The organism is Lentzea kristufekii (assembly GCF_033949925.1).
GTDB classification, from domain to species: Bacteria; Actinomycetota; Actinomycetes; order Mycobacteriales; family Pseudonocardiaceae; genus Lentzea; species Lentzea kristufekii.
Genome location: NZ_JAXAVV010000014.1, coordinates 1 through 112,481, shown reverse-complemented (window position 1 = coordinate 112,481; position 112,481 = coordinate 1). Strand labels below are relative to the sequence as shown.

110 protein-coding genes, 1 pseudogene and 1 riboswitch (1 of these 112 running past the window's edge) are annotated in these 112,481 nt (G+C 69.9%); of the genes and pseudogenes, 50 read left to right on the top strand and 61 right to left on the bottom strand.

Annotated features, from left to right (window positions below; translation table 11 throughout):
• The 6 genes from SK571_RS27355 to SK571_RS27330 all read right to left on the bottom strand — a co-directional run.
• Positions 1 to 355: the 5' portion of a VOC family protein gene (locus SK571_RS27355; RefSeq protein WP_319986955.1), read on the bottom strand. Its footprint begins 164 nt before the window's first position; 355 of the gene's 519 nt are visible here — the first part of the coding sequence; its start codon is at positions 353 to 355; the stop codon falls past the left edge of the window.
• Positions 356 to 393: 38 nt separating this feature from the next.
• Positions 394 to 1,242: a chorismate transformation enzyme, FkbO/Hyg5 family gene (locus SK571_RS27350; protein ID WP_319986954.1), complete on the bottom strand. Its 849-nt coding sequence runs from the start codon at positions 1,240 to 1,242 to the stop codon at positions 394 to 396.
• Positions 1,243 to 1,328: 86 nt separating this feature from the next.
• Positions 1,329 to 1,598 carry a DUF4235 domain-containing protein gene (locus SK571_RS27345; protein ID WP_266042589.1) on the bottom strand — a complete coding sequence of 90 codons (270 nt, stop codon included), beginning with the start codon at positions 1,596 to 1,598 and terminating at the stop codon, positions 1,329 to 1,331.
• Complete coding sequence (locus SK571_RS27340; RefSeq protein ID WP_319986953.1) at positions 1,595 to 1,981, bottom strand: DUF3618 domain-containing protein; 387 nt, start codon at positions 1,979 to 1,981, stop codon at positions 1,595 to 1,597. Before SK571_RS27340 ends, SK571_RS27345 begins: the two co-directional genes overlap by 4 nt.
• Positions 1,978 to 2,367, bottom strand: coding sequence for a phage holin family protein (locus tag SK571_RS27335; protein ID WP_086665100.1), 390 nt, complete (start codon positions 2,365 to 2,367; stop codon positions 1,978 to 1,980). Before SK571_RS27335 ends, SK571_RS27340 begins: the two co-directional genes overlap by 4 nt.
• 33 nt (positions 2,368 to 2,400) lie before the next feature.
• Positions 2,401 to 2,781, bottom strand: coding sequence for a thioredoxin family protein (locus tag SK571_RS27330; RefSeq protein ID WP_319986952.1), 381 nt, complete (start codon positions 2,779 to 2,781; stop codon positions 2,401 to 2,403).
• Positions 2,782 to 2,915: 134 nt separating this feature from the next.
• Between SK571_RS27330 and SK571_RS27325 the strand changes: the two genes are divergently transcribed.
• The 4 genes from SK571_RS27325 to SK571_RS27310 are packed head-to-tail and all read left to right on the top strand — an operon-like array spanning position 2,916 to position 7,049.
• The gene (locus tag SK571_RS27325) at positions 2,916 to 3,818 is read left to right on the top strand and encodes an ABC transporter substrate-binding protein (protein ID WP_319986951.1); all 903 of its coding nucleotides are present in this window, start codon (positions 2,916 to 2,918) and stop codon (positions 3,816 to 3,818) included.
• Positions 3,808 to 4,638, top strand: coding sequence for an amino acid ABC transporter permease (locus SK571_RS27320; protein WP_319986950.1), 831 nt, complete (start codon positions 3,808 to 3,810; stop codon positions 4,636 to 4,638). Before SK571_RS27325 ends, SK571_RS27320 begins: the two co-directional genes overlap by 11 nt.
• Entirely contained in the window at positions 4,625 to 5,383 is a 759-nt protein-coding gene (locus SK571_RS27315; RefSeq protein ID WP_406602036.1) for an amino acid ABC transporter ATP-binding protein, read from the top strand. Before SK571_RS27320 ends, SK571_RS27315 begins: the two co-directional genes overlap by 14 nt.
• 1 nt (position 5,384) lies before the next feature.
• The gene (locus tag SK571_RS27310) at positions 5,385 to 7,049 is read left to right on the top strand and encodes an aminotransferase class V-fold PLP-dependent enzyme (RefSeq protein ID WP_319986948.1); all 1,665 of its coding nucleotides are present in this window, start codon (positions 5,385 to 5,387) and stop codon (positions 7,047 to 7,049) included.
• Here SK571_RS27310 and SK571_RS27305 read toward each other — a convergent pair.
• Together SK571_RS27305 and SK571_RS27300 are read right to left on the bottom strand one after the other, a co-directional pair.
• Positions 7,027 to 7,209, bottom strand: a complete 183-nt coding sequence (locus tag SK571_RS27305; protein ID WP_319986947.1) for a DUF397 domain-containing protein — start codon at positions 7,207 to 7,209, stop codon at positions 7,027 to 7,029. The genes SK571_RS27310 and SK571_RS27305 overlap by 23 nt on opposite strands.
• Complete coding sequence (locus SK571_RS27300; RefSeq protein WP_319986946.1) at positions 7,181 to 8,023, bottom strand: helix-turn-helix domain-containing protein; 843 nt, start codon at positions 8,021 to 8,023, stop codon at positions 7,181 to 7,183. Before SK571_RS27300 ends, SK571_RS27305 begins: the two co-directional genes overlap by 29 nt.
• Before the next feature lie 150 nt (positions 8,024 to 8,173).
• Here SK571_RS27300 and SK571_RS27295 point away from each other — a divergent pair, with 150 nt between their 5' ends.
• The 6 genes from SK571_RS27295 to SK571_RS27270 are packed head-to-tail and all read left to right on the top strand — an operon-like array spanning position 8,174 to position 14,234.
• Complete coding sequence (locus SK571_RS27295; protein ID WP_319986945.1) at positions 8,174 to 10,723, top strand: chitobiase/beta-hexosaminidase C-terminal domain-containing protein; 2,550 nt, start codon at positions 8,174 to 8,176, stop codon at positions 10,721 to 10,723.
• A gap of 54 nt (positions 10,724 to 10,777) precedes the next feature.
• Entirely contained in the window at positions 10,778 to 11,245 is a 468-nt protein-coding gene (locus tag SK571_RS27290; RefSeq protein ID WP_319986944.1) for a hypothetical protein, read from the top strand.
• A 38-nt stretch (positions 11,246 to 11,283) separates the two neighbouring features.
• The gene (locus SK571_RS27285; RefSeq protein ID WP_406602035.1) at positions 11,284 to 11,673 is read left to right on the top strand and encodes a TIGR03618 family F420-dependent PPOX class oxidoreductase; all 390 of its coding nucleotides are present in this window, start codon (positions 11,284 to 11,286) and stop codon (positions 11,671 to 11,673) included.
• Positions 11,654 to 12,799 (top strand): precorrin-6y C5,15-methyltransferase (decarboxylating) subunit CbiE, encoded by a 1,146-nt coding sequence (gene cbiE, locus SK571_RS27280; RefSeq protein ID WP_319986942.1) that lies wholly within the window; start codon positions 11,654 to 11,656, stop codon positions 12,797 to 12,799. The genes SK571_RS27285 and cbiE overlap by 20 nt, the downstream gene beginning before the upstream one ends.
• A complete protein-coding gene (cobM, locus tag SK571_RS27275; protein WP_319986941.1) occupies positions 12,796 to 13,536 on the top strand; it encodes a precorrin-4 C(11)-methyltransferase in 741 nt (246 codons plus the stop codon). The genes cbiE and cobM overlap by 4 nt, the downstream gene beginning before the upstream one ends.
• A complete protein-coding gene (locus tag SK571_RS27270) occupies positions 13,533 to 14,234 on the top strand; it encodes a cobalt-precorrin-6A reductase (RefSeq protein WP_319986940.1) in 702 nt (233 codons plus the stop codon). The genes cobM and SK571_RS27270 overlap by 4 nt, the downstream gene beginning before the upstream one ends.
• Here SK571_RS27270 and SK571_RS27265 read toward each other — a convergent pair.
• Genes SK571_RS27265 through SK571_RS27255 form a run of 3 tightly spaced genes read right to left on the bottom strand, consistent with a single transcriptional unit; the run spans position 14,206 to position 17,362 of the window.
• The gene (locus SK571_RS27265) at positions 14,206 to 15,672 is read right to left on the bottom strand and encodes a precorrin-2 C(20)-methyltransferase (RefSeq protein ID WP_319986939.1); all 1,467 of its coding nucleotides are present in this window, start codon (positions 15,670 to 15,672) and stop codon (positions 14,206 to 14,208) included. The two genes, SK571_RS27270 and SK571_RS27265, sit on opposite strands and share 29 nt — an antisense overlap.
• Complete coding sequence (locus tag SK571_RS27260) at positions 15,669 to 16,289, bottom strand: precorrin-8X methylmutase (RefSeq protein ID WP_319986938.1); 621 nt, start codon at positions 16,287 to 16,289, stop codon at positions 15,669 to 15,671. Before SK571_RS27260 ends, SK571_RS27265 begins: the two co-directional genes overlap by 4 nt.
• Positions 16,286 to 17,362: a hypothetical protein gene (locus tag SK571_RS27255; RefSeq protein ID WP_319986937.1), complete on the bottom strand. Its 1,077-nt coding sequence runs from the start codon at positions 17,360 to 17,362 to the stop codon at positions 16,286 to 16,288. The genes SK571_RS27260 and SK571_RS27255 overlap by 4 nt, the downstream gene beginning before the upstream one ends.
• Before the next feature lie 8 nt (positions 17,363 to 17,370).
• A riboswitch (cobalamin riboswitch) is annotated at positions 17,371 to 17,505 on the top strand.
• A 35-nt stretch (positions 17,506 to 17,540) separates the two neighbouring features.
• Between SK571_RS27255 and cobN the strand changes: the two genes are divergently transcribed.
• Positions 17,541 to 21,107, top strand: a complete 3,567-nt coding sequence (gene cobN / locus SK571_RS27250) for a cobaltochelatase subunit CobN (protein WP_319986936.1) — start codon at positions 17,541 to 17,543, stop codon at positions 21,105 to 21,107.
• Here cobN and SK571_RS27245 read toward each other — a convergent pair.
• Entirely contained in the window at positions 21,068 to 21,745 is a 678-nt protein-coding gene (locus SK571_RS27245) for a helix-turn-helix transcriptional regulator (protein ID WP_319986935.1), read from the bottom strand. The two genes, cobN and SK571_RS27245, sit on opposite strands and share 40 nt — an antisense overlap.
• Positions 21,746 to 21,799: 54 nt before the next feature.
• On the opposite strand from SK571_RS27245, the gene folE reads away from it, so the two are divergent.
• Positions 21,800 to 22,348, top strand: coding sequence for a GTP cyclohydrolase I FolE (gene folE / locus SK571_RS27240; protein WP_319986934.1), 549 nt, complete (start codon positions 21,800 to 21,802; stop codon positions 22,346 to 22,348).
• Here the strand turns inward: folE and SK571_RS27235 are convergent.
• Together SK571_RS27235 and SK571_RS27230 are read right to left on the bottom strand one after the other, a co-directional pair.
• The gene (locus SK571_RS27235; protein ID WP_319986933.1) at positions 22,336 to 22,851 is read right to left on the bottom strand and encodes an EF-hand domain-containing protein; all 516 of its coding nucleotides are present in this window, start codon (positions 22,849 to 22,851) and stop codon (positions 22,336 to 22,338) included. The two genes, folE and SK571_RS27235, sit on opposite strands and share 13 nt — an antisense overlap.
• 56 nt (positions 22,852 to 22,907) lie before the next feature.
• On the bottom strand, positions 22,908 to 25,463 hold the full coding sequence (locus SK571_RS27230) for an AAA family ATPase (protein WP_319986932.1): 2,556 nt from the start codon (positions 25,461 to 25,463) through the stop codon (positions 22,908 to 22,910).
• Between the two features lie 280 nt (positions 25,464 to 25,743).
• Here SK571_RS27230 and SK571_RS27225 point away from each other — a divergent pair, with 280 nt between their 5' ends.
• Positions 25,744 to 28,368 (top strand): helix-turn-helix transcriptional regulator, encoded by a 2,625-nt coding sequence (locus SK571_RS27225; protein WP_319986931.1) that lies wholly within the window; start codon positions 25,744 to 25,746, stop codon positions 28,366 to 28,368.
• Here the strand turns inward: SK571_RS27225 and SK571_RS27220 are convergent.
• The 3 genes from SK571_RS27220 to SK571_RS27210 form a co-directional block, all read right to left on the bottom strand.
• Positions 28,322 to 28,720, bottom strand: coding sequence for a LapA family protein (locus tag SK571_RS27220; RefSeq protein ID WP_319986930.1), 399 nt, complete (start codon positions 28,718 to 28,720; stop codon positions 28,322 to 28,324). The genes SK571_RS27225 and SK571_RS27220 overlap by 47 nt on opposite strands.
• 48 nt (positions 28,721 to 28,768) lie before the next feature.
• Positions 28,769 to 29,119, bottom strand: a complete 351-nt coding sequence (locus SK571_RS27215) for a DUF742 domain-containing protein (RefSeq protein WP_319986929.1) — start codon at positions 29,117 to 29,119, stop codon at positions 28,769 to 28,771.
• A 216-nt stretch (positions 29,120 to 29,335) separates the two neighbouring features.
• Complete coding sequence (locus tag SK571_RS27210; protein WP_319986928.1) at positions 29,336 to 30,259, bottom strand: anti-sigma factor RsbA family regulatory protein; 924 nt, start codon at positions 30,257 to 30,259, stop codon at positions 29,336 to 29,338.
• Positions 30,260 to 30,360: 101 nt separating this feature from the next.
• Between SK571_RS27210 and SK571_RS27205 the strand changes: the two genes are divergently transcribed.
• Positions 30,361 to 31,182, top strand: a complete 822-nt coding sequence (locus SK571_RS27205) for a MerR family transcriptional regulator (protein WP_319986927.1) — start codon at positions 30,361 to 30,363, stop codon at positions 31,180 to 31,182.
• A gap of 170 nt (positions 31,183 to 31,352) precedes the next feature.
• Here the strand turns inward: SK571_RS27205 and SK571_RS27200 are convergent, their stop codons facing one another.
• Genes SK571_RS27200 through SK571_RS27185 form a run of 4 tightly spaced genes read right to left on the bottom strand, consistent with a single transcriptional unit; the run spans position 31,353 to position 34,357 of the window.
• Positions 31,353 to 31,979 (bottom strand): GTP pyrophosphokinase, encoded by a 627-nt coding sequence (locus SK571_RS27200; protein ID WP_319986926.1) that lies wholly within the window; start codon positions 31,977 to 31,979, stop codon positions 31,353 to 31,355.
• 25 nt (positions 31,980 to 32,004) lie between these two features.
• Positions 32,005 to 32,976: a D-cysteine desulfhydrase family protein gene (locus SK571_RS27195; RefSeq protein ID WP_319986925.1), complete on the bottom strand. Its 972-nt coding sequence runs from the start codon at positions 32,974 to 32,976 to the stop codon at positions 32,005 to 32,007.
• Positions 32,967 to 33,827: a TroA family protein gene (locus tag SK571_RS27190; protein ID WP_319986924.1), complete on the bottom strand. Its 861-nt coding sequence runs from the start codon at positions 33,825 to 33,827 to the stop codon at positions 32,967 to 32,969. Before SK571_RS27190 ends, SK571_RS27195 begins: the two co-directional genes overlap by 10 nt.
• Positions 33,827 to 34,357, bottom strand: a complete 531-nt coding sequence (locus SK571_RS27185; RefSeq protein WP_319986923.1) for an NUDIX hydrolase — start codon at positions 34,355 to 34,357, stop codon at positions 33,827 to 33,829. The genes SK571_RS27190 and SK571_RS27185 overlap by 1 nt, the downstream gene beginning before the upstream one ends.
• 177 nt (positions 34,358 to 34,534) lie before the next feature.
• Here SK571_RS27185 and SK571_RS27180 point away from each other — a divergent pair, with 177 nt between their 5' ends.
• Positions 34,535 to 34,885 (top strand): hypothetical protein, encoded by a 351-nt coding sequence (locus SK571_RS27180; RefSeq protein WP_319986922.1) that lies wholly within the window; start codon positions 34,535 to 34,537, stop codon positions 34,883 to 34,885.
• A gap of 83 nt (positions 34,886 to 34,968) precedes the next feature.
• Positions 34,969 to 35,982 carry a hypothetical protein gene (locus SK571_RS27175; RefSeq protein WP_319986921.1) on the top strand — a complete coding sequence of 338 codons (1,014 nt, stop codon included), beginning with the start codon at positions 34,969 to 34,971 and terminating at the stop codon, positions 35,980 to 35,982.
• Here SK571_RS27175 and SK571_RS27170 read toward each other — a convergent pair.
• Complete coding sequence (locus SK571_RS27170) at positions 35,972 to 37,333, bottom strand: IucA/IucC family protein (RefSeq protein ID WP_319986920.1); 1,362 nt, start codon at positions 37,331 to 37,333, stop codon at positions 35,972 to 35,974. The genes SK571_RS27175 and SK571_RS27170 overlap by 11 nt on opposite strands.
• 22 nt (positions 37,334 to 37,355) lie before the next feature.
• Here SK571_RS27170 and SK571_RS27165 point away from each other — a divergent pair, with 22 nt between their 5' ends.
• The gene (locus SK571_RS27165; RefSeq protein ID WP_319986919.1) at positions 37,356 to 38,798 is read left to right on the top strand and encodes an IucA/IucC family protein; all 1,443 of its coding nucleotides are present in this window, start codon (positions 37,356 to 37,358) and stop codon (positions 38,796 to 38,798) included.
• An 84-nt stretch (positions 38,799 to 38,882) separates the two neighbouring features.
• The gene (locus tag SK571_RS27160) at positions 38,883 to 41,549 is read left to right on the top strand and encodes an AfsR/SARP family transcriptional regulator (RefSeq protein WP_319986918.1); all 2,667 of its coding nucleotides are present in this window, start codon (positions 38,883 to 38,885) and stop codon (positions 41,547 to 41,549) included.
• On the opposite strand, the gene SK571_RS27155 is transcribed toward SK571_RS27160, so the two are convergent.
• The 7 genes from SK571_RS27155 to SK571_RS27125 form a co-directional block, all read right to left on the bottom strand.
• Positions 41,539 to 42,342, bottom strand: coding sequence for a metallophosphoesterase (locus SK571_RS27155; RefSeq protein WP_319986917.1), 804 nt, complete (start codon positions 42,340 to 42,342; stop codon positions 41,539 to 41,541). The genes SK571_RS27160 and SK571_RS27155 overlap by 11 nt on opposite strands.
• A gap of 249 nt (positions 42,343 to 42,591) precedes the next feature.
• Positions 42,592 to 44,025 carry a WGR domain-containing protein gene (locus tag SK571_RS27150; protein ID WP_319986916.1) on the bottom strand — a complete coding sequence of 478 codons (1,434 nt, stop codon included), beginning with the start codon at positions 44,023 to 44,025 and terminating at the stop codon, positions 42,592 to 42,594.
• A 65-nt stretch (positions 44,026 to 44,090) separates the two neighbouring features.
• Positions 44,091 to 44,528 carry a hypothetical protein gene (locus tag SK571_RS27145; RefSeq protein ID WP_319986915.1) on the bottom strand — a complete coding sequence of 146 codons (438 nt, stop codon included), beginning with the start codon at positions 44,526 to 44,528 and terminating at the stop codon, positions 44,091 to 44,093.
• 205 nt (positions 44,529 to 44,733) lie between these two features.
• On the bottom strand, positions 44,734 to 45,192 hold the full coding sequence (locus SK571_RS27140; protein ID WP_319986914.1) for an antitoxin YezG family protein: 459 nt from the start codon (positions 45,190 to 45,192) through the stop codon (positions 44,734 to 44,736).
• Positions 45,161 to 49,873, bottom strand: coding sequence for a phage tail protein (locus tag SK571_RS27135; protein ID WP_319986913.1), 4,713 nt, complete (start codon positions 49,871 to 49,873; stop codon positions 45,161 to 45,163). The genes SK571_RS27140 and SK571_RS27135 overlap by 32 nt, the downstream gene beginning before the upstream one ends.
• A gap of 201 nt (positions 49,874 to 50,074) precedes the next feature.
• Positions 50,075 to 51,379 carry an MFS transporter gene (locus SK571_RS27130; RefSeq protein ID WP_319986912.1) on the bottom strand — a complete coding sequence of 435 codons (1,305 nt, stop codon included), beginning with the start codon at positions 51,377 to 51,379 and terminating at the stop codon, positions 50,075 to 50,077.
• A 75-nt stretch (positions 51,380 to 51,454) separates the two neighbouring features.
• Positions 51,455 to 52,099 carry a TetR/AcrR family transcriptional regulator gene (locus SK571_RS27125; RefSeq protein ID WP_319986911.1) on the bottom strand — a complete coding sequence of 215 codons (645 nt, stop codon included), beginning with the start codon at positions 52,097 to 52,099 and terminating at the stop codon, positions 51,455 to 51,457.
• A gap of 275 nt (positions 52,100 to 52,374) precedes the next feature.
• Between SK571_RS27125 and SK571_RS27120 the strand changes: the two genes are divergently transcribed.
• Together SK571_RS27120 and SK571_RS27115 are read left to right on the top strand one after the other, a co-directional pair.
• Positions 52,375 to 53,223, top strand: a complete 849-nt coding sequence (locus SK571_RS27120; RefSeq protein ID WP_319986910.1) for a shikimate dehydrogenase — start codon at positions 52,375 to 52,377, stop codon at positions 53,221 to 53,223.
• The gene (locus SK571_RS27115) at positions 53,213 to 54,982 is read left to right on the top strand and encodes a sugar phosphate isomerase/epimerase and 4-hydroxyphenylpyruvate domain-containing protein (RefSeq protein ID WP_319986909.1); all 1,770 of its coding nucleotides are present in this window, start codon (positions 53,213 to 53,215) and stop codon (positions 54,980 to 54,982) included. The genes SK571_RS27120 and SK571_RS27115 overlap by 11 nt, the downstream gene beginning before the upstream one ends.
• A gap of 55 nt (positions 54,983 to 55,037) precedes the next feature.
• Here the strand turns inward: SK571_RS27115 and SK571_RS27110 are convergent, their stop codons facing one another.
• Positions 55,038 to 56,468 carry a multicopper oxidase family protein gene (locus SK571_RS27110; RefSeq protein ID WP_319986908.1) on the bottom strand — a complete coding sequence of 477 codons (1,431 nt, stop codon included), beginning with the start codon at positions 56,466 to 56,468 and terminating at the stop codon, positions 55,038 to 55,040.
• 37 nt (positions 56,469 to 56,505) lie between these two features.
• Entirely contained in the window at positions 56,506 to 57,027 is a 522-nt protein-coding gene (locus SK571_RS27105; protein ID WP_319986907.1) for a hypothetical protein, read from the bottom strand.
• Between the two features lie 124 nt (positions 57,028 to 57,151).
• Between SK571_RS27105 and soxR the strand changes: the two genes are divergently transcribed.
• Positions 57,152 to 57,592 carry a redox-sensitive transcriptional activator SoxR gene (gene soxR, locus SK571_RS27100; RefSeq protein WP_319986906.1) on the top strand — a complete coding sequence of 147 codons (441 nt, stop codon included), beginning with the start codon at positions 57,152 to 57,154 and terminating at the stop codon, positions 57,590 to 57,592.
• On the opposite strand, the gene SK571_RS27095 is transcribed toward soxR, so the two are convergent.
• Genes SK571_RS27095 through SK571_RS27060 form a run of 8 tightly spaced genes read right to left on the bottom strand, consistent with a single transcriptional unit; the run spans position 57,589 to position 66,410 of the window.
• A complete protein-coding gene (locus SK571_RS27095; RefSeq protein ID WP_319986905.1) occupies positions 57,589 to 58,698 on the bottom strand; it encodes a DegT/DnrJ/EryC1/StrS family aminotransferase in 1,110 nt (369 codons plus the stop codon). The genes soxR and SK571_RS27095 overlap by 4 nt on opposite strands.
• On the bottom strand, positions 58,695 to 59,909 hold the full coding sequence (locus SK571_RS27090; RefSeq protein WP_319986904.1) for a 3-hydroxybenzoate 6-monooxygenase: 1,215 nt from the start codon (positions 59,907 to 59,909) through the stop codon (positions 58,695 to 58,697). Before SK571_RS27090 ends, SK571_RS27095 begins: the two co-directional genes overlap by 4 nt.
• An 11-nt stretch (positions 59,910 to 59,920) precedes the next feature.
• Positions 59,921 to 61,762 carry an anthranilate synthase family protein gene (locus tag SK571_RS27085; RefSeq protein WP_319986903.1) on the bottom strand — a complete coding sequence of 614 codons (1,842 nt, stop codon included), beginning with the start codon at positions 61,760 to 61,762 and terminating at the stop codon, positions 59,921 to 59,923.
• Positions 61,759 to 62,412 carry an isochorismatase family protein gene (locus SK571_RS27080; protein WP_319986902.1) on the bottom strand — a complete coding sequence of 218 codons (654 nt, stop codon included), beginning with the start codon at positions 62,410 to 62,412 and terminating at the stop codon, positions 61,759 to 61,761. The genes SK571_RS27085 and SK571_RS27080 overlap by 4 nt, the downstream gene beginning before the upstream one ends.
• Positions 62,413 to 62,432: 20 nt before the next feature.
• Positions 62,433 to 63,212, bottom strand: a complete 780-nt coding sequence (locus tag SK571_RS27075) for a 2,3-dihydro-2,3-dihydroxybenzoate dehydrogenase (protein ID WP_319986901.1) — start codon at positions 63,210 to 63,212, stop codon at positions 62,433 to 62,435.
• A 9-nt stretch (positions 63,213 to 63,221) separates the two neighbouring features.
• The gene (locus SK571_RS27070) at positions 63,222 to 64,373 is read right to left on the bottom strand and encodes a 3-deoxy-7-phosphoheptulonate synthase (protein ID WP_319986900.1); all 1,152 of its coding nucleotides are present in this window, start codon (positions 64,371 to 64,373) and stop codon (positions 63,222 to 63,224) included.
• A gap of 4 nt (positions 64,374 to 64,377) precedes the next feature.
• Complete coding sequence (gene rfbB / locus SK571_RS27065) at positions 64,378 to 65,352, bottom strand: dTDP-glucose 4,6-dehydratase (RefSeq protein ID WP_319986899.1); 975 nt, start codon at positions 65,350 to 65,352, stop codon at positions 64,378 to 64,380.
• Positions 65,352 to 66,410 (bottom strand): glucose-1-phosphate thymidylyltransferase, encoded by a 1,059-nt coding sequence (locus SK571_RS27060; protein WP_319986898.1) that lies wholly within the window; start codon positions 66,408 to 66,410, stop codon positions 65,352 to 65,354. Before SK571_RS27060 ends, rfbB begins: the two co-directional genes overlap by 1 nt.
• A 369-nt stretch (positions 66,411 to 66,779) precedes the next feature.
• Between SK571_RS27060 and SK571_RS27055 the strand changes: the two genes are divergently transcribed.
• The 5 genes from SK571_RS27055 to SK571_RS27035 are packed head-to-tail and all read left to right on the top strand — an operon-like array spanning position 66,780 to position 70,671.
• On the top strand, positions 66,780 to 68,105 hold the full coding sequence (locus tag SK571_RS27055) for an NDP-hexose 2,3-dehydratase family protein (RefSeq protein WP_319986897.1): 1,326 nt from the start codon (positions 66,780 to 66,782) through the stop codon (positions 68,103 to 68,105).
• 20 nt (positions 68,106 to 68,125) lie between these two features.
• Positions 68,126 to 68,755, top strand: coding sequence for an antibiotic biosynthesis monooxygenase family protein (locus SK571_RS27050; RefSeq protein WP_319986896.1), 630 nt, complete (start codon positions 68,126 to 68,128; stop codon positions 68,753 to 68,755).
• Positions 68,752 to 69,663 carry an LLM class flavin-dependent oxidoreductase gene (locus SK571_RS27045; protein ID WP_319986895.1) on the top strand — a complete coding sequence of 304 codons (912 nt, stop codon included), beginning with the start codon at positions 68,752 to 68,754 and terminating at the stop codon, positions 69,661 to 69,663. The genes SK571_RS27050 and SK571_RS27045 overlap by 4 nt, the downstream gene beginning before the upstream one ends.
• The gene (locus SK571_RS27040) at positions 69,663 to 70,151 is read left to right on the top strand and encodes a DUF3224 domain-containing protein (protein WP_319986894.1); all 489 of its coding nucleotides are present in this window, start codon (positions 69,663 to 69,665) and stop codon (positions 70,149 to 70,151) included. Before SK571_RS27045 ends, SK571_RS27040 begins: the two co-directional genes overlap by 1 nt.
• A gap of 13 nt (positions 70,152 to 70,164) precedes the next feature.
• Positions 70,165 to 70,671 (top strand): GNAT family N-acetyltransferase, encoded by a 507-nt coding sequence (locus SK571_RS27035; RefSeq protein WP_319986893.1) that lies wholly within the window; start codon positions 70,165 to 70,167, stop codon positions 70,669 to 70,671.
• Here SK571_RS27035 and SK571_RS27030 read toward each other — a convergent pair.
• Positions 70,661 to 72,061: an MFS transporter gene (locus SK571_RS27030; RefSeq protein WP_319986892.1), complete on the bottom strand. Its 1,401-nt coding sequence runs from the start codon at positions 72,059 to 72,061 to the stop codon at positions 70,661 to 70,663. The genes SK571_RS27035 and SK571_RS27030 overlap by 11 nt on opposite strands.
• Before the next feature lie 150 nt (positions 72,062 to 72,211).
• On the opposite strand from SK571_RS27030, the gene SK571_RS27025 reads away from it, so the two are divergent.
• A complete protein-coding gene (locus tag SK571_RS27025) occupies positions 72,212 to 72,601 on the top strand; it encodes a VOC family protein (protein ID WP_319986891.1) in 390 nt (129 codons plus the stop codon).
• 48 nt (positions 72,602 to 72,649) lie between these two features.
• Here the strand turns inward: SK571_RS27025 and SK571_RS27020 are convergent, their stop codons facing one another.
• On the bottom strand, positions 72,650 to 74,116 hold the full coding sequence (locus SK571_RS27020; RefSeq protein ID WP_319986890.1) for an MFS transporter: 1,467 nt from the start codon (positions 74,114 to 74,116) through the stop codon (positions 72,650 to 72,652).
• Positions 74,117 to 74,308: 192 nt separating this feature from the next.
• Between SK571_RS27020 and SK571_RS27015 the strand changes: the two genes are divergently transcribed.
• Genes SK571_RS27015 through SK571_RS27005 form a run of 3 tightly spaced genes read left to right on the top strand, consistent with a single transcriptional unit; the run spans position 74,309 to position 77,823 of the window.
• A complete protein-coding gene (locus tag SK571_RS27015; RefSeq protein ID WP_319986889.1) occupies positions 74,309 to 75,442 on the top strand; it encodes a glycosyltransferase in 1,134 nt (377 codons plus the stop codon).
• Positions 75,443 to 75,452: 10 nt separating this feature from the next.
• Positions 75,453 to 77,285, top strand: a complete 1,833-nt coding sequence (gene asnB, locus SK571_RS27010; RefSeq protein WP_319986888.1) for an asparagine synthase (glutamine-hydrolyzing) — start codon at positions 75,453 to 75,455, stop codon at positions 77,283 to 77,285.
• Positions 77,286 to 77,310: 25 nt separating this feature from the next.
• A complete protein-coding gene (locus SK571_RS27005) occupies positions 77,311 to 77,823 on the top strand; it encodes a YceI family protein (protein WP_319986887.1) in 513 nt (170 codons plus the stop codon).
• Here SK571_RS27005 and SK571_RS27000 read toward each other — a convergent pair.
• The 8 genes from SK571_RS27000 to SK571_RS26965 all read right to left on the bottom strand — a co-directional run bounded on the left by SK571_RS27000 (position 77,784) and on the right by SK571_RS26965 (position 84,191).
• Positions 77,784 to 78,608 carry an AfsR/SARP family transcriptional regulator gene (locus SK571_RS27000; RefSeq protein WP_319986886.1) on the bottom strand — a complete coding sequence of 275 codons (825 nt, stop codon included), beginning with the start codon at positions 78,606 to 78,608 and terminating at the stop codon, positions 77,784 to 77,786. The genes SK571_RS27005 and SK571_RS27000 overlap by 40 nt on opposite strands.
• Positions 78,609 to 79,363: 755 nt before the next feature.
• Entirely contained in the window at positions 79,364 to 79,960 is a 597-nt protein-coding gene (locus tag SK571_RS26995) for an NADPH-dependent FMN reductase (protein ID WP_319986885.1), read from the bottom strand.
• Positions 79,961 to 80,138: 178 nt separating this feature from the next.
• Positions 80,139 to 80,831, bottom strand: coding sequence for a GAF and ANTAR domain-containing protein (locus tag SK571_RS26990; protein WP_319986883.1), 693 nt, complete (start codon positions 80,829 to 80,831; stop codon positions 80,139 to 80,141).
• Positions 80,832 to 81,028: 197 nt separating this feature from the next.
• Positions 81,029 to 81,760, bottom strand: a complete 732-nt coding sequence (locus SK571_RS26985) for a GAF and ANTAR domain-containing protein (RefSeq protein WP_319986881.1) — start codon at positions 81,758 to 81,760, stop codon at positions 81,029 to 81,031.
• 32 nt (positions 81,761 to 81,792) lie between these two features.
• On the bottom strand, positions 81,793 to 82,521 hold the full coding sequence (locus SK571_RS26980) for a GAF and ANTAR domain-containing protein (RefSeq protein WP_319986880.1): 729 nt from the start codon (positions 82,519 to 82,521) through the stop codon (positions 81,793 to 81,795).
• Positions 82,522 to 82,580: 59 nt separating this feature from the next.
• On the bottom strand, positions 82,581 to 82,805 hold the full coding sequence (locus tag SK571_RS26975) for a sigma factor-like helix-turn-helix DNA-binding protein (RefSeq protein ID WP_319986879.1): 225 nt from the start codon (positions 82,803 to 82,805) through the stop codon (positions 82,581 to 82,583).
• Positions 82,802 to 83,782 (bottom strand): transcriptional regulator, encoded by a 981-nt coding sequence (locus SK571_RS26970; protein WP_319986878.1) that lies wholly within the window; start codon positions 83,780 to 83,782, stop codon positions 82,802 to 82,804. Before SK571_RS26970 ends, SK571_RS26975 begins: the two co-directional genes overlap by 4 nt.
• A 154-nt stretch (positions 83,783 to 83,936) precedes the next feature.
• Positions 83,937 to 84,191, bottom strand: coding sequence for a hypothetical protein (locus tag SK571_RS26965; protein WP_319986877.1), 255 nt, complete (start codon positions 84,189 to 84,191; stop codon positions 83,937 to 83,939).
• Between the two features lie 152 nt (positions 84,192 to 84,343).
• Between SK571_RS26965 and SK571_RS26960 the strand changes: the two genes are divergently transcribed.
• From SK571_RS26960 to SK571_RS26945, 4 genes are all read left to right on the top strand, one after another.
• Positions 84,344 to 85,957: a RecQ family ATP-dependent DNA helicase gene (locus SK571_RS26960; protein ID WP_319986876.1), complete on the top strand. Its 1,614-nt coding sequence runs from the start codon at positions 84,344 to 84,346 to the stop codon at positions 85,955 to 85,957.
• Entirely contained in the window at positions 85,954 to 86,517 is a 564-nt protein-coding gene (locus SK571_RS26955; RefSeq protein WP_319986875.1) for a DUF1360 domain-containing protein, read from the top strand. The genes SK571_RS26960 and SK571_RS26955 overlap by 4 nt, the downstream gene beginning before the upstream one ends.
• 195 nt (positions 86,518 to 86,712) lie before the next feature.
• Positions 86,713 to 87,405, top strand: coding sequence for a GAF and ANTAR domain-containing protein (locus SK571_RS26950; RefSeq protein ID WP_319986874.1), 693 nt, complete (start codon positions 86,713 to 86,715; stop codon positions 87,403 to 87,405).
• A 36-nt stretch (positions 87,406 to 87,441) separates the two neighbouring features.
• Positions 87,442 to 88,308, top strand: coding sequence for a GAF and ANTAR domain-containing protein (locus tag SK571_RS26945; RefSeq protein ID WP_319986873.1), 867 nt, complete (start codon positions 87,442 to 87,444; stop codon positions 88,306 to 88,308).
• Here the strand turns inward: SK571_RS26945 and SK571_RS26940 are convergent.
• A pseudogene (locus tag SK571_RS26940) lies at positions 88,231 to 88,485 on the bottom strand (ATP-binding protein); the annotation flags it as partial. The gene SK571_RS26945 and the pseudogene SK571_RS26940 sit on opposite strands and share 78 nt — an antisense overlap.
• 178 nt (positions 88,486 to 88,663) lie before the next feature.
• Entirely contained in the window at positions 88,664 to 89,410 is a 747-nt protein-coding gene (locus SK571_RS26935; protein ID WP_319986872.1) for a GAF and ANTAR domain-containing protein, read from the bottom strand.
• 138 nt (positions 89,411 to 89,548) lie between these two features.
• On the opposite strand from SK571_RS26935, the gene SK571_RS26930 reads away from it, so the two are divergent.
• The 3 genes from SK571_RS26930 to SK571_RS26920 are packed head-to-tail and all read left to right on the top strand — an operon-like array spanning position 89,549 to position 91,955.
• Complete coding sequence (locus SK571_RS26930) at positions 89,549 to 90,358, top strand: alpha/beta fold hydrolase (protein ID WP_319986871.1); 810 nt, start codon at positions 89,549 to 89,551, stop codon at positions 90,356 to 90,358.
• A complete protein-coding gene (locus SK571_RS26925; protein ID WP_319986870.1) occupies positions 90,358 to 91,605 on the top strand; it encodes a PP2C family protein-serine/threonine phosphatase in 1,248 nt (415 codons plus the stop codon). Before SK571_RS26930 ends, SK571_RS26925 begins: the two co-directional genes overlap by 1 nt.
• Positions 91,602 to 91,955 carry an STAS domain-containing protein gene (locus SK571_RS26920; RefSeq protein ID WP_319986869.1) on the top strand — a complete coding sequence of 118 codons (354 nt, stop codon included), beginning with the start codon at positions 91,602 to 91,604 and terminating at the stop codon, positions 91,953 to 91,955. The genes SK571_RS26925 and SK571_RS26920 overlap by 4 nt, the downstream gene beginning before the upstream one ends.
• Before the next feature lie 5 nt (positions 91,956 to 91,960).
• On the opposite strand, the gene SK571_RS26915 is transcribed toward SK571_RS26920, so the two are convergent.
• Positions 91,961 to 92,365 carry an ATP-binding protein gene (locus SK571_RS26915; RefSeq protein ID WP_319986868.1) on the bottom strand — a complete coding sequence of 135 codons (405 nt, stop codon included), beginning with the start codon at positions 92,363 to 92,365 and terminating at the stop codon, positions 91,961 to 91,963.
• 182 nt (positions 92,366 to 92,547) lie between these two features.
• Here SK571_RS26915 and ligD point away from each other — a divergent pair, with 182 nt between their 5' ends.
• Positions 92,548 to 93,543, top strand: coding sequence for a non-homologous end-joining DNA ligase (gene ligD, locus SK571_RS26910; protein WP_319986867.1), 996 nt, complete (start codon positions 92,548 to 92,550; stop codon positions 93,541 to 93,543).
• Between the two features lie 181 nt (positions 93,544 to 93,724).
• Here the strand turns inward: ligD and SK571_RS26905 are convergent, their stop codons facing one another.
• Entirely contained in the window at positions 93,725 to 96,163 is a 2,439-nt protein-coding gene (locus SK571_RS26905) for a penicillin-binding protein (protein WP_319986866.1), read from the bottom strand.
• Between the two features lie 284 nt (positions 96,164 to 96,447).
• Between SK571_RS26905 and SK571_RS26900 the strand changes: the two genes are divergently transcribed.
• From SK571_RS26900 to SK571_RS26890, 3 genes are all read left to right on the top strand, one after another.
• Positions 96,448 to 97,197: a lysozyme gene (locus tag SK571_RS26900; RefSeq protein WP_319986865.1), complete on the top strand. Its 750-nt coding sequence runs from the start codon at positions 96,448 to 96,450 to the stop codon at positions 97,195 to 97,197.
• Between the two features lie 3 nt (positions 97,198 to 97,200).
• Positions 97,201 to 97,599: a hypothetical protein gene (locus tag SK571_RS26895; RefSeq protein ID WP_319986864.1), complete on the top strand. Its 399-nt coding sequence runs from the start codon at positions 97,201 to 97,203 to the stop codon at positions 97,597 to 97,599.
• Between the two features lie 125 nt (positions 97,600 to 97,724).
• Positions 97,725 to 98,255, top strand: coding sequence for a hypothetical protein (locus SK571_RS26890; protein ID WP_319986863.1), 531 nt, complete (start codon positions 97,725 to 97,727; stop codon positions 98,253 to 98,255).
• A 40-nt stretch (positions 98,256 to 98,295) separates the two neighbouring features.
• On the opposite strand, the gene SK571_RS26885 is transcribed toward SK571_RS26890, so the two are convergent.
• A complete protein-coding gene (locus tag SK571_RS26885; RefSeq protein WP_319986862.1) occupies positions 98,296 to 98,667 on the bottom strand; it encodes a hypothetical protein in 372 nt (123 codons plus the stop codon).
• Positions 98,668 to 98,836: 169 nt separating this feature from the next.
• On the opposite strand from SK571_RS26885, the gene SK571_RS26880 reads away from it, so the two are divergent.
• From SK571_RS26880 to SK571_RS26865, 4 genes are read left to right on the top strand one after another with little or no spacing between them, the layout of a single operon-like run.
• Positions 98,837 to 99,559: a hypothetical protein gene (locus tag SK571_RS26880; RefSeq protein ID WP_319986861.1), complete on the top strand. Its 723-nt coding sequence runs from the start codon at positions 98,837 to 98,839 to the stop codon at positions 99,557 to 99,559.
• Entirely contained in the window at positions 99,556 to 100,266 is a 711-nt protein-coding gene (locus SK571_RS26875) for an alpha-amylase family protein (protein WP_319986860.1), read from the top strand. The genes SK571_RS26880 and SK571_RS26875 overlap by 4 nt, the downstream gene beginning before the upstream one ends.
• Before the next feature lie 15 nt (positions 100,267 to 100,281).
• A complete protein-coding gene (locus tag SK571_RS26870) occupies positions 100,282 to 101,172 on the top strand; it encodes a DUF3152 domain-containing protein (RefSeq protein ID WP_319986859.1) in 891 nt (296 codons plus the stop codon).
• Positions 101,169 to 102,350: a glycosyltransferase gene (locus SK571_RS26865; RefSeq protein WP_319986858.1), complete on the top strand. Its 1,182-nt coding sequence runs from the start codon at positions 101,169 to 101,171 to the stop codon at positions 102,348 to 102,350. Before SK571_RS26870 ends, SK571_RS26865 begins: the two co-directional genes overlap by 4 nt.
• 4 nt (positions 102,351 to 102,354) lie before the next feature.
• On the opposite strand, the gene SK571_RS26860 is transcribed toward SK571_RS26865, so the two are convergent.
• Complete coding sequence (locus tag SK571_RS26860; RefSeq protein ID WP_319986857.1) at positions 102,355 to 102,813, bottom strand: MarR family winged helix-turn-helix transcriptional regulator; 459 nt, start codon at positions 102,811 to 102,813, stop codon at positions 102,355 to 102,357.
• Between the two features lie 60 nt (positions 102,814 to 102,873).
• Between SK571_RS26860 and SK571_RS26855 the strand changes: the two genes are divergently transcribed.
• The gene (locus tag SK571_RS26855) at positions 102,874 to 103,242 is read left to right on the top strand and encodes a VOC family protein (protein ID WP_319986856.1); all 369 of its coding nucleotides are present in this window, start codon (positions 102,874 to 102,876) and stop codon (positions 103,240 to 103,242) included.
• 625 nt (positions 103,243 to 103,867) lie between these two features.
• Here the strand turns inward: SK571_RS26855 and SK571_RS26850 are convergent.
• From SK571_RS26850 to SK571_RS26830, 5 genes are read right to left on the bottom strand one after another with little or no spacing between them, the layout of a single operon-like run.
• Entirely contained in the window at positions 103,868 to 104,116 is a 249-nt protein-coding gene (locus SK571_RS26850) for an Atu4866 domain-containing protein (RefSeq protein ID WP_319986855.1), read from the bottom strand.
• Between the two features lie 31 nt (positions 104,117 to 104,147).
• A complete protein-coding gene (locus tag SK571_RS26845; protein WP_319986854.1) occupies positions 104,148 to 105,524 on the bottom strand; it encodes an amidohydrolase family protein in 1,377 nt (458 codons plus the stop codon).
• A gap of 22 nt (positions 105,525 to 105,546) precedes the next feature.
• Positions 105,547 to 106,125, bottom strand: coding sequence for a flavin reductase family protein (locus SK571_RS26840; RefSeq protein WP_319986853.1), 579 nt, complete (start codon positions 106,123 to 106,125; stop codon positions 105,547 to 105,549).
• 30 nt (positions 106,126 to 106,155) lie between these two features.
• A complete protein-coding gene (locus SK571_RS26835; RefSeq protein WP_319986852.1) occupies positions 106,156 to 106,932 on the bottom strand; it encodes an SDR family oxidoreductase in 777 nt (258 codons plus the stop codon).
• A gap of 48 nt (positions 106,933 to 106,980) precedes the next feature.
• Complete coding sequence (locus tag SK571_RS26830) at positions 106,981 to 107,682, bottom strand: SDR family NAD(P)-dependent oxidoreductase (protein ID WP_319986851.1); 702 nt, start codon at positions 107,680 to 107,682, stop codon at positions 106,981 to 106,983.
• Here SK571_RS26830 and SK571_RS26825 point away from each other — a divergent pair.
• The 4 genes from SK571_RS26825 (at position 107,660) to SK571_RS26810 (ending at position 110,789) form a co-directional block, all read left to right on the top strand.
• Entirely contained in the window at positions 107,660 to 107,887 is a 228-nt protein-coding gene (locus SK571_RS26825; protein ID WP_319986850.1) for a hypothetical protein, read from the top strand. The genes SK571_RS26830 and SK571_RS26825 overlap by 23 nt on opposite strands.
• Positions 107,888 to 108,032: 145 nt before the next feature.
• The gene (locus SK571_RS26820) at positions 108,033 to 108,452 is read left to right on the top strand and encodes a DUF1761 domain-containing protein (protein WP_319986849.1); all 420 of its coding nucleotides are present in this window, start codon (positions 108,033 to 108,035) and stop codon (positions 108,450 to 108,452) included.
• The gene (locus tag SK571_RS26815) at positions 108,452 to 109,486 is read left to right on the top strand and encodes an aldo/keto reductase (RefSeq protein WP_319986848.1); all 1,035 of its coding nucleotides are present in this window, start codon (positions 108,452 to 108,454) and stop codon (positions 109,484 to 109,486) included. Before SK571_RS26820 ends, SK571_RS26815 begins: the two co-directional genes overlap by 1 nt.
• 613 nt (positions 109,487 to 110,099) lie before the next feature.
• Positions 110,100 to 110,789 carry a hypothetical protein gene (locus SK571_RS26810; RefSeq protein WP_319986847.1) on the top strand — a complete coding sequence of 230 codons (690 nt, stop codon included), beginning with the start codon at positions 110,100 to 110,102 and terminating at the stop codon, positions 110,787 to 110,789.
• Here SK571_RS26810 and SK571_RS26805 read toward each other — a convergent pair.
• The coding region (locus tag SK571_RS26805) for an NACHT domain-containing protein (RefSeq protein ID WP_319986846.1) at positions 110,770 to 112,481 on the bottom strand (1,712 nt) is incomplete at its 5' end. The two genes, SK571_RS26810 and SK571_RS26805, sit on opposite strands and share 20 nt — an antisense overlap.

Here is a 112,481-nt window from a genome sequence, read left to right as displayed (position 1 = left end):
GCTCGGGGGAGGTCGAGAGGGCCAGGTGCTGAACGGCGCCGATCGTCTCGGAGAACGCCGGGTGGTCGTGACCCGGGAAGTCGAAGAACCCCAGCAGGTTCTTGGAGCCGAGGTCGAAGAAGAAGTGGCTGGAGCCGTTGTAGTCGCGGTTCTCCACGAGCTCGACCAGGGGGAAGCCCAGGAACTCCTGGTAGAACCGGATGGTCTCCTCGACGTCCTTGCAGATCAACGCGATGTGGTGAACTCCGCGCGTCGGCGACCCGCCCCGCTCGGCGAGCGGCTTCACGTACCGCTCGCGCAGCTCGTCGCGCTTGGCGCGGATGGTGTCGAGCTCTGCACCCTCTGGCTGTGGCATGAGGGCAAGAGTAGTTGAGGGTTCAAAGATTTGCAGGCCTAGCCCGCGACGCCCTCGAACTCCGCCGCGTGGTCCCCGGAAAGCAGCGTGGCCTGCAGATGCGCCACGCTGGTCTGAGGCGTCAGACGGGCTGCCGCCCCGGAAAGATCACCCGGTTGTCGGGAGAAGATCTTCAACGACGAGATGTCGTGCAGCCCGAAACCGTCGTCGACACCCCACTGGGCCAGGTGCCCGGCACTCATGAGCTCCGCAGCGTCGTCCAGCGACGGGGCGGAGAAGTAGAGCCGGCCGTCCAGGTACACGCCGCGGGCGCCCGTGCCGGAGATGATCGTGACCGGCCGGCCCGTGCGGCAGGCGAGGAAGTGGAACGCGATGCCGCCGCCGAGCGAGCCGACCGCGGTGGCCGCGGTCAGGCCGCTCCACGTCACCGGCCGCCGGGCGAACGCCTCCGCCTGCCCCAGCAGGAACTCGCGATAGGTGCGCGGACTGAGGTCCTGCAGGTAGTTCCACATCCGGAAGACGTGGTGGTAGCCGAGTCCGCCGGCCAGTTCGAGCGCCGCGCGGAACGCCAGCCGCCCGGCGTAGGTGTGCTCGTCGCACGGCGGGATCCGCCCGGCGCAGAACAGATGCTCGCCGTCGTGTGCGTAGGCGATCGCCTTGTGCTCACCGGACTCCACGCCGTGCGCGCTCGTCCAGACCTCGGCGAACCCGAGGCCTTCCTCGGCCAGATGAACCGTCAGTTCCGGATACCCGGCCCTCACCACGGGGTTGAAGGACGTGCCGGCGAAGCGCACGATGCCCAGCCGGGTGCGGGCCGGGTCGTCCGGAACGGCGGTGAGCGGTTCGAACGTCGAAGACAGCGCACGGGCCCGCAACCGACGAGTCATGACGGCCCTTTCTCAGAAGACCGGGCCAGATTAGGTCGGAAAGCGATCTGTGTGCATCCAGCCGTCTCGATTGGGCCGGTCAGGGCTCAATCTTCTTCGTCGCCGGGCCATTCTCCGGTCAGCTTCTGGAAACCCTTGGCGCCGCCGCGGTCGATGGCGGCCTTGACCAGGCCGAAGATCGCGCCCTGGATGGCCGCGGCCATCAGCACCTCGGTCCAGGCGCGATTGCGCATCGTGGCGCTGGGCGCTTCTTTGTCGCCCGCGACGAGTTTCCACACCTGTCCGAAGATCGCGGTGGCGAGGAAACCGCCGAGCGCGCCGAACAGCATTCCGAGCGGGCGGTACAGGAGTTTCATCGGTTCCTCCGGGAAATCGCCCAGATCGCGACGATGAGCGCGATCAGCGCCGCCGCGATGGCTCCTGGGTGGCGGCGAGCCTTCTCGACCTGCTCGGCCACGGGCTCGGGCAGCGAGCCGATCGCCTCGTCGGTCGCGGCGGTCAGTCGCTGGCGCGTCTCCTGCGCCTGCTCCTTGACCCGCTCGGCCGTTTCCTGGGCCTGCTCCTTCACCCGCACGGCCGTCTCCTGTGCCTGCTCCTTGACCCGGCCGGCCGTCTCCTGCGCCTGCTCCTTCACGCGGCCGGGCACGTCGACCTTGTGCGCCAACGCTTCCACCGTCTCGCCCACCTCACGCCGGGTGCGTTCGACGTCGCGCTGGAGCTGGTCCTTGGGTTCGGTCATCGGTGCGCACTCTCCTTGATCGTCGCGATGTCCTGCTGGACGTTGTCCATCGCCTGCCTGGGTACGGGCGGAGCGGCCTGCTTGACCTGGCCCTTGCCCACGAGCGCGAAGATGCCCGCGAACAACAGAAGGGCGGCCGCGACGATCAGAGCGGCCGCCCACGGCGGTACTACGAGAGCCAGCAGGAGGATCAGGCCCGCGACGACGCTGAGCCCGCCCCACCACGCGAACACGCCGGCCGCGCCGAACATCCCGGCGCCGACACCGGCGTGCTTGCCTTTGTCCTTCAGCTCCGCGACGGCGAGACGGATCTCATCGCGCGCGAGCCTGCTCACCTGCTCGGACAGCTGATGCACCAGCTGTGCGGTCGACGTGTCGGTGTTCATGCACGCCAGGTACCCACAGGTGAGGTGTACCAATCAGCCCTGCTGGGCCTGGGCTTCCGCCACCTTCGCGTGGACCTCTTCCATGTCCACTTCGCGGGCCTGCTGGATCAGGCCGTCCAGGGCGGGACCGGGCAGCGCGCCCGGCTGCGAGAACAGCACGACGCCGTCGCGCACGATCATCAGCGTCGGGATCGACCGGATGCCGAACGTGGCCGCGAGCTCCTGCTGCGCCTCGGTGTCGACCTTGCCGAACACGATGTCCTCGTTCTTGTCCGACGCGGCCTCGTAAGTGGGCCCGAACGCGCGGCACGGGCCGCACCACTCGGCCCAGAAGTCGACCAGGACGATGCCGGAGCCGTCGGAGCCGCCGACCACCTCGTCGAAGTTCTCCTTGGTCAGCTCGACCGTCGCCATGTTGGTCCTCCTCGTTCGCTGGGGGCACCCCGTCCAACGGAGCTGGGCCTCACGGAATTCCCCGCGTGCGCCCGGTCACGCCTGGCTTCAACTTTTTGTGGACGTCTTCAACTGGACGTTGTACGGTCCCCGCCATGAAGCCGCGCCTGCTCGTGACCTCGCTGCTCGTACTGGGGCTCGCTGCCTGCGGGTCCACGCCTGAGTCCACTCAGACGTCCACTCCGCCGTCGTCCGACCTGTCCTCGGTCAAGAAGGACGACGCGCTCGCCGCGCTGCTGCCGCCCGAGATCGCCTCGGCCGGCACGTTGAAGGTCGGGTCGAACATCCAGAACCCGCCGAACAACTTCTACGACCAGGACGGCAAGACCCCGATGGGGTCCGAGGTCGACCTGATCAAGGCGATCGCCGCCAAGCTCGGGCTCAAGGCCGAGCACAGCGACATGGCGTTCAGCTCGCTGATCACGAGCCTCGAGACCGGGCGCGTCGACGTGACGATGGCCGCGATGAACGACACCGCCGAGCGCCAGCAGAAGATCGACTTCGTCGACTACTTCACCTCCGGCATCACGATCATGGTGCAGAAGGGCAACCCGCAGGGCGTCAAGACGGTCGACGACCTGTGCGGCAAGGGCATCGCGGTGAACCTGGGCAGCTCACAGGAGCAGTTCGGCAAGGAGCAGAGCCAGAAGTGCGTGGCCGCGGGCAAGCCGGAGGTGACGCTCAGCGTCACCGACAGCGACACCGGCAACCAGAACCAGCTGCGCACCGGCCGTGTCGCCGCGATCCTCAACGACCTGCCGACCGCCGTGTACGTCGCGAAGACCGCGGGTGACGGCCAGTACTTCGAGGTCGTGCCGCTCGCACCGATCAACGGTGGCCCGTACGGCATCGGCGTCGCGAAGAAGAACGCCAAGCTGTCCGAGGCGATCAAGGGCGCGCTGCAGTCCCTGATCGACGACGGCACCTACGACAAGATCGTCACCGCCTGGGACATCAAGCAGGGCGCGATCACGAAGGCCACCATCAATGGCAAGTGACACCCGCTTGAACGACGTCCGCGAGGAACTGGTCGTCGTGCCGCTGCGCCACCCCTGGCGGTGGTTCAGCGGCGCGGTGATCGTGCTGGTCATCGCCGGTCTGGGCTGGGCGATGTCCGAGGCCCAGATCCAGTGGGAGGACGTGCCGGGGTTCTTCACGCATCCCGTGATGCTCGAAGGCCTGCTCAACACCATCGTGCTCGCCCTCGCCGCGCAGGGCGGCGCGATCGTCCTCGGCGTGGTCGTCGCGCTGATGCGGCTGTCGGCCAACCCCGTCGCGCGGTGGTTCGCGGTCGGCTACATCTGGCTGTTCCGCGGCCTGCCGGTGCTGCTGCAGATCCTGATCTGGTTCAACCTCGCGCTGGTGTTCCAGAACATCAGCATCCCCGGCGTGTTCTCCCTGCCCACCAACGTGGTCATGACCGCGTTCGTCGCGGCGCTGCTGGGACTGGGCCTGAACGAGAGCGCCTACATGGCCGAGATCGTCCGCGCCGGCCTGAGCAGCGTCGACGAGGGGCAGACCGAGGCGGCCAAGTCGATCGGCATGACGCCGATGACGACCCTGCGCCGGGTCGTGCTGCCCCAGGCGATGCGCGTGATCATCCCGCCGACCGGCAACAACTTCATCAACATGATCAAGGGCACCTCGATGGCGTCGGTGATCGCCTTCCTGGAGCTCATCCACGCCGCGAACAACATCTCGTCGCGCAACCTGGAGATCATGGAAACCCTGTTCGCCGCCGCGGCCTGGTACCTCGTGATGGTGTCCCTCGCGTCGATCGGGCAGCACTACCTGGAGCGTGCTTATGGCCCTCGTTGAGGCGATTGGGGTCCGCAAGTCGTTCGGCCACACCGAGGTGTTGAAGGGCATCGACCTGGAGGTCGAGCGCGGTGAGGTCGTCTGCCTGCTCGGTCCCTCGGGCGCCGGCAAGTCGACGTTCCTGCGCTGCGTGAACCACCTGGAGACCATCGACGCCGGCCGCATCTGGGTCGACGGCGTGCCCGTCGGGTTCCGCGCCGCGGGCGGGAAGCTCTACGAGCTGCGCGAACGCGACGCGGCCCACCAGCGGCGCGACGTCGGCATGGTGTTCCAGCGGTTCAACCTCTTCCCGCACCGCACGGCGCTGGAGAACATCATGGAGGGCCCGGTCCAGGTCCTCGGGCGCGGCCGCGCGGAGGTGCGCGCGGAGGCGCTGGCGCTGCTGGAAAGGGTGGGACTGGCCGAGAAGGCCGGTGCCTACCCGGCCCAGCTGTCGGGTGGTCAGCAGCAACGTGTTGCGATCGCGCGCGCTCTGGCGATGAAGCCCAAGCTGATGCTGTTCGACGAGCCCACGTCCGCGTTGGACCCGGAGCTGGTCGGCGAGGTGCTCGACGTCATGACCTCGCTGGCCCGCGACGGCATGACGATGATCGTGGTCACCCACGAGATCGGCTTCGCCCGCTCGGTCGCCGACCGCGTGGTGTTCCTCGTCGACGGAGCGGTGGTGGAGGCCGGCACACCGTCGGACGTGCTGGACAATCCGCAGCAGCCGCGCACGCAACAGTTCCTCGCAAAGGTGCTCTGACTTGATCGACGCCTCGTACCTCGCCCAGTTCCGCGAACCGGAGGGGTATCTCGACTTCGCCCGCTTCGGCCCACCGTCCCTGCCGGTGGTCACGGCCACCGCACGGTTGATGGAACAGGCATCCCTGGCCGGTCCATCCACAGTGGACACCCTGATGCGCGAGGAACAGCGGGTGAAGGCCGCCGTCGCGCGGCTCTGCCGCTCGGACACCGACCACGTGGCGTTGGTGCCGAACACGTCGATCGGCCTGTTCCAGGCGGCCTTCGGGCTGTCAGGAACGGTCATGTACTCGGCGGCGGAGTTCCCGTCCAACACCTACCCGTGGGTGCGGGCGGGCCTCCCGTCGGTCGTTCTCGACGGCCCGGTGCACCCCGCCGCCGTCGCAACCCACCTCACGCCCGAGGTCTCCGCCCTGTCGGTGTCCGCTGTGGACTTCCGCACCGGCTACCGAGCGGACCTGGCGGCGTTGCGCGAGGCCGTCGGCGACCGCCTGCTGATCGTGGACGGCATCCAGGGCTTCGGCGTGGTCGACGAACCCTGGGAAGTCGCCGACGTGCTGGTGGTCGGCGGCCAGAAGTGGTTGCGGGCGGGGTGGAGCACCGGTTTCGTCGTGCTGTCGGACCGCGCCCTGGAACGCCTGTCGCCGGTCCTGTCCGGCTGGACCGGCGCCGTGGACGCCGGCCTGTTCGACGACTCGGTCCACGACGCCGCCCCGGACGCCGCCTCCTGGAACATCACCAACCTCTCACCGGTCGTGTCCGGCGCCTTCGCGGAAGCGCTGGAACTGGTGGAGTCGGCGGGGGTCTCCTCGCTGGACTCGGCGGTGGGCGAGATCGTCGCCGAGGTCGAGGAGATCGTGCTGGCGAGCGGCGGCAAGATCGTCTCCGCCCGCGAACGCCGTGCCGGAATCCTGGCATTCACCATGCCCGAGGCCGCCTCGGTGGTGGGGGAGGCGTTGAACGCCTTCGGGATCACCGCCACGGTCCGCCCGGAACACGTCCGCCTGTCCCCGCACGCCACCACGTCGCGGGGAACGTTGGAGCGGCTGCGCGCCGCCCTGAAGTCGTTGTCCGGCACGGCGTCCTCCCCGATCCCGGCCGCGCTGTCGGCGCTGGTGCCGACCATCGACAGCCTCGCCTCAGCCCTGGGCCCGGACACCGAGGTCGTCGTGCACGACCTGACCCGGCTGCCGAACTCGATCATCGCGATCGCCGGTTCGCTGACCGGACGCAAGGTGGGCGGCCCGATGACCGACCTGTTGCTGGGCCTGGTCCGGCGCGGCACGACCACCGACATGCCCGGCTACGAGACCTACGCACCGGACGGGCGCGCGATCTGGTCGTCGACGACCTTCGTGCGCGACGCGGCGGGCGTCGCCGTGGGGTGCTTGTGCGTCAACAAACTCGCCGCCCACGAGGCCTCCGGGCCCGTGGAGTCGTTTCCGCAGGACGTGGACACGCTTCAGCGGGTGTTGGTGGAGAAGGCCATCGCCGATGTGGGCGTGCCGGTCGAGCTGATGAAGAAGGTGCACAAGTCGCAGGTCGTCCGGGTGCTGGACGAGGCCGGGTTCTTCCTCATCCGCGACTCGGTCGACCACCTGGCCGGGGTCCTGGAGGTCACCCGGTACACGATCTACAACTACCTCAACGAGAACCGAGGGACCTGAGCAGGTCCTGCCAGGCCGGGGACGAGAACGCGAGCACGGGACCGCTCGCGTTCTTCGAGTCCCTGACCAGTGCGTTGTGGGACAGCGACACCTCGACGCAGTTGCTGTCCTCCGCGCCGCCGCTGTAGCTGCTAGTACGCCAAGTGCGGTCCTGAGTCATCGGAGTCCTCTCGCGGTGGGCTGACGTACTCCGCCAGTCTGCTCCGCGATTGTTCCGCACTCAAGGCGAGTTGATCCAGGCGGTCGAAGATGAGCCGTGTGCGGGCTATGGCGCCGGGATCTTCCACGAAGACGTTCGCGTGGATCGTCTCGCTGAAGACGAGCGATCGCGCCTTCTCGAACTCCCAGAGCACGAAACTGGAGGCGACGATCGGTGCGTCCTTGGGCACGATCCGGATGATGTGCGTGTTGAACAGCAACCGGGCGTACTGGTCCTCCATGACCTCGGCGTTGCCGACCTGCAACTCCAGCGCATGCTCATGGATGAAAAACACGCAAGTCGGCCGATCGTGTCGGCGCAGGATCGCCTGCCGCTCGATCCGGTACTGGACGAGGTTCGGGATCCGCTCCTCGGTGACCAAGCCCGTCATCCGGTAGATGGCGTCGGCGTATTCGGGTGACTGAGTGAGGCCCGGCATCGTCAACGCGTCGTAGCTCATGACCGTGATGGCGGTCGACTCCGCCAGAACCATCGTCCGGAGGTTGTCGGACACCTGCACCCGGTACTCGTCGAAGGCGTACTGGTACCGGCGCCTGAAGTCGTTGATGTAGTCGATGTCCTTGCCGCACATGGACAAGTACTGGATGAGGTCGACCTCGCTGGCGCGTGCCCTGCCGTTCTCGACAGTGGAGACCTTGCTCGGATCCCAGCCCAGCTTCTCCGCCAGCTTGTTGCCACCAAGACCTGTACACGTCTCGCGAAGGCGCCGGAGCTCGTCACCGAGGTCCCTGCTGTACGCGGTGGATGGAGTCATAGGCCGACGCTATGGCTTGTATTCGATCCAAGCATCTGCTCGTTCGGGTGAAAACAATCGCGATGCTCCGTTCGTGTTCCGCTGGAGCCGCTCACCTTTCTTGAAACTTTCCCCTTCCCTCCTCGTCACATCGGCTTTACCGTTCCAGGTGTGAGAGCGCTCTCAAAGGTGAGATGGCGGCGCGGACTGGCCGCCGTAGCGATTGCCCTGTCGTCATTGGCGACGGTCGAGGCCGCGTATGCGGCCGACGACTACACGCAGAACGTGACCGCGATCGACGCGACTCAAGCCCGGATCAACTTCACGCCGACGACCCCTGCCCTCTACGTCGACGTGCACTACCTGATCTCCGGCCAATCGCAGCAGAACTTCCGGATGACCAACAACGCCGGGACCTGGCAGAAGACCGTCGGGTCGCTGTCGGCCGGCACGGTGATCGACTACTGGTTCACCTACGAGAAGTCCGGGCCGCAGTACGACACCCCGCACTTCAGCTACACGCACAACAGCGCGCCGCAACCGGTCGCGACGCCGACGTTCAGCCCGCCTGGCGGCACGTACGCGACGGCCCAGACGGTGACGATCTCCACCGCCACCTCGGGTGCGACGATCCGCTACACGGTCGACGGCTCGACGCCTACCAGCAGTTCGCCGGTCTACAGCGGGCCCATCTCGGTGCCCGGCAACAGGACCATCAACGCGATTGGTATCAAGTCGGGTCAGCCGAACTCGTCGGTGGGCTCCGCGTCGTACGTGATCGGTACGCCGGTCGCGACGCCGACGTTCAGTCCGCCGGGTGGCGCCTACGCGTCCGCGCAGACCGTGGCGATCTCGACGGCGACCTCCGGCGCGACGATCCGGTACACAGTGGACGGGTCGACGCCCACCGCGTCGTCGCCGGTCTACAGCGGGCCGATCTCCGTGTCCAGCAACAGGACCGTCAGCGCGATCGGGATCAAGTCCGGCCTCGCCAACTCGGCTGTGGCCAGCGCGACCTACACGATCGGCACGCAGCAGGGTTGTACGCAGTCCGACAACCCGAACTTCGGGCCGAACACGCGCATCTTCGACCCGAGCATGTCCGCCACGAGCATCCAGGCGCAGCTCGACATCGACTTCAACAACCAGAAGGACACGATCACCGCGCAGATGGCGCCGCGGCGGGTCGCGCATCTGTTCAAGCCCGGTACCTACAACGGTATCCACGACGACGTGGGCTACTACACGTCCGTCTCGGGCCTCGGCCGCAACCCCGGTGACGTGCTGATCAACGGCGACATCACCGTGGACGCGTTCAACGAGTCCGACAAGGGCGTGGCGCTGCAGAACTTCTGGCGCTCCGCCGAGAACATGGCCGTCAACCCGGCCAGCGGCACGAACCGCTGGGCCGTCGCGCAGGCCGCGCCGTTCCGCCGCATGGACGTCCGCGGTAACCTGGCGCTCTACCCGGCCAGCTACGGGTTCGCGTCCGGTGGCTACACGGCCGACACCCGTGTGTCCGGCCAGACGGCATCGGTCTCGCAGCAGCAGTGGTACACGCGTGATTCCAACTACGGCAGCTGGAACGGCGGCGTGTGGAACATGGTGTTCTCCGGAACGCCGGGCGCACCCGCGACCACGTTCCCGAACCCGCCGTCGACGAACCTCGCGACGACGCCGATCTCGCGCGACGTGCCGTACCTCTACCTCGACGGCAACCAGTACAGGGTGTTCCTGCCTTCCCTGCGCACCAACGCTTCCGGTGCGTCGTGGATCAACGGCGGCACGCCCGGCACCTCGTTGCCGATGAGCCAGTTCTACGTGGTGAAGTCCGGCGACACCGCCGCGACCATCAACGCGGCGCTGGGTCAGGGCTGCAACCTGTTCTTCACGCCCGGCATCTACAACGTCAACCAGACGATCAACATCACGCGGCCCAACACCGTCGTGCTGGGCATCGGCTACGCGACGATCGTGCCGCAGAACGGTGTCACCGCGATGCAGGTCGCGGACGTCGACGGCGTGCGGATCAAGGGCATCCTGTTCGACGCGGGCACGACCCTGTCGAACTCGCTGCTGACCGTCGGCCCGGCGGGTTCGTCGGCGTCGCACGCGTCCAACCCGACGACGCTGCAGGACGTGTTCTTCCGCGTCGGCGGCGCGGTCGCGGGCAAGGCGACCAACAGCCTCGTGGTCAACAGCCACAACACGATCATCGACCACAGCTGGATCTGGCGGGCCGACCACGGCAACGCCGGCACCTGGGGCTGGGACGAGGCGATCGGAGACACCGGTCTGGTCGTGAACGGCAACGACGTGCTGGCCACCGGCCTGTTCGTCGAGCACTACCAGAAGTACCAGACCATCTGGAACGGCGAGCGCGGGCGGACCATCTTCTACCAGAACGAGATGCCGTACGACGTGCCGAACCAGGCGATCTGGAACAGGCCGAACGGGCAGGCCGGATACGCGGCCTACAAGGTCGGCGACAACGTCACCACGCACGAGGCGTGGGGGCTCGGCAGCTACTGCTTCTTCAACGTCAACCCGTCCGTGCGGGCCGAGAACGCGTTCGAGGTGCCCAACCGGCCCGGCGTGAGGATGCACAACCTGCTGACCGTGTCGCTCAACTACCAGGGCACGATCACCCACGTGATCAACAACGTGGGCGGGGTGACACCGCCGGGCACCGTGCCGGTGAACGTCGTCAACTACCCGTAGTCGCGCAGTGAGAACAGGGCCCGTCACCTCGGTGGCGGGCCCTATTCTCGTCCGGTGAGCAAGACGACGACGTTCTCGGTGGACGACCAGGGGTTTTGGATGCTCGACGACGCCTTCGAGGTCTGGCTCTGCTATCTGATCGACGCCGCCGAGCGGGTCGCGCCGGTCTCCTGGGCCGCGGAACTCGCCGAGGACTGGAAGAGTCTCCGGCACTGCCCGGACATGGGGGATTTCTACCGTGATCTGACCGGTGAGCAGAGGCGTCTGCTGCTGGAGATCTGCACCGATGCCCGGCAGCACGCCCTCGAGGGCGGCGACGTGCCGCGTGATTTCACGCGAACTGGAAAAGATCACGTGGAAGCCGTTCGGGTGCTGGAGGTGGCTGATGGCTGCCTGGAACTGCTGAACGGCACGTTCCCCGCCGATCCGCCAGGCGGTGCCTGGTTCCTGGGCTACGGCGAGGGCTGGGCCGTGATGCCGGTCAGCGCGGGTGCGCTGAACAAGCCGCGGTTCGCCCTGTGAGCTGGCCGATTTCGTGTCGCGGGCACGGCATTGCGATGATGCGTGCCATGTCGATCGACCGGGGTGCCGAGTTCGCCGAGTTCTGGACCGAACGGCACCTGTGCACGTTGTCCACCGTCCGTCCCGACGGGACTCCGCACGTGGTGCCCGTCGGCGTCACGCTCGACGCCGAGAACGGCATCGCGCGGATCATCACCTCCGGTGCGTCCTGGAAGGTCAAGCACGCCCGCAAGGCCGGGTACGCCGCGGTGTGCCAGGTGGACGGTCGGCGCTGGTCCACGTTGGAGGGTCCGGTCGTCGTGCGCGACGACGTGGAATCCGTGCGGGAGGCCGAGCGGCGGTACGCGCTCCGCTACCGGCAGCCGCGGGTCAACCCGGAGCGGGTCGTGATCGAGATCCAGGTGAAGCGTGTCACCGGCAGCGTCTGACGTCGTGGTCGTCGGCCTCGGTGCCGACGGCTGGGACGGGCTTTCTCCCGCCGCTCAGCAGGCGGTTTCCCGCTCACGTGTGCTGATGGGCTCGCGCCGGCAGCTCGACCTGGTGCCGGGGGAGTTCGAGCGGGTCGCGTGGCCGTCGCCGCTGGTGCCGGCGTTGCCCGCGCTGTTCGAGGAGTACCGCGACGTGTGCGTGCTCGCCTCCGGTGACCCCATGTTCCACGGCATCGGCACGACCCTGGTGCGGCTGCTGGGCGATCGGGTCACGGTGATCCCGCACCCGTCCTCCGTGTCGCTCGCCTGCGCCCGCCTCGGCTGGGCGTTGAACGAGGTCGAGGTCGTGTCCCTGGTGGCCCGATCCGCCGACCTGCTACGCCCCGTGTTGACGCCGGGACAGCGCGTGCTCGTGCTCGGTGGCGACCCGGCAACCGTTGCGGCACTGGCCGGAGACATCACTGTGCTCGAACAGCTAGGTGGGCCCGCCGAGCGGGTTTACCCTTGGGCCGGACAGGACTCGGACCCGCTGTGCGTGATCGCGATCGAGTACCGCGGGAGCGCTCTCTCACGGGTCCCCGGACTGCCCGACGACGTGTACGAATCCGATGGCCAGCTGACGAAGCGAGAGGTGCGGGCTATTTCGCTGTCGAGATTGGCGCCGCTGCCCGGGCAGCTGCTGTGGGATGTCGGGGCAGGGGCGGGTTCGATCGCGATCGAGTGGGCGCGAACGCATCCGACGTGCCGGGCGATCGCCGTCGAGCAGTCGGTCGAACGCGCAGAGCGAATCGCCGGTAACGCTGCGTCTCTGGGCGTGCCCGGCGTCGAGGTCCACATCGGACGGGCGCCGGAGGCGTTGGAGGGGCTGGAGAAGCCCGACGCGATCTTCATCGGCGGCGGCGTGACGGTGCCCGGCGTGCTGCAGGCCTGCTGGGACGCTTTGGCGGCAGGCGGTCGTTTGGTCGTCAACGCGGTGACGCTGGAGTCCGAGGCCGTGGTCGCGCAGTGGTACGCGAGGCTCGGTGGCGATCTGGTGCGGATCTCGGTGAACCGCGGCTCCGCGGTCGGCAAGTTCACCGGGTGGCGCCCGCACATGCCCGTGACGACGTGGAGCGTGACGAAATGACCGTGCACTTCATCGGGGCCGGGCCCGGAGCGGCCGACCTGATCACGGTGCGGGGGCGGTCGCTGATCGAGTCGTCACCGGTGTGCCTGTACGCGGGCGCGCTGGTGCCGGTCGAGCTGCTCGACTTCTGTCCTGCGGGCGCACGCAAGATCGACACGGCGTCGCTGACGCTGGACGAGATCGTTGCCGAGCTGGTCGCCGCCTCGGAGCAGGGGCTGGACGTGGCGCGGCTGCACTCCGGGGACCCTTCGGTGTTCAGCGCGATGGCCGAGCAGATGCGCCGGTTGGACGCGTTGGGCATCGCCTACGACGTGACTCCCGGCGTGCCGGCCTTCGCGGCCGCCGCGGCGTCGTTGCAGCGCGAGCTGACCGTGCCGGGAGTCGGGCAGACGGTCATCCTGACGCGGACCTCGCAGCGCGCCACGCCGATGCCCGAAGGCGAGGACCTGGACACGCTGGGCCGCAGTCACGCGACTCTCGTGCTGCACCTCGCCGTGCAGCGGATCTCGGACGTGGTCGCGGAACTGGTGCCCAACTACGGGCTGGACTGCCCGGTCGCGGTGGTCGCCTACGCGTCCCGCGAGGACGAGGTCGTGTTGCGGGGGACGCTGGACGACATCGCCGCGCAGGTCGAGGCCGCCGGGATCAAGCGGACCGCGGTGATCATCGTAGGGCAGACGCTCGGGGCCACGCAGTTCCCGGACAGCCACCTGTACTCGGCCACGCGGGTTCGATGATCCTGATCCTCGGCGGCACGGGGGAAGCGCGAGCGCTCGCCTCCCGCGTGCCCGCCGTGTCCTCACTGGCAGGCCGGGTGAGCAACCCCGCCCTGCCCGCCGGCGAGGTCCGGATCGGCGGGTTCGGCGGGGTCGACGGGCTCGCGCAGTGGTTGCGGGACAACGACGTCCACGCCGTGGTCGACGCGACCCACCCCTTCGCGCGGCAGATCACCTCGAACGCCTTCGAGGCCTGCTCGCAGGTCGGCGTGCCACTTCTGATCCTGAGGCGGCCGGGGTTCACGCCGCAGCCGGGATGGCATTGGGTGGACAGCGTTGCCGAGGCCGCGCGGGATCTACCGGGGGAGAGGGTGTTCCTGACGACCGGGCGGCAGGACCTCGCGGAGTTCGCCGAGTGCCCGCAGTGGTTCCTGGCGCGGATGGTCGAACCTCCGGAACCGCCCATGCCACAACGCATCGAGGTTCTGCTGTCGCGCGGTCCGTTCACCGTGGACGGTGAACTGGAGCTGATGCGGTCGCGCGAGATCGACGTGCTCGTCACCAAGGACAGCGGCGGCTCGATGACGTCGGCCAAGCTCGAAGCCGCGCGTCAGCTCGGTGTGCCTGTCGTGATCGTGCGCCGGCCACCGCTCCCACCTGCGGACACGGTGGCCGACGTCGATGCCGCCGTCAGGTGGTTGGGTACCGCCGGGGCGTGAAGACGACGCCCTGGGGCGTCACGATCGTCTGAGACGAGCCGATGATCAGCAGGCAGCGCATGTCGATCGTCGCCGGGTCGAGGGCGCCGAGCGTGAGGACGCGGATCTCCTCCTCCGGGCCGCCGACGTCGCGTCCGACGACGATCGGGGTGTCCGGGCCGCGGTGCTTGAGCAGCAGGTCGCGCATGTCCGCCACCTGGTGCGTGCGAGCTTTGGACGCCGGGTTGTAGATCGCGACGACCAGGTCGGCCTTGGCGGTGGCTTCCAGGCGTTCGGCGATGACGTCCCACGGCTTGAGCCTGTCGCTCAACGAGATCACCGCGTAGTCGTGGCCGAGCGGCGCACCCGCCTTGGCCGCCACGGCGTTCGCCGCCGTGACGCCGGGGAGAATGCGGACCGGCACGTCCGGGGACTCCGCGGCGACCTCCAGCACGGCGGTGGCCATCGCGAAGACACCCGGATCGCCCGACGACACGACCGCGACCCGTGAGCCCTTGCGAGCGAGGTCCAGGGCGAAGGCCGCGCGTTCGGACTCGACCTGGTTGTGCGAGGAGTGCCGCTTCTGGCCGGGGCGTTCGGGAACCCGGTTGAGGTAGGTGCTGTAGCCGACCAGCTCGTCGGCGGCTTCGAGTTCCTGGCGGGCCTCCGGCGTGAGCCACGCGCGGTCTCCGGGACCGAGGCCGATGACGACGACCTCGCCCTTCGGCTTCGCCGGCCGGGACTGGCTGGGCAGCACGGCGATGGAGAAGTACGGCACGGTCGCGGGGTCGACGTCGGCCAGCGGCGCCATCTTCTGACGGCCGGTCGTGGCGCGTTCGACGTACCAGGCGCCGTCGAGCCGGCCGGCCGTCTCCAGCGCCTCGCGGACGTTGCCGAAAGTGCGGCCCAGCTTGAGGATCGCGGCGCAGTCGGTGTCGGCGAGGCGGGCCGCGAGCTCGGCGGGCGGCAGCGTGCCGGGCAGGATCGTGAGCACCTCGTCGCGTTCCACCAGCGGGGTGCCGAGGACGGCGGACGCGCCGCTCACGGACGTCACGCCAGGGACGACCTCCCACTCGTAGCGGTCGGCCAGGCGCTTGTGCATGTGCATGTAGGAGCCGTAGAAGAACGGGTCTCCCGCCGCCAGGACGACGACGTCGCGTCCGGCGTCGAGGTGCGCGGCCAGCTTGCCGGCGGCCTCCTCGTAGAAGGCGTCGATCTCGCCCTGGTAGTCGTCCGTGTACTCGGTCGTGACCGGGTAGACGAGCTGTTCCATGATCTGCGGATTCGGATCATTTCGGCTACGGAAGTACGGCGCCGCGATGGTCTTGGCGACCGACTTGCCGTGCCGGGCGCTGTGGAACGCCACCACGTCGGCCTCGCTGATGAGTCGCGCGGCCTTGACCGTCACGAGTTCCGGGTCGCCGGGACCCAGGCCGACGCCGTAGAGCTTGCCCGTCATTCTTCCTCGCTCGCGATCGCGTTGATGGCCGCCGCCGTCATGGCACTGCCGCCGCGTCGGCCGCGCACCACGAGGTGCTCCAGATCCGTTGCGGCCAAAGCTTCCTTGGACTCCGCCGCCCCGATGAACCCGACCGGGATGCCCAGGACCGCGGCGGGTCGCGGTGCTCCGGCGGCGATCAGGTCGAGGAGGTGGAACAACGCGGTGGGGGCGTTGCCGATCGCGATCACCGCGCCGTCGAACCGGTCCGCGAGCAGCTCAAGGGCGGCGGCACTGCGCGTGTTGCCGATCTCCTGCGCCCGCGCGGGGGTGCGCGGATCCTGGAGGTAGCAGAGGACCTCGTTGTCCTTCGGCAGGCGGCGGCGGGTCACGCCGGACGCGACCATGTTGGCGTCGCACAGGATCGGGGCGCCCGCCCGCAACGCCGCGCGGGCGTCGCGCACGACGTTCGGGGAGAACGCGACGTCGTCCGGCAGGTCGGTCATGCCGCACGCGTGGATCATGCGGACGACGACTTTCGCGACGTCGCCGGGGAACCTGGTGAGGTCCGACTCCGCGCGAATGGTGGCGAAGGACTGGCGGTAGATCTCCGCCCCGTCCTTGATGTACTGCGTCAACGGATCTCCTCGTAGCCGTCGCCGGTCGCGACGAACTCGATCACATCGCCGGCGGGACGGCCGCACCGGCGGGCACAGCCCGACCAGTGCACCGCGCCGGGCCTGTCGGACCTGCTCCCTGGAATTGAAATTGGGGGTACCCGGCCTGGCGCGTGTGTGTGGTGCGACGCATCGGCCTGTGCAGGCGCATGGGTCTGCGCGGGCGCATCGACCCAAGCGCGCACATCTGCCCGCACGTCGGAGAGCGACTTCGCGCAGCCGGGGCGGCCGGTGCAGGCGCTGACGCCGTGCCAGGGGGAGGCGGGGTCGGTGATCAGGCCGGTGACGTCGGTGCCGGCGGGCACGACCAGGCTGCGCCACGGGGTCAGGCGGAGGGGGACGCCGGGCAGCCGGCGGGCGTCGAGCCGGCCCAGCGGAACTCCCGGGGTCAACGGTGAAGGTGCGACAGGAGTCACAACCGGGGTGAAGCGAGGGGCGTCGGTGGCGCCGAAGTGAGCGGTGATCTTTCGCACACCGTCGTCCACTTCGGACAGGCGCCAGGCGGGTCCGCGCATCGACTGGAACAGGCGGGCGGCGGTCACGACGGCGTCGACCGGGTCGGACACGCGGACACCTGTATCGGTACCGGCGAGCAGGAGCACGTCCCCGGCGAGCCCGAGGTCGCCGCCCAGTCCGCTCACCGAAGCGCCGACCGTGACCAGGAAACGCCCTGGTAGCGAGGCCAGTCCGGGGTCCGCGCACAGCGCCGCGTCCAGCGCGTCGACCAGGGCCTGGTTGTCGTCCATGGGCGCCGCGATGATGTTGCGGATGCGCTCGTGCGACCAGGAGGGCAGCAGGCCCGCCGCACGCATCCGCTCGCCCAGCTCCACCCCGTCCGCGAGCCCCCTGATCTGGAGGTTCGCCCGCGAGGTCAGCTCGATCGAACCGGTGCCCAGTTCGGCGGCGGCAAGACGGACGGCATCCCACTGAGCAGCGGAAAGAGTGCCGCCAGGCACCCGGATGCGCGCCAGCCCGCCGTCGGCCGCGGCGTGCAGCTCGACGGCGCCGGGGCAGGCGTCCGGGTGACTACGCATAGGTCGGACTGTAACCCGCCGGTTAGGGTGAGCCCGAACGACGAAGCGCAGGAGGAAGCCGGTGTGAATCCGGCGCGGTCCCGCCACTGTGACCAGCGAACACCGCTGGGAGTCAGGAACTCCGCTTCGCCAGTCACCCGCACTTTGGGGCGAGGACCCCACGAGGGATGGAGCCTGCGTGATCCTGCTGCTGTCGACCTCCGACACCGACCTGCTGTCGGCGCGTGCGAGCGGAGCCGAGTACCGGCTCGGCAACCCCGCCCGGCTCACCGTCGACGACCTGCCCGCGCTGGTCGACGGCGTCGAGCTCGTCCTCGTGCGCATCCTCGGCGGTCGCCGGATGTGGGAGGAGGGCCTCGACTGGCTGCTGGCCGGGGGCCTGCCCGTGGTGGTGCTCGGCGGTGAGCAGCAGCCCGACGCGGCGCTGATGGAGCTCTCCACGGTGCCCGGTGGCGTCTGCGCGGAGGCGCACCTCTACCTCGCGCACGGCGGCCCGGCGAACCTCACCGAGCTGCACAAGTTCCTGTCCGACACCGTGCTGCTGACCGGCCACGGCTTCGAGGCCCCCGCCGCCACTCCCTCGTGGGGTGTGCTGGAACGGGAGACCCGGCCGGAAGAGGGCCCGACGGTCGCGGTGCTCTACTACCGCGCGCACCACGTCGCCGGGAACACGGCCTTCGTGCACGCCCTGTGCGATGCGATCGAGGCCAAGGGCGGCAGGCCGCTGCCGGTCTACTGCTCCTCGCTGCGCACCGCCGAACCCGAGCTGCTCGACACGCTGCGCCAGGCCGACGCGCTGGTCGTGACGGTGCTCGCGGCCGGCGGCACGAACCCCGCCAAGGCGTCCGCCGGTGGCGACGACGAAGCGTGGGACGTCGGTGCGCTGGCCGCGCTCGACGTGCCGATCCTGCAGGGCCTGTGCCTCACGTCGAGCCGCGAGTCCTGGGACTCCAACGACGACGGACTGTCTCCTTTGGACACCGCGACCCAGGTCGCGATCCCCGAGTTCGACGGCCGGATCATCACGGTTCCGTTCTCCTTCAAGGAGATCGACGCCGACGGCCTCACGGTCTACGTCGCCGACCCGGAACGGGCGCTGCGCGTCGCGGGCATCGCGGTCCGGCACGGCCGTCTCCGCCACATCCCGGTCGCCGACCGCAAGGTCGTCGTGATGCTGTCGGCCTACCCGACGAAGCACTCCCGCATCGGCAACGCGGTCGGGCTCGACACGCCCGCGTCGACCGTCCGGCTGCTGAAGGCCATGCAGGAGCACGGTTACGACATCGGTGACGAGCTGCCGGGCGTGCAGGAGCTCGACGGCGACAAGCTGATCCACGCGCTGATCGCGGCCGGTGGGCAGGACGCCGACTGGCTGACGCAGGAGCAGTTCGAGAGCAACCCGATCCGCATCGCGGCGGCCGACTACCGCGAGTTCCACGAGACGCTGCCCGACGAGTTCCGCGAGTCGATGCGCGAGCACTGGGGCGAGGCGCCGGGCTCGTTGTTCGTCGACTTCTCGAAGTCGAAGGACGGCGAGATCGTGCTGGCCGCGCTGCGGTCCGGCAACGTCGCGGTGATCGTCCAGCCGCCGCGCGGGTTCGGCGAGAACCCGATCGCGATCTACCACGACCCCGACCTGCCGCCGTCGCACCACTACCTGGCCGCGTACCGGTGGATCGAGTCCAACTTCGGTGCCGACGCCGTCGTGCACGTCGGCAAGCACGGCAACCTGGAGTGGTTGCCGGGCAAGACGGTCGGCATGTCGGCGTCCTGCGGCACGGACGCCGCGCTCGGCGACCTGCCGCTGATCTACCCGTTCCTCGTCAACGACCCCGGCGAGGGCACGCAGGCGAAGCGGCGCGCGCACGCCACGCTGGTCGACCACCTCGTGCCGCCGATGGCCCGCGCCGACAGCTACGGCGACATCGCGCGCCTGGAGCAGTTGCTGGACGAGTACGGGAACATCTCCGCGATGGACCCGGCCAAGGTGCCGGCGATCCGCGCGCAGATCTGGACGCTGATCAAGGCCGCGAAGCTCGACCACGACCTGGGACTCGACGACCGGCCCCACGACGCGGAGTTCGACGAGTTCATCCTGCACGTCGACGGCTGGCTGTGCGAGGTCAAGGACGTCCAGATCCGTGACGGCCTGCACGTCCTCGGCGAGGCACCGACCGGCAGCGTCCGCGTCAACCTCGTGCTGGCGATGTTGCAGGCACGGCAGATGTGGGGCGGTCAGGTCGCCGCGCTGCCCGGCTTGCGCGAGGCACTCGGCCTCACCACCACGGGCCGCGAGGACGTCGACGCCGTGGAAGAACAGGCTCGCGTGCTCGTCCAGGCGATGGAGGACGCGGGCTGGGACCGTTCCGCCGCGGCGGGTCTGCACGAGTCCGAGGACGTGCGGAAGATCCTGGAGTTCGCGGCGGACGAGGTCGTGCCCCGGCTCGCGCGCACCACGGACGAGATGACGAACGTCCTGCACGCGCTGGACGGCGGCTACATCCCGGCCGGCCCGTCCGGTTCTCCGTTGCGCGGCCTGGTGAACGTGCTGCCGACCGGCCGCAACTTCTACTCGGTCGACCCGAAGGCCATCCCGTCGCGCCTGGCGTGGGAGACCGGCCAGGCGATGGCCGACTCGCTGCTGGAGCGCTACCGCTCCGAGAACGACGGCGAGTGGCCGCCGTCGGTGGGTCTGTCGGTCTGGGGCACGTCCGCGATGCGCACCGCCGGCGACGACATCGCCGAGGTGTTCTCGCTGCTCGGCGTCCGGCCGGTGTGGGACGACCAGTCGCGCCGCGTCACGGGTCTCGAAGTCATTCCGCTGGAGGAGCTGGAGCGGCCGCGCATCGACGTCACCGTCCGGATCTCCGGTTTCTTCCGCGACGCGTTCCCGCACGTGGTGTCCATGTTGGACGATGCCGTGCAGCTGGTGGCCGCGCTGGACGAGCCCGCGGAGCACAACTTCGTGCGGGCGCACATGCTCAAGGACCTGGAGGAGCACGGCGACCAGCGCCGGGCCACGTTGCGCGTCTTCGGTTCCAAGCCGGGCGCGTACGGCGCGGGCGTGCTGCCGTTGATCGACAGCCGCAACTGGCGCGACTCGTCCGACATCGCCGAGGTCTACGCGGTGTGGGGCGGCTACGCCTACGGCCGCGGGGTCGACGGTGTGGCGGCTCGGGCGGACATGGAGTCGGCGTACCGGCGGATCGCGGTGGCGGCCAAGAACATCGACACCCGCGAGCACGACATCGCCGACTCGGACGACTACTTCCAGTACCACGGCGGCATGGTCACGATGGTGAAGGCGCTGACGGGCAAGGCACCCGCCGCGTACGTCGGTGACAGCACGCGCCCCGAGGCCGTCCGCACGCGCACGCTGACCGAGGAGACCTCGCGGATCTTCCGGGCCCGCGTGGTGAACCCGCGCTGGATCGGCGCGATGCGCAACCACGGGTACAAGGGTGCGTTCGAGCTGCAGGCGACGGTCGAGTACCTGTTCGGCTACGACGCCACGACCGGCGTCGTCGCGGACTGGATGTACGAGAAGCTGACCGAGAGCTACGTGCTCGACCCGGAGACCCGGAAGTTCCTGCAGACGTCGAACCCGTGGGCGTTGCACGGCATCGCCGAGCGTCTGCTGGAGGCAGCCGAGCGCAAGATGTGGGAGCACCCGGAGGAGTCCACTTTGGACGCGCTGCGGGCGGCCTACCTGGAGACCGAGGGCGACCTGGAGGACGGCGCCTGATCGAGCCGGACGCAGCAGTGACCCGGTGACGGATCGAGGCGGGCGGACGCACCGCTCGCCCCGATCCCGTCCAGCAGACCGCTGACCAGGCACAGGTTCATCCCGCACACCAGCTGCGTGTGCCGGTGCGCCAGGCTGTGGAACGGGCAGTTGCCCAGCAGGATCGAGCCGCCGTCCTCCCTCGGTTCGAAACCGAAGTCCGCCAACGCATCCGTCACGCCGCCCGAGGCCTGCGCCGCCAGGTCCGCGCCCCACTCGTAGGCGCGCCGGTGGAGGATCTCGCGGGCCGGTTCACCCGTGCTCTCGGCTTCCACCAACGCGTCCGTGAGCAGATGGCTCGCGGCCTCGTACCGGCGGTCGGGCAGCGACACCTCGATCTGCTCCTCCGAACGCCGGTAGAGCTTCGCCGGCCGACCGGCCCCCGGTCCGCTGCGCCCGTTCCGCCGCTGGTGCACCACTGTGAGAAGGCCCATGTCGACGAGCTTGTCGAGGTGGAACGCGGCCGTCGTGCGGGGCAGTTCGACGGCCTGCGCCGCCTCGTCCTTGCTGATGGGAGCGGTTTGGCGCACCACGAAGTCGTAGAGCCTGCGGCGGTTCGGTTCGTCGAGGGCCGCTACGGCGGCGACGGGGTCGGCCATCTCTAAAAACTACTCCTGTTGACTAAATTCGGCGAGCGACCTTACCGTGGCGGCATGGACGTCGAAGCGGCACAGCAGGCGGTCACGGACCTGCTCAAGGCGCTGGGCAAGGACCCGTACTCGGTGCATCTCGCCGACACCCCGCGCCGTGTCGCCGAGGCGTACGCGGAGATGCTGACCCCGCGCGCCTTCACCATGACGACGTTCCCCAACGACGAGGGCTACGACGAGCTCGTGCTCGCGCGCAGCATCCCCGTGCAGTCGTTGTGCGAGCACCACATGCTGCCGTTCCACGGCGTCGCGCACGTCGGATACCTGCCGGGCGAACGGATCCTGGGCCTGTCGAAGCTCGCGCGCGTCGTGGAGATGTTCGCGCGGGACCTCCAGGTGCAGGAACGGCTCACAAAGCAGGTCGCCGACTGGCTGCAGGACCAGTTGCAGCCCTTGGGGGTCGGTGTCGTGATCGAGGCCGAGCACCTGTGCATGGCGCACAGAGGCGTGCGGGTCAGCGGATCCCGCGCGGTCACGTCGGCGTTGAAGGGCGTGCTGCGGAACGATCCCGCGTCACGCCAGGAGTTCTTCGCCCTCGTTCACGCGGCCTGAACGGGCCCGAACACGTAGGAGCCGGCGGCGTTCGCGTTGTCACCCGCCCAGAACTCGGCCCACAGCGTGGCGAACTCGGCGCGCGACAGCCTGCCGTCACCATCGAGGTCCAGCACGGTGAAGTCGGTCGCGGCCTCGCGCCCGAGCCAGGCCTCGACCATCATCCGGTACTCGGCCTCGGCCACGTAGTCGTCGCCGTCCGCGTCCACGGCACCGAACATCGCGTCCGCCGTCCCGAGAACCGGCTCGATGTTGTCCGGTAGCACGTCGACGACGTTCAGCACGTCGTCCAGCGTCACCCTGTCCGCACCGCCCGCGGCCGACTGCAGGGTCGTCCACCAGCTCAGCATCACCTGGGACAGCAGCCTGTCGTCGCTGCCGCGCAGGCCGGCCCAGCGCGCGGCGAGGAGCCGGAAGTCCTCCTCGGTCAGGTATCCGTCACCCGTGACGTCCATGGCCCCGAAGACCAGGACCACCTTGCTGCGCTGAAAGTCGCTCGCCATGCGCAGGACGATAGGCCGAACGTCGCAATCGGAACTATCGGCCGAATGGGTCCGAACTAGTCCACGAACAGAGCATCCGCCAGCTGCAAACGGCCGGACACGCCCAACTTGCGATAGATCCCCGACAGCACGCCTTCTACCGCCGTCGGGGCCATGAGCAGCGTCGATGCGATCTCGTCGTCCGAACGGCCCCGCGCCGCCAGTTCCGCCACCTGGTGCTCCGTCGGGGTGAGCGCGGTCGGCCCGGTCTGCCGCATCCGCCTAGGTCCGGCGCTCGTCGCCACCAGTTCGGAGTAGGCCCGCGCGGCCATCGCGGCCGATCCGCACTTCTGCGCCAGGTCGACGGCGTCACGCAGGCACGTGCGCGCGAACACGGTGTCGCCCTGGCGGCGCACCACGACGCCGAGGTCTACCAGCGCGCGTGCCAGCTCCAGGCGGGCGGGGGAGGCGCGCAGCACCCGCACGGCCTCCTCCAGCAACGTCCGCCCGGCCGCTCCCGCGGTCACCCTGCCTTCCGCGCGCAACGCCATGCCCAACGCTCTCGGCGCGCCCCAGACGCGGGCGAGCGCCACCTCTTCCTGGGCCAGTTCGCGCGCCCGTTCGCCGTCACCTATCGCCGCGCAGGCCAGGGCCGCTCCGGAACGCCACGACAGCGCCGCCGGGTTGCGGTACGGCCACGCGGCGCAGTGCCGTCCGGCGGCCAGGAACGCTTCCAGGGCATCGTGATCGTCGCCTCGCGCGGTCAGCACGCGGCCGCGCACGGTCAGCACGCCGCCGAACGACCACGTGCGCCGCGCCTCGTCCGTCGAGGCCTCGGCGATCACCGCGGCGGCCTCGTCGAGACGGCCCTCCTCTAGAAGGATGTCGGCGAGCAACGCGGCGTGCCAGGTGGAGACGGCGTGCCAGCGCCGGTCCTGCCGCAGGTGGTCGGCCGCCACCTCCAGGTCGGCGCGGGCGGAGGTGAGATCTCCCTTGCGGCGCTGGACGTTCGCGCGCATCACGTTCGTCAGCGCGCGCAACGCCGGTGCCTGCGCCCGGTCGACCTCGTCGAGCACGGCCAGTGCCTCGTCCAGCGAGTCGGCCAGGTTCAGCGTCATCGCGGACGTGAGCGAGGCGAGAACCCCGTCGGGCGAGACGAGCCCGACCGCCTCGGTGGCGCTGATGTCCCCGACCATCACGCGGTGCAGCACCCCGGCCGGTGTGTCGAGCGAGACGGCCGGCGGCACGGCTTCCTGCCACACGAGCCCGTGCACCACCAGATGTGCCTGTGCGCAAGCTGATTCACGTGACAGGACCGCCGGGATCTCCGCGGGACTGCCTTCGGCGTGCAGGGCGTAGGACAACGCGATCGCGGACTCGACGTCGTCCACATCGGACTGGAAGGCCTCGCGCAGCCGGGCAGTCGCGCCGGGCAGGTTGCCGACCAGCTCGGCGATCCCCAGCAGCCGCAACGCCCGTGACGGGTTCGCGACCGGTTCGCGCAACGCCCGCCACAGCAACCGCGCGGCACCGGCCGTGTCGCCGTGGTTCACCGCCACCTGCGCGGCGCGGTCGAGCACCTCGCCCGCCCACGGTTCCAGGCCCGGCGAGGTCTCCAGCAGGTGATCGGCCACCGCCCGGTCCGAGGCGCCGTGCGTCCGCAACGCACGCGCGGCCCGCAGGTGCAGCTCGGCCCGTGCCGCGGCGGGCATGTCGCCGAGCACCGCGGGCCCGGCCACGCCGAGCAGTTCGACGGTGCGGACGGCCTCGGCGAGCTCCACCGGGCTCAGCCGCGTCAGTTCGGCCAGCACACCGGGGTGCGGGGACGGCCCGAGCGCGGCCAGGCAGTGCGCCGCGGTCACGACGGACGCGGAGCGGCGGCGCAGCCTGGCCGCCATGATCTCCCCGGACACCTCGGCGCCGTGCCGGGCCACCCGCCAGGCGGCCTCGGCGGTCGGCGGGACCTCGTCCTCCGCCAGGACCTTGACGAGGCGGGTCACCGCCAGCGGGTTGCCGCCGGTCGCGTCGAAGCAGGCGGCCGCGAACTCGGGCGCGGCCTCGCCCAGTGCCGCCGAGACGATCCGGCCGGTCTCGGCCGAGGTGAGGTTGTCCAGCGTCACCCGCTGGCACGAAGCCATGATCTCGCCGAACGAGGGGTCGTCACACCGCTCACCCAGGCCGACGGCCAGCACCACGGCGATGCGCAGCCGCTGCACCCTCAACGCCAGATAGGCGAGCCAGCGCAGGGACGCGGCGTCGGCCCACTGGGCGTCGTCCACGACGACGAGCAGGTCGCCACGCGCGGCCAGCGCCGCGGCCAGCCGGTAGACCCCGTGCAGCACGGGGAAATCGGCCGTCGTCGCGGTGAGCTGCACCGCGCCGGCCGCCTCCGCGGGCACGAGATCGGGGTCGACCAGGTCGAACAGCTGGGCCACGATCCCGAAGGGAAGATCGCTTTCCAATGCGCTTCCACGCGCTCGCACGACCTGCCTGCCGGACGTTTCCCAGCGCGCGGCGAGGTCGTCCAGGGCCGCCGTCTTCCCCGTGCCGGGTGCGCCTTCCACCACCGTGGTCGTGCCCGGCGCCGCTTGATCGCTGATTCCGGCGCACCACACTTTCAGCCGGTTTTCCAAGATCTCTCCACAATCCGCCGCTGAAAGCTCAGCGGAATTGATGCTAGGAGAAAGCGCTCCACTTGCCCAGGTAAAGCTTCCTGAGCTATGGGCGTCTCAACACGATGGTGGCCCGTATGATCCCGCGGGCTACTACTCGAATGGGTAGCGTGAAGGTCGGCGACTGCGCTTCGAGGTCGTCCCAACGGCGTAGGGGGGCCGCTCGGGGCTGGTCGCGATGCTGGTCGTTGTGGTATTGCAGCGCTTGTTCTCCGCCGCCGCGGAGCGAAAGGAAGAATGGGTGTCGGGGAATCGGGACGGGATGTTCCGCGGCCGTGAGGGAGAACGGGAGCTCCTGGACGGCGTGCTGGACGCGGGCACCGGTGTGGTGCTGATCGACGGCGCGGCGGGCACCGGCAAGACGCGGTTGCTGGCCGAGGTCACCGCCGTCGCCGCCGGCCGCGGCTTCGAGGTCGCCACCGCGCAGGACGAACTCGATCAGCCGTTCCTGTTGGCCCGCCTGGCAGAACGCCAGCCCGGTGGTCCCGCGCTCGTCGTGCTGGACGATCTCCACCTGGCCGAGCCGGGCACCCTGGCCGCACTGCGTGCTCTGCTACCCGCCTCCACCCACGAGAAGGTGGTGTGGCTGCTCGCCCGCCGCCGCGGGGAGGGCGCCGACCGCCTGTTCGGTGCCGCCGCCCAGCGCGGTGCCACCAGGATCGAGCTGCGGCCGTTGGCGGACGACGTGGTCGCGGACCTCGTCACCGACCTCGCGGGCGGTGACCCCGACCACGATCTGAAAGCGCTTGCTTCCACCGCCCAGGGCAATCCCGCCGCGCTGATCGCGCTCTTCGAGGCCCTGCACGAGGACGAGCTGGTGCTGATCGGCGCCGGACGCGCCTCGATCAGGGCCGACCGCCCGCCGCACCGCACCGAGGCGTTGCTGCGCGACCGCATGAGTGCGTTGAGCGGCAAGGCAAGGCACCTCCTGCAGGTCGCCGCCGTGCTCGGCCCGCGCTTCGAACCCGGTGACGTCGCGGAGATGCTGGCGTCGAGCACCGCGATCCTGCTGCCCGCCCTGGACGAGGTCATCCGCGCGGGCGTCGTGACGGCCCTGGACGACAGGCTGGCATTCCGGCACGAACTGCTCTGGCGTTTGGTCGCGGACTCCGTGCCCCCGCCCGTGCGGCGCGCGCTGCACCGCGAGGCCGGCGAGATGCTGCTGGGGCGCGGGGACTCCGCCGTCCTCGCCGCGAAGCACCTGCTGCACGGTGCCCAGCGCGGTGACGCCCGGTCGATCGACGGCCTGGTCGCGGCCGCGAAAGCCGTGCTGTGGAACGCTCCCGAGGCCGCCGCCGAACTCGCGGTGCGCGCCCTCGAACTGACCGACCAAGCGTCTGCTTTGCTGGTCCACCGCACGGTCATGGCGGTGAGAGCGCTCACCGCGGCCGGCCGGCTCACCGCCGCGCAGGCGCTCGCGGAGGAGGCCCTGTCCCGTCAGGTCTCCCCGGAGCCCGCCGCGAAACTCCGGCACTGCGTGGCCACGACGACGTTGCTGGGAGCCCGGTACGCGGAGTCGCTGGAGATCTCCGAGGCGTTGCTGCGCGAACCCGGCCTGGCGCCGGACCTCGCGCCCTGGGTGGAGATCACCCGGCTGATGGCGTTGCTCGGCCACGACCGGCATCGCGCGGAGGAACTGGCCGAGTCCGTCGTGCGCACCCGCCAGGGAGCTCCGGACGACGTGCTGGCAACGGCTTTGGCCGTGCTGGCGGCGATCGCGCGCGACACCGGCCGGCCCGGTGCCGCGCTGGAACTGGCCCGCGAGGCCGCGCGGTCGAGCACCTCGCACGACCTCGGCGCGTACCCGCAGCTGCTGCTCGCGACCCTGCTGGCGGGGCTGCGGGAGTTCGCCGACGCCGACAACGTGGTGCGCCGGGTCCGCGGCGGGCCGTCCGCTGTGGTCACCAGGGAGGTCATGACCGCGGTCGTGCAGGCGCGGATCCTGTTGCAGGCGGGGCGGATCGAGGAGGCCGCGGCCGAGGCGCGCGCCGCGCTGACGGTGGCGGAGGAGACCGGGCACGAGACGGTGGTCGCGCCGGCGCTGGCGGTGCTGGCGATGGTCGCGATCCACACCGGCGACCTGCCCGCGGCCGTCGAGCACGTCGAGCGCTGCCGCGGCCAGGTCCCGGCCGACGGCGTGATCTTCTCGCACGCCTACTACCAGTGGACCGACGTGCTCGTCACCTACGTCGGCTCCGGGCTCGAGAAGGCGCTCGCGCTGCTCGCCGAGGAGTATCCGGGCCTGGTGTCGTCGGGCCTGCTCGCGGAGGAACCCCGCGCCGCCGGCTGGTTCCTGCGCCGGGCGCTGGAGGCGGGGGACGAACGGCTGGCGCAGGCCGTCGTGGACCACGCGGAACGGCTGGCGCAGGAGCATCCGGGGTTCCCGGCGATCGGAGCGGCCGCGCTGCACGCGCGCGGCCTGCTCGACTCCGACGCGAAGTCGCTGGAGCTCGCCGCGCGCGAGCACCGGGACCTGTGGGCGCGAGCGAACGCGTCCGAGGACCTCGGCGTGCTGCTCGCGGACTCGCCGGACCGGTCGGAGTCGGTGAAGGTGCTGGAGAACGCGCTGGAGCTCTACCGGGAGATCGGCGCGTCACGGGACAGCGCGCGCGTCCTCGGCCGGTTGCGCAAGCTCGGCCGGCGTCGCAGGGCCGCTCCGGCGCGGCCTGAGTCCGGATGGTCGAGTCTGGACGACACCGAACGGGCCATCGCCAACCTGGTGGCCAAGGGTCAGACGAACCGGCAGATCTCCACGCAGCTGTTCATGTCGCCGCACACGGTGAACTTCCACCTGCGCAAGATCTTCCGCAAGCTCGGGATCAGCTCTCGCGTCGAGCTGGTGATGAGGTCGAGGGACGACCAGTAGGCGGCACGGTCCGCTTGGCCTGACGCCGCAGCTGCAGGATCCGGGCGGCGCCGACGACGGCGACCAGCAGCGCGCCGCCGATCGCGCCGAACAGCAGCGCCACACCCAGGGGCAGGCTGAACTGGCCCCACAGGAAGTGGATCGTGGCGTTGCCGCCGTTCTGCAGGATGAAGATCAGCAGGAAGATCAGCACGACGATCGCCACCAGTACGGCGATCCAGGTGCCGCTGATCCGGGTGGGCCGCAGCTTCTTCGGTGCGGCCACCGGCGCGGGCGGTGCGGCGGTCGGCGGAGCGGCCGGGATGGGTTCCGTGACCGGTGTCTTCGGGGTCTCGTCGCTGGAGGTCGCCACGTACAGATTATCGGCGACCAGGAGTGATCCCGCGCGCTGGCGAACGGGTCACAGGTTGCGCAACCCGGACAGCACGCGTTCGAGCAGCGCGATGTTCGGCTGGGCGCTCGGCTCGTGCACGGCGACCAGGTTCAGCGTGATCAGGTCGCTCAGCAGCACCCGCGTGACGCCGAGCGGGATCTTCATGAGCGCCGAGATCTCGGCGACCGACCGCGGCTGCAGGCACAGCCGCATCATCGCCGCCTGGTCGTGGGTCGCGCGGTAGAGCCGGTCCTCGTCGGTGGAGAGCAGCGTTTCCAGGCGCAGGTCGTGGCGGGCCGTGGTGCGGCCACCGGTGCGGGCGTAGGGACGGATGAGCGAGCTGTCCCTGGCGGGGCTGTTGTTCTGGTCTTCTGGCACAGGCCACTCCGGTGGCGGTTCCGGTGGGCGTTGGCGCAACGGTTGCTGACGGGGCAGTTGTTGCGTCTCCGCTCCGATGAAGTCTTCGCTTCCGTCGGTGCGCAGCCGTCTGCGGGTCGCCGGAGACCCGAATCGAGCCCCCGTGTAACCGATTTCCGTCGCTTCCTCGTCGTGCACGTGCTCAAGCTATAACGAAGACGCCCAAATGTATGTGGATCACGTTGCCTTTTTGTCAGTCAGGTCGAATCTGACTTGGATTGCTGTGCCCGACGACGTCGTTTGGGTGCGCACGAGATCCGCCAAACGGTTGACGAGCAACAGACCGCGACCGCCCGGTTCGTTTGCGTGAACAGGGGTCCGGCCAGCAAGAACATCCGTGATGTGGCCGTTGTCGTTGACTTGGCAAACAATACTTTTGCTTTCCGACCAGACGCGGACCGTGCTCTCGCCGCCGCCGTGCCGCACGCTGTTCGTGGCCAGCTCGGTCACCGCGAGCGTGAAGTCGTCGACCCGATCATGAGCGAGCCCCAGCTTGACGGCCTGCTCACGCGCGAACGCCCGCACCGCCGCCATCGCGCCGGCGCCGACCGATGTGCTCGCCGCGTCGGACGGGATGGTCAACGGTAGTGAGTGGGCGGCGACGACCACCCGCGCGGGGTGGAAGTGGTCGCTCGGGCGGTGGCCGCTCGCGTCGATCACGACCGGGTGGGTCTTCTCGGCGTCGGCCAGGATGTCATGGGTGAGGGTGGTGGTGTTGTAGGGGCACAGGATGCTCAGGTCACGTCCGCTGAACGCGTAGTTGACCAGCGCCTCGTGCAGCGTGCACGCCGGGTACTCGACGTCGGTGCGCAGGTCCCACACCGGTTCGCTGATGATGCGGACGGCCCCGCGGTGCCGGTCGGCGAACGCGCGGAGCTCCGGGATGATCCGGCCGGGGTTGCGGCCGGTGTCCGTCATGTCGAGGAACGTCACGAGGTGGGCGAAGCCGCTGAGCGCTTCCTTGAGCAGCTGGAGGTTCCTGCCCGGTACCGCCACCGCGACGGGTTCGGCGCTCGCGAGGCCCTCGACCACGAACGGGACTGTCCCGTCGATGTAGGACTCCTCGTCGGAGTAGAACAGCGCCGGATGTGCGAACGTCATGTGCCACCTCTCGTCAACATCCCAGGATGCGCACCCGGCACGTTGCTCAAACCATCATTTCTTGACCCTCACACCGTGTCAGCCCCTACACAGGAGCAGTCATGTTCACCATCGGAGACTTCGCCCATCTGGGGCGCGTGTCGGTGCGGATGCTGCGCCATTACGACGCGGTCGGGTTGCTCCCGCCGGCACACGTCGACCCGGCCAGCGGCTACCGCTTCTACACCGCCGCCCAGCTGCAACGACTGAACCGCCTCGTCGCGTTGAAGGACCTCGGTCTGACACTCGACCAGGTGCGTGTGGTGCTCGACGAAAAGCTTTCCGTCGAACAGTTGCACGGCATGCTTTCGTTGCGACGGGCCGAGCTGCGGCAGCAGATCCTCGCGGACGAGTCGCGGCTGCGCCGGGTCGAGGCACGTCTCCGCGCCATAGAAGGAGAAGGCGCCATGCCCACCGACGAGATCGTCGTGAAGCCCGTCCCCGCCGTCCGGGTCGCCCGCCTCACCGCCACCGCCGCGTCGTACGAGCCCGAGGACATCGGCCCGGTCATCCAGCCGCTGTACCCGGAGCTCTTCGAACGCCTGGGCCGCGCGGGAGTCACGCCGTCCGGCCACGGGATCGCGACCTACGAATCCGCCGAGGGCGACCAGGTGGTCGTGCGGGCCGGTGTGACCGTGGCCGTGGAACCGTCCCCCGCCTACGACTTCGAGGTCGTCGACCTGCCGGCGCTGGCCGAGGCGGCGACCATCGTGCACCGCGGCACGATGGACGACGTCGACACCTCTTACCAGGCCGTGGCGGCGTGGATCGAGGCGCACGGGTACAAGCAGAACGGGTTCGCCCGCGAGGTGTACCTGCACTACGGCCAGGGCGACCCGGCGGACTGGGTGACCGAGCTGCAGCTGGAGATCACCAAGCCGTAGCGGGCGGCTAGGCCCTGTCCTGCAGGTCTCGTCCGCGATAGTCGCGGCCGAGGGCCCCGGAGACGGCACCGCCGCAAAGCCCGAATACGCCCGGTATGAGGGCATTGCGGCGGCACCGCCTCCGGGTCTCTCGACCGTGACTCTCATCGAACGGACTTGCAGGACAGGGCCTACTCCTGGTGGATGCGGCGGTGGAGGGACTCCATCCGCTCGTCCAGCTGTGCCGCGATCATGGCGGTCGACATCAGCTCGCCCACGAAGTCCGCGGGCGGGCTGTCGTCGTACTTGTAGAACAGCTTGTGCTCCAGCGTGGCCCAGAAGTCCATCGCGATGGTTCGCAGCTGCACCTCGACCTTCACGTGCTCGACCCGGTCCGACAGGAACACCGGGATTCGCACGATCAGGTGCAGGCTGCGGTAGCCGTTCGGCTTCGGTGCGGCGATGTAGTCCTTGGTGTGCAGGATCTCCACGTCGTGCTGGCGCGCGAGCATCGCCTTGACCCGGTAGACGTCCGAGACGAACGGGCAGATCACCCGCACGCCCGCGATGTCGTCGAGCCAGTCGCCGATGGAGTCGAGGTCGAGCGGAAAACCCTTGCGCCGCAGCTTCTCCAGGATGCCTTCCGGCTTTTTCACCCGATTGGTGATGTGCTCGATCGGGTCGTGCTGGTGGACCGAGTCGAACTCCTCGCTCAGGATCCGGAGCTTCGTCATGAGCTCCTCGATCGCGAACTTGTAGACGAGCAGCCGCCGTTCGAGGTCGCGCAGCAGGCCCAGGTCGTCGGCGAGGTCGGTCACCACACCAGAGTACTGATCACGCTCGTCAGAACTGCGCGACGGCCTCGGGCGCGTAGCCGTAGAAGCCGGGGAGACCACCTGTGTGGAGGAACACGACCGGCACGTCGCTGCGCGGGGCGATCTCGCGGAACTTCACCGCGGCCTTGCCGGTGTAGACGGGGTCGAGGATCACGCCCTCGGTCTCCGCGAACAGCTTCAGCACGTTCCACATCTCCGGCGTGGGCACGCCGTAGCCCGGCCCGATCGTGTCGTCGGTGACGGTGACGTGGCCCAGTCGCGGTGCCGGCTCGCCGAGGAGGGCGGCGGCGTCGGTGGCGAGGCTGCGGAGTTCCTGCTCGGCGTCCGCGGCGGTGTGCGAGACGCTCGCGGCGTGGACGGTGCCGCGCCAGCCCAGGAGTTCGGTGCCGAGCGCCACGCCCGCCGCCGTGGCGCCGCTGCCGTCCGGCACGACGATGGTGGCGTTGTCGATGCCGCGCTCGTCCAGCTGCCCGACGAGCTCGACCGCCGCCGCGACGTACCCCAGCGTGCCCAGCCCGTTCGAACCGCCCACGGGCAGCGTGACGGCCTTGTCGTGGTTGACCTTCTCGTACGTCCGGACGGTCTCGTCGGCGTCCGCGCAGACGTGCACGTTCGCGCCGAACATGTGGTCCAGCACGATGTTCCCGGACCGCTCGTAGGCGGCGCCCGTCATCGGCACCTTGGCCGTCAGCACCAGCTCGCAGCGCAGCCCCAGCTTCGCGCACGCCGCCGCGGTCTGGCGGCCGTGGTTGGTCTGCAGCGCGCCGAACGTGATGATCGTGTCCGCGCCCTGCTCGATCGCCTGGCCGAGCAGGAACTCGAGCTTGCGCAGCTTGTTGCCGCCCGCGCCGAGGCCGTTGACGTCGTCGCGCTTGATCAGGACCGGCGGGGCGCCGAGCGAGTCCGCGAGCCTGGGGGCGTCCTCCAGCGGGGTCGGCCAGGTGCCCAGGGAGACTCGGGGGAACGCGCTCAGGTCCATGGGCTGAGTTTAAGTGCCTCGTCCTTCGAGGGTTCTTCGCCGATGCCGTGCAGGACGTGGGCGAGGATCTCGATGCCGCGGACCACGCGAGGGCCCGGCCGGTTGAAGTAGGACGGTCCGTCCAGTACCCACGTCTCGGGCAGCGGCTGGTCGGGGAGTTCCCGCAGCGTCCGCTCGGGCGGGAAGCCGCAGGGCATGAGCAGGACCACGTCCGGTTCCGCGTCGTGGACCGCCTGCCAGGTGATCGGCCCGGTGTGCTCGCCCTTCCCGGCGAGGAGCGGGACGCCTCCGGCAGCCGTGATCTGCTCCGGGACCCAGTGCCCGGCGGGCCAGCACGGGTCGAGCCACTCGATCGCGGCCACGCGGGGGTGGACGAGGTCCCTGGTCCGCCGTTCGACGTCGCCGACGCGTTGGCGCAGCGCGGCGGTCCTGGCCGCGCTGTCCACGCCGAGCACGTCGCCCACGGTCTTCAGGCAGCCGAGGACCTCGTCCAGCGTGGAAGGTTCGAGGCTCAGCACCGTCGGGCCGATGTCCATCACCCGGACGGTGTCGGTGACCTTGCGGTACGAGATCGCGCAGACGTCGCAGAGGTCCTGGGTGAGGATCACGTCCGGTTCGAGGTCGTGCAGCAGGTCCGCGTCGAGGCCGTAGAGCGACGACCCGCGGTGGACGGTCGAGTTGATCTCCCTGCTGCTCAGGGCGTTCTGGACGACGCCGGTGCTCGTGACGACGGGGACGCCCGCCACCTCGGCCGGCCAGTCGCACTCGTGGGTGCGTCCCACCAGGTGTCCGGCCAGGCCCAGTTCGGCGACGACGTCGGTGGCGGCGGGCAGCAGCGAGACGATCCGCATCAGACCTCCCTGCCGAACTCGGCGTACCGCGTGGAACCGCTCTCAAGGGCCGCCAGAGCGAGCGTGAGGCGCCGGTGCAGTGACGGGTAGATCCGCGGCTTCGCGTCGTCCAGCGTCAGGTACAGGACGCCTTCCAGCTCGGGATCGCACGCCACGGCACCGTCCACGACGCCACCGTCGAACACGAACTGGTGGCAGTCGCTCCAGACCCCGTTGCGCGGCGTCCAGTCGACCACCAGCAGCGGTCCCAGAGCCGCGGACAGGCCGAGTTCCTCCTGGATCTCCCGCTGCGCCGCGGCCTTCGGGGACTCGTCGTCCTCGGTCATGCCGCCGGGGATGTCCAGCACCGCCTTGTACGTCGGCACGACGAACAGCACGCGTCCGGCGGAATCACGGATCAGCGCGCCTCCCGCACACGTCTTGGTAGGCCGGCGGGACGCCACTCCCGGCACGTGCTCCAGTTCGGGAGGGCCCTCGTCGAGAACATCGGTGGCGAATGAGGCGGGGTCCCCCGCGTGCAGTGCGGACACCAGCCGATGATCACACCACAGAGTGAATGGTGCACGCGCTGCACACCGGTTCCGCGCTGGTGGGCGGACGTCCGGAAGATGACGGTCTGCAACCAAACGATCGGGGAGTACGCTTACCCCTGTAACTCCGTGCGATCAATCGCCGATGTCCAGGCAACATCGGTGGAGGTGACGCCAATGGGGGCAACCGGTGCCGCCAAGCGCAGACGTGACGGTGGATCAGCCCCGTGGTCGGTGGTCGGACTGACCGTCGTGTTCGTCGTGGTGGCCCAGGTCCAGTTCGCCATCGCGGTCGCGGAATCGGTCTGGTGGCCGGCCGTGGTCGGGGGGCTGCTGCTGGCAGCGGCGGTCGCGTTCGTGAAGACGGCGCGCAGGCTGCGTTGGGAAGACAGCGACTCGTACGAGGCACCGTCCGAGGTGGCCCAGCCGCTTCCGGCAGAGCACTACGAGAGCCACGTCGACGCCGACGGAAGCCTGGCACGCGCGGTCGGCGAAGTCGTCCACGCGTCACGGCGCTGGCGGGCCTGAGGGCCTCATGAGCGGAGGCCGGGCCACGGGGTGGTCCGGCCATTTCGCCGTGTCCCAGGTCCCGTACCCGCAGAATAGGGGCCATGCCGACGTCTGCCGAGTGGCTCGAAGTGCGCGCTCACCTGCTCGAACACCGCCACGCGCTGGCGCTCGCGGCCGTCGCCGAGTACCCGGACGTGCCCAGGGTCGCCGGCACGCCGCTGCTCACGTCGCCGGACTGGATGCCCGCCGGGCCGATCCCGCTGGCCGACCTCTCGCTGGAGCTGAAGGCGTCCACCGCGCTGCCCGAGGTGCCGGCCTCGGTTCTCCCCGACGGCTTCGGCAGCTACTCGGAGGCGATGGCCGCGCTCGCCGCGCCGTCCGTGTTCCAGAACCGCGGGACCTACCGGCTGCTCGGCTTCACCGGGCGGCACCTGACGTTCGGGCTCGGCAGCTACTTCGACGGCGTCGACGTGGGCGAGGCCTGTGCGCACGAGTACGCGGCGCGCGACCTCGGGCGGATCGGCGCGCTGCCGGCGCGATCGGCCGTCGGTGATCCGTGCGATCCCCGGCGGAGGCCGGTCAACGTCGCCATCAGCACGCTCACCCTGCGGCACGACGAGATCTCCGGGGAGGCGACGTTCTTCCTGCACTGGCGGGACCCGAAGCGCGTCGGGCACGCGGGCGGCATGTTCCAGGTGTTGCCGGTCGGGGTGTTCCAGGGTTCGTCCGAGGCCGACTTCTCGTTGTGGCACTGCATGATCCGCGAGTTCGCCGAGGAGATGCTCGGTGTGGAGGAGATCCACGACGCCGACTACGCGGCCTGGCCGTTCGCTCAGCGGCTCACGGAGGCGGCCCGCGTGTTCTACCTCGGCACGGGCGTGGACCCGCTGACGTTCGCCACCGACATGCTGACCGTGGCGGTGATCGAGGCCTCGCGGTTCGACGAGCTGTTCGGCGATCTGGTGTCGCACAACGAAGAGGGCCAGGTGCTGCGCGGACTTCCGTTCACCGCCGGGAACGTCGAGCGCTTCGCCCGGCACGAACCGACGCAGGCCGCCGGTGCCGCGCTGCTGGCGCTGGCCTGGCAGCACCGGGAAGAACTGCTCAGGACCTGAACGGGTTCGGCAGGTAGGCCCACTGCGTCGTGCGCGGGTCGAGCCGCATCAGGGTGAGCGGCTTGGCGGGCAACGGGTCGTGCAGCAGGGCGTGCCGGTCCGGGGTGTCCGGGACCGTGGCGGCCACGACCTGCCAGAGCTCGGCGTCCGGGGCGTCGAGCGCGCCGACCAACCCGGTCACTGCCGTCGAGAAGAAGGTCGCGAACGTCTTGGCGCGCAACGCGTCGGGGCTCGCGTGCAGGCGTCCGGGCAGATCGGCGCGTGGGCTGACCCGGATGTCCGCCAGGTCGCGGTAGATCAACCGGCGCGGCCGGCCGTGCACCAGGCCCACCAGGAGGTTCTGCTCGTGGGCCTCCAGCGCCACTCCGCGCGCGAGCAGGGTCATCAACGGCGGGACGGCCAGTGCGCAGAACTCCGCGAGCCACTCGAACGGGTCACCCAGTGCGCGGATGGGCGGAGGGTCGCCGGCGGTCAGCGCGGCCAGGGGCAGCAGCGTTTCACCCTCGCGCGGCACAGGTTTGTCGCGCAGGATCACGCCGAGCCTCCGGTCCGGTTCGCCGTCGGTGAGCACGGCGGCGGACGCCCGGTTGTGCTGCAGCTCGATCCCTTCGACGGCCGCGTCCAGGAAGTCGGAGACCGTCGTCGCGGTGGCGATCGAACCGCCGGAGATGTCCCGCACGGCCGAGGTGATCTGGGCGCTCAGCGTCGTCTTGACGTGCCAGGCGCCGGCCGAGAGCGTGCGCAGCGCCATCAGCGGTCTGGCGTCGAGGGTGCCGGCGCTGGGCACGTTCAGCCGGTCCGCCTGCCAGGGGTGCACCGGGAGGAGGATCCGCCCGCCGTCGCGCAGCTCGTCCGGCCAGTCGCCGAACACCACGTGCTGTGCCGCGGAGTGCAGCCGCAGCGGCACGACCGGGCGGTGCTCGGGGCCGTACGCGAGGTGGTCGGCGGCGGTGAACCCGGTGCGGTTGCGGCAGCACGGGTGCAGCGGATGGCCGTCGACCACGCTCTGCTCGTGCTCCTCCAGCGTCCTGAGCGGGAATGGAGTCGTGAGCGGGCTCGTCGTGCGGGACAGGGCCAGCCCGGCCACGCTGTGGGCGACCTCGGTGATCAAGCTCTCGGAACCGGGCCAGCGCAGTGCGGTGAGGAGGTCGACCGGGTGGGAGTACTCGACCGGGTCGACGCTGACCTGCGGCAACGGCTCGATCGCGAACGCCCGGCGCAGGCGCGCGAGGATCGCCGCACGGGCTCCGGGCAGCGCCGCGATGAACCTTTCGGCACGTCTTTCGTCCAGCGCGGCGGCGAAGTCGGACTCGACCGGTGTTTGCGTCAGAATGATCTGATCCTGACACATCGCCGGAGGGAAGCGGACACCGGTGGAATCGAGCACTGATCCCGACGGCATCACCTCGACGGCGCTGCTGAACTGCCTGCGCCGCGAGGTGGGGGAGTGGGCGGACGGCACGCTCCGGCTGCCCCGCACCGGCACCCTGCTGCGTGCGCGGGAGGGGCGCTGGCTGTCGGACCCCGAGGTGTTCACCGGTTCGTGGCAGCCGTTGTCGTGGCACGAACTCGCTGTGCTCGTCACGAAGGAGCTCGGTGACCCGCCGGTCGGGTTCCTGGACGAGATCGCGGGGTCGCGGTCGGCCATCGCCGCCGTGCTCGACGCCCGCACCGCTCCGCCCGCCGATCTCTACCGGCGCTCCGAGCAGGCGTTGGTCGCCGGGCACCGCTACCACCCCGCGCCGAAGGGCCGCGGCGGCCTGCCCGCGTCGCAATGGCTGCCGTACTCGCCCGAAGTGCACGCGAGCTTCTCGTTGGCACACCTGGAAGGCTCGTTCGTCGACGACGGCGAGGTGCCGTTGCCCGCCGGGGTCCTCCCGGCACATCCGTGGCAGCTTTCGTTGCTGGGGCTGGAAGGTCCGGTGTCCGGGCCCGAGGTGTGGCCGACGTCCTCGGTGCGCACGGTCTACGACCCGGCGGCCGACCTGTTCTACAAGTTCAGCCTCGACGTGCGGATCACCAACGACGTGCGCCGGTTGTGGGCGCACGACCTGCGGTGGATCCCGCCGCTCGCGGGCCTGTTGAAGCCGGTGTTCGCGGACATCGCCTCGGTCTTCCCCGGCGCGGCCTTCCTGATCGACCGCGGCTACCGGACGTCACCGGACTCCTTCGAGGGCCTGGCGGTCGTGGTGCGTGACGGCATCCGGCAGCACGCGCTTCCCGGCGTGACCCCGTTGCTGGCGGCCGGGATCAGCGAGGGCTTCGAGGGCAGTCCCCTGGACGGCTTGGACCCCGACAGTGCGCTGCGGTGGTTCCGCCAGTACGTCTCGGTGGTCGTTCCTCCTGTGCTGCACGCGTTCTTCGCACACGGTGTCGTGATGGAGTGCCACCTGCAGAACGTCGTGGTGGGCGTCGACGCCGAGGGCATGCCGGTCCAGGCGATCTACCGCGATCCCGAAGGCATGAGGCTGCTGCCCCGTCACGCCGGGCTGCTGTCCTCAATGGACGGATCGGACGGGTCGCGGGGAGTGTCCGAGGCGAAGGGCTGGGAGCGGCTGCGGTACTGCCTCGTCGTCAACCACCTGATCGAGATCGCGGGCGCGGTGCTGGACCGGCACCCCGGCCTGGACGTGTGGGCGCAGGCGCGGTCTGTCTTCGTCGCGTACGCGAGGGATCACGGATGTGAACAGGTGATGTCGTTGCTGGACAACCGGTTCGTGCCTGCCAAGGCGAACCTGCTGCTGCGCTGGACGCGCGCGGAGGGTGCGGCGAGCCGGTACGTCGACTGCCCGAACCCGTTGTACCGAGCACCGTGACGATCATCGGCGGGACTTCCACCCGCACGGCAACCTGGACGCCCGCTGCCGCGTGAAGGTTCCGTGCTGTGTCTTCTGGGAGAAGTGAGTGCGGGAGCGGTGGACCTGGGCGCGCCCAGGCAGCGGTGCGTCCTCGCCGCGCTCGCGGTCGACGCCGGCAAGATCGTGCCGGTCGACCGGCTGGTCGACCGGGTCTGGGGTGCCGACGCGGCGCCGCGGGCGCGCACGACCCTGCACAGCTACGTGTCACGCCTGCGCCGGGCGGTGGCCGCGATCGGCGGGCTGGCGATCGAGCACCGGTCGGGCGGGTACGTCCTGCTCGGTGACGAGATCGACCTGCTGAAGTTCCACGACCTGCGCGCGCGGGCCCGGGCCGGGGACGCGGCCGGGTTGCTGACCGAGGCGCTGGCGTTGTGGCGGGCGGAGGCGCTGACCGGCCTCGACGGCGAGTGGGCGCGCGAGGAACGCGACCGGCTGGAACAGGAACGGCTGGCGGCCTCGCACGAGCTGGTCGACGCGCGGCTGGCGGCCGGTGGGGGAGCGGAGCTGGTGGCTGAGCTGGCCGCACGGGTCGCGTGCCACCCGCTGAACGAACGAGTGGCGCGCCAGTACCTGCTGGCACTGCACCGGGCCGGGCGCGGCATCGACGCGCTGGAGCACTACCGGCAGATCCGTGAGCGGCTGCGGGCGGAGCTGGGCGCCGAGCCCTCGGCCGCGTTGCGCGAGCTGCACCAGCGGATCCTCGCCGCCGATCCCCGGCTCACCGCGGCACCGCCGCTCCCGGTGGTGCCGCGGCAGCTGCCTTCGGAACCCAGCACGTTCGTCGGCCGGGAGGAGGAACTGGGCCGCCTCGACACCGCCGTCGCCGGCACCGTGCTCATCTCGGCGATCGCGGGCACCGGTGGCATCGGCAAGACCAGCCTCGCGTTGCGCTGGGCGCACCGCAACGCCGGCCGGTTCGCCGACGGCCAGCTGTTCATCGACCTGCGCGGTTTCTCCCGGGCCGAGGAGCCGATGGACGCCGGCGAGGCGCTGGGAGGGCTGCTGCACGCGCTGGCCGTCGAACCGGGCCGCATCCCCGCCGACGTCCAGGCCCGCTCGGCGTTGTTCCGCTCGCTGGTCGCGGGCAGGCGGATGGTGCTGGTGCTCGACAACGCGGCGAGCACCGACCAGGTCGTGCCGCTGCTGCCCGGCTCCGAGCTGTGCACCGTGCTCGTCACGAGCCGCAACCGGTTGCCCGGCCTGGTCACCCGGCACGCGGCCGAGCACGTGGTGCTGACCGAGCTCACCGACGCCGACGCCCGCGCGCTGCTCACCGGCCGGCTCGGCGCCGGTCGTCTGGAGGCCGAACCGCAGGCGGCCGACCAGCTGATCGCGATGTGCGGCGGGTTCCCGCTGGCACTGAGCATCGTCATCGCCCACGCCCAGATCCGCCGGGGCCTGCCGCTGGCCGTCCTCGCCGCCGAACTGCGCGACACCGTCATCGACGTGCTCGACAACGAGGAGCCCTCCGCCAGCCTGCCCGCCGTGCTGTCGTGGTCGTTGCGCGCCCTGTGCCCGCGGCAGCGCGACGCGTTCGCCCTGCTGGGCATCGCTCCGGGTCCGGACATCGGCCTGGCCGCCGCGGCCTGCCTTCTAGGCGTCGCACGGGCGCAGGCCAGACAGGTGCTGCGGGCGTTGGAGGAGGCTTCCCTGCTGTGCCAGGACGTTCCGGGCCGATGGCGGATGCACGGCCTGGTCCGCGCCTACGCCGCCGCGGTCGCCCAGGACCTGCCGGGCCCGGTGCGGGAGGAGGCGACGCGGCGGGTGCTCGGCCACTACCTCGAAGCCTCGCGGGCGGCGGACCGGACCATGGACCGGCTCCGCTTCCCGCCGCCGATCGACCACGTCGTGAGCGACGTGCACGTGGACCCGGTGCCGGACGACCAGGCGGCGCAGGAGTGGTTCGAGGCCGAGTTCGCGTGCCTGGTCGCCGCCCAGCAGTCCGCGCTCGACCAGCGCAACCACGCCGTCGCCTGGCTGCTGGCGTGGAACGCGACCACGTTCATGGTGCGGCGAGGCCTCGTGCGCGCCCGGCTCGCGATGTGGCGGATCGCCGCCGAAGCCGCCGGGCACCTGCGGGACACGGCCGTTCTCGCGAGCACCGAACACATGACCGGCACCGCCCACGTCGTCCTGGGGCACCACGAGACCGCCGTCGAACACCTCCACCGCGCGCTGGCCTTGGCCGGACCCGTTCACCTGGCCGGAGTCCACTACTCGCTGGGCGTCGCCTGGGCCACGAAGGACGCGCGGCAGGCGTTCAAGCACGCCCGCCGCGCGCTCGCGATCTACCGCGTGATGGGGGCGCGGGAGTGGGAGGCCCGCACACTCGCTCAGATGAGCTGGCTCACGGCGTTCCTCGGAAGGCTCGACGAGGCCAGGAGCTTCAGCCGCGTCGCGCTCGCCATGCACCGCGAGCAGGGGTACCGCACGGGAGAGGCGACCATGCTCGCGTGTCTCGGATTCGTCGCGCACGAAAGCGGCTGTTACGAGGAATCCGTTGAGCACTACGAACAAGCCATCGCCTTGGTGCGGGAACTGGGGCACCTGCACGGACTCGCGGACGGCCTCGAACGCATGGGCCACACGCTCGTGGCACTGGGCCGGCACTCACGTGCCGAGGCCGTGTGGCGGGAGGCGCTCGGCATCTACCTCCAGCGGGGCATGGAGGACGAAACCGAACGCGTACAACGACTTCTCACCCGGTGAAGGTCGTGGCGAACTCAGGCCTCGCCGGTGCCGCTTGCACCACGGCGTCGTCGAAGACCAACGGCTGCCACGCACTGGCGCCCTCGCGGCCGTGGCCGGGATCGACGCCGACGAACATGCGCCCGCCGACCCGCACCCGCACGTGCCGCGCCTGCCAGTCGACGGTGGCGCGCTGCCGGATCCGCCCGTCACACGTCCACCTCTGGTCGCCGAAGTGCACGACCGAGGAGTGGCCGTGGATCTGCCCGAACGGGACGATGCCCCCGTACCGCATCCACGGCTCGTGCAACGCGGCCCCGGACTCCGCCCACAACGGCCCCGTTTCCGGATCACGGCCGTGCGCACCCGTGCGCCAGATCAGGTCGGGCCGTTCGTTGAGCAGATCCGCCGCAGCTGTGGCGGTGGCGGGTTCGCCCAGCCGCTGCCACGCGGCGAGCGTCAACCCCGCGTGGGTGAGCAGGAACTCGTCGCCGCCCGCCGTGATGGCCACGGCGACCTGCATCCGCCCGTCCGCCCACCACGTGCGCACCGTCTCGACTCCCTGCGGTGGCAGGGGTTCGGGCCAGAACACCTCGCGGCCGGGCAGGTACTGGGCCTCGTGGTTGCCCACCAGCTGCACCCAGCCCGGGCCGAGCCGCTCGGCGACCACGTCGAGCACCCCGCGGCTGTCCGGTCCGCGATCCACCAGGTCGCCGACCTGGATCACGACCAGGCCGGCCCCGAGTTCCCGCAGTGCCTGCCGCAACTGGTCCGCGTGCCCGCCGACGTCACCGATGCCGGCAATCCTGGCCATGCCCACCCCCACCTCACCTGCATCCACGCTACCTCCGCGGATGCAGGTGAGGTGGGGGCCGACCTGCCTGAGGGGACGCGGACCGACCGTGGCGCTCGTGGCCCGCGTGGGCGAAGGGCCACCGTGCTGCGGAACGGTTGCGCACGACCACGACGTGCCACTGCCGGTTCGTGGGCAGCAGGAAGCCGTGATGGGCACGGCATTCCGCGATCTCGGCCACCAGCGCACCACCTGGCGAACTCCGGCCGGTCAGAGAAGGCGCTTGATCTCTCCCCTCGCCCGGTAGAAGCCGCCGCTCGCCGAGGTGTGGATCTCGGTCACCAGGTACCGCGCACCGGGCACCCGGATGTCCTTCGGGAACTGCACGGCGCGGGAGCGGTCGTAGCCGTCGGAGATCACGTGGACGCGCATCCGGCCACCCTCCTGCACGCACTCCACGACCACGCCACCGGCCGGAATGGCGCTGGCCACCACGGTTTCCACCTCGGCCGTCGCCTCGACGCGCTGCCAGTGGTCGGCCTTGATGTCGCTGCGCTGCGGCAGTTCGCCCTGCTCCGCCGCGTGGATCGCCGCCGGGCTGGCGTCGATGCACGCCAGCGAGCCGTCCGTCGTGACGATGTAGAGGCGCTCGTCGCGGTACTGCATGGAGAACGCGGAACCGCAGCCCGTGGCCAGCTTCCACAGGCGCGTGCCGTCGGCCGCGAAGCAGTACACCGACGAGTGGTTGTCGCCGGCGAACACGTAGTCGCCGCCCGGCGAGGTGGCGCACGAGAAAACCGCCGCGTCACAACGGTAGCGAGCGGTCTCGGCCCCGGTGGCGCGCGACAACCGGTGCACCCACCCGCGGCTGGTGCCCGCGAACACCTCGGCCGGCTCCTGCCAGCCGAACAGCACCGCGCCCGTCGTCTCGGCGTGCCACACGGGATCGCCGGTGCGCGCCGCGTAGTGCGTGACGCCCCGGGAATGCCCGTGGAACGCGCCCTCCGGCGCACACCGCACCATCCACGCGCTGTCGCCCGCGCTGCGGCGCGACCACTGGAACTCGTCCTCGTGGTCGACGATCGTGATGCCGCCCTGCCGGTCCGACACACCGAGCACGCCGTCGTCGATGTCGAGCCAGTAGATGTCGACGTCGTTGGCGATCTCGTACGCGACGCGCGGAACCTTGCCGCCCAGGTCGTACACGCGCCCGTCGTCACAGCCCGCGTAGATCCAGAAGTCGTCGGCGACGATGCACTTCACGCCGTCCGGTAAGCCGTAGCGCCCGGTGACCCGGCCGTCGTGCGCGAGCGTGAAGACGTCGCCGCGCTCGTTGCCGACCCAGGCCTCGTCCTCGCCGATGAAGATGCCGAACGCGGGCGCACCGGAGTGGAACCGCCACAGCACAGGGGCTTGCCGCGCGCTGGACTGCACGCTGGTGATCTCGCGCCGGGTGATCGCCCGCCGCTGCCGCTGGCCCTTGACCGCCGGCGCGTAGCCCTTGCGGACCTTCTCACCGATCTTCTTCTCGGCCGCGCTCACCGCCTTGGCCTCGTCGGCGAACGTGGACTCGCGCGTCGAGCCCCGCTCGCCGATGCGGCCGAACGTGATGCTCACCTTCGTGCCGTCGACGACGACCTCGTAGAACTTGTGCGCGCTTCCGCTCGCCTCGGACAGCTCCAGGTACGTGGTGGCAGCAGCCACGGTCTTCCCCCTCGCGTTGATCAGCTGAAAACGACCGTAGCAAGGGGGTCTGACAATTCCTGGTGTCAGGCGTTCGCGAGCCCGTTGCGGAACCAGTCCGGCATCTGCTCGTCGTTGCGCGGGAACCACTTCTGCTCGGTGGCGAAGTTCTCCGGGGACGGCGCGGCGTCGAACTTCGGTGCCTCGTCGCGGTTGTAGCGGATGGAGAACGTGCCCGGAGGGTCCAAGATGTACTCGAACTCGATCCACGAACCGAGCCCCTCGGAGTACATGCCCTTGCGCAGCTGCTGGAACTTCCGCCACACCTCCGGCGGGAACGACCAGCCGCGGACACTTCCGTCCGCCATCTTCACACCCGTGTCGGCCTCGCTGTGCGGGCCGATCATCTTGGCGCGCAGCACCAGGCGCGACCACCCCTGCGGCAGGGTCGGCAGGATCTCCTGGGTGATCTCCGCGAGCTTCTCCTGCTGCTCGATCGGGCTGAGCGCCGGCCAGTTCGCCATGGTTGTTCGCTTTCTCCTAGTGCCGCGACCGGCGGCCTTTGCCCCGTGTTCGGCGGTCAGACGGGTGATTCGTGGTGCCGGCCCCGCGTCCTCATCCTGGTCGGCTGTGGGCGTGGGGCCGGTGCCGCGAGGCGCCCTGCTGAGCGTCGAAGACGCGGCGAAGGCTGCCGGTCGCGGCACTGGATCGAGGTGGGGCCTGGCCAGCCTACTGATCGGCCAGGCTCGCCTCGTGTGCGCGCTGCAGTTCCAGCCCGCGTTCGACGGTCTCGCGCAGCCAGCCCCGCAGGTGCTCGTCGGAGCGCGGGAACGCCTCCAGGTCGCGCACGAACATCATCGGGTGCAGCTCGGGCGACCACCGCGGGTCCTCGTCGTAGTTGAACGTCACCTCGGGCTCGGCGTCGCGGCGCAGCACGAACCGCGCCGACAGCCACGTGCCGCGGTCCTCCTCGTACATCTGCTCGCGGAGCTCCTGCAGCTGGTCGGTGATCTCCGCCAGCCGCACCTCGCCCGCGAACCGGCCCTGCGCGTCCTGTGCGGACGTGGCGAGCTCGTACGCCATGACGTTCGCCCAGACGTCCAGGGTGACACGGTTCCACCCGACCGGGGCACCCGCCTCCAGCAGCGCGCAGATCTCAGCGACCCTTGTACCGGTCCTGGGGTCCATAGTTCACCTCCGGCCGGTTCGGGAAGACGCGCTCCTTGGTCACCACGTTCTCCACGACCGGCTTGTTGTCCGGGCCGAGCTGGACGGTACCGTCCGCGTTGCGCGCGTACGTGACCTCCTGCCAGCGCATGGTCACCTCGGACGGCACGCCGTCCGCCTCGCGGGTCGCACGCACCTGGTAGTTCTGGATGTCCTGGTGCGCCGGCTTCGAGAACTCGACGAGCTCCGTCTCCTTGTTGCGCCACGACGGCTCGTGGAACCAGCCGTCCTTGGCGTTGCCGGAGTTGGACCCCGCCATCTGCCCGTGCATGTTGAGGTACTCGCCGAAGCCGCCGAGCTCGTTGGCCAGCAGGTGGCCACCCGCCCACTTGACGCGCGAGTTCTCGATCTCCTGGTCGGTGAGCGTGCGGTCCGGCGGGTTGCTCGGGTACGCGGCCTCGCCTTCCTGGTAGGCGCGCTGCTGGGCACCCTTTCCGCTGTCGTCGTCGCGGTAGTTCTTGGTCTGGCCGCCCGCCTCGACGTCGCCGGTCATCGAGTCGGTCTGACCGTGCTGGTCCGTGTGGAAGGCCAGCATCTTGTCGTTGTTGTGGTAGTTCGGCACCTGGTACTTGGCGTCCGGCAGCAACGGGTGGCTGAGGTCGGGGTTGAACCCGGACCACTTGCCCTTGCCGTCGACCGCCATGTCCTGGCGGCCTGGCGTGGCCTCGACCCACTTGACGTTGCCGTCGCCGTCGGTGATGAACGTCGTGCGCGTGCCGTTCTGGTTGGCCACCGGGTACTCGGTCCACGGCTGCAACGGCTGGTGGTCCCGCAGCGGCACCGGCACCGGGTCGGGGTTCTCGATCGGCTGGAGCCGGTCGGGCTGGGTGTTGCCGTCCGGCACGGTCTCGCGGTCGCGGTGCGGCGCCTGGATCTCGTCGTGCCGGTTGAGCGGCTGCCGCGGAGCGTCCGGGTTGTTCGGGTCGACCGGCTGGTGCGTGGGCCGGTCGAAGTCGACGAACCGCTCGTTGAACGCCGGGTCGTCCGCCGGGATGATCCGGTCCTTCGGCGGCGGCGTGTACTCGGGATCGGCGTCCGGGTCGTTGCCCTGCGCGCCGTCCCCGCGGTCCACGGCGTCGGCGCCGTCGGTGTCCCGATCGCTGCCGGGCGCGTAACCGTCGTCGCTCGCCCTGGTCCTGGAACCGTCCGGGTGGTGCGTCTCCCACTCGCCGTTGGGCGGGATCCGGGGCGAGCGCGTGCCGTCGGGCGAGATCTCGGGGTCACTGGTGAAGACCCGGCCGCTGCTGTCCGTCCACGCGGGCTTGGTGGGAGCCACGACCGGCGCGTCGAGGTGCCGGGAGAGTTGCTGCGCGAAGTCGTTGCTGCCCGCGTCGCACCCGATCAGCCGGACGGGCCTGCTGCCGTCGTAACCGCTGCGCCGCAACATGTCCGCGTACTCGGCGGGCGTGTAGTCGTGCCCGCCGACGCGAGCCCGGCCGTCCGGCGTGACGTGCACGTCGGCCGTGAAGAACCGCGGGTCGTCCGGCACCCGGTGGGGGAGGTCGCCCATGTCGGGGTCGCCACCGTGGTGGGACACACCGGCAGGAGTCTGCTCGGCGTGCCGCTCGTGCGCCTGCTCCGGCGAGGGCCGCTCTTCCGCGTGGGACTGCGGCGCGTCGCTGTCGGGCCGGTTGTCGGCGTCGTTGTGGTGGCCGGGGCCGTCGGTGTCGCGGTGCGGGCTGCCGGGACCGTTACCGGCACCGTCCGGTCGCGGGTTACTGGGACCGTCCGGTCGCGCGGCGTCGGGCCTGGTGCCGTCCGGACGGTTGCTGTCAGGACGGTTGTTGTCGGGCCGCGTGCTGTCCGGCCTGCTGCTGTCGGGCCGGTTGGTGTCCGGCCGGTTGCCGTCGGGCCGCGTGTTGTCGGGACGGGTGCCGTCCGGACGGTTGTTGTCGGGCCGCGAGTTGTCCGGACGGTTGCTGTCGGGCCGGGCGCCGTCCGGTCGGGTGCCGTCAGCCCGAGTGCCGTCCGGACGTGACGTGTCGGGTCGTGAGCCGTCGGGACGGTTGTGCGGCTGACCGGGAGCGTCGGGACGCTGGCCGGGGTGCGTGACGGGACCGTCGGCACCGCGCGGGCGGGCGCCGTCGGGTCGGGTGGCGTCGGGCCGGGTGGCGTCCGGACGCTGGTGCGGCGCGGGCGAGTCCGGCCTGCTCGGCCCGCCGGGATGGCCGCCGGGGCCGTGACCGCCGGGCGTGTGCGGGCCGGGGCCACCGGTGTGCGGTGCCCCAGGACCACCCGGAGCAGGCCCGAAGCCGGGCTGCTGCGGTGTGTGCGGGCTGGCAGGACCACTCGGCCCGGCATGTGGGGCGTCCGCGTGAGTCGGCGAGGTGGTTCCCTGCGGACGGGTCGGTGCGTCCGTCCGCGCCGACGGCGACGTGGTCCCAGGACCACCGTGCGACCCGTCAGGCGAATGCGGCGCACCGGGGCCGCCGGGACCCGAGGGCCCGTTGGGGCTGTGCGGTGCGTTGGGGCCACCGTGCGGTGCTGACGGTGCGTTGGGGCTGTGTGGCGCACCAGGGCCGCCGGGACCCGAGGGCCCGTTGGGGCTGTGAGGTGCGTTGGGGCCGCCATGTGGTGCGGATGGCGCGTTGGGCGTATGAGGTGCGCCGGGACCACCGTGTGGTGCCGACGGTGCGTTGGGGCTGTGCGGTGTACCTGGGCCGCCGGGGCCAGATGGTCCGTTGGGGCTGTGCGGTGTGCCGGGACCGCCGTGCGGTGCTGACGGTGCGTTGAGACTGTGAGGCGCACCTGGACCGCCGTACGGCGAGTTTGGTCCCGACGGTGCGCTCGGGCTGTGCGGTGCACCTGGGCCGCCGTATGGCGAGTTTGGTCCCGTGGGCCCGTTGGGGGTGTGGGGCGCGCTGGGACCGCCGTTCGGGCTCGGCGCGCCGTGAGGTGCGTTCGGCGTGCCTGCGTGCGGTGCGGTGGGGGAGTGCGGTGCGCTCGGACTGTGCGGCGCGGACGGGCCGAAGCCCGGCTGCGAGGGAGCCGACGGCCTTGCCGACGACGGGGACATGTCCGGGGTGCGCTGCGAAGGCATGCCCGAGCCCAGGTCACCGCGTGCGCCCGGCGTGCCGGTCCAGCCTCCGCCGGAACCCGGACGTGGGCCGCCTCCTGTCGGCGCACCACCCGCGGGACCTCCGGCGGGACCACCCGCGGGGCCGCCCATCGGACCCTGCTGCGGAGTGGTCGTGGAGCCTGACGGCGGTCCGCCGTCCCGTGGTGCGGACGGGGCGTGCTGCGACGGTGCTTCCGGTGCCGCGACGCCGGCCTGAGTGGTCTGGCCGGTGTTGCGCGGCAGGGCCGCCGGTGCGTCGGGGGACGACGTCGGTCCGTTCGTGCTCGGGCCCGCCGGGCCACCTGACGGAGACGGGCCGCCCGACGGCGACCCCTGCGAACCCGGTGACGGGGTGTTCGACGTGCTGGGGCCGTCCGGTCCCGGCGAGGACGAAGGCCCGTTCGGTGAGGACGTGGGTCCGTTCGGCGACGGCGCGTTCGGGGATGACGAAGGCGCGTTCGGTGAGGACGTGGGTCCGTTCGGCGACGGCGCGTTCGGGGATGACGAAGGCGCGTTCGGAGAGGACGAAGGTCCACCCGGCGAAGGCGCGGAAGCCGACGGCGAACTCGGTGAAGGCGAAGGAGGAGCAGGGCTCGGACCGTCCGGAGAGGACGGTGAGGACGGCGACGGGCTCGGCGGCGCGGAAGGCGACGAAGTCGTTGGCGCGTCAGGGGAAGAGGTGGTCGGCGAGCCGCTGGTGTGCGTGCCGCCGGCGTTCGGGAGGTCCGGGGCGTCGGTGCGGTGGAACAGCCCGCCGGGCTTGATGGACTTGGTCGAGATCACGTCCAGGCCGGTGACCTTGCCGACCAGCTTGCCGACGACCTTCATGATCTTCGTGAAGATCTCGACGATCTTGCCGAGCAGCGGCGAGACCTTCTTGATGGTCTTGATGAGCTTCTGGATGAGCTCACCGATGCGGGTGGCCCACTTCGAGATCGCGGTGACGGCCTGCGCCACGATCACCGGCGTGCCGAACCCGAGCGTGAACACGGCCTCGAGCACCCACGTGATCAGCTTCCCGACCAGGTCGGCGATCAGGTCGCGCACCATCTCGCGCACGAAGGCGACGACCATGCCCATGATGCCGACGACGGTGCCGACGGAACCGGCGGCGGACGCGGCACCGGTGATCGCGTCGCCCTGGGCGCCCGCGGCGGCCCGGTACGCGTCCGCGGCGGGTCCCTGCCACTCGGCGGTGCCCTGCACGGCCTGCTGGTAGTCCTGCGCGATCTTGCCGAGCTCCTCGGCGACCTTGCTCCACGTGGCCGAGTACGACTCGATCACCGGCGGGTCGCCCGCCAGCCAGTCGAGCGCCTCCTTCAACGGCTGCATGTGTTCCATCAGGAACGACGCCGCCGAGGACAGCAGGGTGCCGAACGGGTCGATCGCCATCGACGCGGCGTCCGCGACGAGGCCCACCATGCCCAGGCCGCCCTCGACCCAGTTGCCGTCCTTGATGCCGTTGAACGTGTCCATCGCGGACTCGGCGATGGAGATGCCCGTCGCCCAGCCGTTGTCGCCCGTCCCGGCGTTCATGAACCCCGACGGCTCGGCGTCTGGCTTGACCACCAGAGGATTCGACATCACTCGCCTCCGATGATCTTGGTGATGTCCTCCGGCACGTGCCGTCCTTCCCCCGAAACGCGGTCGTTCCCCAGGATGACGCAGCGCCGGACGCGCTGGTTCCACGAGGTTCCCAAATGGTCCGAACAGCGCAGTCGCGTTGCTCCACGAGCCCGTCCCCGCCCCAACGAGCTCGGGACGGGGACGGGCAAGAGCGACGCGTCAGGCCTTGGCGGTCGCGACCGCGGCCGGCTCCTGCGGCAGACGTCCGAGTTCCGCCGTCGGACGCCGGAAGGTCTCGCGTCCCGTCGCGATCGCGGTGGCGCTGATCGCGCACACCACGGCCGTGAAGATCGCGACACCGATCCAGTCGTCACGGCCGGAGCCGATCGCCGCCACCACGCTGGGGGCGAACCCGGCGACGGCGAACCCGATCTGCGTGCCGATCGCCATGCCGGACAGCCTGACCTCGGTGCTGAACATCTCGCCGTACAGCGACGGCCAGATGCCGTTGATCGCGGAGTAGGCCACGCCGAACAGCAGGATGCCGAGCGCGAACACCAGTCCGTACGCGCCGATGGAGATCGACCACAGGTAGGGGAAGATCAGCACGGCGCACGCGCCGCAGCCGGCGAGGAACACCGGTTTGCGGCCGACCCGGTCGGAAAGCCCTGCCAGCAACGGAATCGCGGCCAGGGCGACGACGTTGGCTAGGACGCCGACCCAGAGCATCGGCGTGCGCGCCAGGCCGATCGTGTTCACCGCGTAGCTCAGGGCGTAGACGGTGAAGATCGTGCTGACCGAGGCGATGGTGGCCGCGACGACGACGCGCAGGACATCGGCCCAGTGCGTCCGGAACAGCGTCGCGACCGGCAGCTTGGCCGGCTTGGTGCGCTTGAACTCAGCGGTCTCGTCGATCTTGCGGCGGATGACGAGGCCGACGACCACGACGACCGCGCTGCACCAGAACGGCACGCGCCATCCCCACGTCAGCAGGTCCTCCTGGGGGAGCGCGGCCACGGGCAGGAAGATCGCCGTGGCGAGGATCTGCCCTGCCTGCGTGCCGCTCAGGGTGAAGCTGGTGAAGTACGCCCGGCGGTGCTGCGGTGCGTGTTCCAGCGACATCGAGTTCGCGCCCGCCTGCTCACCCGAGGCCGAAAGTCCTTGCAGCAGGCGGAGAACGACGAGCATGACCGGTGCGAGGACGCCGGCGGTGTCGTAGGTGGGCAGGCAGCCGACGGCGAAGGTCGCCACGCCCATCAGCAGCAGCGTGAAGACGAGGACCTTCTTGCGGCCGAAGCGATCGCCGACGTGCCCGAGTACGAACGCGCCGAGCGGCCGGGCTGCGTAGCCGACGCCGAACGTGCCGAGGGCGAGCAGGGTTCCCGTCGCCGGATCGGCGGCCGGGAAGAAGACCTTGTTGAACACCAGCGCGGCGGCGGTGCCGTAGATGAAGAAGTCGTAGTACTCGAGGGCGCTGCCGATCCAGGCTGCCAGCGCAGTCTTGCGGGCCATCGATGTGGTCACGGCGTACTCCTATGTACGGCCTAGTTAGTTAATACAAGGTCGGATACGCCACCCCCGTGTGTCAAGGGTCAGATTTCAGCTGGTCAAGTAATTGATCAGCATGTCACCGAGCATGCGTCGGTGGTGGTCGCGGCGGCCGGGGTCGAGCATGTCCCGCCCGAAGATCGCGGCGAACGTGTGCCTGTTGGCGAGCCGGAAGACGCAGAACGAGCTGATCACCATGTGCACGTCGAGCGGGTCGGCGTCGGCGCGGAACCGCCCGGCGGCGCGGCCCCGTTCGAGGAGCTTCGTCAGGCCGTCGAGCGCCGGGTTCGCGAGGCCCGCCAGCACTTCCGAGCGGGCGATGTGCTCGGCGCGGTGGATGTTCTCGATGCTGACGAGCCTGATGAAGTCGGGGTGCGCCTCGTGGTGGTCGAAGGTCAGCTCCGCGAGCCGGCGGATGCCCTCCTCCGGTTCGAGGTGCTCGACGTCGACCTCGGCCTCCAGCGCCCGGATCGCCAGGTAGGCCCGCTCCAGCACAGCGATGTAGAGCTGTTCCTTGCCGCCGAAGTAGTAGTAGATCATCCGTTTGGTCGTGCTGGTGCGCTCGGCGATCTCGTCGACCCGTGCCCCTGTGTAGCCCTTGTCCGCGAACTCCCGCGTGGCCACTTCCAGGATGTCGGCGCGCGTGCGGTCCTTGTCCCGCTGGCGCTCGGCATCGGATGACGACGGTGCGGTCACCGAGCCCCCTTCGATCTGCGGATGACCAGCCAACTCTAGGGCCTGTGTCGAAGTTGGTCCGCGACAGCCGGGCCCGAGGCGGCCCCTGGCGGCACGGCCGGAGGGCCCACATACAACACCGGTATGCGGGCCCTCCGGCCGCACCACCAGGAACCACCTCAAGCGCGACTCTCATCGAACCAGACTTCGACACAGACCCTAGTCCAGCACTTCCTGACGGCGACTCGGTGCGCTAACGTGAACTCACTAGTTCGTACATTAATCGGGGAGGTCGGGTGGCCCACTACCTGATCGGGCTCATCGGTTCCGGCATCGGCCCGTCCCTCAGTCCGGCGCTGCACGAGCGCGAGGCCGCCGAGCTCGGACTGGGTTACTCCTACCGGCTTCTCGACCTCGACGTCATCGGGCTGCCGGTGGGCGACGTGCTGGCCGCGGCCAGGGCCGAGGGGTTCGACGGGCTCAACATCACCCACCCGGCGAAGCAGGCGGTCCTGCCGCACCTGGACGAGATCGTCCCGGAGGCGGCCGCGCTCGGCGCCGTCAACACCGTCGTCTTCGACCGCGGCAGGGCGATCGGCCACAACACCGACGCGACCGGTTTCGCCCGCAGCCTGAGCCGCGGTCTGCCGGACGCCGCGATGGCGAACGTCGTCCTGCTCGGAGCGGGCGGGGCGGGTGCCGCCGTGGCCCACGCCCTGTTGTCACTCGGCACCGGGCACCTCGGCGTGCACGACGTCGACGAGAGCCGCAGCGCGGGACTGGTGGCAGCGCTGGAAAGCAGGTTCGGAGCCGGCCGTGCCACTGTCTGCGCTCCCGAGGCGGTGCGCACCGCGGACGGCCTCGTCCACGCGACCCCCACCGGCATGGCCGCACATCCAGGCCTGCCGCTCGACGAGTCGTTGCTGCGCGGCGAACTCTGGGTCGCCGACATCGTCTACCGGCCGCTGGAGACCGGGCTCCTCGCCGCCGCACGGGCACGGGGCTGCCGGGTGCTGCACGGTGGCGGCATGGTCGTTCTCCAGGCCGCAGAGTCCTTGCGGCTGTTCACCGGCGTCGAGCCGGACGCCGGCCGGATGCTCGCGCACTTCGCGGAACTGGAAGGAGAACCGGCGCATGCGTCCTGACCCGCGCACCGCCATCGCCACCGTGTGCCTGTCCGGCACGCTGGACGACAAGCTGACCGCGGCCGCCGAGGCGGGCTTCGACGGCATCGAGCTCTTCGAGAACGACCTGCTCGCGGACCGCCGCACCCCTGCGGAGATCCGCAAGCGTTGCGCCGATCTCGGGCTGAGCATCGACCTGTACCAGCCCTTCCGCGACTTCGAGGCCGTACCGCCGGACGTGCTCGCCGCCAACCTGCGCCGCGCCGGGCAGAAGTTCGACGTCATGGCCGAACTGGGCGTCGACACCGTGCTGGTGTGCTCGTCGGTCTCGCCCGACGCCATCGACGACGACGATCTCGCGGCCGAGCAGCTGCACCTGCTCGCGACCCGCGCGGCCGAACGAGGTCTGCGCATCGCCTACGAGGCGCTCGCCTGGGGCAGGTACGTCAACGGCTACGAACACGCGTGGCGGATCGTGCGCCGCGCCGCCCACCCGTCCCTCGGCGTCTGCCTCGACAGCTTCCACATCCTGTCCAAAGGGGACGATCCCAGGGCCATCCGCGCGATCCCCGGCGAAAAGATCTTCTTCCTGCAGCTCGCCGACGCGCCGACGCTGCCGATGGACGTGCTCCAGTGGAGCCGCCACCACCGCCTCTTCCCCGGCCAGGGCGACTTCGACCTGACGACCTTCACCCGCAACGTCCTCGACGCCGGGTACCGCGGGCCGCTCTCGCTGGAGGTGTTCAACGACGTCTTCCGCCAGTCCGACCCGCACCGCGCCGCGGTCGACGCCATGCGGTCGCTGCTCAGCCTCCAGGACTCCCTGCGGCAGCTGGACGTTCCCGCCGCACCCGTCCCGGCCGGCTACGCCTTCGCCGAGGTCGTGGGGGAGTCGGGCCTCGCCCTGCTGGGCTTCACCCGCGAAGGCGTCCATCGCTCGAAGCCGGTGGAGCTGTGGACGCAGGGCGACGCACGCGTGCTCGTCAACGCGGAGGGCGAACCCGGCGCGATCGGCGCACTCGGCCTCTCCGTGCCGGATCCGGCCGCCGCGGCGCGGCGCGCGGAGGTCATGCTCGCGCCACCGTTGTCGCGGGCGACCGGCCCCGGCGAGGCGCCGCTGACCGCGATCGCCGCACCCGACGGGACCCAGATCTTCCTGTGCGCCGACGACGACTGGCTCGGCGACTTCGTGCCCACCGGTGAGTCGGCCCCGCAGGCCGGCATCACCGGCATCGACCACGTCGCGCTGACCCAGCCGTTCGACAACTTCGACGAGGCGGGCCTGTTCTACCGTTCGGTGCTGGGCCTGGAACCGGGAGCGACGGCGGAGTTCGCGGCGCCGTTCGGCCTGGTGCGCGGCCGCGGCGTGAGCGGCGGGGGTGTCCGCCTCACCCTGGACGCCGCGCTTGTCCGCCGGGGAGGCTGGGCGCCCGCCGTCGAAGAACCCCAGCACATCGCCTTCACCTGCGTCGACGCCGTCGAGTGCGCCAAGGCCCTCCGGCAGCTGGGCGCACGGCTGCTGGACATCCCCGGCAACTACTACGACGACCTCCTGGCGCGCACCGGTCTGCCGGCCGATCGCGTCCGCGCGCTGCGCGAGCAGTCGGTGCTCTACGACCGCGACGAGCGCGGCGAGTACCTGCACTTCTACACCGAGCTGGCCGGGGCGAGGGTGTTCTTCGAGGTGGTCCAGCGCATCGGTGACTACCGCGGGTTCGGCGTGGTGAACGCACCCGTCCGCATGGCCGCCCACCACGCCGTCCGGAACAGGGTGCGGTGACAGCCACAGGGGGCCAGGTCCACCCGGCCCCCTGTCCGCGATCGGTACCGGCTGACTAGGGCAGCACCTGCATGTTGGCCATCATCGCCATCGACGAGTGGTCGAAGAAGTGGCAGTGGAACGGGTACACGCCGGTGAACTCCGAGTCGAACTTGACCAGGATCTTCACGGTCTGCCCGGCGGGCACCCTGGCGGTGTCCTTCGGGTAGGCCTCCCACTCGCCCACCGGCTGCCCGGCCCGTTCCAGCACGCGGAACTGGACGAGGTGCAGGTGGATCGAGTGCGGGAAGTTGTACTGGCCGTCGTCGTTGACGACCTCCCAGAGCTCCGTCGTGCCGCGCTTGACGGTCAGGTCGATCCGCTTGGGGTCGTAGGCCTTCCCGTCGATCGCGTAGAACGTGTTCGTGGGGTCCCTGGCGAGCACGATCCGCCGCGTCACGGTGGGCGTGCCGAGGTCCTCGAGGTCGCGCAGCTTCGCCGGGACCACGCTGTCGTCCGCCACCACCGAGCCGGTGACCTCGAACCGGAGCAGCTGCCGCCCCGGGGTCTCCGGGCCGTTGAAGGTGTTCTCCAGGATCACGTTCGTGCCCGAGGGGAACTTGCTGAAGTCGATGACGATCTCGGCGCGCTCGGCCGGCCACAGCTCCACCTCCGGCCGGGTGACCGGACGTCCCAGCAGTCCGCCGTCCGAGGCGATCTGGATGACGTCCGAAGCGGGGTTCAGCGCCAGCCGCAACGGCCGCGAGTTGGCCGCGTTGATCAGCCGCAGCCGGTACTTGCGCCGCTTGACCTTGTGCGTCGGCTGGATCGCGCCGTTGACGAGGACCGTCTTGCGGTTGGCGAAGTCGTCCAGCTTCCAGACCAGCTGGCCGTCACCGTCGAACTGGGCGTCCCTGATCACCAGCGGGATGTCGAACTCGCCGCTGGGCAGCCTCAGCGCGTCGGTCTCCGAGTCGCTGATGATGTACGCGCCCGTCAGTCCTCTGTAGACCTGTTCGGCCTCCACGTGGTGGGCGTGGTCGTGGTACCAGAGTGTGGCCGCGGGCTGGGAGTTCGGGTAGTGGTACAGGCGGGACGCGCCGGGGTCGATCGTGTCGAGCGGGTGGCCGTCGCTCTCGGGGGCCACGTTCGCGCCGTGCAGGTGCACCGCCGCGGGCGTGGACATCTTGTTGGTGACCTTGACGACGGCCGCGCGGCCGCGGCGGGACCGGATGGTCGGGCCGGGGAAGCTGCCGTTGAAGGTGAGCACCCGCGTGTCGAGGCCGGGGAAGATCCGGGCCGTCGCCGGGGTGACCACCATTTCGTAGTGGTCGGCGCTGCGTGAGGACGTCACGGGCCTGAGCACGGGCGGAATCGGCAACGGCACCGAGAACGGCGTGACCACGGGCGGGTCGTCCGACAACGCCGACGCGAGCTGTTGCGCCGGCAGAACCATGCCGACCCCCGCGACCGCACTGAGTTTCAGGGCGTCTCTTCGGCTGAACATTCTTTCGGGCACCTTTCCGGAAACTCGGGAAACCCTCTTACGGAACACCGAAAAACAGAACGCCGACAATCGCGAAGACGAAGGTGTACTGGAGTACGACCACCGCGGCGGCGAGCGTGTTGGCGAAGGAGATCGCCGGACCGAGTGCCAGCGTCGCCACCAGCAGGGTCGCCGGCGCGGTGGCGACCGCCACCAGGAACGAGAACCCCAGCCGGGCCGCGACTCCGTCGGTCTGCCAGCGGAACCGCCGCACGGCGTACGCCACCAGGGCGACCGCGACGAGCATCAGGTGCATGCCCAGCACGGCCAGACCCGGATAGTTCGCGATCGCGTCGCCCGTGATGGGCGCGACCTGCCGGGACGTGCTGCTGTGCGAGTGTCCGCTGAGCCCTAGCTGGGTGGCGGTCGGAATGGAGTCCGTCGGCAGGAACAAAGCCTTCCCGCGCAACACCCACGCCATGAGCGCGGCACTGCCCAACGCGAACACGAGAACCAGTGGCACGCGCAACCGGATCGCCGGGCGCGTGGCAGCACCAGGCGTCAGGACCTCGGCCGACATCTTTCCCCCCAAGACGAAGTGTCCCTGCGGACGAACATATGCACCGGACCTAGAGGATCTCTAGCGGTGACATCGGGAGGACGGCGGTGGTGCCGGTGTCATTCGGATTTGCGATAATGGCGGTATGGAACGGCCCGCGGCGGAACTCACGGTCGGGCAGCTGTCCGATCGCAGTGGTGTACCCATTTCCGCATTGCGCTTCTACGAGCGGCAGAACCTGATATCCAGCCGCCGGACCGCCGGCAACCAGCGCCGCTACTCCCGCGACACGCTCCGCCGGGTAGCGCTGATCCGCATCGCCCAGCGCGTCGGGATCTCGCTCGCCGACGTCCGCGAGATGCTGTCGACGCTGCCCGACGACCGGGTGCCGTCCCGCGTGGACTGGCAGCGGATGTCGGAGCAGTGGCGGTCGGAGCTGGAGGAGCGGATCCACCGGTTGCGGCAGTTGCTCGACGAGTTCACCGAATGCGTCGGCTGCGGCTGCCTGTCGATCGACCGGTGCCTGCTCGCCAACCCGGACGACGTGCTGGGCGAGCAGGGCCCCGGCCCCAGGAGACTGGGCTAGATCGTCGCCAGCACCTCGCGGATCGCGCTGATCACCTTGTCCTGCACGTCCTCCGACAGCGACGCGTACATCGGCAGCGAGAAGATCTCGTCGGCCAGCCGTTCCGTCACCGGCAGCGAGCCGGTCTCGTAACCGAGGTGCGCGAAGCCGCTCATGGTGTGCACCGGCCAGCGGTAGCTGACGTTCAACATGATGTCGTACGCCTCCAGCCGCTCGATGATCTCGTCCCGCTTCGGGTGGCGGACCACGTAGAGGTAGTACACGTGGTCGTTGCCGGGCGTGATCGACGGCAGCACCAGCGACGTGTCGGCGAGGCCTTCCGCGTAACGGTCCGCCACCCGGCGGCGGGCCGCGAGGTACGAGTCGAACCTGGTCAGCTTGCGCCGCAGGATCTCCGCGTGCACCTCGTCCAGCCGCGAGTTGTGGCCCGGCGTGGACGTGACGTAGTACTGCTTCTCCATGCCGTAGTAGCGCAGCCGGCGCAGGTTCGCTTCGACCTGGTCGTCGTTGGTGATGGTCGCACCGCCGTCGCCGTACGCGCCCAGCACCTTCGTCGGGTAGAACGAGAACGCCGCCGCGTCGCCCATCGTGCCGGCCAGCCGGCCGTGGTGGCGGGCGCCGTGCGACTGCGCGCAGTCCTCCAGCAGGGCGAGGTCGTGCTTGGCCGCCAACGCTTCCAGCGGTGCCATGTTCACGCACTGGCCGTAGAGGTGCACGGGCAGCAGGCACTTCGTGCGCGAGGTGATGGCGGCCTCGACCTGGCTGGTGTCCATCAGGTAGTCGTCCGGCCTGATGTCCACGAACACCGGCGTGGCCCCGACCTGGTCGATCGCGATCACCGTCGGCGCCGCCGTGTTCGACACGGTGATCACCTCGTCGCCGGGGCCGACGCCCAGCGCGCGCAGGGCGAGCACGATGGCGTTGGTGCCGTTGTCACAACTGACGCAGTGCCGCACACCGTGGTAGTCGGCGTACTCGCGCTCGAACCCGCGCACGCTCTCACCGAGCACGAGCAGGCCGGACCGGAACACCGTGTCGACGGCGTCGAGGATGTCGTCGCGCTCCTGCTCGTATTCGGCCAGGTAGTCCCATACGCGCGTAGTCATTGCAGTGCCGCACCTTTCCCAGTCAGCTGATCGAAGTCGGTGAAGTCCCTGGCGCCGTGCAGCCACGACACCTCGTCGTGCAGGTCGGTCGCCGACAACGACGACAACATCTCGTCACGTGCCCTGGCCTCCACGCCAGCGGGGTGGAACAGTCGTGTGCCGATCTCGCGGGACACGTGCTGCGCGCGGGCGGTCCGGTCCCGGCGCACCGCGTTGTACTTCAACGCGCACGCGGCGAACTCGTCCGCGCCGCAGTCGAGCAGGTCGCCGAGAACGACCGCGTCCTCCAGTGCCTGGCAGGCGCCCTGCGCCGCGTACTGGAGCATCGGGTGGGCCGCGTCGCCGAGCAGCACGACCCGGCCGTCGGTCCAGCCGGGCACGGGGTCCCGGTCGCACAGAACCCAGGTGCGCCAGCCCTTTCCCAGTTCGAGCAGGCGCCGCGCGGGCTCGCTCAGCACCGGGAACCGGGCGTGCACGTGCGCGGTCTCGACGGGTTCGCCGACGACGACCTCCGTGGCGGCGTCGTCGCGGGTGATCGCCATGTTGAAGAACCGGCCGTTGCCGATCGGGTAGTGCACCAGGTGCCACTTCGGTCCCGCCCACAGCGTGACCGTGTTCGACCGCAGCTCCGGGGGCACCTCGGACATCGGGATGACGCACCGGTAGATGGTGTGGCCGGAGACGCGGGGCGCGCCGTCGCCGACCAGTTGCCGCCGGACCGCGGACCGGATGCCGTCCGCGCCGACCAGCAGGTCCGCGCTGAGCCGCGCACCGGAGGCGAGGACGGCCGTGACGCCGGCGGAGTCCTGTTCGTAGGCGGTGACCTGGCTGTCGGTGCGCAGTTCGATGTTGTCGTGGTCCCGGCACGCGGACAGCAACGGCTGGTACAGGTCACCGCGTTGCACGACCGCGTACGGGTTGCCGAACCGCTGCCGGTACTCACCGGTCAACGGCATGCTCGTGATGCGTTCGCCGGTGGTGCCGTCCATGAGCCGCAGCTCGTCGATGTACACGGCCGTGGCCCGCACGTCCGCGCCCACACCGAGCAGGTCCAGCGCGTGGAACGCGTTGGGAGCCAGCTGGATGCCGGCGCCCAGCTCGGTGAACTCGCGGTTGCGTTCGGCGACGAGCACCTGGTGGCCGTGCCGCGCGATGCTCAACGCGGCCGCCAGTCCACCGATCCCACCGCCGGCGACGAGGATGTTCGCCATCTGCCCTCCTCTCAGCGGCCGACGAGTTCGACCAGAAGTTCACGGATGATGGACAGGCCGTCCTTGCTCAGCACGGACTCGGCGTGGAACTGCAGCGACCGGAAACCGTTGCCGCGCAACGCGTGCACCTCGCCGGTGTGCTCGTCCCTGCTGACCTCGACGACGCGCCCGTCGCAGTCCACCTTGTCCTGGTCGCAGAGCGCGGCGAAGCTGTTGTAGAACCCGACCCGCACGCGCCGGCCGAACAGGTCGATCTCCCGCCCGGCGCCCTGGTTCGGCACGGGCCTGCGGTGCAGCGGGAACCCGAGCAGCCGGCTGAGCACCTGGTGGCTCAGGCACACAGAGAGGAACGGCCGGTCCTCGTCGAGCAGGTGCCGGATGGTCGCGGTCAGCGCCCGGATGCGGGGGTCGTTGTCGTCGTACGGGTCACCCGGCCCCGGGCCCATCACCACCAGGTCGTGCTCCTCCACCGCGTACGGCTCGTCGAACCGCGCGATGGTCACCGTCAGCCCGAGCGACCGCAGCAGGTGGCCGAGCATCGACGTGAACGTGTCCTCGGCGTCGACGACCAGCACCGTGCGGCCGGCCAGTTCCGGCACGTCGTGGGTCTGCGGCCGCAGCCAGTGGCCGGCCACGCGTTCGTTGCGCTGCCCCAACGCCCGCAGCACCGACGGGTCGCGGCCGAACGTCCCCACGCCCGGTGAGCTGAACGCGGCGAGCAGCCCGGCCGCCTTCGCCCTCGTCTCGGCCGCCTCCGACTCCGGCCGGGAGTGCCGGACCAGCGTCGAGCCGACACCGATCCGCATCCGGCCGGCCGGGTCGATGTCGGCGGTCCGGATCAGGATCGCCGAGTCCATCGTCCGTTCTCCGGCGGCGTCCCGGCCGATCAGCGCGGCCACCCCGCTGTAGTAGCCGCGGCCGTCGGGTTCGTAGCGGCTGATGATCCGGCACGCGTTCTCCAGCGGGCTGCCGGTGACCGTCGGCGCGAACATGGTCTCGCGCAGGACGTCGCGCACGTCGAGCGAGGTGTCGCCCTCGATGAGGTACTCGGTGTGCGCGAGCCGGGTCATCTCCTTGAGGTACGGCCCGTGGACCCGCCCGCCGGTCGCGCACACCCGGCCCATCATCTTGAGCTCCTCGTCGACGACCATGAACAGCTCGTCGGTCTCCTTGGCGTCGCCCAGGAAGTCGAGCACGTCCGGCAGGGTCGGCCCGGTCGGCGGGTAGCGGTACGTCCCGCTGATCGGGTTCATCACCGCCGTGCCACCGGCCACGCTGACGTGCCGTTCCGGGCTGGCGCCGACCAGCGTGCGCTGTCCGGTGTGGACGACGAACGTCCAGTAGGTGCCCGACTCCAGCCGGGCCAGCCGGCGGAACAGGGTGAGCGCGCTGTGCGTCGAGTAGCCGGTGATGTCCGCGACGAACGAGCGCTTGATGACGAAGTTCGAGCCCTCGCCGTGGCCGATCTCCTGCCCGACGACCTGTCTGGCGATCTCGGCGTACCCGTCGTCGTCGACGTCGAACTCCCCGCCGGTCATCGCGATCGGCACCTCCGGCAGCCGGGGCAGCGCCTCGGCCAGCGGCAGCACCTCCTGCCCGGTCACCTCCAGCACCAGCAACGGGGTGCCGTCGTCCACGCAGCTGTAGCCGCGTTCCGCGATCTGCCGGTAGGGCATGAGCACCAGCACCTCGTGCCCCGGCCCGGTGGCGGTCAGCGGCACGTCCGCCAGAGTGTCCACTGAGGACACTTCGCCGACGATGACGTCCAGGCTGTCCGGGTCGGTGCCGCGGCGGTGCAGCAGGGCGAACGGAGGTGGGTCGGCGGCGGTGACCAGGTCGAGCAACCCGGTCATGCCACCGCCTCCACGGCGTCCAACGTGCTGAGCACGTCCGAGGTCGTGGTCACCATGGCGCTGCGCTCTGCCGCGTACGACAGCGCCATCCGGTGGTACTCCTCGGAGAAGTCCGCGATCGCGTCGGCCACCAGGAACGCCTGGACGTCCTCGGACATCGCGTCCACAGTGGTCATCAGCAGTCCGACGTGCGCGTACACCCCGCAGCAGATGAGCTGGTCACGGCCCGCGGCCCGCATCCGCGCCAACAGGTCCGTGCGGCAGAACGCGCTGTAGCGCCACTTGGTCAAGACCCAGTCCTGCGGCCGCGGCGCGACCTCGGCCACCACGTCCCGGTGCACCGGGTCCCTGGACATCCCGGAGCCCCAGAAGTCCCGCAGCAGACCGCGTTGTTCCGCGGTCATGTCACCGGGCTGGGCGGTGTACGCCACCGGGATGCCGAGGGCGGCGCAGCTCTCCCGGATCCGGGCGGTGTTGGCGACCAGGTCGGTCAGCGGCGTCTCGCCCTGGGGGAAGAACCGCAGGAAGTAGTGCTGCATGTCGTGGACCAGCAGCACCGCCCTGGCCGGGTCGATCCGCCAGTCCACGGTGTTGGCCGGGAGCGCGTCGGCGGCGGGCATCGGGTAGGGGACGATGGCGGGAATGGGCATGGGGAAGAACCTCGCAGGGGTCAGACGCCGAGCGTGGCGCCGCCGTCGACGGTGAGATCGTGCATGGTCACGTGCGCGGCCTGGTCGGACAGCAGGAACAGCACGGCGTTGGCCACGTCGGCCGGCCGGGCCAGTTTGCGCAGCGGGATTCCGACGCGGTACGCGTCGAGCTTGCCCTCGATGGACGTCGCGGTCGCGTCGTCGCCGTTCCACAGAGCGCGCAGCATCGGGGTGTCGGTGGAGCCGGGCGCCACCAGGTTGCAGCGGATGCCGTAGCGGGCGACCTCCAGGCCGAGGCACTTGGTGAACATCGTCGACGCCGCCTTGGACGCGGCGTACGCGCCCATCCCGACCCGCGCGGTCGACGCCGAGTTCGACGCGACCGTCACGATCGCGCCCGTGCGGCGCGGCACCATCCGCCTGGCCACCGCGCGGGAGGTGAAGAAGACGCCGTTGGTGTTGACCTGGAACGTCCGCGTCCAGTCCTCTTCGGACAGTTCGGTCACCTGGCCGACGCGCAGCACGCCGGCCGCGTTGACCAGGTAGTCGATCGGCCCGAGCTCCCGCTCGATCCGGTCGACGACGGCCTCCACCTCGGCGCTGGAGGTCACGTCGGCCGCGAAGCCGTGCACCAGCAGGTCCTCGCCGCGGAGCTTCTCGACGGAGTCGCGCAGCTGGCCGGCGTCGTTGTCGACGGCCGCGACCGCGAGGCCCTGCAGGGCGAGCGCGCGTGCGATCTCCACGCCCATGCCGCCCGCGGCTCCGGTGACCACGGCCGTCCGTCCACCCAGTTCGGTCATGTTCCGCTCCTATTCGGGCCAGGCGGACACGACTTCGACCGCCTGGGCCACGTTCAGACGTGGATCGCACAAACTCGTGTAGGGACCGTTGATCGCCTCGTGCACGTGGTCCGGGCCCGCGACGCACTCGGTCACGTGGTCGGGGGTGGCCTCCAGGTGCAGGCCGCCGGCGACCACGCCCTCCCGCGCCATGACCTCGGTGAACCGCTCCACCTCGGCGATGACCGTGGCCACGTACCGGGTCTTGAGGCCGCCGGCGAGCTGGACGGTGTTGCCGTGCATCGGGTCGCACATCCAGATCACCGGGTGCCCGGCCTCGCGGACCGCCCCGGCGAGCCGCGGCAGCCGGGTGGCGACCGAGTCCGAACCCATCCGGGCGATGAGCGTGAGCCTGCCGGGTTCCCGGTTCGGGTCCAGCCGCGCGCACAGGCCGAGCAGGTCGTCGACGGTCATGCCGGGGCCGACCTTGCACGCCACCGGGTTGACCACTGTGGACAGCACGGTCACGTGCGCGCCGTCGAGCTGGCGGGTCCGTTCGCCGATCCACGGCCAGTGCGTCGACGACAGCAGCACGCCGTCGGCGTCCTCGCGCAGCATCGGCACCTCGTAGTCGAGCAGCAGTGCCTCGTGGCTGGTCCAGACCGTCGGTTCGGTGCCGTTGCGGGCCCGGATCGCGTCCATCGCCGTGCTCGCCGCCCAGTACCCGGACAGCAGTCGTTTCGGGTCGGGCCGGCGCAGTTCAGGGTCGGGATCGGGGCTGTTGACCATGTGCCCGCGGTAGACCGGGATCTGCCGGCCGCCGACGATCTCGACCGGCTGCGAGCGGGGTTTGCCGAACTGGCCGGCGATCCGGCCGACCCGCAGCACCGGCCGTCCGGACTTGAGCATCAGCACGTCGGCGAGGATGTCGAGCAACGCGGTCTTGCGCTCGACGTGTCTGGACGTGCACTCGGTGGGGTCCTCCGCGCAGTCGCCCGCCTGGAGCACCTGGTACTCGCCCGCGACGACGCCGGCGAGCAGGGTGCGCAACCTGCGCACCTCGGCACTCGTGACCAGGCCTGGCAGGTCGGTGAGCTCCTCCCTCACCTGGGCGAGCAGCGCGGTGTCCTCCCAGGCGGGCTGCTGGTGGGCGGTCGGCAGGGTGGCCGTCAGACGTTCCACTTGATCACCTTGTTGTCCGCAGGAGCGGCTTCCACCAGCCCGGGTTCTCCCGGTACCACCGGACGACACCGCTCAGTCCGTCGTCGAATGACCATCGGGGGGCGTATCCCAGCTCCGACCGGATCTTCGAGTCGTCGATGGCGTAGCGCAGGTCGTGGCCCAGGCGGTCCTCGACGTGCCGCACCATGCGCCAGTCCGCGCCGCACAGGTCGAGCAGCCGCGCGGTCATCTCCTTGTTCGACAACTCCGTGCCGCCGCCCACGTTGTAGACCTCGCCCGCCCGGCCGTTCGTCAGCACCAGGTGCACGGCCCGGCAGTGGTCGTCGACGTGCAGCCACTCGCGGACGTTCACGCCCTCGCCGTAGAGCGGCACGGGCTCACCGGAGAGCAGGTTGGTGACGAACCGGGGGATGAGCTTCTCGACGTGCTGGTACGGCCCGTAGTTGTTGGAGCAGCGGGTGATCCGGACGTCGAGGCCGTGGGTCCGCCAGTACGCCAGTGCCACCAGGTCGGAGGCCGCCTTCGAGGCGGCATAAGGCGAGTTGGGTGCCACCGGCTCGGCCTCGGTCCACCGGCCGGTGCCGATCGAGCCGTACACCTCGTCCGTGGACACGTGCACGACGGTCCGCACGCCCGCCGCTTTTGCCGCCGTCAGAACACTTTGCGTGCCTTCCACGTTGGTCCGCATGAACGCCAGCGGCCCGTCGATCGAACGGTCCACATGCGACTCCGCCGCGAAGTGGACGACGGCTTCGTGGCCGGCCATCACGCGGGCCAGCATCGGGCCGTCGCAGATGTCCCCGACGACGAACGTGAGCCGCGGGTGGTCCATCGGCAGGTTGGCGGTCGAGCCGGCATAGGTCAGCTTGTCCACGACGGTGACCTCGGCGCCCTCGCAGCCGGGATAACCGTCGTCGAGCAGGGTGCGCACGTAGTGCGAGCCGATGAACCCGGCCGCACCCGTGACCAGGATCCGCATCAGGCCGCCACCTCGGCCGAGGCGTGGTCCCCGATGACGAGGCTGTGCTGCTCGCCGGTGGCCGACACCCGCGCCCACCTGCCGATGATCGAGCCGCGGAGCTCGCGCACGCCGTTGACGTCCGAGCCCTCCAGCAGGATCGAGTCCTCGACGTGCGAGTCGGTCACCACGCACCCGTTGCCCACGGAGGTCGACGGGCCGAGGTAGCTGCCGGTGATCACACTGCCCGCGCCCACCACCAGCGGTCCGACCAGCCGGGACCGGGTGACCACGGCGCCGGCTTCGACCACCACGGTGCCGAACGTCGTGGACTCGGCGTCGACGTCGCCGTGCACGGCGGGCGTGATCCGTTCCAGCAGCGCGCGGTTGCACTCCAGCAGTTCGTCGGCGCTGCCGGTGTCCTTCCAGTAGCCGGTGTACTCCTCGGCGGTCACCAGCTTTCCGCCGTCCACCATGACCTGGAGGGCGTCGGTGATCTCCAGCTCGCCACGCGCGCTCGGGCGCAGGTCGCGCACGGCGTCGTGGATGGCCGCGGTGAAGAAGTACACGCCGACGATCGCCAGGTCGCTGCGGGGCACGGCCGGTTTCTCGGCCAGCGCGCGGACCACGTGGTCGCGGTCGATCACGGCGACGCCGTACTGCCGCGGGTCCGGAACCTTCACCACGAGCAGCTGCGCGTCGGGGCGGCGCTGCTCGAACGTGGCCGCCGCCGCGGTGATCCCGTCGGCGAGCACGTTGTCGCCCAGGTACATCACGAAGTCGTCGTCGCCGAGGAAGTCCTGGGCGACCTGGACGCAGTGCGCGAGGCCGAGCGGTTGTTCCTGGTGGATGTACGTCACGCGCAGACCCAGGTCGGAACCGTCGCCGATGGCGGCCCGGATGTCGGCCGCCCGGTCGCCGACGACCACGCCGACCTCCTCGACGCCGATCTGCCGGATGTTCTCTAGACAGTGCTGGAGAACCGGTTTGTTGGCGACCGGGACCAGCTGCTTGGCCATGGAGTGGGTGAACGGACGCAGTCGCGTGCCCAACCCTCCGGACAGCACCAGCGCTTTCATCGGTGACCCTTTCGCTCTTCGCATGTGGTTACCGGAACTCACGATGCACGAGGCGCAACGCGGGCAGTTCGAGGCGACTTAAAGGCTCGCCAGGAAAACGGCCGGAGAATCCGAATCCAGTGGCGTGACTCAGAACGCTGGCGGTGCATCCGCGCTCAGCAGGGCACCTCGCGGCACCGCCCTCACGCCCCCGTACAACCAGTACGAGGACGTGGAGGCGGCACCACGATGCACCCGTCTGACCACGAATGCACCGGCAACGGTCCGAGCCACGCCACTAGCTCGCCTCTAGCAACTCGTTCTCGTCCCACTAACTCCGTGGCCGATGCTGGGAGACACGTGGTCGCGGCCGCCCCGGCGTGCCGTCGAGTGGACGATCTGACGGAGGAAACCCTTGTGTTCCAGCGAATAGCGGATTTCCACGAATGGTTCGCCGAGCGCAGGGCCGCGAGCGCCTGTTCGGTGACCCGCGCCCGTCTGGACCAGCTCGACGGCTGGCACATCCAGCAGGGCACGGGCACGATCCAGCACCACAGCGGGAAGTTCTTCGCGGTGGACGGGCTGGAGATCAGCACCGACCACGCGTCCGTCAGCTCGTGGACCCAGCCCATCATCATCCAGCCGGAGTCCGGGATCCTCGGCATTCTGGTGAAGCGGTTCCACGGCGTCCCGCATTTCCTGATGCAGGCGAAGGTCGAACCGGGGAACATCGGGCTGTTGCAGCTTTCCCCGACCGTGCAGGCCACCCGCAGCAACTACACGCGGGTGCACAAGGGAAAAGCGGTTCCCTACCTGGAGTACTTCCAGGCGCCCCGGCGCGGCCGGATCCTGTCCGACGTGCTGCAGTCCGAGCAGGGTTCGTGGTTCCTGCACAAGCGCAACCGCAACATGATCATCGAGATCACCGACGACGTCGAGGTCCTGGAGGACTTCTGCTGGCTCACGGCGGCGCAGCTCGGTGAGCTGTTGCGCTGGGACCACGTCGTCAACATGGACTCGCGCACCGTCCTCGCCGGGTGGCCGCTCGCCGAGACCCACTGGGGCCGCGACGCCGCCATCGACCGGGACCAGCTGTCGGAACTGCTGAGCTGGTTCACCGAGGCCAAGTCGCGCTACCAGCTCACCCGCCAGCGCATCCCGCTGACGAACGTGAAGAACTGGATCATCTCGCCGGAGCGGATCGTCCACGAGAACGACGCCTACTTCGCCATCGTCGGCGTGGACGTGAAGGGCGCCGGCCGGGAGGTCGCCGGCTGGTCCCAGCCGATGATCGAACCGCGTCACCCCGGCGTGGTCGCGTTCGTGACGCGGCACGACGGCGACGAGCCCCGCGTCCTCGTGCACGCCCACACCCAGGCCGGCACGCACGACGTGGTCGAGATGGCGCCGACCGTGCAGTGCGCGCCCGGCAACTACGAGGACACCCCGCCGGACCGGCGACCGTCCTTTCTGGACTACGTGCTGTCCGCCGGTCGCGAGCGGGTCCTGTTCGACGCGCTGCACTCCGAGGAGGGCGGCCGGTTCTACCAGGCGGAGAACCGCTACCTCGTCGTCGAGGCGGGTCCGGACCTCCCGGAGGAGACCGGGCCGGACTTCGCCTGGATGACCCTGTCGCAGCTCGCCGAGCTGGCCCGGTACGGCAACTACGTCAACGTCGAGGCGCGCAACCTGCTGGCCTGCCTGTTGTTCACCTGAAACCCACTCGAGGAAACACCATGATGATCAGCCTGAACAAAGTGAACGTGACCGGCTGCCCGGCCGACGAGTACGAGCGGGTCTACAAGCAGGCCAGCGACTACATGGCCACCCAGCCCGGCCACATCAGCCAGCTGTTCCTGCGCTCGGAGAACCACCCCGGCACGTACTTCGCGGTCGCGTTGTGGGAGAGCGTCGAGCACTACACCGCGCTGGCCGGCATCGACGAGCTCGTGGCGATCTTCGACCAGGTGATCTCGCTGAACGACCCGGACGCGGCGGACGGTGACAAGATCACGGTCGAGCACCACAAGCCCGAGGTGGTGTACGCGGAGAACACCCTGCCCGACCACCCGACCGGCGCGATGGTGTGCGTCAACCGGATCTCCGTCACCGGCATCTCCCCCGAGGAGTACGAGCGGGTGTACCGGGAGGGCAGCGACTACATGGCCCGCCGGCCCGGTCACATCCGGCACAAGCTGGTCCGCTCGACGACCGAGCCGGACGTGTACTTCAGCATCGCCGAGTGGACCGACGTCGAGGCCTACCGCGCCCTGGACGAGCTGGACGAGCTGACCGCGATCTTCGCGCAGGTCAACGACAAGATCGAGATCGAGAACCACGAGTGCGTCGTGCGGGGGGACAAGTGAAGGTCGGCGTCAGCCACACCACGTTCACCGAGGACGACGGCACGGTCGCCGATCCCGTCGCGGTGGCGCGGTTCGTCGAGGACCTCGGCCTGGACTCGTTCTGGGTCAGCGACCACCTCGCCTGGGACACCCCGATCCTGGACAGCGTGCTGACGCTCACCGCGGCCGCCGCCGTCACCGAGCGGATCGAGGTCGGGTTCGCCGTCCTGCAGCTGGCCCTGCGCCGCCTGGCGTGGATCGCCAAGCAGGTCGGGACCCTGCAGACCATCTCGCACAACCGCGTCAACCTCGGCGTCGGCGTCGGTGGTCACCCGCACGAGGAGTGGGCGTCCGCCGGGATGTCCCTGGCCGACCGGGGCAGGCGGACCGACGACGCGCTGCGCGTCCTGCCCGCTCTGCTGGCGGGGGAGACGGTCGCGCTGCCCGACGTGGACGGCGCCCCGGTCACGCTCACACCGCCGGCGCCGATGCCCCCGGTGTGGGTGGGCGGTGGCTCGCCGGCCGCGTTGAAACGCGCTGCCGCCTTCGGTGACGGCTGGCTGCCCGCTGCGGTCACCCCGGACCAGATCAGGGCCGGGCAGGCCACCCTGCGCGAGCTGACCGAACAGGCTGGGCGCCCCACCGTCCGCACCGGCGTGTCCATCTTCGCGACGCTCGACGCGCACGTCGGCGGGATGAGCCGCGAGGCGCTGGTCGACCTGTGCGCAGGCGGCTTCGGCTTCCCCCGTGACCACGCCGACGCGGTCGTGCTCGGCGGCAAGCCGGCCGAGGTCGCCGAACGGCTGGCCGAACACGCCGAGCTCGGCGCCGAGCACGCGATCCTGGTGCCGTTCGGCGGTTCGTGGCGGCGGCAGTGCGAACTGCTCGCCGAGGCCAGGTCCCTGCTGCAGGAAGGCGAGGAGTCCTGATGCGCGCGATGAAGTCCCTGGCGCTGGTTCCGGTGGCGATCATGCTCACCCTGTCCGGTTCCGCCGCGGCGGGAGGTCCGGCCGTCCGGTACGCGGAGGGCGGCTTCGACGTCACCAGCTACACGAGCACCCCGTACAAGCAGCTGCCGGACGGCGCGAGCCTGAGCCACCTGAGCATCGTGGACCGCTTCCACGGTGACATCCAGGGTCACGCCACCGCCGAGGCGGAGCTGTTCAGCCGCGCCGACGGGTCCACCCGGGACACCGGGTTCATCCACGTGCAGGGCACGCTGGCCGGCAAGTCCGGTGGGTTCGTCATCGAGACGGCCGGTTCGTTCGACGGGAAGAACGTGTCGAGCGTCTGGACGATCGTGCCGGGCTCCGGCAGCGGCGAGCTGAAAGGCCTGCGCGGCAAGGGCACCGAGACGGCGGAGAAGATCGGCGAGGAGTTCGTCGCCAAGTACCGCCTCGGCTACTACTTCGAGTGAGAGCGGAGGACACGTGCTCGTCGAGGACGTCGTCAGCTACCTGGAGATGAAGTCGCCGGAGGAACTGCGCCCGGCGCGGGACCGCGGCGCCGAGGTCGAGTTGCGAGAAGTGTCCGATGTGGACACGATCAGGGCCGTCCACGACCGCGTGGCCGGCCCGTACGGCTGGATGTCGCTCGCCTGGACGGCCGAGAAGTGGCGGGAGTCCCTGGACCGGCCCGGGGTGCGGACGTGGGTGCCGCGGATCGACGGCGCCGACGCCGGGTTCGCGTTGCTGTGCTTCGACCCCGGCGGGGACGTCGAGATCGACTTCTTCGGCCTGGCACCGGAGTTCACCGGCCGCGGGCTGGGCGGCCACTTCCTGACCGTCGTCACGCGGACGGCGTGGGAGGCGGGTGCGACGAGGGTGTGGCTGCGGACGTCCTCGCACGACCACCCGTACGCGAAGGCCAGTTATGAAGCTCGCGGGTTCCGGTTGTTCAAGACCGAAACCCGCGAGCGGGAGCTCGTCACACCGTAGAGCGTTCCGGGTGCTGCTGTGCCGTGTCGTCAGTGCGGCGCAGCAGCACCTTCACCAGCACCAGCGCCAGAACCCCGGCGAGACCGGCCATCCACCACAGCACGACGTGCAGGCCGCTGGTGTAACCGGGTTCCGCGAGCCTGCCGCCGGTCATCGTGGCCAGCACGGCGCCCGCGACGGCGATGGCGATGGTCTCCAGCGCGAGGCGCACCGTGTTGAACATCCCGGCGCCGGTCCCGGCACGCGCGGGATCCACGCTGCCGATCGCGACCCCGTCGATCAACCCGGTCGAGATTCCGAACCCGGCACCGATGACGAGCAGCGGTCCCGCGATCGACAGCACCGACGACCCCGGCCCGATCACGGTCAGCCAGGCCGCGCCGACGCCGACCAGGGCGACCGCGAGCACCACGACCCCCTGCGGGGGAACGACCTTGGTGACCAGCGGCGCCACCGGCGGCAGCAGCAGCGTCAGCCCGGTCAGCAGCACCAGCACGACGCCCGCCTCACCCGTGGACATGCCCAGCACCTTGGTGAAGTAGGACGGCAGGTACACGATCAGCGGCAACGGCACCGACACGATCATCGCGCCGGCCAGCGAGATCCCGATGAACTTGCCGTTGCGCAGCAGGGCGAGGTCGAACATCGGCTGGGCCTGGCGCCGTTCCACGACGACGAACGCCGCCAGCAGCACGACCGACCCGGCGAACGCGACGAGCACCGCGGGCGACGCCCAGCCCCACGCCGGTCCCTGCACGAACGCGGCGATCAGCAGCAGCAACGCGAGCGTGAACGTCGCCGTCCCGGCCCAGTCGACCTTGCGGGAGCCCGGTTCCTTCGACTCCGGCAGCATCGGGACGAGGCAGAGCACGATCACGCACGCGAGCGCGGGCCCGGCGAACACGGCCCGCCACCCGAAGCCCTCGACGAGCAGGCCGGCGACGGTCGGCCCGAACGCGAGGCCCACGCCCAGCGCCGTGCCGAAGTAGCTGAAGGCCCGAATCCGGGCCCTGCCGGTGAAGGCGGACGCGAGGATGGCGGCCGAACTGGCGGCCGCGGCGGCCGCGCCGATGCCGGCGAGCACGCGCAGGACGTCGAGCATCACGACGTTCCACGACAGCGCGCTCAGCACGCCACCGGCGGCGAAGATGGAGACACCGGTGGCGAACACCCGCCGCCGGCCGAACATGTCGGCCATCGACCCGGTGGCCAGCATGAAGCTCGCGAAGCAGGCGATGTAGCCGTTCACCACCCACTGCACGGCGGGCAGGTCGGCGTTCAGGTCGGTGGCGATGTCGGGCAACGCCACCGACGCGCCGGTCAGCGTGATCGGTAGCGAGAGGCTGGAGAGCAGGACGGCCACGAGGACGACTGCCGGGTTGTTTCGCACGTTTCCCCTTGTTCAACGCGGTAGTGCCTGGGCATGCGGGACGCGGATGAAGCCCGTTGCGTCTCCAGCGTGCAACCTCAACCATTGTTCAGGTCAAGCCCCTGTCGAGCCTCGATCAAGCCCCTGTGTGCCGGCCCTAGCGTCGTGACCATGACACCGACGTTCACCACCATCGGCCTGGTCGTCGCCGACATGGCAGCGGCCGCGGCGTTCTACGAGCGACTGGGCCTGAAGTTCGGCGATGACGACGACAACCACCGGGAGTGCGAGCTGGCCGGGGCGGTGAAGCTGACCCTCGACACCGAGGCGGCGATCAGGTCCTTCACGCCGGACTGGACCCGCGCGACCGGCAGCTCCCGCGTCAGCCTGGCGTTCCAAGTGGACTCTCCAGAGGCTGTCGACGAGGTCGTGGCGGAGCTCGCCGCGGGCGGTGCGGTGGTCACCAGGCCGCCGTGGGACACCTTCTGGGGTCAGCGGTACGCCTCGGTGAGCGACCCGGACGGCAACGAGGTCGACGTCTACGCCACCCTGCCCCAGTAGTACGACGGAAGGGACGAGGCCGGCTGCCGGCCTCGTCCCTTCCGCGTGTCAGACCCGTTCGTGCGCAACGGTCCTGCGCGTCCCGAGCAGCGTGTGCACCACCACCGCCGCCACCAGGCAGATGCCGGCGACGATCCACAACGCCACCCGCCAGGCATCGGTGAACTGCTCGGCCAGCACCGCGGGGTCCCCGCCGGTGAGCTCGCCGGCGGCGATCTCGTTCGCCAGCTCGGCGGACCCGACCCTGGTCTGGATCAACGCGATGAGCGCGGTGCCGAACACGGCGATCACCAGCGCCTCACCGGCGTTGCGGATCGTGTTGAGGAAGCCCGCGGCCATGCCCAGCCGCGCCGGGTCGACCTGGTTCATCGCCTGCGCGTCGGTGATGCCGAAGGAGATGCCCAGCCCGATGCCGACCGACAGCAGCGGCCCGATCAGCTCGCTCACGCCGATGCCGGGGTGCAGCACGGTCAGCCACGCGTTGCCGCCCGCCACCAGCAGCAGCGCGGAGGTCATCAGCCAGCGCGCGGACACGCCGTGGTTCACGAGCCAGCCGCCGGCCATCGGGATCACCAGGATGGGCAGCGTGAGCATCAGCATGGTCAGGCCCGCTTCCTGGGCGGTGGCACCGTCCACGCCCTGGAAGTAGGTGGGCAGGAACACCAGGATGCCCACGAACCCGACCGAGGTGGACACCGTTCCCAGGCACCAGCCGATGAACTTCGCGTTGCGCACCAGGGAGAGGTCGAGCACCGGGAACGCCTGCCTGCGCTCGACCACCACGAACACCACCAGCAGCACCACGCCCGCGACGAGCCCGAACGTGCCGCCCCAGCCGCCCTGCGGACTCTGGATCAGGCCGAACATCAGCAGGCCGAGACCGAGCACGAACGTGACCACACCCGCCCGGTCCACCTTCGGCCGTTCCGCCGACCGCGACTCGGCCACGAACAACGTGCCCAGCAGGATCGCCACGCCGATGACCACGTACGACACGAAGCTGGCGCGCCAGCCCAGCTCGGTGACGAGCCACCCGGACAGGAACGGGCCGGTCACCACGCCCGCGCCGCCCGTGGTTCCCATGGCCGCGAACGCCTTCGTCCTGGCGCTGCCGTCGAACGTGACGGCGAGGATCGCGCCACCACTGGCCATCACGCCGCCCGCGCCGATGCCGGCCACCGCCCGCGCGAGGTCCAGCACCACGATGTCCTGCGCCAGCGCGCACACCAGCGAACCGCCGGCGAACAACATCGTCGTGAGCACGAACACCCGCTTGCGGCCGAACAGGTCCGACAACGACCCGCACACCAGGGTGAACGCGGACAGCGCCAGGTTGTACGCGGAGATCACCCACTGCAGCGCGGCACCGCTCGCGTCGAGCTCGGCGCCGATCCGGGGCACCGCGACACCGGCGCCCGAGATCGACATGGCCACGGCGAACACACCCACGAGCACGACCGCCAGGGTGAGAGCGGGGCTCGACCGCCTGGTCAACGTGTCGGGAACAGCACTCATACGGCTCTCCTAGGCAGGAGGAAAACGCCCGCCGTGAATTCGGCGAAGACGGTGGATTTCGGGCCGGAATTCTGGCCGGCGTTCTCAAGCTAACGCGACCCGACACGACGTTCAAGCGCCTTTATGCAACCACTGTGCGGGCTTTTGTTCGCCTCGATCTCGCCCCGAAGTCAGCCCGTTAGCGTGGGTCTCATGCGAATTCTGTTCCTCGCCGGCGGAAGTCCGGCAACGGTTTTCCCGCTGGTGCCGCTGGCGACCGCCGCACGCAACGCGGGCCACGAGGTGTTGATGGCGGGGACCGAAGGAATCACTTCGTCGATATCCGGAGCCGGGCTGCCCGCGTTGTCGGTGAGTCCGCTGACGATGCTCGACTTCTTCACCAACGACAAGCACGGCAATTCTCTGGAATGGCCGCCGGACCCCGAGGACTGGAAGCTCTTCATCGGCCGCGGCTTCGGCCGGCTGGCGCGCGCGAGCATGGAACCGCTGCTCGACCTGGCCCGGTCGTGGCGGCCGGACCTCGTCGTGGGCGGCCAGCTCGCGTTCGTCGCCCCGTTGCTCGCCAAGCGGCTCGGCGTGCCGTACGTGCGGCACACCTGGGACAGCGGCGAGCCGCCGGAGGCCGACCTGGGCGCCGCCGAGGAACTGGAGCCGGAGTTCCGTGAACTCGGCCTGGACGGGTTCCCGGTCGCGGACCTGCACGTCGAGCTCTGCCCGCCCAGTCTGCTGCCACCCGGCCCGGCACCGGCCAACCTGCAGCACATGCGGTACGTGGCGTCGAGTCCGCAGAGGACGCTCGAACCGTGGATGTACACCCGGCCGGAGCGTCGCCGGATCTGCGTGACCGCGGGCTGCCGCGTCACCAAGGACCAGTACTTCGACTTCCTGCGCGACCTGGCCGGCAAGGTCGCCCCGCTCGGCGCGGAACTCATCGTCGCCGCGCCGGAGGACGTCGCCAGGGACCTGACCGCCGGGCTCGACAACGTGCACGCCGGCTGGCTCCCGCTCGACGTCGTGGCGCGCACGTGCGACCTGTTCGTGCACCACGCGGGTGGCGGCACGTCGCTGCTCGTCATGGCGGCCGGGCTGCCGCAGCTGCTCATCCCGAACATGCCCTCGTCCGTCGCGCCGTCGCAGCGGCTCACCGACTTCGGCGCGTCTCTCATGCTGATGCCCGGCGAGGACACGCTCGACGCGGTCGTCTCCGGTTGCCAGGAACTGCTGGAGAACCCGTCGTACACCGAACGCGCGCGGGTCGTCGCCGACGAGATCCGCTCCCAGCCCCTGCCCGTCGACGTGCTCGCCATCGTCGAGGAACTCGTCTAGGAGTTCGAACATGTGCGGAATCACCGGATGGGTCGACTACCGCCAGGACCTGACGGGTCAGGGCGAGCTGGCGGACGCCCTGACGCAGACCATGGCCTGCCGCGGCCCCGACGCGTCGGGCGAGTGGATCGGCGAGCACGCCGTGCTCGGCCACCGCCGGCTGTCCATCATCGACCTGGAGACCGGTCAGCAGCCGATGGCCGCCGACGAGGCCGTGATCACCTACAGCGGCGAGGTCTACAACTTCCGCGAGCTGCGCGACGAACTGCGCGGACTCGGCCACTCCTTCGGCACCACGAGCGACACCGAGGTGGTGCTGCGCGCGTACCTGGAGTGGGGCGAGGACTTCGTCGACCGGCTCAACGGCATGTACGCCTTCGCCATCTGGGACACCAGGACCGAGGAGCTGCTGCTGGTCCGCGACCGGATCGGCATCAAGCCGCTCTACTACTACCCGACCGCCGGCGGCGTGCTGTTCGGCTCGGAGCCCAAGGCGATCCTCCGGCACCCCGACGCCGAGGCCGTCGTCGACCGCGACGGCCTGTGCGAGATGTTCACCATCGTCAAGACGCCGGGGCACGCGATCTTCCGCGGCATGTACGAGGTCCGCCCCGGTTCGGTCGTCCGCGTCAACCGCGACGGGCTGACGAAACGCCGGTACTGGCGGCTGGAGAGCCGCGAGCACACCGACGACCTCGACACCACGATCGCGAACGTCCGCGCGCTGCTCGAGGACATCGTGGAACGCCAGCTGTTCGCGGACGTTCCTGTGGGAACCCTGCTGTCCGGAGGGCTCGACTCCAGCGCCGTCACCGCGCTGGCCGCCCGCAGGACGGGGGAGCTGCCCGCGTTCTCGGTGGACTTCGCCGGGCACGACGACCGGTTCGAGGCCAACGTGCAGTGGGAGGACCCGGACACGCCGTTCGCCATCGAGGTGGCGAAGCACGTCGGCGCCGAGCACGTCACGATCATGCTCGACAACGACGACATCCTCGACCCGTCGGTGCGCCGGGCGACGCTCGTCGCGCAGGACCTGCCGATCTCGACCGGCGACATGGAGTACTCGCTCTACCTGCTGTGCCGCGCGGTCCGCGAACGGGTGACCGTCGCGTTGTCCGGTGAGGCGGCCGACGAGCTGTTCGGCGGCTACACCTGGTTCCACGACCAGGACGCGGTGAACAACGGCTCCTTCCCCTGGCACCACCCGTTCGAGAAGGCCGGCGGCATCGGCGCGCTCAAGGAGGTCGGCCTGTGGGACCGGCTCGGGCTGGGCGAGTACGTCCGGCACCGGTACGACGAGGCGATGGCCGAGGTGCCGAGGCTGGCGGGGGAGACCGGGGCCGAGGCCCGGATGCGCGAGGTCGGCTACCTGAACCTCACGCGGTGGGAGAATTTCCTGCTGGACCGCAAGGACCGGATCAGCATGGCCGTCGGTCTCGAGGTGCGGGTCCCGTTCTGCGACCACCGGCTCGTCGAGTACGTCTTCAACACGCCGTGGGCGATGAAGAACTTCGACGGCAGGGAGAAGAGCCTGCTGCGTGCGGCCATGCGCGGTGTGCTGCCGGACAGCGTGCTCGACCGCAAGAAGAACCCGTATCCGTCCACACAGGACGACAAGTACGAGGTGGCGCTGCGCGAACAGGTCGAGAAGCTCTGCACGCCCGATTCGCCGGTGCTCCAGCTCGTGTCCGAGGAGGGCATCCGCCGGCTGCTCGCGCGGCCGGACGGCGCCTACGTGATGGGCGGCCCCTGGGCGGCCAGGGCCGTGCTGGAACGACTGATCGAGTTCAACACGTGGATGACCGAGTACGACGTGCGGCTCGTTCTGTCCGATGAGGACTGACGACCGAGGTGAGGACGGTGTTCCGATGTCAGTCACTGGCGAACCGGCCAAGGGCGAGTACCTGATCGACCCCGACCGGTCGGTGATCTCGTTCACCACCAGGGCGATCTACGGGCTGCTGCGGGTCCGCGGCACGTTCCGGGTCGGCCACGGCAAGATCTCGGTCGCCGAGCCCACCACCGCGTCCACAGTGGACGCGGTGGTGGCGGCGGGCAGCTTCGACAGCGCCAACGCCGAGCGTGACGCGCACGTGCGTTCGGCCGACTTCCTCGACGTGGACACGTATCCCGAGATCGTCTTCCGCGGCGAGCGGGTCGACCAGGCCGCGAACGGGAAGCGCACCCTGCGTGGCACGCTGACCGTCCGCGGCATGACCCAGCCGATCTCCTTGGCGCTGCACCGGGTCGGCGGCGACGACCAGGAGCTGGTCGCCCGCGCGACGACCCGGATCGACCGGTACGCCTTCGGCATCACCAAGGCCAAGGGCATGACCGCGCGTTATCTCACGCTGACCCTGGACGTCGTGGCGAACCGCTGATCGTGCGTGGTCATCTCCAGCCGGTCGTCGGCGGACAGGATGGCCTCGTGCAACCGGCGCAGCTGCGCCGAGGGCTCCACGCCCAGCTCGTCGGCAACGCTGCGGCGCAGGTGCCGGAACACCTCCAGGGCGCGGACCTGCCGGCCGGCGCGGTACAGCGCGAGCATGTACATCGCCTGGAGGTTCTCGTTCAACGGGTGCTGCGCGGCCACGTCACCGATCTCGCTGAGGATGTCGTGGTGGTACCCGAGCCGCAGTTCGGCCTCGAAGCACTGCTCCGTCACCGACAACCGGGCCTCCTCGAACCGGTTGACGTGCGCCCGCAGCAACGGCCCCGCCTGGACGTCGCCCAGCGCGGGGCCGCGCCACAGGCTCAGCGCCCGGCGGAACTTCCTGGCCATCTCGGCGTCGTCGTCCCGTCGCTGGGCCTCCCGGCCCTCGGCGACGAGCTGGTCCCACTCCATCAGGTCGAGCGAGTGGGGCGGCACCATGAGGAAGTAGCCGCGGTTGCCCGTGATCAGGCTCTTGTGCGCCTCGGTGAGCGAACCGAGGGTGGGGGACGCGGCTAAAGCGCGACGGATCTGGAGCACGTATGTCTGGAGCGTCGGGATGACCGTGCGGGGCGGGTTGCCCTCCCACAGTTCTTCGACCGCGGCGTCGATGGCGACGAACCTGTTGGCGTTGAGCAGGAACAGCGCCAGCAGCTGCCGTTGCTTCGGGGCGGTCGGCAGGTAGGAAACCCCGTTGTCGTGCATGGTCAGTGGACCCAAGATGCCGAATTTCACGACAAGCCTCTTCTGATAGTCATGTGTTGTCATGGCTGAACTGAGGTGTGTGAAAGGCAGAGCGAAGCGAAGCGTCGGTGCATGAGCCGGCGCGCACGGGATCAACCAGTTCCGCCGTTGGAACGGGATCAGCGTGGCGCGCGCCGGCACGACCGGCGACATTCACTTGGTCGGGGTCAGATGCCCCAATTAATTCCCCAGACCCCCCAGGCACTGCAGAATTCCGAAGCCCCACCCCAGATTCCGATTATCGCGACCGGTTGGCGCCTTCGGTTACGCCAGTCGGCCGTCGCTCGTCGATGAGGAAGTGTCTACCCCATGGATCCCCCGTTGCCTCATGCGATGCGCCCCGTGTTGCTGGTAGCGTTTCCACCCTGGGGCTGACCAATAGGATGCTCACTTGGTTAGAGCCTACCAGGAACCGCATTGACAACGGCAAGAAAAAACGGGCGATTCGGCCATCCGGGTGACTTTATCAACCGCCCGTGCCGTCGCCAAAGAAGCCCGTATCGGGCTATTCAAGACATGTCGCCGCAGGTCGTGGACTCGTGCGCGCGTTAGAGCCGGTCGTCGTGCCGACTGTGTTGTTGCGAATTCAAGCGTTCAAACAATCTCCTGTGGTAGGGCAAGCCAGTCCACGTCCTGGGGCGTGAATGACGGGCAGATGTTCTGCGCCTACGGCGCGGACCGGAATGGACGAGGGTTAGTCCATTCCGGTCGCGTCCGGAACTGTCAAATGTTCATTCGCGCGGTGTTCAGGTGTTGTACGCGTGCTTCTCACGCTTGTCGCGAAGCGCGCCGGCCCACCAGGTGAGCTGGTCGAGCAGTGATTTCGCGGCCAGGTCCGGGCCGTCGGGGTCGAGCAACCTGCCGTCCTCGCCGAACAGCGAGTGCGCCATGGCCAAGCAGATGGTTTCCCGAATGGTGGTCGCGTGCAGCTCGGCGAACACCTGGCGCAGCTGCTCGACGGCCCGGGAGCCGCCGGCCAGCCCGCCGTAGGACACGAACGCGACCGGCTTGGCGTTCCACTCGACGTAGACCGAGTCGATCGCGAGCTTGAGCGAGGCCGGATAGCCGTGGTTGTACTCCGGGGTCACCACGACGAACCCGTCCGCCGCGCCGATCCGCCGCGCGAACGCCTGGACGTCCGGTGACGGGTACACCCCCGTCACCACCGGGACGGCCTGCTGCACGGTGGGCAACGGCACCTCCGCCAGGTCGATCACGTCGACCGAGACGTCCCCGCGTTGCCGGACGTGTCCGAGGACCCATTCGGCCACGGTCGTGCCGAACCTGCCCTCTCTGGTGCTGCCGATGATCAAAGCCAGGTGCAGTGGTCGTTCTGCGGTCACCGGTCTCCCCTTGGGCGATATCGCTGTAGCCACTCGGCTACCCGCTGCGACCACGCTAATACGTGAACATTGGTTCAGGTCAAGCCTTTGCGGCAGGCTTCATCGATCACCGCTCACGCAGCTGCCAAGGGTGTTCTCACCTGCGAAGACTCGTGCGGTCACGCCCAGGTCGGTCTCGTCAGATCGTCGACCTGCGGCGTCCGTCGATCACCTGCTGGGCGACGTCGGACAGCAACTGGTGGGAGTTGCGGGCGTGTGTCCGCAACAACGAGAGCGCGTCCGCGAGGTCGACCTGCAGGCGCACGGTCAGGATGCCCGTCGCCTGCTGGATCGTGACGCCGCTGTCGAGCGCGTTCTGCACCTGTTCGGCGATCATCTCGCTCTGCCACAGCGCGCGGACGTGGAGGATGCCGATCGCCGCGACGTTCGCGAACGACTGCGCCAGCGCGGTGACGTCCGCCGGCGGGGGTCCCGGTGACGTCCGGAACAGGTTGAGCGCGCCGATCACCTGGTCACGCAACCGCATCGGCACGGCGTCGATCGCGGCGAACCCCTGCGCGCGAGCCGCCATCGCGAACCGGGGCCAGCGTTGCGGTGCCGCACCGAGGTCGTCACATCCCACCGGTGCACCGGTGTCGAAGCAGTCCAGGCACGGACCTTCGTCCTCCTGCAACTGGAACAACTCCAGCAGCCGCGCCTTCTCGGTGGAGGCCGCCACCAGGTTCAGCACGCCCTGCTGGTCGGCCAGCAGGATTCCGGCGGCATCCACGTCCAGCAGTTCGACACACCGTTCGGTCAGGGTGTGCAGGAAGTCGATGGTGTCGAACCCGAGCACGAGCGTGTCCGCCAGCTCGACGAAGGTCTGCGCCACCCGGTGGTCCACAACACGCCCCAATTCGCAGGTTCTCGCGTCGGCGTCATCGCCGGGGACTGGGGCGAGCGCACTCGCGATCCATGCTTCCACGTCGTGCCCGAGCACGATTGAGCCATCCGAGTGCCAAGCCGGCACGTCGTGCCGCACGCCTGAACCCGTTCGGAGGACGCGTGCCCACCGGAGGTCGTAGTGCGTCAGCCGGGCGTGCCCGGATCGCCCCATGCCGTTACGTCGACCGTGCCGGCGATGACCGACTCGGCGACCTTGCTGAGGTTCTGGTTGTGGCTGCGGGAGTAACGCCGGAGTGTCTCGAACGCCCGGCCCATCCCGATCTGCAGGCGCTCGGCGAGCACACCTTTGGCCTGTTCGACGAGCACTCTGCTCTGCAACGCGCCTTGCAGCTGCTCGGCGAGCAGCTCCTGCTGGTTGAGGAGCTTCGCCTGCAGCAGACCGATCGTGGCCACGTCCGCCATCGCCTGCGCCACCCTGACGGTCGAACTGCTCAGCGCGCCCGGCGCGGCGGTGAACAGGTTCAGCGCGCCGATGGTCTGTTCCCGCAGCCGCATGGGCAGGGCGTGCACCGCGCGGAACCCGGCCTCCGCGGCGACCGCGGAGAACTCCGGCCAGCGCTGCGGAGGCTCCGTGAAGTCGGCCACGGTCACGGGTGCGCCCGTCAGGTAGCACTCCATGCACGGACCCTGACGGTGCTGGAGCTCGAACAGCTCCACCAGCCTGGTGCGCTCGCTGGAGGCTCCGACCACGTGCAGTTCGCTGTGGTGGTCGGCGAGAAGAATGCCCGCGGCGTCGACCTCCAGGGTGTCGACGCAACGGTCTGCCAGGAGGTGCATGAACTCGACCGAGTCGAAGTCAGCGACCAGGGTGTCGGCAAGCTGCACGAACGTCTCGGCCATATTCTCCACTGACATGGTGCCACCTCTGTTGGTCGGTCGCCGGGCGATCACGCGGGATCAGGCCGTGCTTCCGGGGTTAGTCGCAGACGCCGGGCCACCACGTCGCGCGCGACGTCGATCACCGGCCTTTCCTCAGCGAACGCGTGCGCCCTCAGCCGCACCAGAGCCTCCTCCACGCTGACTCCCAGCTGCACGGACAGCATTCCGGTGGCCTGGTGGACCTCGGCGCGGCGCAGCGGCATGTCGGCCAGCAGCGCGGTGTTCTCGACCTGAACGCTCATGAGCTCGTCCAGCAGCAACGACAGGATGACGTCGGCAAGGACCTGGATGTCCGACATCTGCTCGTGGGTCATCGAGCTCGGGTACGTGCGGTGCAGGACGAGAAGACCCATCCGGATGGCCCCGCTGCGCAGCGGGAACGCGAACACCGCTCGCGCGCCGATCTCGAGTGCCGCTGGCACGAACAGCGGCCACCGCCGGCGGTTGTGCCCGGTGTCCAGGTCGCCGGCCAGCACCGGCAGACCTGTGCGGAACGCGTCCGCGCAAGGACCCTCGCCCAGCGTGAACCGCAGTTCCTCGAGCCGGGTGCCCACCTCGTCCGTGGCGTACCGGGACTCACCGCGATCCGGGCCGCTCATCAGCGTGAGCTGAACGCCGCTCACCTCGGCCAGGCGGACACCGGCGTCGCAGGCCGACTCGCTGGACACCTTGGCACCGCGGGCCGCCGAATCGGCGGCGAGGTACCCCAGTACCTTGGCCAGCCGCTCACCGCTCACCGCTCAGCCTCCCGTGATCCGGAGCATCCCGTGTTGTGACTTCCACCGGAGAGCCCACCCTAATCGTTCGGGACCGCGTTTCGACGGGGGCCACGTCGCTCGGCGAGCTCCTTGCGCAGAACTTCAAGAGCCTGGTGCTGGGCCAGGCGTACGACAGGGGGCGTGGAGCCCAGCACGGCCGCGGTCTGTTCGGCGGAGAGCCCGTACACCAGTCGCAGCCGCAGCACCTGCTGTTGCGGGCCGGGCAGCAGCCCCAGCAGCCGGGCGGCCTGTCTGCCGTTCACGGCAGCCCCCCGGCCGGTGGAGCGGGCATGGCGCTGACCCGCGCCGCCAACTCCCGCGCCCCGCCGTGGGAGCCGTGCCGGCGGGCGTGCGCGGCGAGCGGACGGATGCGGTCCCGCACGCGAGCCGAGCCGAGGGTGCCGGCCGACACGAGTGCCTGGAACCCGATGTCCACGCCCTGGTCGACGTCGCCTTCGACCAGGTGGTTGGTCGACAGCAGGATGAGGCTGAACGCGCGGCTGCGGGCCATGTCGTCGCCGTAGCCGTCGATCGCTTCGACAAGCAGTGGAACGGCGGTCCGGGCGTGCTGCCGGTCCACGGTCCGGGCCAGATCGGTGTGGACGGCGCCGGTGAGCGCCGACAGGTCCGCCGCGGTGAAGAACCTCGCCCAGTCGGGCACCCGCGTGTGGTCCGCGTCAGCGAACTGGCCCCGGCCGCGGTCGAGCTGTGTCCGGGCGCCGTCCCACGAGCCCTTCTTGGCCCAGGTCCACGCCGAGTTCATCGACAGGATGCTCCCGCCGATCTCGTCGCCCGACTGCTTCGCCGCGAGCTGTCCGAGCTGGAAGTACGCCGACGCCTCGTCGAGGCTCTCCTGGTGCAGGCACACACGGCCCAGCCGGTAGCACACGTTCGCCGTCAGCCCGGCGTGACGGCCGAGCCCCGCCAGCACCAGGGCGTGGCAGAAACGCGTCCGGGCCCTGTTCGCGAATCCGGCGTCGAAGTACGCCCAGCCGGCGACGTTGTGCAGGTCGGCCAGAGCCACGTACAGCTGCCGCCGCACCTTCCCGGACGCGGACGCGGTGAGCATCTGGTCACCCGCGCGGATCAGAGCGTCGAGGGCGGTCAGGCAGAACTCGCCGCCGTGCCGGTAGTCCGTCGCACGCAACGCTTGTGTGCCCGCCTCCAGCCCGGTGACCTCGGAGGCCCCGATCGATCGAGGGGACCGCTGATCGACCGGAAGACCATCGGGCATGGCCATGGCGGCACTCCTGACACCAGGACGGGAGAAGCGGGCGCCGCCGAGGTCCGGAGCGGTGGACGAGTCACCTGGGCTGAACCAGGTGCGAAGCCGATGATAGACCGGCTTCAGGTGGCCGTACGGATCGAGTTTCCGGCCGGTCCGGGGGCAGGGGTCAGTCGCGCCAGTCCGGGTCGGCGCGGTTGTCGGCCGCCGCGTCGACGTTTCCCCTCACCCGCGCCGCCTCCTGCGTGCATTCCACCGCGGTGTGCCTGGCGGAGTAGGTCTCCAGCCCGTCGCCCAGGCCCCCGGCACCCTGCGCCCAGGCAACGCCGACGGCCTCGTGGAGACCGGCGCGCAGGTGTACCCAGTCGGCGATCCGGCGCGCGGCGGCGGCGCGCTGGGCGGGGCCGCGTGCGGAGGGTCTCATGACTTCCACCATGCTCCAGGTCGGTGGGAAAAGCGAGGTAAGACAAGAAAGAGGTTGAGTCAAGAAGGACAGCGCGCGGGACTGAACCGCGGCTGTGCGGGTAGGTCCTCGTAGCGCGGGCGAGGAGTGGACCCGCTGACGAGGGAGCCCGTGTGAGCGAATCGGAACTGCGGCGCACGGCCGCGGAGGCGTTCGGCTGGACCGAGCTGCGCGCCGAGCAGCTGGCCGGCATGCAGCACCTGCTGAGGGGGCGGGACACGGTGGTCGTCATGCCCACCGGCGCCGGGAAGTCCGCCATCTACCAGGTCACGGCGATGCTGCTGGACGGACCGACGGTGGTGGTGTCGCCCCTGATCGCACTGCAACGCGACCAGGTGGCCGGCCTGCGCGCGAACGACGCGCCGCCCGCGGCCGCGGTGAACTCGGCACAACCGGCGCAGGACAACGAGGCTTCGTGGCAGTCCTTCACCGACGCGGACGCGGAGTACCTCTTCCTGTCTCCCGAGCAGCTGGCCAAGGAGGAGGCGCTGGACCGCCTGGAGCGGGCCAAGCCCTCGTTGTTCGTCGTGGACGAGGCCCACTGCGTGTCCGCGTGGGGCCACGACTTCAGGCCCGACTACCTGAGGCTTCGCCACGTGGTCGAACGGCTCGGTCACCCGCCGGTGCTGGCGCTGACCGCCACGGCGAGCGGGCCGGTCAGGACCGACATCGCCGAGCACCTGGGCATGCGGGATCCGGCGGTGATCGTCGCCGGCTTCGACCGGCCGAACCTGCACCTGGCCGCGCGGTTCTGCGCCGACGAGGCCACGCGCACGGACGCGGTGATCGACTGGGTGGCACAGCGGCAGGGGTCCGGACTGGTGTACGTGCCCACGCGCAAGGACGCCGAGCGGTACGCGGACGCACTCGCCGGCCGGGGTGTGTCCGCGGCGGCCTTCCACGCCGGGATGAGGGCGGCCGACCGGCGCCGCGTGCAGGACGAGTTCATGTCCGGCGGCATCGACGTCGTGGCGGCCACGTCGGCGTTCGGGATGGGCATCGACAAGCCGGACGTGCGGTTCGTGGCGCACGCCGCGATGCCCGGTTCGCTGGACGCCTACTACCAGGAGATCGGTCGCGCGGGCCGCGACGGTGCCGCGGCCGAGGTGATGTTGTTCCACCGGGCGGAAGACCGCGGCCTGCACCGGTTCCTCACCGGCGGCGGGCTGGACCGCGCCGGGGTGCGGCAGGTCGCCGCGGCGGTGCGCCGCCGCCGTTCGGGAGTGAGGATCGGCGAACTGGCCGAGAGTCTCGGGCTGTCCCGCCGCAAGGTCACGAACCTGGTGAACCTCCTGGAGGGCGCCGCGGTCGTGCGCACCGCCGAGGACAGGGTCCGGTACGTCGCGGACGCTCCCTCGCCCGCTCGGGCCGTCAGCGCGGTGGAGCAGGACGTCGAGCGGCGGCGGAGACGGGACCGCTCCAGGATCGAGGTGGCACACGGTTACGCGGAGGCGCGCTCGTGCCGCAGGCGGTTCCTGCTCGGGTACTTCGGAGAGCGGCTCGACGAGCCGTGCGGGAACTGCGACGCCTGCGACGAGGGCCTGCCGGCCGAGGCCGCGGAACAGGCTGGACACCCGCCGAACACCGTTGTGCGCCATGAGAAGTGGGGCCGCGGCACGGTCGTGCACGCCGAAACGGACCGGCTCGTCGTGTTGTTCGACGACGTCGGCTACAAGACGCTGTCGCTCGCCGCGGTGCGGGACAACGGCGCGCTCGTGCCGTTGTGACGATCGACGCGCACACGCGGAGCGGCCGGGGGTTTGACGGCACCGGTGGTGGCAACACCTCCGCCATGCCGATCGCCGAATCCTTCAAGAGCGTCCAGGGCGCCTACGCCGCTGACGAACGTCGCCCGCTGCTCGGATACCTGGCCTCGCTGGGCGCGTTCGGCGCGCTGGCGGGCATCGCCACCGCCGTCGGCCGGCACAAGGGGACACGACTCCCCGAGCGGTTCACGGCAGGTGACACCGTGCTGCTCGCGGTGGCCACCCACAAGGCGAGCAGGCTGATCACCAAGTCCTCCATCACCAGCGTGCTGCGGGCACCGTTCACCCGGTACGAGGAGCCTGCCGGTGCCGCCGAGGTCAACGAGAGCGTGCGCGGTCACGGCGTGCGCCACGCCGCGGGTGAACTCATGACCTGTCCGTTCTGCTCGGGCGTGTGGATCGCGAGCGCCCTCACCGCGGGCCTGGTGCTCGCGCCGAGGGCCACCCGGCTGGTCGCGACCGCGCTGTCGGCCGTCGCGGCGTCGGACTGGTTGCACATCGCCTACGACGCCGCCAAATAGCGCGCGATCGGTCTGCCCGCACGAGGACCGGGTCCCGGACCACTGCCGCGCCGTCCGGTTCGTGTCCACAGTGGATGGACCGGTCCGCGCCTCGCGGCGGCTCCTGCCTGCCCGGTTTCCCGCCCGCGAAGTGCGCGGAGGTGGCAGCGGTTCGTATCCTGGTGCTTCAAACAGCGTCGGTGCGAGGGGCCGAGAGTGGACGGGCAACGTCGAGACCGGCTCGAGCGGATGATCGCGGAACGCACCACGGGTTCCGAGTGGCCGCTGGCGCTGTGCGCGGTGTGCGTGCAGGTCCTGCCCGGCGTGGACGCCGCGGCGCTGGTCCTGCGGGGCGACGGGCGGGCGCAGGAGATGGTCAGCGCCAGCGACGCGTGGGCGGCGTCGATCGAGGAGCTCCAGTACACCCTCGGCGAGGGGCCCGCGGTGGAGGCCTTTCGCGGCGGCGGCCCGGTGCTGGTCCGGGACGTGACCACCGAGGAGGACAGGTGGCCCGGATTCGCCGACGCGGCCGCGGAGCAGGGCCTCGCCGCGATGTTCGCGTTTCCCCTCCAGGTCGGCGGCATCCGGCTCGGCACCCTGAACCTGTACCGGCGCCGTCCCGGCGGGTTGTCCGCGGAGGCGGTGACGGACGCGGCCCTGCTGGCCGATCTCGCGACGCTCGCGTTGCTGGAGAACGAGCTCGCGAACGACGAGGACAAGCTGCGGATGGAAGTGTCCTATCAGGACGTGCACATGGCGACCGGTGTGCTGGCGGCGAAGCTGCGCATCAGCCTCGAGGACGCCTTCGCCCGGTTGCGGGCGCACGCGTTCGCCGAGCGGCGATCGGTGCTGGAGGTCTCGCGCGACGTCCTCGACCAGCGGATTTCCCTCGAACGGCTGGCGGACTGAACGGTGTCGTACGACGACGGGTCGTATGCTGTGACCGTGTCCGATGTTCGAGATGAGGTTGTTCCCGCGCTGAGCGAGATCACCGCGAGCCTGATCGACCATCACGACCCGGACACCGTGCTGCGCCTGGTGACCGCCGCGTGCACGAGGTTGCTCGGCGCCTCCGCCACCGGCGTGATGCTGAGCGACCCGCGGGGCGGCATCAGCGTCGTGTCCGCCTCCGACGAGCGGTCGCGGTTCGTGGAACTCCTGCAGGCCCAGGTCGACGAAGGCCCCTGCGTCGACTGCATCAGGGACGGCGTGGCCGTGACCGCCGCCGACCTCACGACGGACGACCGGTGGCCCGCGTTCCGGCCGTCCGCGCTCGACGCCGGTTACCGCGCGGTGCACGCCGTTCCCATGCGGCTGGACCGGCAGGTGGCCGGGGGACTGAACCTGCTCTACCTCGAACCCGCCACCCTGGAACCCTGGCAGCAGCGACTGGGCCAGGTGCTCGCCGACCTGGCGGTCCTGGGACTGTCGCAGGAAACCGGCCCGGCGCGCGTCCACCGGCTCACCGAGCGCACGCTGACGACGCTGAACGACCGCGTGCAACTCGCGCACGCCGTCGGCCTGGTTGCGGGCACCCTCGACGTCGGTGTCGACGTCGCGCGGACCCTGATCCTCGACCACGCCCGCGAGCACGGCAGCTCGGTGCGCGACGTCGCCAGGGCCCTCACCAACGGCGAGGTCGATCCCGCCGCGGTGGCCGCACCACTAGCCGCAGGGGAGATCGGCCCAGACGGTCTTCCCGATCGGGTGCGACACGACGCCCCACTGCTCGGCGAGCTTGTTCACGATGATCAGGCCTCGTCCCCGCGTGTCGTTGAGCCTGGAGCGGCCCAGGGTGGGCAGGTCCGGTGAGGCGTCGTCCACCTCGATGCGGAGACGACCGGAGGCCTCGATGCGCCGGAGGCGGAGCTGACGGGGATGCCGCCCGTGGTCGTAGGCGTTGCTGACCAGCTCGGTCACGGCCAGCTGCACGTCCTCGAGCAGGTCCTGTGACAGGTGGCTGAACGCGCCGGAGATCCAGCGGCGCATCGCAGACAGCGAGGGTGTGTGCTCGTGCAGCTCCAGGGAGAGGGTCGTCGGTGCGGAGGGAGGTTCGTCGCTCGCGGCCATGGCCGAACCGGTCCACTTCTGTGAAGACGTTCGAAGTGCTCCGATACCCGGCTGCACGGCGCCGCAAACCGCGAAACCCGATCAGGTCGTCGGCACGTCAGCCGCGGGCGACCTCGTCGAGCACGTTCTTGGCGACGTCGCGCAGCTTGATGTTCTGGTGCTGGGAACGTTCCACGAGCAGCGCGAAGGCCTCGTCGGCGGAGCAGGTGTGCACGGCCATCAGCACGCCCTTGGCCTGGTCGATCACGGCGCGCGAGCCGAGCGCGAGTTCGAGGTGCTCGATGCGGTCGCGGGAGCGCTGCCACCGCTCGGCGTTGCCGATCGTGGCGGTCGCCGCGACCGTGAACAGGCGCATGAGTCCCTCGTCGAACGGGTCGAAGGCCGTCGCGGCACGGCTGTAGACGTTGAGCGAGCCGATGTGCCGTTCCAGCCCGTCGCCCGCGGCCGCCAGCACGACGGGCACGGACAGGTAGGCGCGGACACCGTGCGCGGCCGCCGCGGCTTCGAACTCCGGCCACTCGTCGAGGTGCTCGCCGACCACCGCGCGCACGGCCCGCAACGAGCGGGCGGCCTCCAGGCACGGTCCGCGGTCGGCGCCGTACTGCTGTTCGTCGAGTTCGACGAGCCGGTCGTCCGTGGCGGCCGCCGTGCGCGGTCTCTCGGTGGTCACCACCGAGAGGGTCACGGCGTCGGCGTCGGGTATCGCCCTGGCCGCGGTCTCCGCCAGCCGTTGCAACGAGTCGCCGAGCGTTTCCTCGCCCGTGAACGCGTCGCGCAGCAACCCCAGCGCTTCGGTCGTCTCGTCCAGGCGCACGAGTGGATCAGGACGATCACTGGCCGTCATACCCCGTACCCTCGTTTGCTGGAGATCAGGGCGCCGGCTGCTTGACGCGAAGTTCGGTGATCATACTGCCGTCGACGAGCCGTCCGGCGACGCACCGCGTCCGGTTCAAAAGCTTGCTCAAGGCGAACCACTGGCAAGATGAGCGCTGTGGACGTGACGACCAGGAACAACGTGACCGTGATCGGGCGTCACGACGGTCCGGCGGTGGTGCTCGCGCACGGTTTCGGTTGCGACCAGAACCTGTGGCGGCTGGTCGTGCCGGCGCTGGCCGAGCGGTTCCGGGTGGTGTTGTTCGACCACGTCGGCTCGGGCAGGTCGGACGCCTCGGTGTGGTCGGCCGAGAAGTACTCGACGCTGGACGGCTACGCCGAGGACGTGCTGGAGATCTGCTCCGCGCTGGACCTGCGCGACGTCGTGCTGGTCGGCCACTCGGTGTCGGCGATGATCGCGGTGCTGGCGGCGAACCGCGAGCCGGACCGGTTCGCGAAGCTGGTGCTGCTGACGCCTTCCCCGTGCTACGTCGACGACGGGGACTACCGGGGCGGGTTCAGCCGGGACGACATCGACGAGCTGCTGGAGTCGCTCGACTCGAACTACCTCGGCTGGTCGGCGACGATGGCGCCGGTGATCATGGGCAACCCGGACCGTCCTGAGCTCGGCGGCGAGCTGACCGACAGCTTCTGCCGCACCGACCCGGCGATCGCCAGGGTGTTCGCCAGGGCGACGTTCCTCTCCGACAACCGCACCGACCTGCCGAAGGTCGCGCTGCCGACGCTAGTGATCCAGACCGCGCAGGACGCCATCGCCTCGCAGGAGGTCGGCCGGTTCGTCCACGAGCAGATCTCCGGCAGCGAGCTGGTGACGCTGGACGCGACCGGGCACTGCCCGCAGCTGAGCGCTCCCGAGGCCACGGCCGCGGCGATCCTCGGGTTCGCGGGTGCGCGGTGATGTGCCAGGCGGACGACGCCGGTGGTGGCGGAGGCCACGACGAGGACGGCGTCGGCGCGAGGTTCTCGGCGTTGCTGGAGGACAGCGCCGAGGACCTGTACGAGAACGCTCCGTGCGGTTATCTCTCCACGTTGATGGACGGCACGATCGCCAAGATCAACGGGACCCTGCTCGGCTGGCTGGGGATCGAGCGCGACGAGCTGGTCGGCCGGTGGCGCTTCAGCGACCTGCTGACCGTGGGCGGCCGGATGTACTACGAGACCCACATCGGTCCGATGCTGTCGATGCACGGCGAAGCCGGCGGTCTGGCGCTGGAGCTGAAGGCCGCGGACGGGACGCGGCTGCCGGTGCTGGTGACGTCGAGGGTGAAGAAGGGCGACGACGGCTCCGCGCAGCTGATCCGCACCACCATCTTCGACGCGCGCGACCGCCGCGCGTACGAACGCGAGCTGTTGCGGGCGCGCCAGGAGTCCGAGGCCGAACGCGACAGGGCGCGGCAGCTCGCCTCGACCCTGCAGCGGACCCTCCTGCCGCCCTCGCTGATGACGGTGCCGGGGATGGAGGTGGCCGCCTACTACCACCCGGCCTCGATCGACGAGGTCGGCGGCGACTTCTACGACCTCTTCCCGCTCACCGGCGACAGCTGGGGGTTCTTCCTCGGCGACGTGTCCGGGAAGGGCGCCGAGGCGGCCGTGGTGACGTCGCTGGCCCGCTACACCCTGCGCTCCGCCGCGGTCTACAACCCCGAACCGGTCAAGGTCCTGGACAACCTGAACACCGTGCTGCAGCAGCAGTACCTTGGCGGGGACGTCCGGTTCTGCACGGTCGTCTACGGATGCCTCGTCCCCGACGACACGGGCTGCGCCATCACCCTGGTCAGCGGCGGGCACCCGCCGGCGATCGTGGTGCGCGCGGATGGCACGACGCAGTTCCTGCACACCCACGGCGGCATGCTCGTCGGCGCACTTCCCGAAGCGAAGTTCACCGAGGTCACCGCACACCTCGGCCCGGGCGACACCCTGCTGCTCTACAGCGACGGCCTCACCGAGGCCCGCCCGATCGACGGCAGCAGGGAGCGCTACAGCGAAGAGGAACTGCTCGACCACCTCGCGGCATCGGCGGCGACCGGCGCGTCCGAGGTCATCGGTGCGCTGACCGAGCTGCTCACCGGTTTCGGTGACGGCGTGGAGGACGACACGGCTCTGCTCGCCCTGAGCATCCCCCTACCCCGGAACGGGGACTCGTGAGCACCAGGTTCAGCACCACGACCAGAGCCACTCCGACCGGGCTGGTTCTCGCTCTCGTAGGAGAGCTCGACTCGTCCACCGCCCCCAAGGCACAGGAAGCCATCCGGCAGCTCACCCTGCGCACCGGTGATCAGCTGGTCGTCGACCTGTCCGGACTGGAGTTCTGCGACTCCAGCGGAATCGCCGCCCTCATCGCGGCACGGTCACTCGCCGGCAGGGCCGGCGCGACGATCGCGCTGGCGGCCGTGCCACGCCACCTGAGCAAGGTGCTCGGGCTGCTCGGCCTCGCCGATCTGTTCGGCACCCACCCGACCGCGGAGCACGCCCAGGAACCCGCGACCGAACACTGACCCCGTCAGGGCGTGGCAGGGCAGGGCACGACGGCCCACACGCACTTGCCCATCGCACGCCGGGCGACGCCCCACTGCTTGGACAGCTTGTCCACCATGACCAAGCCGCGGCCGCGCACCGAACCGGGCGAGGACGGCTGCAACTGGGGCAGCGTCGGCGAAGCGTCCTCGGTGACGATGCTGACGGTGCAGGGCTTGGTCGACTTGCGCAGCTTGAGGCGTGCCGGGAACCGGGCGTGGTCGTACACGTTGGACACCAGTTCCGTGATCACCAGGAGGACGTCGAGCAGGTCGTCCTCGTGCAGGTTCCCCAGGACCGACTCCGCCCAGCGCCGGACCTTTCCGGTGTCGGGGCCCGTGTCGGTGAGCTCCAGCGTGAGCCACGCATCAGCAGGACCTCCGTTGGCCAAGACATGGCTCCGTTCTGCCGGCATCACCTGGACGGGGTACCTCGCCCGCACCGATCAAAACTCCCGTGAGACGACGGTGCGTCACAGCGCCGGTGCTGCGAGCGAGCCGATCGTCTTCGTGTAGCGACCTCGGCGATTCTCACTGACCATGACTAGGAGTCCGGACGGAGGAGGGCTGCCAGGTGGAAAGCGCTGCACCAGCGGGCCGGCCGCTCGACCTCGTCCGGCCCATGCTCGCCACCCCGGGCAGCGTGCCGCAGGACGAGGGCTGGGCCGTCGAGTTCAAATGGGACGGCTACCGGGGCGTCGCGCACTGCCAGGGCGGCAGCGTCCAGCTGATCAGCCGCAACGACCTCGACTTCATGCAGCGCTTCCCGGAGCTGGAGGTCCTGCCCGGCCTGCTGCACCACCGGACCGCCGTGCTCGACGGCGAGATAGTGGCCCTGGACCAGGAAGGACGGCCGAACTTCGGCCTGCTCCAGCAGCGCAACAAGCTCGTCCCCGGTGTGCGGGAGCTTCGTCCGAGCCGGCCGCGCATCGCCTACTTCGTCTTCGACCTGCTGCACCTGGACGGGCGGTCGTTGCTGTCGGCGCCGTACGACGTGCGGCGGGCGATGCTCGCCGACCTGGGCCTGCCCGGCGATCACGCGGTGCAGGTGCCTCCGACGTTCATGAGCACCGACCCGGCGGACGTCCTCCACGTGGCGAGCCAGTACGGGTTCGAGGGGATCGTCTCGAAGCGCGTCAAGTCCCGGTACGAACCGGGCCGCCGGTCACCCGCGTGGGTGAAAACGCCGTTCCGGTACACCCAGGAGGTCGTGATCGGCGGATGGCGCGTCGGGCAGGGCAACCGCGCGGGCAGGCTCGGATCCCTCCTGCTCGGCGCCCACGACGGCCAGGGCGCCCTGGTGTACGTCGGCCACGTCGGCACGGGCTTCAGCCAGACCGTGCTCGCCGATCTGCAGCGAGAGCTGGAGAAGCGGGAGCGGCCCACCAGTCCGTTCGCCGTCGAGGTGCCGCGCGAGCACGCCCGCGACGCCCGCTGGGTCGAGCCGGAACTGGTGGGTGAGGTCGAGTATCGACAGTGGACATCGGACGGTCGGTTGCGGCATCCGGCCTGGCGCGGAATGCGTCCTGACCGAGATCCGTCCGGCGTGAGGCTTCCTCCGCCGGGGTGAAGGTGGCGGACGGGCTGCCGGCTCAGGCGGCGCCCGCGCACGCCGTCCAGACATACGCGGACCCGCTCGACACGACGGGCTTGTCGTGTCGAGCGGGTCCGCTCGCATGGCCGGCACGCCGGCGTCGGCCCGGTCACCACGCAGGTGCCGTGGCCCGCGGGCGCCCTTCCCCGGCCGGCCGTCAGCGAGGAGGCGGCGGGGACGAGGAGCCGGGAGCGGGCGACGGCGGCGCCGTGGCCGGGGGAGAAACCGCTGCCTCCGCCGGGGGCGCCGTCGTGACAGGGGGAGGAGGCCCGCTGCTCACGGAAAGTGTCACCGGCGTGCCCCGGAACGCGACGCCCTGCGGTGACTGCGCGACGACGGCGCCGGGCGGCCGTGGCGAGCTGACGGACACGGTCGTCACCTGGTAGCCGGCGTCGCGCAGCATGGCCGACGCCTTGCCGACGTCCGATCCGACGACGTCGGGGACCTTCATCTGCGCGTCACCGCGCAGGAAGCGTTCCTCGACCTGCGGCAGGGGCTTCTCCGGCAGGTCGGCGTGCACCTTCGTCATCGTGTCGAACCAGGTCGCCGCGGGCACGGTGCCGCCGTAGATGTTGCCCTCGGGGCACAACCGCGGCGGTCCCGAGCCGACGCAGATGCCCTTCGGCGAGGTGCTGTCGTTGAACACCTGGACGGCGGCGGCGTAGTCGGGCGTGGCTCCCATGTACGCCGCGGACTTGTACTCCTCGGTCGTCCCGGTCTTGCCCATCATCGGACGCTTCCAGTCCACCTTGCGCGCTGCCAGTGCCGCGGTGCCCATGCCTTTGCTGTCCTCGCTGAGACCGACGGCGAGCGCGTTCGCGAGGGGTTCGGGCACCGCCTGCTCGCACGGAGGTCGTTTCAGTTCAACGGGTTTGCCGTCCCGGTCGAGGACCCGCCGGATCGGGGTGGGTTTGCACCACGTGCCCCCGCTCATGATCGTGGCGGCCACGTTCGCGAGTTCGAGAGTGCTCGACGGCGCGGGACCCAGGGTGAAGGAGGCGTTGCCGTTGCCCGCGTAGAACTGCGCCTGGCTCACCCGCAGGTCCTTGGGGCCGTTCGGATCCGGCAGCACTCCGGCGATGTTCGTGGACATCGTCTTGCGCATGCCGAGCCGGGACGCCATGTCCACCACCGCTTCGAGGCCCGTCTTCTCCTCCAGGATCACGAACGCCGTGTTGGGGGAAGTCGCAAGCGCTTGCCGCAGCGGCATCTGCGGCGGGTAGCGGTCGTTGTGGTTCGAGAGGCAGTACCAGTAGGTGTTCGGTTCACCCGTGGCGGGACAGGAGGCGGCTCCGCCCTTGAACACCTTCGAGGTGTAGGAGTTGGGGGAGGCGATCACCGTGTCGATGCCGATCCCCTTCTCCAGGGCGGCTGCGGCGGTGAACACCTTGTACACCGAGCCCGTGCCGAACTTGTTCTCCACACCGCTCGGCAGGTCGAACTGAGTCTGGAACTCCTCCTTCTTCAGGCCGTAGTCGCGGTTGGCCACCAGCGCCACGACCTCGTGCGCGTCCTTTCCCGGTCGCACGACGGCCATGGTGTTCGCCACGCCGGGGGTGTTCTTCGGCGCCTGCGCCTCGACCGCCTGCTTCGCGTGCTCGGTGATCTTCGGGTCCAGCGTCGTCTCCACCCGGTAGCCGCCGATCTTCAGCTCCTCCAGGTTGAAGCCGGACTCGGTCAGGTACTCCACCAGGAACGAGCAGAAGAACCCGTACGACGGTCCTGCGCCGACACATCCGGTCTGCAAGGGACGAACGGGCTCCTGCAGCCCGAGCGGGGCGCTCTTGTGCCGGTCCGCATCCTCTTCGGACAGCTTCCCGTCGGTCAGCATCGCGTCGATCACGAGGTTCCTGCGTTCCACCGCCTTGTCCGGACGTGCTTCCGGGTCCAGCGCGGTCGGGCTGTTCACCATGCCCGCGAGCGTCGCGGCCTGGGGGATGGTCAGCTTGTCCGGTGTGGTGTCGAAGTAGGCCTGCGCGGCGGCGGCGACACCGAAGATCGTCGAGCCGAACGGCACGAGGTCGAGGTACCGCGCGAGGATCTCGTCCTTGCTCAGCGCCGTCTCGATGCCCACCGCGATGCGCGCCTCCCGCAGCTTGCGGGTGATGCTCTGTTCCTGGGCCGCGCTCTGCGCGTTCTTGTCCGTGCGGGCCAGCACGTGCACCAGATAGTTCTTCACGTACTGCTGGGTCAGCGTGGACGCTCCCTGCTCGACCGACCCGCTCGCGTTGTTGCGGGCCGCGGCACGCAGGCTGGCCAGCCAGTCGACGCCGTGGTGGTCGTAGAAGCGGCGGTCCTCGATTGCGAGCAACGCGTCCTTCATGTGCGGGGAGATCTTGTCCGGCGGCGTGCGCACCCGGTACTGGTCGTACAGATGCGCGATCGCCGTCCCGTCCTTGTCCGTCACCGTCGTCATCAGCGGCGGGTCGGAGTTCAGCATCTGGGCCAATGTGGACTGCACCTGGTCGCTGAGCTTGTTGGACAACGCTCCCAGCGTCGCGGTGGCGGGGAACAGGAGGCCGGCGACCAGCGCGCCGGCGAGCAGGCAGAGACCGGCGAGCTTGCCGGCACAGAGCGCGATTTTCTTGCGATCCACGGCGAGACTCCCCTCACGGAATGCGGCTTTCGACGGTTACCCGGCAAATCGCTGATCAGGCGCCCACATCGAATGAACCCCAGACCGGGAATTCGTCACCCAGCGTGCCGGAACACGGTTTCGCTCACCCTCTCGTGCCAACAAATGCGTGTCCGGTTTTTCCGTTCCTGGCACGGGTAGCTGGCCATCAGGAACATTCACGCAAGGGGAGGAAACCAATGCCGTCGCAACCAAGTGCACGCTCTCGTGTTGTTCGCACCGCTGCGATCGCGTTGGTCGCGAGCATGCTGAGTCCCGTGCACGTCCACGCGTCCGAAGGCTCGGACGACCACTCGGCCGGCTCGCAGATCGCGAAGCACGAAGGCACCGGCGAAATGCTCATGACACCACCGGATCTCGGCGTCGGCAACGTGGGCCGGGTGGACGGCATCGACGTCAGCAGCCACCAGGGCGACGTCGACTGGGGACACTGGTGGCGCGCGGGCAAGCGGTTCGTCTACATCAAGGCGACCGAGGGCACCGGCTACCGCAACCCCAAGTTCACCCAGCAGTACAACGGTTCCGCGGCCGTCGGCATGATCCGGGGCTCGTACCACTTCGCGCTGCCGAACCGTTCCGACGGCGCGACGCAGGCGCGGTTCTTCGTGCAGAACGGCGGCGGCTGGTCGCGGGACGGGCGAACGCTGCCCGGAACGCTCGACATCGAGTACAACCCGTACGGCGGCGACACCTGCTACGGCCTGAGCCACGCCGCGATGGTGAACTGGATCCGCAGCTTCAGCGACACCTACCACGCACTGACCAAACGGTGGCCGGTGATCTACACGTCCACGCAGTGGTGGGACAAGTGCACGGGACGCAGCGGCGACTTCAGCTCCACCAACCCGTTGTGGCTCGCCAGGTACGCGGCGTCGGTCGGCCCCATGCCCTACAAGTGGCCGGTCCACACCATCTGGCAGTACACCTCGTCGCCGATCGACCTGAACGTCTTCAACGGGGGCGCGGACCGGCTCGCCGCCCTGGTGTCGGGATGACCGGTGCGCGCCCCGGTCCGCAGGTCGGAACTCCTCCTGCTCGTCTTCCTCGGCGTGGTGTTCGCGGTGTCGTCGACCGTCGTCGTGGCCTCCGTGACGCACATCGAGAAGATCGGCCTGACCATCGACGGTCTGGAGGACGGCGCGGTGCTGAGCGCGGTGGCCTTGCGTCACGTCCGCATCAGCACGGGTCACCCGGACACCCTGGGCCGGGTGGAGGTTCTCGTGGACGAAACCATGATCGCGACGCGCCGTGACGGAGACCGGCTGACCCTGGAGGGATTCACACCGACCGAGGGAAGCCATGCGCTGACAGCGCGCGTCCGCAGCACCACGCCGTTGATCATGGATGCCGTCGTGGATCACGAGTTCACGGTGGACAACGCCGCGCCGTCCCCGTGAGGTCAGTCCGATGTGGACTCCCGGGTGTGTCACTCGATGCGGTCGACTCCGGCGGACGGCGATGAGTCACGCGGCCGTGCGGGTACCAGTCGACTGACCGATCGGCTGATGCCCAGGAGGACGACATGAAGACCAGGACGACCGCACTGGCCGCGCTGTTCGCCGCGATCCCGGTGGTGCTCGCTCCCACGGCCGCGAACGCGATCGCGTGCTACGGCGACTTCAGCGACACGGTCGGCACGCTGACCAAGATCACGCGCGAGGAGTTCCTGTCCCGTGTCTGCCAGGCACAACTTCAACCTGGAACAGACCGGCGGGACGTTCAGGAGCTCAAGGACGTCGTGCTCCCGAAGGCGGTCTCCGGTCTGGGCAGCATGGAGATGATCTACCGCCAGAGCAGGCCCGCACTCGACGGCGTCGTCGAGAAGTGCTATTCGCCCGAGGACTACTGCAGCCCGGACGCCGTCGGGCGCGCCACCCGGTGCATGAAGGACGAACTGCCGGGCGCCGCCATGAACGCGCTGGGCCCCGAGGCGCTGGCGGCGAGCTGTGAAGGGCTGAAGGCCGCGGCGGCGACCGACCCGCAGGCACTGCGCGAGAGGGCCCGCACCGCGGCCGAGTCCTACATCGGTTTCCTGCGGAGCCGGCAGAACTGAACTGAACGACGTGTAGGCGCGCCGGAGGCCTCCGGCGCGCCTACACGTCGTTGTTCTGCTGATCGCCGACCGCCCGCGCGAGCTCGGCCGCGCGGTGCAGGGCGTCGGCGCACAACGCCATGCGCCCCAACGACTCCACCTCGTCCGACAGATCGTCCGCACCGGTCACGGGTGCCAGCCTCGTGTCCGCGATCGCACGCACGATCGACACCGTCGCCGTGCCCATCCGCTGCGTGAGGGCGGCGATCGCGAGCATCACGTTCTCGGCCTGGCCGAGGCTGATCGGGTCTTGCCGCTCTTTGTCCGGAGATCGTCCGGGGCCGGCGTCCCAGGTGGAGGATGCCGCGCAGAGCGCGTCGACGAACGGTTGCCAGGCCGCGTCCGGCTCGGTAGCGGATTCATGTTCGTTCACGGGGCACCTCCGGTCAGGTCTGCACCGAGTACCCGTGACGATGACGGTCCGTGAGGAATTCACTAGACAGGGTGCTTACTGGTCAGCGATGTCTGGCAGGCCGGTGCACGGGTACTTGCCACTTACCACGAGAACCGCCCACGTTCAGGAAAGGGACACGGACATGGCTATGGACGATCTCCTGAACGAGGGTGCCAGGCACTTCCGCACCCGGTGGCTCGGCTACGACCGGGACCAGGTCGACGAGGAGTACGCCCGGCTGGAGGCGCAGCTCGAACTGGCCTGCACCGACCGCGACGCCGCCCTCGAAACGGCCGAGGACCTCGCCCGTCATCTGGAGGAGGCGCGTTCGGAGCTCGCGGAGTACCGGACGCTGCACGCCGGGCACAGCAAGGACAACGCCGTCTCCGGCTGCATCCGCTATCTGCTGCACGTGGCCAGGCGCAAGGCGGACGAGATCGAAGCCGAGGCCCGCGCTCGCGCTGAGGACGCCGTGCAGCGCGCGGAGGAGGCCGCCGGCCGCCAGGCCACCCTGCTGGACGAGGCCGAGCAGGAGAGCCAGCGCAGGCTGGCCGAGGCGAGCAGGCGTGCCCAGGAGATCGTCGGTGAGGCGTTGGAGCGGTCCCGCGTGGTGCTCGCCGAGCTGGCCGAGCGGCAGCGGCTGCTGGACCAGTGGTACGCCGAGGTCGCCGCCGCGCCGGACATGCCGTCGCCGAGGAGTCCCGAGCCGCCGGCAGCCGAGCCGCTGGCAGCCGCCGAGCCGGCAGCAGCCGAGCCCGCACTGACCGAACCAGCAGCAGCCGAACCAGCAGCAGCCGAGCCTGCACTGGCCGAGCTGGCACCGGCCGAGAAGACGCTCGCCACCGCCGAGACACCGAGCGTGACGCGATGACCGCGCTCGCCAACGAGTCCGTGCGCGTCACGGCGACCTGCGTGCTGGTGGACGTGCGCGACTCGGGCGCCACGGGCGTGCGATGGGCTGCCGCGTGCGCCGAGGCGCTCGGTGTCGGCCTGGTCGTGCACGCGGGCCCGAAGAACGACCCCACGCACGCCCATGTCGCGGCGCTGCTCGCCGAGCACCCCGATCTCACCGTCCACATCGAGCACTCCGAGTGCACCCCCGGCCGCTGGGAAGGCGGCTTGGCGGTCATCTCCCGGGCCCGTGCCCTGGCCGTGCCGCCACTCGCGGGCCGCGATCTTCGTGATGTCGTCGTCGTAGGCGGCTCGCCCGCCGCGGTCGCCTGCCGCTTCGGCGTGGTCACAGCCGTCCTCGACGCGGTGGGCGGCGAGGGCGTCCTGCAACGGGCGACGGCCTTCTGCCGTGCGCGGGGAGCCACCCGCCTGCGCGTGCTGACGCGTCCGTACCTCGATGCCGGCGAGGCGCTCGACGCCGCGGCGGATCTCGTCCACGCCGCCTGTCCCGACGTCATCGTCGAGCTGGTGCGCGAGATCAGGTCGGTCCAGGAGGAGACGCGACTGTTCCCGAGCGACCTGCTCGTGGTGTCCGGTCGCGAGCGCGGTGCCGCGGAAGGCCTTCAGCCCGCCGCGAGGGCGGCGTTGCACCACGCGCCGTGTCCAGTGCTGTTCAGCTGCTCGTGATGGGGGAGTGACCTCGTGACCGTCGGAAGAATCGTCATGTACGTCTTCGCCGCGATGCTGGCCGGGGTGACGATCGGCATGCTGGAGAGCCTGCCGCCGGACACGCCCGCACACCAGGACGTGGCGCAGCCGCAGGTTCCGGTCGTGGCCACGAGCATCTCGGTGCGGCCGGCACCTTCGTCGTCCGCGCCTTCCTCTTCGGCGCCGCCCTCACAGCCGTCGTCGTCCACCACGACACCACTCGCGATGACCGGCAGGGACGTGGTTCGCCCTGGACCTGAACTCCCACCGGGAGTCGCGGTGCGCGACCAGGGCGAAGGGTGGTGGCGCACCGTGCCGGGCACGACCGCGCAGGTCGGCACCGGACGGGTGCGCACCTACTCCGTCGAGGTCGAACAGGGTGTCGTGGTGCCGCAGGCCCAGCTCCCGTTCGCCAAGGCCGTGGACGCGGCCCTCGCCGACCCGCGGGGCTGGACCGCGTCGGGCGACGTCGCCTTCCGCCGCGTCGACGTCGCCGAGCCGGACGTGCGAATCCGGCTCACCGCGAAGGAGACCGCCCGGGCCATCTGCGGGTTCGACCTCCCCTACGACACTTCCTGCTACATCAACGGTGTGGTGTACGTGAGCGCGCCGCGGTGGTTCCGGGGCGCCCAGTCGTTCGCGGGTGACCTGGAGGGGTACCGGAAGTACCTCGTCAACCACGAGATCGGGCACTTTCTCGGCCACGGACACGAGCCGTGCCCCGCGGACGGTGCCCCCGCACCCGTGATGATGCAGCAGACGTTCTCGGTGTCGAACGACGCGCTCGCCGAGATCACCGCCACCGCACCCCAGGGGCTGGCGGTGGCCCGGGACGGGAAGACCTGCGTGGCGAACCCGTGGCCCAACCCGGGGGTGACCAGGTGAAGATCGCGATGGTCTCGTTGCAGGCGAACCCGCTGACCGCGCTGCGCGACCGGGACGTGACCGGACAGCGCCTGCACGTCGCCAAGCTCTCCGAAGCGTTGCACCGGCAGGGACACGACCTGACGATCTACACCCGCCGCGCGGACGCACGCCTGCCGGAGCGAATGCGGATCGACAGCGGGTTCGAGGTGGTGCACGTGCCCGGCGGACCCGCTCGGCAGCTCGACCAGGACGACGTGATCCCGCACGTGGGCGAGTTCGCGCGGTCGCTTCAGGAGCACTGGGCCGGCGACGTGCCGGACCTCGTCCACGCGCACCACTGGACCTCCGGCTTCGCGGCGGTGGTCAGCGCGCGCCACAGCGGGATTCCTGTCGTGCAGAGCTACCACTCGCTCCGGGGAGGTGATTCCGCCGCACGCGAGCGGGTGGTCGGCCGCGAGGCGACGTGCGTGATCGCCACGTCGGGCCACGAAGCCGACGAGCTGGCCGGGCTGGGGGTGCGCCGGTCCAAGATCTCGACCGTTCCCTGGGGCGTGGACCTGCGGACGTTCATGCCGAACGGCCCCACCGCGCCGCGCAAAGGAATGTCACGCATCCTCACGGTGGGCGGCCTCGCCCCGCACGACGGTGTCGACGACCTGATCGGTGCCCTCGCCGCGGTGGGCTGGACCGAGCTGGTGGTCGCCGGTGGTCCGAGCCGCTCGCGGCCGGCACCGGACGCGAACCTCCGGCGGCTGCGGGAGCTGGCGGACCGGCTCGGTGTGGCGCACCGCGTCACGTTCCTCGGACGTGTGCCGCACGCGGAAATACCCCCTCTCCTGCGTTCCGCGGACGTGGTGGTGTGCCCGCAGTGGCACGAACCGTTCGGAATCGTGCCGATCGAGGCCATGGCGTGCGGGGTTCCGGTGGTGGCGACGGCGGTGGGCGGCCTGGCCGAGACCGTGGTGCACGGCGTGACCGGCGTGCACGTCCCGCCTCGGGAGCCTGCCGCGCTGGCGAGGGCGCTGCGCACACTTCTGGCGAACGACGTCCGGCGCCAGGAGATGAGCTTCGCCGCCGAGGACCGTGCGCGCGTTCGCTATGACTGGCAACGGATAGCGCTCGAAATGAGCCGTGCGTACCAGCGCGCGGGTGCACCGGCCGCCGCCGGGAAGGAAGTGATCGCCGCAGCGCGGTGACGGGCTACGCACCGCCGTCGCCGTCACGCAGGGAACGGATCATGCTCCGCAGGATCCGCAGCGCGGCTGCCTGGTCGGCCTCGGTCAGGCCGGCCAGCATTCTGACCTCGACGGACCGGACCGCCGCGGTCGCCTTCTCGAGGCTGCGGCGTCCGCGAGGCGTGAGCCGCGTGGGGAGGACCTTCCCGACGGGTGCCTCGGCGGGCCTGGTCACGTGGCCCTCGCGCTCCAGGTTCTGCAGCAGCACGTTCATCGACTGCCGTGTCACGAACGCGCCCCGCGCGAGCTCGGAGTTCGACAGGCCAGGTCGCTGGGCCAGCAGTTCGAGGCAGGCGTAGTGCGTCACGGTCATCCCGAGCGGCCGCAGCACCTCCTCCATGGCCGCGCGGAGCACGCTCGACGCCTCTTTCAGCAGGTAGCCGAGCGACGTCTCCAGGTCGACGCCGGTGCCGTCTTGACTCATGTCAGTATTCTGACATAGGTTGCTGCGTGTCAGAATACTGACACGCAAAGAAGGAGCATCATGCCTGCCAACGGCCCCGACTTCCTCTCGTTCCAAGCGCGTGACCTCGACGCCTCACAGGCGTTCTACGAGCAGTACCTCGGTCTCGTCCGCTCGCAGACCGGACCTCCGCACGCCGTCGTCTTCGAGACGAAGCCCATCGCGTTCGCGCTCCGCGAGGTCGTTCCCGGCACCGACCTCGCCTCCGTCGCCCAGCCCGGCATCGGCGCCGCGATCTGGTTCCACGCCACAGATGTCCAGGCGATTCACGACGCCCTCGCCGCCGACGGTCACACCATCGTCTCCGCGCCGGTCGACGGCCCCTTCGGCCGGACGTTCACCTTCGCCGACCCCGACGGCTACCAGGTCACCCTCCACGACCGCGCCTGATGACCAGTGGCGCGACCCGGAACGTCGGCGAGGTGATCCGCGGTCAGCAGGGCGCCTCGCGGCGCCGGCGTCGCGCAGGACCTGTATGCGCGAGCGCCCCGTGCGGCTCCGGGTCGTTCGCGCCGTCCAGAACGGCTCTTTCCACGAGCCGACGTCACGGGGCACCGCGACGAAGTGCTCGCCGCTGTCGTCCGGTTCGCCGTCGCCGGTGGGAGATAGTTGTGCCGGGCGGCGGAGGTTCGCGCCGACCGCGCTGTAGAACCTGTGCTGAGCGCGCCTGCCGGATGAGCGGGTGGTCCTGCAGCGTCTCGTAGCTCCATTCCAGGAGTAGCGCACGCCGTCCTCGTCGAACCCGGCCTCGGTGATCCGCACACCCATGACGAACCTCGCGCAGGCGAACCTGCCCACCAGCAGCAGATCCCTCCCCACGAGGTCGTCCTCCCGCGAGTAGTGGGCGCGCAACAGGCGGCCGGATGTCCCGGCGGGTCGGTGCCCAGGGAGAACCGGTGGTGGTCGAAGTGCCAGGTGGATGCGCGGATCTCGGACACGTCGTAGTTGACCACCCTGTCCCGAAGGCGGGACACGGCTTCGGGTACGGATACCCGCCAGTTCCCGATCGATGCCCTCAGCGCTCCCGGTGCAGCACCAGGTGTTCGTGGTAGAGGATCTCGTCGCGGACGTCACCCGTCGCGGTGAAGCCGAGGTCGTCGAGGTAGTCGATGTGGTCGCCGTCGACGGTGTACCGGCCGGTGTAGGCGCGTTTGCGGCCATCGCGTTCTTCCTCGTAGCGACCGTTGGGCAGGAGCTCCTGGCGGATGCGGCCGTCCGCGGTGACCCACATGCCGATGTGGGGGTGTGGTGCGGTGCTGGACATGGTCTTCACCTTTCGTGGTTCTTCGGGGTGCTCAGGACGGCTGCGCGGCCTTGAGGATCCGGTCGCGTGAGGCGCGAACCTCCTGCCCGAGCGCGGGCACGTCGACGTCCAGGACGGCGCCGTCCCACTTGCGGACCTGGCCCGCGATGAACACCGCGCGGATGTTGCGGGGGTCGGAGCCGAGGACGAGCGTGCCGATCGGGTCGTTGAGCGGCATGTTGTTGAGGTCCTCGGCGTGCACGAGCAGCAGGTCCGCCTGCTTGCCGGGCGTGACGGAGCCGGTGACGTCGCCGAGGCCGATGCTCCTGGCACCCTGCAGGGTGGCGAAGTCGAGCACGTCGTGGACGCCGATCCGGGTGGGCGTGGCGGTGGTGCCGTAGGCGGCGTTCACGGCGCGCATCCGCTGGATGGCGTGCAGGGCGCGCATCTGCGTGAACATGTCGCTGGCCAGGGCGACTTCGACGTCGATGCTCAGGCCGGGACGGATGCCGGCGGCGAGTGCCTCGTCGATGGCGGGCACGGCCGTCTCCAGCCCGATCTGCGCTTCGGAGGTGGGCGCCAGGGAGACCGCGGTGCCGGTGTCGGCCATGGCCTGCCAGGCCGCGCCCGTGAGGCCGGTGCAGTGGATCAGCGAGACGTCCGGACCGAGGATGCCTTCCTCCGCCCAGCGCAGGACGGCGGCCGAGGACGAGGTGCCGAACACGGCGTCGACGCTGACGCCGATGCCGAGGTCGCGCGCGAGCCGGGCGAGGCGAGGACCGTAGGCGAGGTCGGGCCCGGCGATCTCGTCGGTGGCCAGCGTGGCGAGGCGCAGGGTGACCAGGCCGCCGCGTGCGGAGAAGCAGGTGTCCTTCAACCGCGCGAGGTCGGCCGGCCACTGGCCTTCCCAGTCGCCGAAGTGCGGGCGCATCGAGGCGTGCACGCCGCGGATGCCGGTGTCGATCAGGGCCTGGACGGCGGCGTCGGAGTGGCCGGGCGTGCGGGAGTTGTGGGAGAAGTCGAGCATCGTGGTGATGCCGCTGTCGATCGCGGTCAGCGCGGCCAGCTTCGTCCCGACGTACATGTCGTCGGGCTGGTAGGCCGGGGCGATGCCGGCCAGCGTGGACATCACGTACTCGCCGAGGTCGTTGACGTCGGGCATGACCCGGCGCAGTTGCGCCTCCCAGGCGTGACGGTGGGTGTCGACGAAGCCGGGAGCGACGATCGAGCCGGTGGCGTCGACGACGATGGCGTCGCCGACGGGCAGTTCGGCGGCGACGGCGGCGATCGTGTCGCCCTCGATGAGCACGTCACCTCGGGGCAGGACGCCCAGTTCGGGGTCCATGGTGACGACGGTGCCGCCGGTGAGCAGGACGCGGCGTCGCGGGTCCGAGCCGTGCCGGCGCAGCAGTTCGAGCGTGGTGGTCATGGTCGTTCCTGCTTTCTGGTGCTCAGCGGGTGAGGTGGTGCCACTTGGTCATGCGGTCGCGCAGGTCCACAGTGGACGCGTTGGCGGAGAACGTTCCGTCGCCGCGGTGGTGGAACTCGCCGGCTCCTCGCCTGGCGGCGTCGAACCACGGCCGTTCGCCCCGGAGGATCCACAGGTTGTAGTCGTCGACGAGCCGGTCGTCGGCCACGGTGCACTCGATGTTGGCGAAGCACTCCTCGACCAGCGGCGCCCGCACCACGGCGCCGGGGGTCGGGGTGAAGCCGAATCGCCGCCACTTGTCGGTCTCGCGGCCGGAGGTGTTGCCGACACCGACGACGCGCTCGGCGAGGTCGACGGACGGGATGGCGATGACGCACTCGCCGGTGGCGCGCAAGGCCTCGTAGCTGTGGTCCCAAGGGCCGACGATGAGACCGATTAGCGCACCGTGTGCGATCGGCATGTTGAAGCCGTTCGTCATCAGGTTGGCGCGACGTCCGTCGAAAGTGGACACCATGACGACGGGGCCCGGCTCGATCAGCCGGTGCACGTCGCACATCGGGTACTCGGTGAAGCTCTGGTGCTGGAGTTCGGTCGTGGTCATCGTCGGAACCCTTCTGCGGGAGGCGGACGGCTAGATGGCCTGTGCCGTCGGGAGGATCGTGATCTCGGTGAGGTTCACGTGGCGTGGCACGGCGGCCATGAACGCCACGGTCTCGGCGATGTCGGCGGACTGCAGCACGTCGATCTGGTCGATGAGGTCGGCCATGAGCTTGCTGGCGTCGGGATCGGTGACGTGGTCGGGCAGCTCGGTGTCGACCATGCCGGGCTCGATGGTCGCCACGCGGATGTTCTTGCGGCCGAGCTCGACGCGCAGCAACCGGGTGAGGTGGCTGATGTAGGCCTTGGTGCCGGAGTAGACCGAGAACTTCTCCAGGATCCGGGTGGCCGCGATCGAGGACGTGGTGATCAGGTCGGCGGGTTCGCCCGCCTCGGCGGCCGCGGTCAGGTGCGGCAGGAAGGCACCGATGACGTTCATGACGCCGGTGACGTTCAGGTCGATCTGGCGCTGCCAGTCGTCCTGGCACAGGTCGGAGATCGGCGAGATCAGCTGCACTCCGGCGTTGTTGAAGACGAGGTCGGCCGTGCCGAGCCGGTCGGCGACCTGCCGTGCCGCGGCCTGGACCGCTTCCCGGTCGGTGACGTCGACGGGGACGGCGATCGCGGTGCCGCCGGTGCGGGTGATCGACTCGGCCAGCGCGTCGAGGTTGTCCTTGCGGCGGGCGAGCACGGCGACCTTCGCGCCGAGTTCGGCCAGGCGCGTGGCGGTGGCGGCGCCGATACCGCTGGAGGCACCGGAGACCACGGCCACGCGGCCGGCCAGCGGGGTGCCGTTGAGCAGAGCGGACATGACTGAGTTCCCCTTCCGGGAAGGTGTGCGATGAACGGGGGTGGCCGGTCAGGCCGGGACGACGTCCTCGTGCGCGGTGGCGGCGGACTTGTCCCGCCACGGCGCCAGGTCCTGCTCGATCCGCGCGAGCTTGACCTGCAGCCGGTCGAGGGTGTCCGGGCCCAGGTAGAGGTGCGTCGGCAGGCTGCCGCCGCTCGTGACCTCGTGGATCAGTGCGGCGCCCTTGACCGGGTCGCCGAGCTGGGTGTGGTTGGCCGTGCCGACCCAGTCGAGGGTCACGTGCGCGGGAGTGCTGTCGTAGTCGGCGATCCGCTCGGCCGCGAGCGACAGTGAGCTGGCGTCGAGGAAGTCGGTGCGCAGCACACCCGGCTCGACCACCATGGACTGGATGCCGAACGGCGCCATCTCGGCGGACAGGGCCTCGCTGATCCCGGCCACGGCGAACTTCGAGGCGCTGTACAGGCTCACGCCCGGTTCGCCCTCGAAACCCGATCGGGATCCGATGTGGACGAGCTTGCCGGATCCCTGGCGGCGCATGATCGGCAGCACCGCGCGGGTCATGTTGATCAGGCCGAAGACGTTGAGGTCGAACAGGGAGCGCGCCTCGGCGTCGGTGATCTCCTCCAGCGCGCCGAGCAGACCGCGGCCCGCGTTGTTGACCAGCACGTCGATCCCGCCGAAGCGGTCGGTGGCGGCCTGCACCGCGCTGGGGATGGCCTGCACTTCGGTGACGTGGCGGGACGAGATCACCCGGCTCGATCCGCGACTGCGGGAGCTGGTGATCGTCGCCGACCACGGCGACTTCTGGCACGTCTCGTTCGAGCTGGGGGAGGAGTACCACGATGCCATCTCGAACGATCTGGAGACTTTCGCGTTCCCGGACGAGATGGGGTACTTCGACGACGACGTAGCCGCGGCCGACGTGCCACAGCGGATAGTCCGGTTGTTCTCGTGAGGTCGGTTCTGCCCTCGACAGCTGACCGCTTGTGACCCAGACCACTGGAGCCGCTGCGAAGTAGCGGACGAACCGTGTCCTCTTCACCGGTGAAGGTAACGCCTGCTCGCGGCACCAGGCCGTTGCCATCGAAGGAAAAGCGGACATGTCTGTACTCAGCGCGTTGGGTTCGATCAACTGGATCGCCGTCCTGCTGGCCGTCGTCGCGTACTCCGCGCTGGGCGGAGTCTGGTTCGCGGTCCTGTTCGCCAAGCCGTACGCCGCTTCTCTCGGCAGGGAGAGCCTTCCCCAACCGGCCCAGCCGGCGTTGTTCTTCGGCGGACCGGCCGTCGCCACGCTGTTCGTCGTGATCACCACCGCAACACTGATGGCCGCGCTGAACATCGACGCCGCCGCCGACGCGGTGGTGTTCGCGCTCGTCGTCGGTGTCGGCTACCTGGCCGCGAACACCGTCATCATCGCGATCAACCCGAACATGCCGCGGCCGTTGTTCTACGGACTGATCTCCGGCGCGTACCACCTCGTCGGCATCGTCGTGACCGCGCTGATCGTGGTGGCGTTCTGATGAGGACGCGCATGCTCGGCCGCACCGGCATCGAGGTGAGCACGTACTGCCTGGGCACGATGATGTTCGGCCAGGTGGGAAACCCCGATCACGACGACTGCGTGCGGATCATCCACCGCGCACTGGACGCCGGGATCAACTTCGTCGACACCGCCGACGTGTACTCCTACGGCGAGACCGAGGAGATCGTCGGCAAGGCGCTGCGCGGCAGGCGCGACGACGTGGTGCTCGCGACGAAGGTCAACGGCGTGATGGGCGAGGGCCGCAACAGGTCCGGCAGCTCGCGGCGCTGGATCATCGCCGAGGTGGAGCACTCGCTGCGCCGCCTGCGCACCGACTACGTGGACCTCTACCAGGTGCACCACCCGGATCCGCGCACGGACGTCGAGGAGACCCTGTCGGCGCTCACCGATCTGGTCAGGACAGGCAAGGTCCGCAGCATCGGCAGTTCGAACCTGCCCGCGGCGGAGATAGCCGAGGCGCACTGGGCATCGGAACGCCTTGGGCTGCAACGGTTCCGCACCGAGCAGCCGCACTACTCGATCCTGAACCGGGGCATCGAGCGCGACGTGCTGCCGGTGTGCGAGCGGTACGGCATGGGCACGCTGGTCTGGAGCCCGCTGGCGGGAGGACTGCTCACCGGCCGGCATCGCAAGGGCCGCCCGTCGGACGGTCACCCCGCCCGCATGCGCTGGCTGCCGCGACACATGACCGACGACCACAAGCTCGACGCCGTGGAACAGCTGATCCAGGTGGCCGAGCAGGCGGGAATGTCGTTGACGCACATGGCGATGGCGTTCACGGTCACGCATCCCGGTGTCACGTCGGCGATCATCGGACCGCGCACCGCGGCGCAGCTCGACGACCTGATCGCCGGGGCGGGCGTCGTGCTGGGCGACGACGTGCTCGACCGGATCGACGAGATCGTGCCGCCCGGCACCGACGTCGGCGCACTCGACATCGCGTACGTTCCACCGGCCGTGGCGAACCCGGCCCTGCGGCGCCGCCCGTCCGACGAGCGCGCCGCCGTCTGATCGCCGTGTCCTGCGTGCTGACCCGACGCGCCCTCGAACAGGCAGGCGAGGGCGCGATCGGCGATCAGCAGCGACGCGGTGAACCGATACCGGCGATCGTTCCGCTGGTGAGAACGGCCACCCACCAGTCCTGGGGTGGAACGCTTCGCGGCTTGCCCGCGTGACGAGCCACGACGTTCAGCGCACCGCCACTGGCGCACTCCCACGGCTCATCGGTTCTGTCTCGTCTGAGGCCGGTGTGCACGCTCGGCGGCATGAGCTGACATCCAGCTGTAGAGGTGTCGCGGATGCAGTGCACGAGTCGTATGCGGTCACTACAGGGCTTCAGGCGCATGTAGTCGCTGCCACAGGTCGCTGGCGTGGGTAGTCAGCGAGAGCATCGAAGATTCGCACGGCCATGCGCCAGCTGTCGATCGACTGCGCATCGCGGCCAATGTGGTGCGAGTACGGCAGAGCTGCGTCTGGCGATCGTGCCCAGCCGCTCCAGGCGTTTCGGGTGTTCCCCAGTCGCGTCGCAGCCACGACTCGGCGTACCACCCGTTCAGCCGAGCTCGCTTTCACGTGCCGGAACGACAGTCCTTGTGGGGTTGGTCGACGGATGGGTGAAGGAGACATGGGGGACTACGTCTACTTGCTCGGGAGTTCGCTGCTCTGCGTGGTCTCCCTGTCAATGCTTGTGCGGCGGCGGGACCTGGTCCGACTGACGCTGTTGTACGGGGCCATCGGCGGGGCGACACAGGTCGTAACGTCGTTCTTGTACGTCAGGGACTACTGGGCACCCCCGACCGTTCTGGGAACATCGGTGTCACTGGAGGACTTCCTGTTCGGTTTCGGTGTTACGGCGTTTCCGTTTCTCGCGTACCCGGTGGTGGCCCGCAAGCGGTTTGCCCGATCGGCCCATCGCAATCGGCTGGGCGTCTACATGCTGTTCGCGCTGGTGGCGGCAGTGGGGTTGTTCGGCGGGACGCTTCTGCTCGGTATGAACTCGCTGCTCGTCTCGTTGGTGCTGCTTACCACGTTCACGTTGTGCATATGCGTGATGCGGCCGGATCTGGTGTACGGCTCGCTGTTCGCGATCGGGTTCGTCACAACATGTCTGGTGGTCGTGTACGCCCTGATGTTCAACATTGTGTCGCCTGGTTGGTGGGACGCTCACTGGCTTTTGGCCGGTTCCAAGTGGGATCACCGTCTGTTCGGCGACGTTCCACTCCTCGAGGTGCTTTGCTACGTCACCTGGTCGGGGTTCGCAGCAACGGGCCACCCGTTCATCGTCGGAGATGTGTTCAGCCCGGTAACGAGCTGAGGTAGTCCTGCAGTTCGCTGTGCCGGAACTGGTAGGTCGTGCCGACCTGGCGGAGGATTTGACGCTCGTACGCATCGGCCAGGACGGCCATCGGTCTGCGCGGCAGGCGCCCGGCGAAAACGAGAGGTGCCGTCACCAATCGGAACGCCACGACTTGAGACGCACTTACGGCACCGGCCACACCCGCGGCGACCGCGCTCGCGGCACCGATGAGGATGCCGCGCTCGGCGCCCAGAGCAACTGCGGCGCCGACGCCGATACCCAGCCCGCTGAACAGCCCCGCCACGATGCTGAACACGGCACCGCCACGCCGGTCGCCCTGGTACGAGGTCAACGCGTTCACCTCGTCCTGAGGGTGAGGCGCCGGCCTGGTCCACGCGACGGTGATCGTGAAGCCGACACCCCCGACGATTGCGATCGCCGTCTGCACCAAGGCGTTCGAGAGCGGCATCGTGGCGATTCCGGTCATCCCGCCGGTCATGACACCTGCCGCGAGGTCTCCTCTGGAGGGGCGGCGCACTCTGCTGACCAGTGGTCCGTCGTGTAGCGCGACAAGTCCGACGAGGGCGCCGCTCGTCACGCCGAACAGCACCCCGAAGAGAACACCGAATCCGGCGCTGACACCTACGCCACCGTCGAGTCCCGAGGCGAGCAACCGGACAAGGACGACACCGCCTCCGAACATCAGCCCGAGCCCAACCGCCACCGCGAGCCTGGGCAGCATCCCGCGCAGCGACACCAACCGCTTCGCCCCTCGGACAACTATCACCGCGCTGGTCGTGGCGGCGCAGACGAACCAAGCGGTGCCGAACACCACGCCGAACGGAGTGCTCTGGGTGAACACCCCGATCAACAGCCCGAGCAAGCCGAACAGGAAGGACGCAGCCACGGGCGGGAGCCACGGCAGCGTCCAGTACCGGATGCGCCACCAGGCCAAGTCCTGGAGCTGCCGCTGGCTCATCTTCTTGGCAATCCAGACCAGAAAGCGTTGCGCCGCCTCTCGCGCAGCCGGATCCGGGTAGGCGGCGGGCAACGCGGCGCTGATCAGGTGCCTGATCACCCGGTCCGGCGTGGCGAACTCGACCGGGTCGAAGAGGACAGCTGGGTCGTTGTGTTCGGCGTAGACCTTCTTGACCAGAGATAGCGCCAGCGGTGTGCCCAGTGCGACGGCCACCGCACTGGTCGGCTCCGCCGAAAGTCTGTCGATGAAGCGCCGCCATACATCCCGCCGTCTACCGGTAAGACCGTTGAGAAGGTAGTCGGCGGCGGCTTTGGTTCCGACAGGCCTGAGGTCGATGACGGCCGTGTGGGCCAGAGCGCCGCGTGCGACGGCGAGCCCGTACTCGGTGATGCGGCTGGCGAGGACGATGCGCTGCCCGGTCTCCTCGTCGATCCGGCGCAATGCGAGCGTTCGCAGCGGTTGCGGTATCTCGTCGAACCCGTCGAGGAAAAGGCTGATCCGTCCGGCATCAAGCAGACTCCGCACGGCGTGGTGCCCGTAGCTGGACGCTTTCAGATAGGTGTGGTCACGCAGGATCGCGACTTCTGCCCAGGCGAGGAGGGACTGCGCGCGCGGATCCCACTCGGCGACCGGCAGCAGGACAGGAACCGGCACCGCCATGCGGTCCGCCTCCGCGACCTCGGACCGGTAGTCGAGCACGGCGAGCAGCAACAGGATGAGCGTGCCGGTTT

Bases quoted from the DNA above. Each gene is read 5' to 3' on its own strand.
- SK571_RS26815 (WP_319986848.1), top strand. From the start codon at position 108,452: ATGAGGACGCGCATGCTCGGCCGCACCGGCATCGAGGTGAGCACGTAC.
- SK571_RS27180 (WP_319986922.1), top strand. From the start codon at position 34,535: ATGGGGGCAACCGGTGCCGCCAAGCGCAGACGTGACGGTGGATCAGCC.
- SK571_RS26880 (WP_319986861.1), top strand. From the start codon at position 98,837: ATGGACGATCTCCTGAACGAGGGTGCCAGGCACTTCCGCACCCGGTGG.
- SK571_RS27245 (WP_319986935.1), bottom strand. From the start codon at position 21,745: ATGGCCGACCCCGTCGCCGCCGTAGCGGCCCTCGACGAACCGAACCGC.
- SK571_RS27305 (WP_319986947.1), bottom strand. From the start codon at position 7,209: ATGACTCAGGACCGCACTTGGCGTACTAGCAGCTACAGCGGCGGCGCG.
- SK571_RS26820 (WP_319986849.1), top strand. From the start codon at position 108,033: ATGTCTGTACTCAGCGCGTTGGGTTCGATCAACTGGATCGCCGTCCTG.
- SK571_RS27105 (WP_319986907.1), bottom strand. From the start codon at position 57,027: ATGTCGGCCGAGGTCCTGACGCCTGGTGCTGCCACGCGCCCGGCGATC.
- SK571_RS26860 (WP_319986857.1), bottom strand. From the start codon at position 102,813: ATGAGTCAAGACGGCACCGGCGTCGACCTGGAGACGTCGCTCGGCTAC.
- SK571_RS27040 (WP_319986894.1), top strand. From the start codon at position 69,663: ATGCGCGCGATGAAGTCCCTGGCGCTGGTTCCGGTGGCGATCATGCTC.
- SK571_RS26835 (WP_319986852.1), bottom strand. From the start codon at position 106,932: ATGTCCGCTCTGCTCAACGGCACCCCGCTGGCCGGCCGCGTGGCCGTG.
- SK571_RS26875 (WP_319986860.1), top strand. From the start codon at position 99,556: ATGACCGCGCTCGCCAACGAGTCCGTGCGCGTCACGGCGACCTGCGTG.
- SK571_RS27115 (WP_319986909.1), top strand. From the start codon at position 53,213: ATGCGTCCTGACCCGCGCACCGCCATCGCCACCGTGTGCCTGTCCGGC.
- SK571_RS27090 (WP_319986904.1), bottom strand. From the start codon at position 59,909: ATGGCGAACATCCTCGTCGCCGGCGGTGGGATCGGTGGACTGGCGGCC.
- SK571_RS27205 (WP_319986927.1), top strand. From the start codon at position 30,361: ATGTTCACCATCGGAGACTTCGCCCATCTGGGGCGCGTGTCGGTGCGG.
- SK571_RS26985 (WP_319986881.1), bottom strand. From the start codon at position 81,760: ATGTCAGTGGAGAATATGGCCGAGACGTTCGTGCAGCTTGCCGACACC.
- SK571_RS27265 (WP_319986939.1), bottom strand. From the start codon at position 15,672: ATGACGGGCAAGCTCTACGGCGTCGGCCTGGGTCCCGGCGACCCGGAA.
- SK571_RS26900 (WP_319986865.1), top strand. From the start codon at position 96,448: ATGCTGAGTCCCGTGCACGTCCACGCGTCCGAAGGCTCGGACGACCAC.
- SK571_RS27145 (WP_319986915.1), bottom strand. From the start codon at position 44,528: ATGGCGAACTGGCCGGCGCTCAGCCCGATCGAGCAGCAGGAGAAGCTC.
- SK571_RS27015 (WP_319986889.1), top strand. From the start codon at position 74,309: ATGCGAATTCTGTTCCTCGCCGGCGGAAGTCCGGCAACGGTTTTCCCG.
- SK571_RS27300 (WP_319986946.1), bottom strand. From the start codon at position 8,023: ATGACTCCATCCACCGCGTACAGCAGGGACCTCGGTGACGAGCTCCGG.
- SK571_RS27020 (WP_319986890.1), bottom strand. From the start codon at position 74,116: ATGAGTGCTGTTCCCGACACGTTGACCAGGCGGTCGAGCCCCGCTCTC.
- SK571_RS27085 (WP_319986903.1), bottom strand. From the start codon at position 61,762: ATGACCGGGTTGCTCGACCTGGTCACCGCCGCCGACCCACCTCCGTTC.
- SK571_RS27155 (WP_319986917.1), bottom strand. From the start codon at position 42,342: ATGGCCAGGATTGCCGGCATCGGTGACGTCGGCGGGCACGCGGACCAG.
- SK571_RS26970 (WP_319986878.1), bottom strand. From the start codon at position 83,782: ATGGCCATGCCCGATGGTCTTCCGGTCGATCAGCGGTCCCCTCGATCG.
- SK571_RS26855 (WP_319986856.1), top strand. From the start codon at position 102,874: ATGCCTGCCAACGGCCCCGACTTCCTCTCGTTCCAAGCGCGTGACCTC.
- SK571_RS27060 (WP_319986898.1), bottom strand. From the start codon at position 66,410: ATGAAAGCGCTGGTGCTGTCCGGAGGGTTGGGCACGCGACTGCGTCCG.
- SK571_RS27050 (WP_319986896.1), top strand. From the start codon at position 68,126: ATGATGATCAGCCTGAACAAAGTGAACGTGACCGGCTGCCCGGCCGAC.
- SK571_RS27095 (WP_319986905.1), bottom strand. From the start codon at position 58,698: ATGACTACGCGCGTATGGGACTACCTGGCCGAATACGAGCAGGAGCGC.
- SK571_RS26810 (WP_319986847.1), top strand. From the start codon at position 110,100: ATGGGGGACTACGTCTACTTGCTCGGGAGTTCGCTGCTCTGCGTGGTC.
- SK571_RS27325 (WP_319986951.1), top strand. From the start codon at position 2,916: ATGAAGCCGCGCCTGCTCGTGACCTCGCTGCTCGTACTGGGGCTCGCT.
- SK571_RS27350 (WP_319986954.1), bottom strand. From the start codon at position 1,242: ATGACTCGTCGGTTGCGGGCCCGTGCGCTGTCTTCGACGTTCGAACCG.
- SK571_RS26850 (WP_319986855.1), bottom strand. From the start codon at position 104,116: ATGTCCAGCACCGCACCACACCCCCACATCGGCATGTGGGTCACCGCG.
- SK571_RS27320 (WP_319986950.1), top strand. From the start codon at position 3,808: ATGGCAAGTGACACCCGCTTGAACGACGTCCGCGAGGAACTGGTCGTC.
- SK571_RS26925 (WP_319986870.1), top strand. From the start codon at position 90,358: ATGTGCCAGGCGGACGACGCCGGTGGTGGCGGAGGCCACGACGAGGAC.
- SK571_RS26890 (WP_319986863.1), top strand. From the start codon at position 97,725: ATGAAGACCAGGACGACCGCACTGGCCGCGCTGTTCGCCGCGATCCCG.
- SK571_RS27110 (WP_319986908.1), bottom strand. From the start codon at position 56,468: ATGTTCAGCCGAAGAGACGCCCTGAAACTCAGTGCGGTCGCGGGGGTC.
- rfbB (WP_319986899.1), bottom strand. From the start codon at position 65,352: ATGCGGATCCTGGTCACGGGTGCGGCCGGGTTCATCGGCTCGCACTAC.
- SK571_RS27195 (WP_319986925.1), bottom strand. From the start codon at position 32,976: ATGGACCTGAGCGCGTTCCCCCGAGTCTCCCTGGGCACCTGGCCGACC.
- SK571_RS27340 (WP_319986953.1), bottom strand. From the start codon at position 1,981: ATGACCGAACCCAAGGACCAGCTCCAGCGCGACGTCGAACGCACCCGG.
- SK571_RS27025 (WP_319986891.1), top strand. From the start codon at position 72,212: ATGACACCGACGTTCACCACCATCGGCCTGGTCGTCGCCGACATGGCA.
- SK571_RS26840 (WP_319986853.1), bottom strand. From the start codon at position 106,125: ATGACCACGACCGAACTCCAGCACCAGAGCTTCACCGAGTACCCGATG.
- SK571_RS26845 (WP_319986854.1), bottom strand. From the start codon at position 105,524: ATGACCACCACGCTCGAACTGCTGCGCCGGCACGGCTCGGACCCGCGA.
- SK571_RS27175 (WP_319986921.1), top strand. From the start codon at position 34,969: ATGCCGACGTCTGCCGAGTGGCTCGAAGTGCGCGCTCACCTGCTCGAA.
- SK571_RS27140 (WP_319986914.1), bottom strand. From the start codon at position 45,192: ATGGACCCCAGGACCGGTACAAGGGTCGCTGAGATCTGCGCGCTGCTG.
- SK571_RS26930 (WP_319986871.1), top strand. From the start codon at position 89,549: ATGAGCGCTGTGGACGTGACGACCAGGAACAACGTGACCGTGATCGGG.
- cobM (WP_319986941.1), top strand. From the start codon at position 12,796: ATGACCGTGCACTTCATCGGGGCCGGGCCCGGAGCGGCCGACCTGATC.
- SK571_RS27330 (WP_319986952.1), bottom strand. From the start codon at position 2,781: ATGGCGACGGTCGAGCTGACCAAGGAGAACTTCGACGAGGTGGTCGGC.
- SK571_RS27005 (WP_319986887.1), top strand. From the start codon at position 77,311: ATGTCAGTCACTGGCGAACCGGCCAAGGGCGAGTACCTGATCGACCCC.
- SK571_RS27190 (WP_319986924.1), bottom strand. From the start codon at position 33,827: ATGCGGATCGTCTCGCTGCTGCCCGCCGCCACCGACGTCGTCGCCGAA.
- SK571_RS26965 (WP_319986877.1), bottom strand. From the start codon at position 84,191: ATGAGACCCTCCGCACGCGGCCCCGCCCAGCGCGCCGCCGCCGCGCGC.
- SK571_RS27235 (WP_319986933.1), bottom strand. From the start codon at position 22,851: ATGGCGAGCGACTTTCAGCGCAGCAAGGTGGTCCTGGTCTTCGGGGCC.
- SK571_RS27255 (WP_319986937.1), bottom strand. From the start codon at position 17,362: ATGCGTAGTCACCCGGACGCCTGCCCCGGCGCCGTCGAGCTGCACGCC.
- SK571_RS27075 (WP_319986901.1), bottom strand. From the start codon at position 63,212: ATGACCGAACTGGGTGGACGGACGGCCGTGGTCACCGGAGCCGCGGGC.
- SK571_RS27080 (WP_319986902.1), bottom strand. From the start codon at position 62,412: ATGCCCATTCCCGCCATCGTCCCCTACCCGATGCCCGCCGCCGACGCG.
- SK571_RS27270 (WP_319986940.1), top strand. From the start codon at position 13,533: ATGATCCTGATCCTCGGCGGCACGGGGGAAGCGCGAGCGCTCGCCTCC.
- SK571_RS27170 (WP_319986920.1), bottom strand. From the start codon at position 37,333: ATGTGTCAGGATCAGATCATTCTGACGCAAACACCGGTCGAGTCCGAC.
- SK571_RS27335 (WP_086665100.1), bottom strand. From the start codon at position 2,367: ATGAACACCGACACGTCGACCGCACAGCTGGTGCATCAGCTGTCCGAG.
- SK571_RS27345 (WP_266042589.1), bottom strand. From the start codon at position 1,598: ATGAAACTCCTGTACCGCCCGCTCGGAATGCTGTTCGGCGCGCTCGGC.
- soxR (WP_319986906.1), top strand. From the start codon at position 57,152: ATGGAACGGCCCGCGGCGGAACTCACGGTCGGGCAGCTGTCCGATCGC.
- SK571_RS27285 (WP_406602035.1), top strand. From the start codon at position 11,284: ATGCGTGCCATGTCGATCGACCGGGGTGCCGAGTTCGCCGAGTTCTGG.
- SK571_RS27210 (WP_319986928.1), bottom strand. From the start codon at position 30,259: ATGACGTTCGCACATCCGGCGCTGTTCTACTCCGACGAGGAGTCCTAC.
- asnB (WP_319986888.1), top strand. From the start codon at position 75,453: ATGTGCGGAATCACCGGATGGGTCGACTACCGCCAGGACCTGACGGGT.
- SK571_RS27315 (WP_406602036.1), top strand. From the start codon at position 4,625: ATGGCCCTCGTTGAGGCGATTGGGGTCCGCAAGTCGTTCGGCCACACC.
- SK571_RS27135 (WP_319986913.1), bottom strand. From the start codon at position 49,873: ATGTCGAATCCTCTGGTGGTCAAGCCAGACGCCGAGCCGTCGGGGTTC.
- SK571_RS26935 (WP_319986872.1), bottom strand. From the start codon at position 89,410: ATGACGGCCAGTGATCGTCCTGATCCACTCGTGCGCCTGGACGAGACG.
- folE (WP_319986934.1), top strand. From the start codon at position 21,800: ATGGACGTCGAAGCGGCACAGCAGGCGGTCACGGACCTGCTCAAGGCG.